General features: G+C 60.5%; 104 protein-coding genes and 2 pseudogenes (2 of these 106 only partly in view). 55 read left to right on the top strand and 51 right to left on the bottom strand.

Translation table 11 applies throughout. The features are described 5' to 3' along the window. The 6 genes in view from ACI2KS_RS17910 to ACI2KS_RS17885 are tightly spaced (at most 13 nt apart) and all read left to right on the top strand, a layout consistent with a single transcriptional unit that may run on beyond the window. Positions 1–113: the 3' portion of a lipoprotein gene (locus ACI2KS_RS17910; RefSeq protein ID WP_404622316.1), read on the top strand. Its footprint begins 52 nt before the window's first position; only the last 113 of its 165 coding nucleotides appear in the window; its start codon lies beyond the left edge, outside the window; its stop codon occupies positions 111–113. A 9-nt stretch (positions 114–122) separates the two neighbouring features. Beyond that, positions 123–1,370, top strand: coding sequence for a diaminopimelate decarboxylase (gene lysA, locus ACI2KS_RS17905; protein WP_404622315.1), 1,248 nt, complete (start codon positions 123–125; stop codon positions 1,368–1,370). Between the two features lie 4 nt (positions 1,371–1,374). Beyond that, entirely contained in the window at positions 1,375–2,205 is an 831-nt protein-coding gene (dapF, locus tag ACI2KS_RS17900) for a diaminopimelate epimerase (RefSeq protein ID WP_404622314.1), read from the top strand. A gap of 13 nt (positions 2,206–2,218) precedes the next feature. Next, positions 2,219–2,956: a DUF484 family protein gene (locus tag ACI2KS_RS17895; protein WP_404622313.1), complete on the top strand. Its 738-nt coding sequence runs from the start codon at positions 2,219–2,221 to the stop codon at positions 2,954–2,956. A gap of 2 nt (positions 2,957–2,958) precedes the next feature. Next, positions 2,959–3,864, top strand: a complete 906-nt coding sequence (xerC, locus tag ACI2KS_RS17890; RefSeq protein ID WP_404622312.1) for a tyrosine recombinase XerC — start codon at positions 2,959–2,961, stop codon at positions 3,862–3,864. Next, the gene (locus tag ACI2KS_RS17885; protein WP_404622311.1) at positions 3,854–4,549 is read left to right on the top strand and encodes an HAD family hydrolase; all 696 of its coding nucleotides are present in this window, start codon (positions 3,854–3,856) and stop codon (positions 4,547–4,549) included. The genes xerC and ACI2KS_RS17885 overlap by 11 nt, the downstream gene beginning before the upstream one ends. A 269-nt stretch (positions 4,550–4,818) precedes the next feature. Here ACI2KS_RS17885 and sutA read toward each other — a convergent pair whose 3' ends face one another. From sutA to glnK, 4 genes are all read right to left on the bottom strand, one after another. Further along, positions 4,819–5,148: a transcriptional regulator SutA gene (sutA, locus tag ACI2KS_RS17880; protein ID WP_404622310.1), complete on the bottom strand. Its 330-nt coding sequence runs from the start codon at positions 5,146–5,148 to the stop codon at positions 4,819–4,821. A 93-nt stretch (positions 5,149–5,241) separates the two neighbouring features. Continuing rightward, positions 5,242–5,673 (bottom strand): secondary thiamine-phosphate synthase enzyme YjbQ, encoded by a 432-nt coding sequence (locus ACI2KS_RS17875; RefSeq protein ID WP_404622309.1) that lies wholly within the window; start codon positions 5,671–5,673, stop codon positions 5,242–5,244. A 249-nt stretch (positions 5,674–5,922) separates the two neighbouring features. Next, positions 5,923–7,260: an ammonium transporter gene (locus tag ACI2KS_RS17870; RefSeq protein WP_404622308.1), complete on the bottom strand. Its 1,338-nt coding sequence runs from the start codon at positions 7,258–7,260 to the stop codon at positions 5,923–5,925. Between the two features lie 33 nt (positions 7,261–7,293). After that, entirely contained in the window at positions 7,294–7,632 is a 339-nt protein-coding gene (gene glnK, locus ACI2KS_RS17865; protein ID WP_002555808.1) for a P-II family nitrogen regulator, read from the bottom strand. Positions 7,633–8,051: 419 nt separating this feature from the next. Between glnK and ACI2KS_RS17860 the strand changes: the two genes are divergently transcribed. The 4 genes and pseudogenes from ACI2KS_RS17860 to ACI2KS_RS17845 form a co-directional block, all read left to right on the top strand. Beyond that, a complete protein-coding gene (locus ACI2KS_RS17860; RefSeq protein WP_404622307.1) occupies positions 8,052–8,315 on the top strand; it encodes an accessory factor UbiK family protein in 264 nt (87 codons plus the stop codon). Between the two features lie 203 nt (positions 8,316–8,518). Then, positions 8,519–10,012, top strand: coding sequence for a YifB family Mg chelatase-like AAA ATPase (locus ACI2KS_RS17855; RefSeq protein WP_404622306.1), 1,494 nt, complete (start codon positions 8,519–8,521; stop codon positions 10,010–10,012). Positions 10,013–10,545: 533 nt separating this feature from the next. After that, a complete protein-coding gene (locus tag ACI2KS_RS17850) occupies positions 10,546–11,175 on the top strand; it encodes a LysE family translocator (RefSeq protein ID WP_404622305.1) in 630 nt (209 codons plus the stop codon). Between the two features lie 605 nt (positions 11,176–11,780). After that, positions 11,781–12,251: pseudogene (locus ACI2KS_RS17845) on the top strand (ATP-binding protein); the annotation flags it as partial. Positions 12,252–12,524: 273 nt separating this feature from the next. Here ACI2KS_RS17845 and ACI2KS_RS17840 read toward each other — a convergent pair. The 3 genes and pseudogenes from ACI2KS_RS17840 to ACI2KS_RS17830 form a co-directional block, all read right to left on the bottom strand. After that, a complete protein-coding gene (locus tag ACI2KS_RS17840) occupies positions 12,525–13,247 on the bottom strand; it encodes a methyl-accepting chemotaxis protein (RefSeq protein ID WP_404622506.1) in 723 nt (240 codons plus the stop codon). 132 nt (positions 13,248–13,379) lie between these two features. Continuing rightward, a pseudogene (locus ACI2KS_RS17835) lies at positions 13,380–14,501 on the bottom strand (Cache 3/Cache 2 fusion domain-containing protein); the annotation flags it as partial. A gap of 368 nt (positions 14,502–14,869) precedes the next feature. Beyond that, a complete protein-coding gene (locus ACI2KS_RS17830; protein ID WP_404622304.1) occupies positions 14,870–15,790 on the bottom strand; it encodes a LysR substrate-binding domain-containing protein in 921 nt (306 codons plus the stop codon). A 165-nt stretch (positions 15,791–15,955) separates the two neighbouring features. Between ACI2KS_RS17830 and ACI2KS_RS17825 the strand changes: the two genes are divergently transcribed. Beyond that, the gene (locus ACI2KS_RS17825; RefSeq protein ID WP_404622505.1) at positions 15,956–17,338 is read left to right on the top strand and encodes a NorM family multidrug efflux MATE transporter; all 1,383 of its coding nucleotides are present in this window, start codon (positions 15,956–15,958) and stop codon (positions 17,336–17,338) included. A 107-nt stretch (positions 17,339–17,445) separates the two neighbouring features. Here the strand turns inward: ACI2KS_RS17825 and ACI2KS_RS17820 are convergent, their stop codons facing one another. Beyond that, a complete protein-coding gene (locus ACI2KS_RS17820; protein ID WP_404622303.1) occupies positions 17,446–19,116 on the bottom strand; it encodes a putative bifunctional diguanylate cyclase/phosphodiesterase in 1,671 nt (556 codons plus the stop codon). 203 nt (positions 19,117–19,319) lie between these two features. Here ACI2KS_RS17820 and rep point away from each other — a divergent pair, with 203 nt between their 5' ends. Beyond that, a complete protein-coding gene (rep, locus tag ACI2KS_RS17815) occupies positions 19,320–21,329 on the top strand; it encodes a DNA helicase Rep (RefSeq protein WP_404622302.1) in 2,010 nt (669 codons plus the stop codon). Between the two features lie 64 nt (positions 21,330–21,393). Next, positions 21,394–21,963 carry a xanthine phosphoribosyltransferase gene (locus ACI2KS_RS17810; RefSeq protein ID WP_404622301.1) on the top strand — a complete coding sequence of 190 codons (570 nt, stop codon included), beginning with the start codon at positions 21,394–21,396 and terminating at the stop codon, positions 21,961–21,963. Between the two features lie 120 nt (positions 21,964–22,083). On the opposite strand, the gene ACI2KS_RS17805 is transcribed toward ACI2KS_RS17810, so the two are convergent. Further along, complete coding sequence (locus ACI2KS_RS17805; RefSeq protein WP_404622300.1) at positions 22,084–23,403, bottom strand: sigma-54 interaction domain-containing protein; 1,320 nt, start codon at positions 23,401–23,403, stop codon at positions 22,084–22,086. A 246-nt stretch (positions 23,404–23,649) separates the two neighbouring features. Here ACI2KS_RS17805 and ACI2KS_RS17800 point away from each other — a divergent pair, with 246 nt between their 5' ends. The 3 genes from ACI2KS_RS17800 (at position 23,650) to ACI2KS_RS17790 (ending at position 26,688) form a co-directional block, all read left to right on the top strand. Next, positions 23,650–24,534 carry an MBL fold metallo-hydrolase gene (locus ACI2KS_RS17800; protein WP_404622299.1) on the top strand — a complete coding sequence of 295 codons (885 nt, stop codon included), beginning with the start codon at positions 23,650–23,652 and terminating at the stop codon, positions 24,532–24,534. An 86-nt stretch (positions 24,535–24,620) separates the two neighbouring features. Next, positions 24,621–25,880 (top strand): FAD/NAD(P)-binding oxidoreductase, encoded by a 1,260-nt coding sequence (locus tag ACI2KS_RS17795; protein WP_404622298.1) that lies wholly within the window; start codon positions 24,621–24,623, stop codon positions 25,878–25,880. Then, positions 25,873–26,688 (top strand): sulfite exporter TauE/SafE family protein, encoded by an 816-nt coding sequence (locus tag ACI2KS_RS17790; protein WP_404622504.1) that lies wholly within the window; start codon positions 25,873–25,875, stop codon positions 26,686–26,688. The genes ACI2KS_RS17795 and ACI2KS_RS17790 overlap by 8 nt, the downstream gene beginning before the upstream one ends. Positions 26,689–26,808: 120 nt before the next feature. Here the strand turns inward: ACI2KS_RS17790 and ACI2KS_RS17785 are convergent, their stop codons facing one another. From ACI2KS_RS17785 to dadA, 6 genes are all read right to left on the bottom strand, one after another. Beyond that, positions 26,809–28,734 carry an acetyl-CoA hydrolase/transferase C-terminal domain-containing protein gene (locus ACI2KS_RS17785; protein ID WP_404622297.1) on the bottom strand — a complete coding sequence of 642 codons (1,926 nt, stop codon included), beginning with the start codon at positions 28,732–28,734 and terminating at the stop codon, positions 26,809–26,811. Between the two features lie 253 nt (positions 28,735–28,987). Then, a complete protein-coding gene (locus ACI2KS_RS17780; protein ID WP_404622296.1) occupies positions 28,988–29,410 on the bottom strand; it encodes a c-type cytochrome in 423 nt (140 codons plus the stop codon). A 184-nt stretch (positions 29,411–29,594) separates the two neighbouring features. Further along, positions 29,595–30,143, bottom strand: coding sequence for a cupin domain-containing protein (locus ACI2KS_RS17775; protein ID WP_404622295.1), 549 nt, complete (start codon positions 30,141–30,143; stop codon positions 29,595–29,597). Positions 30,144–30,303: 160 nt separating this feature from the next. Continuing rightward, the gene (gene alr, locus ACI2KS_RS17770) at positions 30,304–31,377 is read right to left on the bottom strand and encodes an alanine racemase (protein WP_404622294.1); all 1,074 of its coding nucleotides are present in this window, start codon (positions 31,375–31,377) and stop codon (positions 30,304–30,306) included. Between the two features lie 165 nt (positions 31,378–31,542). Further along, positions 31,543–31,896: a RidA family protein gene (locus ACI2KS_RS17765; RefSeq protein ID WP_404622293.1), complete on the bottom strand. Its 354-nt coding sequence runs from the start codon at positions 31,894–31,896 to the stop codon at positions 31,543–31,545. Beyond that, positions 31,868–33,169, bottom strand: coding sequence for a D-amino acid dehydrogenase (dadA, locus tag ACI2KS_RS17760; RefSeq protein WP_404622292.1), 1,302 nt, complete (start codon positions 33,167–33,169; stop codon positions 31,868–31,870). The genes ACI2KS_RS17765 and dadA overlap by 29 nt, the downstream gene beginning before the upstream one ends. Positions 33,170–33,324: 155 nt before the next feature. Here dadA and dadR point away from each other — a divergent pair, with 155 nt between their 5' ends. Next, entirely contained in the window at positions 33,325–33,813 is a 489-nt protein-coding gene (gene dadR, locus ACI2KS_RS17755) for a transcriptional regulator DadR (RefSeq protein ID WP_074754679.1), read from the top strand. 172 nt (positions 33,814–33,985) lie between these two features. Here dadR and ACI2KS_RS17750 read toward each other — a convergent pair whose 3' ends face one another. Together ACI2KS_RS17750 and ACI2KS_RS17745 are read right to left on the bottom strand one after the other, a co-directional pair. Next, positions 33,986–34,339: a YkgJ family cysteine cluster protein gene (locus ACI2KS_RS17750; RefSeq protein ID WP_404622291.1), complete on the bottom strand. Its 354-nt coding sequence runs from the start codon at positions 34,337–34,339 to the stop codon at positions 33,986–33,988. A gap of 102 nt (positions 34,340–34,441) precedes the next feature. Continuing rightward, on the bottom strand, positions 34,442–34,675 hold the full coding sequence (locus ACI2KS_RS17745; RefSeq protein ID WP_404622290.1) for a DUF1127 domain-containing protein: 234 nt from the start codon (positions 34,673–34,675) through the stop codon (positions 34,442–34,444). Between the two features lie 176 nt (positions 34,676–34,851). Here ACI2KS_RS17745 and ACI2KS_RS17740 point away from each other — a divergent pair, with 176 nt between their 5' ends. Together ACI2KS_RS17740 and ACI2KS_RS17735 are read left to right on the top strand one after the other, a co-directional pair. Continuing rightward, a complete protein-coding gene (locus ACI2KS_RS17740) occupies positions 34,852–36,279 on the top strand; it encodes a PLP-dependent aminotransferase family protein (protein WP_404622289.1) in 1,428 nt (475 codons plus the stop codon). Positions 36,280–36,338: 59 nt separating this feature from the next. Further along, positions 36,339–37,922 (top strand): phospholipase D family protein, encoded by a 1,584-nt coding sequence (locus tag ACI2KS_RS17735; RefSeq protein ID WP_404622503.1) that lies wholly within the window; start codon positions 36,339–36,341, stop codon positions 37,920–37,922. On the opposite strand, the gene ACI2KS_RS17730 is transcribed toward ACI2KS_RS17735, so the two are convergent. After that, positions 37,919–39,064, bottom strand: coding sequence for an MFS transporter (locus ACI2KS_RS17730; RefSeq protein ID WP_404622288.1), 1,146 nt, complete (start codon positions 39,062–39,064; stop codon positions 37,919–37,921). The genes ACI2KS_RS17735 and ACI2KS_RS17730 overlap by 4 nt on opposite strands. A 173-nt stretch (positions 39,065–39,237) precedes the next feature. After that, on the bottom strand, positions 39,238–40,731 hold the full coding sequence (locus tag ACI2KS_RS17725; protein WP_404622287.1) for an aldehyde dehydrogenase: 1,494 nt from the start codon (positions 40,729–40,731) through the stop codon (positions 39,238–39,240). Between the two features lie 263 nt (positions 40,732–40,994). On the opposite strand from ACI2KS_RS17725, the gene ACI2KS_RS17720 reads away from it, so the two are divergent. Further along, the gene (locus ACI2KS_RS17720; protein ID WP_404622286.1) at positions 40,995–41,357 is read left to right on the top strand and encodes a cupin domain-containing protein; all 363 of its coding nucleotides are present in this window, start codon (positions 40,995–40,997) and stop codon (positions 41,355–41,357) included. Positions 41,358–41,546: 189 nt separating this feature from the next. On the opposite strand, the gene rpmG is transcribed toward ACI2KS_RS17720, so the two are convergent. Further along, complete coding sequence (rpmG, locus tag ACI2KS_RS17715) at positions 41,547–41,702, bottom strand: 50S ribosomal protein L33 (protein ID WP_010225867.1); 156 nt, start codon at positions 41,700–41,702, stop codon at positions 41,547–41,549. A gap of 11 nt (positions 41,703–41,713) precedes the next feature. After that, positions 41,714–41,950, bottom strand: a complete 237-nt coding sequence (gene rpmB, locus ACI2KS_RS17710) for a 50S ribosomal protein L28 (RefSeq protein WP_037016669.1) — start codon at positions 41,948–41,950, stop codon at positions 41,714–41,716. Positions 41,951–42,313: 363 nt separating this feature from the next. Between rpmB and ACI2KS_RS17705 the strand changes: the two genes are divergently transcribed. Further along, complete coding sequence (locus ACI2KS_RS17705; RefSeq protein ID WP_404622285.1) at positions 42,314–43,903, top strand: ABC transporter substrate-binding protein; 1,590 nt, start codon at positions 42,314–42,316, stop codon at positions 43,901–43,903. Positions 43,904–44,096: 193 nt separating this feature from the next. Here the strand turns inward: ACI2KS_RS17705 and radC are convergent, their stop codons facing one another. Then, a complete protein-coding gene (gene radC, locus ACI2KS_RS17700; RefSeq protein WP_404622284.1) occupies positions 44,097–44,771 on the bottom strand; it encodes a DNA repair protein RadC in 675 nt (224 codons plus the stop codon). Between the two features lie 134 nt (positions 44,772–44,905). On the opposite strand from radC, the gene coaBC reads away from it, so the two are divergent. The 4 genes from coaBC (at position 44,906) to argB (ending at position 50,211) form a co-directional block, all read left to right on the top strand. Then, entirely contained in the window at positions 44,906–46,114 is a 1,209-nt protein-coding gene (gene coaBC / locus ACI2KS_RS17695; protein ID WP_404622283.1) for a bifunctional phosphopantothenoylcysteine decarboxylase/phosphopantothenate--cysteine ligase CoaBC, read from the top strand. Positions 46,115–46,120: 6 nt separating this feature from the next. Then, positions 46,121–46,576, top strand: coding sequence for a dUTP diphosphatase (gene dut / locus ACI2KS_RS17690; RefSeq protein ID WP_404622282.1), 456 nt, complete (start codon positions 46,121–46,123; stop codon positions 46,574–46,576). Between the two features lie 104 nt (positions 46,577–46,680). Continuing rightward, a complete protein-coding gene (locus tag ACI2KS_RS17685; RefSeq protein ID WP_404622502.1) occupies positions 46,681–49,281 on the top strand; it encodes a phosphomannomutase/phosphoglucomutase in 2,601 nt (866 codons plus the stop codon). A gap of 24 nt (positions 49,282–49,305) precedes the next feature. Next, positions 49,306–50,211 (top strand): acetylglutamate kinase, encoded by a 906-nt coding sequence (argB, locus tag ACI2KS_RS17680; protein WP_404622281.1) that lies wholly within the window; start codon positions 49,306–49,308, stop codon positions 50,209–50,211. Positions 50,212–50,277: 66 nt separating this feature from the next. On the opposite strand, the gene ACI2KS_RS17675 is transcribed toward argB, so the two are convergent. Both ACI2KS_RS17675 and pyrE read right to left on the bottom strand, forming a co-directional pair. Continuing rightward, a complete protein-coding gene (locus ACI2KS_RS17675; RefSeq protein ID WP_404622280.1) occupies positions 50,278–50,892 on the bottom strand; it encodes a DUF4124 domain-containing protein in 615 nt (204 codons plus the stop codon). 22 nt (positions 50,893–50,914) lie between these two features. Continuing rightward, positions 50,915–51,556 carry an orotate phosphoribosyltransferase gene (gene pyrE / locus ACI2KS_RS17670; protein WP_404622279.1) on the bottom strand — a complete coding sequence of 214 codons (642 nt, stop codon included), beginning with the start codon at positions 51,554–51,556 and terminating at the stop codon, positions 50,915–50,917. Positions 51,557–51,638: 82 nt separating this feature from the next. On the opposite strand from pyrE, the gene ACI2KS_RS17665 reads away from it, so the two are divergent. Beyond that, positions 51,639–52,418 carry an exodeoxyribonuclease III gene (locus ACI2KS_RS17665; protein WP_037016693.1) on the top strand — a complete coding sequence of 260 codons (780 nt, stop codon included), beginning with the start codon at positions 51,639–51,641 and terminating at the stop codon, positions 52,416–52,418. Positions 52,419–52,506: 88 nt separating this feature from the next. Here the strand turns inward: ACI2KS_RS17665 and ACI2KS_RS17660 are convergent, their stop codons facing one another. Together ACI2KS_RS17660 and rph are read right to left on the bottom strand one after the other, a co-directional pair. Further along, a complete protein-coding gene (locus tag ACI2KS_RS17660; protein WP_404622278.1) occupies positions 52,507–52,875 on the bottom strand; it encodes a DUF4870 domain-containing protein in 369 nt (122 codons plus the stop codon). 48 nt (positions 52,876–52,923) lie between these two features. Next, positions 52,924–53,646 carry a ribonuclease PH gene (gene rph / locus ACI2KS_RS17655; protein ID WP_404622277.1) on the bottom strand — a complete coding sequence of 241 codons (723 nt, stop codon included), beginning with the start codon at positions 53,644–53,646 and terminating at the stop codon, positions 52,924–52,926. A 301-nt stretch (positions 53,647–53,947) separates the two neighbouring features. Between rph and ACI2KS_RS17650 the strand changes: the two genes are divergently transcribed. The 6 genes from ACI2KS_RS17650 (at position 53,948) to ACI2KS_RS17625 (ending at position 59,286) form a co-directional block, all read left to right on the top strand. After that, positions 53,948–54,811 carry a YicC/YloC family endoribonuclease gene (locus ACI2KS_RS17650; protein WP_404622276.1) on the top strand — a complete coding sequence of 288 codons (864 nt, stop codon included), beginning with the start codon at positions 53,948–53,950 and terminating at the stop codon, positions 54,809–54,811. Positions 54,812–54,824: 13 nt separating this feature from the next. Then, positions 54,825–55,445 (top strand): guanylate kinase, encoded by a 621-nt coding sequence (gene gmk, locus ACI2KS_RS17645; RefSeq protein ID WP_404622501.1) that lies wholly within the window; start codon positions 54,825–54,827, stop codon positions 55,443–55,445. A gap of 198 nt (positions 55,446–55,643) precedes the next feature. Then, positions 55,644–55,907, top strand: a complete 264-nt coding sequence (gene rpoZ, locus ACI2KS_RS17640; protein ID WP_004887180.1) for a DNA-directed RNA polymerase subunit omega — start codon at positions 55,644–55,646, stop codon at positions 55,905–55,907. A gap of 60 nt (positions 55,908–55,967) precedes the next feature. After that, positions 55,968–58,076, top strand: a complete 2,109-nt coding sequence (spoT, locus tag ACI2KS_RS17635; RefSeq protein WP_404622275.1) for a bifunctional GTP diphosphokinase/guanosine-3',5'-bis pyrophosphate 3'-pyrophosphohydrolase — start codon at positions 55,968–55,970, stop codon at positions 58,074–58,076. Positions 58,077–58,100: 24 nt separating this feature from the next. After that, positions 58,101–58,481, top strand: coding sequence for a RidA family protein (locus ACI2KS_RS17630; RefSeq protein ID WP_133751196.1), 381 nt, complete (start codon positions 58,101–58,103; stop codon positions 58,479–58,481). A 67-nt stretch (positions 58,482–58,548) separates the two neighbouring features. Beyond that, complete coding sequence (locus tag ACI2KS_RS17625) at positions 58,549–59,286, top strand: hypothetical protein (RefSeq protein WP_404622500.1); 738 nt, start codon at positions 58,549–58,551, stop codon at positions 59,284–59,286. 205 nt (positions 59,287–59,491) lie between these two features. On the opposite strand, the gene ACI2KS_RS17620 is transcribed toward ACI2KS_RS17625, so the two are convergent. Next, on the bottom strand, positions 59,492–60,352 hold the full coding sequence (locus ACI2KS_RS17620; RefSeq protein WP_404622274.1) for an SDR family oxidoreductase: 861 nt from the start codon (positions 60,350–60,352) through the stop codon (positions 59,492–59,494). Positions 60,353–60,563: 211 nt separating this feature from the next. Between ACI2KS_RS17620 and exbB the strand changes: the two genes are divergently transcribed. The 6 genes from exbB to ACI2KS_RS17590 all read left to right on the top strand — a co-directional run bounded on the left by exbB (position 60,564) and on the right by ACI2KS_RS17590 (position 67,280). Then, entirely contained in the window at positions 60,564–61,526 is a 963-nt protein-coding gene (exbB, locus tag ACI2KS_RS17615) for a tonB-system energizer ExbB (RefSeq protein WP_404622273.1), read from the top strand. 3 nt (positions 61,527–61,529) lie between these two features. Continuing rightward, positions 61,530–61,955 carry a TonB system transport protein ExbD gene (gene exbD, locus ACI2KS_RS17610; protein ID WP_404622272.1) on the top strand — a complete coding sequence of 142 codons (426 nt, stop codon included), beginning with the start codon at positions 61,530–61,532 and terminating at the stop codon, positions 61,953–61,955. Further along, complete coding sequence (locus tag ACI2KS_RS17605) at positions 61,952–62,695, top strand: energy transducer TonB (protein ID WP_404622271.1); 744 nt, start codon at positions 61,952–61,954, stop codon at positions 62,693–62,695. The genes exbD and ACI2KS_RS17605 overlap by 4 nt, the downstream gene beginning before the upstream one ends. Positions 62,696–62,786: 91 nt before the next feature. Continuing rightward, the gene (locus ACI2KS_RS17600) at positions 62,787–63,716 is read left to right on the top strand and encodes a hydrogen peroxide-inducible genes activator (protein ID WP_404622270.1); all 930 of its coding nucleotides are present in this window, start codon (positions 62,787–62,789) and stop codon (positions 63,714–63,716) included. A gap of 8 nt (positions 63,717–63,724) precedes the next feature. After that, positions 63,725–65,800: an ATP-dependent DNA helicase RecG gene (gene recG / locus ACI2KS_RS17595; protein ID WP_404622269.1), complete on the top strand. Its 2,076-nt coding sequence runs from the start codon at positions 63,725–63,727 to the stop codon at positions 65,798–65,800. 85 nt (positions 65,801–65,885) lie between these two features. Beyond that, the gene (locus ACI2KS_RS17590) at positions 65,886–67,280 is read left to right on the top strand and encodes an HDOD domain-containing protein (RefSeq protein WP_404622268.1); all 1,395 of its coding nucleotides are present in this window, start codon (positions 65,886–65,888) and stop codon (positions 67,278–67,280) included. A 118-nt stretch (positions 67,281–67,398) separates the two neighbouring features. On the opposite strand, the gene ACI2KS_RS17585 is transcribed toward ACI2KS_RS17590, so the two are convergent. The 4 genes from ACI2KS_RS17585 to ACI2KS_RS17570 all read right to left on the bottom strand — a co-directional run bounded on the left by ACI2KS_RS17585 (position 67,399) and on the right by ACI2KS_RS17570 (position 69,969). Then, positions 67,399–67,776, bottom strand: coding sequence for an SCP2 sterol-binding domain-containing protein (locus ACI2KS_RS17585; protein ID WP_404622267.1), 378 nt, complete (start codon positions 67,774–67,776; stop codon positions 67,399–67,401). A gap of 326 nt (positions 67,777–68,102) precedes the next feature. Continuing rightward, positions 68,103–68,429 carry an HU family DNA-binding protein gene (locus tag ACI2KS_RS17580; protein ID WP_404622266.1) on the bottom strand — a complete coding sequence of 109 codons (327 nt, stop codon included), beginning with the start codon at positions 68,427–68,429 and terminating at the stop codon, positions 68,103–68,105. A 189-nt stretch (positions 68,430–68,618) separates the two neighbouring features. After that, positions 68,619–69,767: an NAD(P)/FAD-dependent oxidoreductase gene (locus ACI2KS_RS17575; RefSeq protein WP_404622265.1), complete on the bottom strand. Its 1,149-nt coding sequence runs from the start codon at positions 69,765–69,767 to the stop codon at positions 68,619–68,621. Between the two features lie 34 nt (positions 69,768–69,801). Next, positions 69,802–69,969: a rubredoxin gene (locus ACI2KS_RS17570; RefSeq protein ID WP_002555879.1), complete on the bottom strand. Its 168-nt coding sequence runs from the start codon at positions 69,967–69,969 to the stop codon at positions 69,802–69,804. A gap of 204 nt (positions 69,970–70,173) precedes the next feature. Here ACI2KS_RS17570 and ACI2KS_RS17565 point away from each other — a divergent pair, with 204 nt between their 5' ends. Beyond that, positions 70,174–70,749 (top strand): chorismate--pyruvate lyase family protein, encoded by a 576-nt coding sequence (locus ACI2KS_RS17565; RefSeq protein ID WP_404622264.1) that lies wholly within the window; start codon positions 70,174–70,176, stop codon positions 70,747–70,749. Beyond that, positions 70,749–71,639: a 4-hydroxybenzoate octaprenyltransferase gene (ubiA, locus tag ACI2KS_RS17560; RefSeq protein WP_404622263.1), complete on the top strand. Its 891-nt coding sequence runs from the start codon at positions 70,749–70,751 to the stop codon at positions 71,637–71,639. Before ACI2KS_RS17565 ends, ubiA begins: the two co-directional genes overlap by 1 nt. A 36-nt stretch (positions 71,640–71,675) precedes the next feature. Here ubiA and ACI2KS_RS17555 read toward each other — a convergent pair whose 3' ends face one another. Beyond that, positions 71,676–72,056, bottom strand: coding sequence for a hypothetical protein (locus tag ACI2KS_RS17555; RefSeq protein WP_404622262.1), 381 nt, complete (start codon positions 72,054–72,056; stop codon positions 71,676–71,678). Between the two features lie 170 nt (positions 72,057–72,226). Here ACI2KS_RS17555 and phoB point away from each other — a divergent pair, with 170 nt between their 5' ends. The 3 genes from phoB (at position 72,227) to ACI2KS_RS17540 (ending at position 75,737) form a co-directional block, all read left to right on the top strand. Beyond that, on the top strand, positions 72,227–72,916 hold the full coding sequence (gene phoB / locus ACI2KS_RS17550; protein ID WP_404622261.1) for a phosphate regulon transcriptional regulator PhoB: 690 nt from the start codon (positions 72,227–72,229) through the stop codon (positions 72,914–72,916). Positions 72,917–72,996: 80 nt separating this feature from the next. Next, positions 72,997–74,298, top strand: coding sequence for a phosphate regulon sensor histidine kinase PhoR (phoR, locus tag ACI2KS_RS17545; protein WP_404622260.1), 1,302 nt, complete (start codon positions 72,997–72,999; stop codon positions 74,296–74,298). Positions 74,299–74,396: 98 nt separating this feature from the next. Next, the gene (locus ACI2KS_RS17540; RefSeq protein ID WP_404622259.1) at positions 74,397–75,737 is read left to right on the top strand and encodes a hemolysin family protein; all 1,341 of its coding nucleotides are present in this window, start codon (positions 74,397–74,399) and stop codon (positions 75,735–75,737) included. A gap of 269 nt (positions 75,738–76,006) precedes the next feature. Here ACI2KS_RS17540 and ACI2KS_RS17535 read toward each other — a convergent pair whose 3' ends face one another. The 8 genes from ACI2KS_RS17535 to ACI2KS_RS17500 all read right to left on the bottom strand — a co-directional run bounded on the left by ACI2KS_RS17535 (position 76,007) and on the right by ACI2KS_RS17500 (position 86,667). Further along, complete coding sequence (locus ACI2KS_RS17535; RefSeq protein ID WP_404622258.1) at positions 76,007–76,915, bottom strand: peptidoglycan DD-metalloendopeptidase family protein; 909 nt, start codon at positions 76,913–76,915, stop codon at positions 76,007–76,009. Positions 76,916–77,268: 353 nt separating this feature from the next. Further along, the gene (locus tag ACI2KS_RS17530; protein WP_404622257.1) at positions 77,269–78,165 is read right to left on the bottom strand and encodes a response regulator; all 897 of its coding nucleotides are present in this window, start codon (positions 78,163–78,165) and stop codon (positions 77,269–77,271) included. A 187-nt stretch (positions 78,166–78,352) separates the two neighbouring features. Next, the gene (gene phoU, locus ACI2KS_RS17525; protein WP_404622256.1) at positions 78,353–79,111 is read right to left on the bottom strand and encodes a phosphate signaling complex protein PhoU; all 759 of its coding nucleotides are present in this window, start codon (positions 79,109–79,111) and stop codon (positions 78,353–78,355) included. 54 nt (positions 79,112–79,165) lie between these two features. Further along, positions 79,166–79,996: a phosphate ABC transporter ATP-binding protein PstB gene (gene pstB / locus ACI2KS_RS17520; RefSeq protein ID WP_404622255.1), complete on the bottom strand. Its 831-nt coding sequence runs from the start codon at positions 79,994–79,996 to the stop codon at positions 79,166–79,168. Between the two features lie 109 nt (positions 79,997–80,105). After that, positions 80,106–81,776 carry a phosphate ABC transporter permease PstA gene (gene pstA, locus ACI2KS_RS17515; RefSeq protein WP_404622254.1) on the bottom strand — a complete coding sequence of 557 codons (1,671 nt, stop codon included), beginning with the start codon at positions 81,774–81,776 and terminating at the stop codon, positions 80,106–80,108. 15 nt (positions 81,777–81,791) lie between these two features. Next, complete coding sequence (locus tag ACI2KS_RS17510) at positions 81,792–84,077, bottom strand: ABC transporter permease subunit (RefSeq protein WP_404622253.1); 2,286 nt, start codon at positions 84,075–84,077, stop codon at positions 81,792–81,794. Positions 84,078–84,249: 172 nt separating this feature from the next. Then, positions 84,250–85,221 carry a PstS family phosphate ABC transporter substrate-binding protein gene (locus tag ACI2KS_RS17505; protein WP_404622252.1) on the bottom strand — a complete coding sequence of 324 codons (972 nt, stop codon included), beginning with the start codon at positions 85,219–85,221 and terminating at the stop codon, positions 84,250–84,252. Positions 85,222–85,374: 153 nt separating this feature from the next. Continuing rightward, a complete protein-coding gene (locus tag ACI2KS_RS17500; protein ID WP_404622251.1) occupies positions 85,375–86,667 on the bottom strand; it encodes an MFS transporter in 1,293 nt (430 codons plus the stop codon). Between the two features lie 380 nt (positions 86,668–87,047). On the opposite strand from ACI2KS_RS17500, the gene ACI2KS_RS17495 reads away from it, so the two are divergent. Then, positions 87,048–87,449, top strand: a complete 402-nt coding sequence (locus tag ACI2KS_RS17495) for an acyl-CoA thioesterase (protein ID WP_093466337.1) — start codon at positions 87,048–87,050, stop codon at positions 87,447–87,449. A gap of 100 nt (positions 87,450–87,549) precedes the next feature. Next, positions 87,550–88,476: a D-hexose-6-phosphate mutarotase gene (locus ACI2KS_RS17490; RefSeq protein WP_404622250.1), complete on the top strand. Its 927-nt coding sequence runs from the start codon at positions 87,550–87,552 to the stop codon at positions 88,474–88,476. Positions 88,477–88,588: 112 nt separating this feature from the next. Here the strand turns inward: ACI2KS_RS17490 and ACI2KS_RS17485 are convergent, their stop codons facing one another. The 6 genes from ACI2KS_RS17485 to ACI2KS_RS17460 all read right to left on the bottom strand — a co-directional run bounded on the left by ACI2KS_RS17485 (position 88,589) and on the right by ACI2KS_RS17460 (position 93,131). Then, on the bottom strand, positions 88,589–89,125 hold the full coding sequence (locus tag ACI2KS_RS17485; protein WP_404622249.1) for a DUF3299 domain-containing protein: 537 nt from the start codon (positions 89,123–89,125) through the stop codon (positions 88,589–88,591). Between the two features lie 80 nt (positions 89,126–89,205). Continuing rightward, positions 89,206–89,451, bottom strand: coding sequence for a GlsB/YeaQ/YmgE family stress response membrane protein (locus tag ACI2KS_RS17480; protein ID WP_404622248.1), 246 nt, complete (start codon positions 89,449–89,451; stop codon positions 89,206–89,208). Between the two features lie 219 nt (positions 89,452–89,670). Then, a complete protein-coding gene (locus ACI2KS_RS17475) occupies positions 89,671–90,753 on the bottom strand; it encodes a 5-(carboxyamino)imidazole ribonucleotide synthase (protein ID WP_404622247.1) in 1,083 nt (360 codons plus the stop codon). 7 nt (positions 90,754–90,760) lie between these two features. Further along, positions 90,761–91,252: a 5-(carboxyamino)imidazole ribonucleotide mutase gene (purE, locus tag ACI2KS_RS17470; RefSeq protein ID WP_404622246.1), complete on the bottom strand. Its 492-nt coding sequence runs from the start codon at positions 91,250–91,252 to the stop codon at positions 90,761–90,763. A 236-nt stretch (positions 91,253–91,488) separates the two neighbouring features. Next, the gene (locus ACI2KS_RS17465) at positions 91,489–92,049 is read right to left on the bottom strand and encodes a hypothetical protein (RefSeq protein WP_404622245.1); all 561 of its coding nucleotides are present in this window, start codon (positions 92,047–92,049) and stop codon (positions 91,489–91,491) included. A 179-nt stretch (positions 92,050–92,228) separates the two neighbouring features. Then, the gene (locus tag ACI2KS_RS17460) at positions 92,229–93,131 is read right to left on the bottom strand and encodes a LysR substrate-binding domain-containing protein (RefSeq protein WP_404622499.1); all 903 of its coding nucleotides are present in this window, start codon (positions 93,129–93,131) and stop codon (positions 92,229–92,231) included. A 309-nt stretch (positions 93,132–93,440) separates the two neighbouring features. On the opposite strand from ACI2KS_RS17460, the gene ACI2KS_RS17455 reads away from it, so the two are divergent. The 6 genes from ACI2KS_RS17455 to ACI2KS_RS17430 all read left to right on the top strand — a co-directional run bounded on the left by ACI2KS_RS17455 (position 93,441) and on the right by ACI2KS_RS17430 (position 101,807). After that, a complete protein-coding gene (locus tag ACI2KS_RS17455; RefSeq protein WP_404622244.1) occupies positions 93,441–94,865 on the top strand; it encodes an aspartate ammonia-lyase in 1,425 nt (474 codons plus the stop codon). A 367-nt stretch (positions 94,866–95,232) separates the two neighbouring features. Further along, positions 95,233–96,687 carry an alanine/glycine:cation symporter family protein gene (locus ACI2KS_RS17450; protein WP_404622243.1) on the top strand — a complete coding sequence of 485 codons (1,455 nt, stop codon included), beginning with the start codon at positions 95,233–95,235 and terminating at the stop codon, positions 96,685–96,687. Between the two features lie 30 nt (positions 96,688–96,717). Beyond that, a complete protein-coding gene (locus ACI2KS_RS17445) occupies positions 96,718–97,722 on the top strand; it encodes an asparaginase (RefSeq protein ID WP_404622242.1) in 1,005 nt (334 codons plus the stop codon). A gap of 646 nt (positions 97,723–98,368) precedes the next feature. Beyond that, positions 98,369–99,361: an AraC family transcriptional regulator gene (locus ACI2KS_RS17440; protein ID WP_404622241.1), complete on the top strand. Its 993-nt coding sequence runs from the start codon at positions 98,369–98,371 to the stop codon at positions 99,359–99,361. 277 nt (positions 99,362–99,638) lie between these two features. Further along, positions 99,639–100,667: a histone deacetylase family protein gene (locus ACI2KS_RS17435; RefSeq protein WP_404622240.1), complete on the top strand. Its 1,029-nt coding sequence runs from the start codon at positions 99,639–99,641 to the stop codon at positions 100,665–100,667. Positions 100,668–100,694: 27 nt separating this feature from the next. Further along, the gene (locus ACI2KS_RS17430) at positions 100,695–101,807 is read left to right on the top strand and encodes a polyamine ABC transporter substrate-binding protein (protein WP_404622239.1); all 1,113 of its coding nucleotides are present in this window, start codon (positions 100,695–100,697) and stop codon (positions 101,805–101,807) included. A 116-nt stretch (positions 101,808–101,923) separates the two neighbouring features. Here ACI2KS_RS17430 and ACI2KS_RS17425 read toward each other — a convergent pair whose 3' ends face one another. Beyond that, entirely contained in the window at positions 101,924–102,796 is an 873-nt protein-coding gene (locus ACI2KS_RS17425) for a bestrophin family protein (protein ID WP_404622238.1), read from the bottom strand. Between the two features lie 298 nt (positions 102,797–103,094). On the opposite strand from ACI2KS_RS17425, the gene tkt reads away from it, so the two are divergent. Then, positions 103,095–105,179 carry a transketolase gene (gene tkt / locus ACI2KS_RS17420; protein ID WP_404622237.1) on the top strand — a complete coding sequence of 695 codons (2,085 nt, stop codon included), beginning with the start codon at positions 103,095–103,097 and terminating at the stop codon, positions 105,177–105,179. A gap of 117 nt (positions 105,180–105,296) precedes the next feature. Here tkt and ACI2KS_RS17415 read toward each other — a convergent pair whose 3' ends face one another. Further along, entirely contained in the window at positions 105,297–106,508 is a 1,212-nt protein-coding gene (locus ACI2KS_RS17415; RefSeq protein WP_404622236.1) for a YeeE/YedE family protein, read from the bottom strand. Positions 106,509–106,687: 179 nt separating this feature from the next. Next, on the bottom strand, positions 106,688–108,235 hold the full coding sequence (locus ACI2KS_RS17410) for a PLP-dependent aminotransferase family protein (protein WP_404622235.1): 1,548 nt from the start codon (positions 108,233–108,235) through the stop codon (positions 106,688–106,690). An 88-nt stretch (positions 108,236–108,323) separates the two neighbouring features. Here ACI2KS_RS17410 and ACI2KS_RS17405 point away from each other — a divergent pair, with 88 nt between their 5' ends. The 3 genes from ACI2KS_RS17405 to ACI2KS_RS17395 are packed head-to-tail and all read left to right on the top strand — an operon-like array spanning position 108,324 to position 110,088. Continuing rightward, the gene (locus tag ACI2KS_RS17405; protein WP_404622234.1) at positions 108,324–108,950 is read left to right on the top strand and encodes an FMN-binding negative transcriptional regulator; all 627 of its coding nucleotides are present in this window, start codon (positions 108,324–108,326) and stop codon (positions 108,948–108,950) included. Positions 108,951–108,954: 4 nt separating this feature from the next. Then, the gene (locus ACI2KS_RS17400) at positions 108,955–109,401 is read left to right on the top strand and encodes a GNAT family N-acetyltransferase (RefSeq protein WP_404622233.1); all 447 of its coding nucleotides are present in this window, start codon (positions 108,955–108,957) and stop codon (positions 109,399–109,401) included. A gap of 15 nt (positions 109,402–109,416) precedes the next feature. Then, entirely contained in the window at positions 109,417–110,088 is a 672-nt protein-coding gene (locus ACI2KS_RS17395) for a GNAT family N-acetyltransferase (protein ID WP_404622232.1), read from the top strand. A 210-nt stretch (positions 110,089–110,298) separates the two neighbouring features. On the opposite strand, the gene oadA is transcribed toward ACI2KS_RS17395, so the two are convergent. Next, positions 110,299–112,107: a sodium-extruding oxaloacetate decarboxylase subunit alpha gene (oadA, locus tag ACI2KS_RS17390; protein WP_404622231.1), complete on the bottom strand. Its 1,809-nt coding sequence runs from the start codon at positions 112,105–112,107 to the stop codon at positions 110,299–110,301. A gap of 11 nt (positions 112,108–112,118) precedes the next feature. Continuing rightward, positions 112,119–112,555, bottom strand: the end of a protein-coding gene (locus tag ACI2KS_RS17385) for an acetyl-CoA carboxylase biotin carboxylase subunit (RefSeq protein ID WP_404622230.1). 979 nt of this gene lie beyond the right edge of the window; the window shows 437 of its 1,416 coding nt (coding positions 980–1,416); its start codon lies off the right edge, out of view; it ends in the stop codon at positions 112,119–112,121.

Here is a 112,555-nt window from a genome sequence, read left to right as displayed (position 1 = left end):
TCTCTGCCTGCGGTCAAAAAGGTCCACTGTTCCTGCCCGACGACGACTCGTCCGACGCCAGCAGCAGCCAGACCAAATCGCACTCGCACAAGCACCCGACCTCGACCTACTAGGGATCAGCCATGGACGCCTTCAACTACCGCGACGGTGAGCTGTTCGCGGAGGGAGTTGCATTGTCTGCCATTGCCGAGCGTTTCGGCACGCCGACCTATGTGTACTCCCGAGCCCACATCGAGGCGCAATATCGCGCTTACGCCGATGCCCTGAGCGGCATGCCGCATCTGGTCTGCTTCGCCGTCAAAGCCAACTCCAATCTGGGCGTACTCAATGTCCTGGCACGCCTGGGTGCCGGTTTCGACATCGTTTCCCGTGGCGAACTGGAGCGTGTGCTGGCCGCGGGCGGTCAGGCCGACAAGATCGTATTCTCCGGCGTCGGCAAGACCCGTGACGACATGCGTCGCGCCCTGGAAGTGGGCGTGCATTGCTTCAACGTCGAATCCACCGACGAGCTCGAGCGCCTGCAGCTCGTGGCCGCCGAGATGGGCGTACGCGCCCCGGTTTCCCTGCGCGTGAACCCGGATGTCGATGCGGGCACTCACCCGTACATTTCCACCGGACTCAAAGAAAACAAGTTCGGCATCGCCATCGCTGACGCCGAAGACGTCTACATACGCGCGGCACAGCTGCCGAACCTGGACGTGATCGGCGTCGATTGCCACATCGGCTCGCAGCTGACCACCCTTGACCCGTTCGTCGATGCCCTCGACCGCTTACTGGATCTGGTCGATCGCCTGAGCGATTGCGGCATTCAGCTGCGGCACCTGGATCTGGGCGGTGGCCTGGGCGTGCGTTATCGCGATGAACAGCCGCCACTGGCTGGCGATTACATCAAGGCCGTGCGTGAACGCCTTGACGGTCGCGACCTGGCGCTGATGTTCGAGCCGGGCCGCTTCATCGTGGCCAACGCGGGCGTGCTGCTGACGCGCATCGAATACCTCAAGCACACCGAACACAAAGACTTCGCGATCGTCGACGCGGCGATGAACGACCTGATCCGTCCGGCGCTGTATCAGGCGTGGATGGATGTGACTGCCGTTCAACCCCGCGATGGCGCGACACGCACTTACGACATCGTCGGGCCGATCTGCGAAACCGGTGACTTCCTGGCCAAGGAGCGCGAACTGGCGCTGGCCGAGGGCGATCTGCTGGCTGTGCATTCGGCAGGTGCCTATGGCTTCGTCATGAGCTCCAACTACAACACCCGCGGACGTACCGCCGAAGTGTTGGTCGATGGCGATCAAGCGTTCCAAGTGCGTCGCCGTGAAACCGTGACCGAGCTGTTTGCCGGCGAAAGCCTGCTCCCGGAGTAATCCCATGCTGCTGCGTTTTACCAAGATGCATGGCCTGGGCAACGATTTCATGGTGCTGGACCTCGTGAGCCAGCACGCCCACATCCTGCCCAAGCACGCCAAGCAATGGGGCGATCGCCACACCGGTATCGGTTTCGATCAACTGCTGCTGGTCGAAGCGCCGAGCAACCCGGATGTGGACTTCCGCTACCGGATCTTCAATTCCGACGGTTCCGAGGTCGAGCAGTGCGGCAACGGCGCGCGCTGTTTCGCCCGTTTCGTACTGGACAAGCGCCTGACGGCCAAGAAGCAGATTCGCGTCGAAACCAAGAGCGGCATCATCGTCCTGGACATCCGCAATGATGGCCAGATCAGTGTCGACATGGGCGCGCCACGTCTGGCGCCCGCCGAGATTCCCTTCGATGCGCCGCAACAGGCCATCAGCTACACGCTCGATGTCGAGGGTGAAACTGTCGAACTGGCCGCCGTGTCGATGGGCAATCCGCATGCGGTTCTGCGTGTCTATGACATCAACAATGCCCCGGTTCACTCTTTGGGACCGAAGATCGAAAACCACCCACGCTTTCCGGCTCGGGTAAACGTCGGTTTCCTCCACGTGGTTGATCGACAGCGCGCACAATTGCGTGTCTGGGAGCGCGGTGCCGGGGAAACCCAGGCCTGTGGCACCGGTGCCTGCGCAGCAGCGGTTGCGGCCATCAGTCAGGGCTGGATGGAATCACCGCTGCTGATCGATCTGCCCGGTGGGCGCCTGTCCATTGAGTGGGCAGGTCCCGGTCATCCAGTGCTTATGACCGGCCCAGCCGTTCGGGTCTATGAAGGCCAAGTACGTCTATGAGTGAGAGTATCCAATGACCGACCAGCCTCAGACTTCAACCGACACACCCAGCGAATCGCCTGTCGATAACGCAGTGCCCGCCCTTGAAGCCGAGGCAGTCGCAGCCTGGCTGCAACAACATCCGGACTTCTTCGCCGAACATGACGACCTGCTGACCGCGATGCGCATCCCCCACCAGCGTGGCGACACCGTCTCGCTGGTGGAGCGGCAACTCAAACTGCTGCGTGAGCGCAACATCGAAATGCGCCATCGCCTGTCGCAACTGATGGACGTGGCGCGCGACAACGACCGTCTGTTCGACAAGACCCGCCGCCTGATCCTCGACCTGATGGACGCCACCAGCCTGGAAGACATCGTCATCGCAGTGGAAGACAGCCTGCGCCAGGAGTTCCAGGTGCCGTTTGTCAGCCTGATCCTGTTCAGCGACAACCCGATGACTGTGGGCCGCTGGGTCAGCAGCGCAGAAGCTCAGAAGGCCATTGGCGGCCTGATTTCCGGTGGCAAAACCGTCTGCGGCGCCCTGCGCGAGCACGAACTCGAGTTCCTGTTCGGTGCCGATCAGAGCAAGGAAGTCGGCTCCACGGCCATCGTCGCGCTGAGCCACCAGGGCCTGCACGGCGTTCTCGCCATTGGCAGCCGTGATCCTCAGCACTATAAAAGCTCGGTCGGCACATTGTTCCTGAGCTATATCGCCGATGTGCTGAGTCGCTTGCTGCCGCGCTTCACCAACGCTCTGCGTTCGGTGCGCTAGTCATGCAACGGCTGCTGGACGCTTACTGCACGCACCTGCGCAGTGAGCGCCAGGTGTCGAGCCATACCCTTGAGGCCTATCGCCGCGACCTGAGCAAGGTGCTGGGCTTCTGCGAAAAACTGCAGATCGAGAGCTGGCAGGCGCTGGATATCCAGTCCATGCGCAGCCTGGTTTCGCGCCTGCATCAGCAGGGCCAGTCATCGCGCAGCATCGCCAGACTGCTGTCGGCGGTACGCGGCCTCTATCATTACCTGAACCGCGAAGGCATCTGCGATCACGACCCGGCCAACGGCCTGGCGCCCCCCAAGGGCGAACGACGCCTGCCCAAGACCCTCGACGCCGACCGTACGCTGCAGTTGCTGGAAGGCGGCGTCGAAGACGATTTCATCGCGCGACGTGATCACGCCATCCTCGAGCTGTTCTATTCATCCGGCCTGCGCCTGTCGGAGCTGACGGGGCTCAACTGTGAACAGCTGGACCTGGCTGACGGCCTGGTCCAGGTGCTTGGCAAAGGCAGCAAGACACGAGTACTGCCGGTGGGCAGGAAGGCCCGCGAGGCGTTGGAGCAGTGGCTTGCGCTGCGTGCGCTGGCCAACCCCGAAGACGACGCGGTGTTCATCAGCCAGCAAGGCCGACGTCTTGGCCCAAGGTCAATCCAGCTTCGGGTCAAGGCAGCCGGAGAACGCGAACTGGGGCAAAACCTGCATCCGCATATGCTGCGCCACTCCTTCGCCAGTCATCTGCTGGAATCATCGCAAGACCTGCGCGCGGTGCAGGAACTACTGGGTCATGCCGACATTACGACGACTCAGATCTACACCCATCTGGATTTTCAGCACCTGGCAACGGTGTATGACAGCGCCCACCCACGGGCCAAACGCAAGGATTCTTCAGACAATGAGCATTAAGCTGATCACCTTCGATCTGGATGACACCCTGTGGGAAACCGCACCGGCCATCGTCAGCGCAGAAGCCATGTTGCGCGACTGGCTGGCCGAGCACGCACCGAAACTGGGCCCGGTGCCGGTGGAGCGCCTGTGGGAAATTCGTTCGCGGCTGGTCGAGGCCGATCCGACGTTCAAGCACCGGATCAGTGCATTGCGCCGTCGGGTGCTGTTTTTGGCGCTTGAAGATGCAGGTTATGGCCACGGCGAAGCGCAGGATCTGGCCGACCGCAGCTTCGAAGTCTTCCTGCATGGCCGGCATCAGCTGGATATCTTCCCGGAAGTCGTGCCTACCCTGGAACTGCTTACAAAACAGTACACCTTAGGCGTGGTCACCAACGGCAATGCCGACGTTCGCCGCCTGGGCCTGGCCGACTACTTTGCCTTTGCCCTGTGCGCCGAGGACCTGGGGATCGGCAAACCCGACCCCGCACCCTTCCTGGAAGCCCTCAAACGCGGCAATGTCCAGGCGGACAACGCGGTGCACGTCGGCGACCACCCCGGCGATGACATTGCGGGCGCGCAACAGGCTGGCTTGCGCGCCATCTGGTACAACCCCGGCGGCAAGGCCTGGGAGGCCGACAAGCGACCGGACGCCGAGATCGGCAGCCTGACGCAGTTGCCAGAGGTGTTGGCGCGCTGGGGGTGAAATAGCGCTGCCTGGGTGCTTTTGCTTCTGGCCGAAGGCCGTGGGAGCTCGGCTTGCCTGCGATCTGCCGGGACCGGCAGCAAGACCGGCGAATGCTTTCTGTCTGACCCCACCGAGGGTGTCTGGGTTTGTGAGCGCTTCGCACTCAATCGTCAGCAAGCTGGACTCCCACGGCCTCCGGCCAGAATCAAACGCAACACCCCAAAAACCTCACGCAAAAAAAAGCCCGCAGCGACAGCGGGCTTTTTTCCAGCAGGCATCAGACACCCTTAGATAGGGCGGCTACCGTACTTGTTGTCAGGCTTTTTCGGCGGATCGGCGACCACGTTGGCCTCCACTTCCTGCACTTTGCCGCCACGGGCGAGAAACTCTTCCATTGCGCGAGCCAGAGCATCACGCTCTTTGTTCTTGGCCTCGACGCTTGGCAGTTCATCGACCGAGACCGCAGCCTTGGCCTTGCCTTTGGCAGGGGTAGTCGCGGCTTCGGCGCTGTCGTCTATTTCCGAGCCATCGTCCTCGGGAGCAGCTGCAAGCCCATCACCGTCGTCCTCGTCTTCCAGACCGTCTTCAACCAGATCTTCGTTGTCATCGTCGCTCATGTTCTACCTCATGACTTGCGAAAGCAGATTAGTTATAGCCCAGCTGCGCCTAATTTCTAAGACAGCCGGAAAAAATTCAACTACCGCCGACAATCAGCGGTCGTGCCTCTCACCTTGAAGGGTGGCGAGGACTTTACGCGCACCGCCGCTATCGCGATGCTCTCCTAAATAAACGCCTTGCCAGGTCCCTAGCGCCAACCTTCCGTCCGTCACCGGCAGGACAAGCTGGCAGCCTAGCAAACTGGCCTTGAAGTGCGCAGGCAGATCGTCTGGACCTTCGTCATCGTGCTCATAACCGTCGCGCCCCTGAGGCACCAACCGGTTGAAAAAACGCTCGAAATCGCGACGAACCGCTGGATCGGCGTTCTCGTTGATGGTCAACGAGGCCGAGGTATGTTGCAGCCACAAATGCAGCAGCCCGACACGGCAATCACGCAGTTCAGCCAGCCCTGCGATGATCTCGTCAGTCACCAGATGGAAACCGCGAGGCCTTGCCCGCAGCGTGATTCTGGTCTGTTGCCACATACCGTTCTCCGCCCTTCGGCGCGCATTCTAACGCGCTGGAAAAAAAAACAAAGCGTCAATGAGTGCGGTTATCTGCAAGCCCGGAATTCGGGTTGGTATCCCGTCGCCATAACCGTCGGGAATGCCCCATGAAGACCCGCCCCGAAGAACCGCGCCCCCGACTGAAGTCACTCACTGACTGTCTTGGCTATCGACAAACTCCAGACAAAAAAATGCCCGGTAGCCCGGGCATTTTTTTTATCGCCGTGATTACAAGTTGTAGCCACGCTCGTTGTGTTGCGCAAGGTCAAGACCAACCGCTTCTTCTTCCTCGGTGACACGCAGGCCCATGACCGCGTCCAGCACCTTGAGGATGATGAAGGTCACGATCGCGGTGTAGATGATCGTGAAGCCTACGCCTTTGCACTGAATCCAGACCTGTGCGGCGATGTCGGTCACAGTACCGAAGCCGCCCAGCGAAGGTGCTGCGAAGACACCGGTCAGGATCGCGCCGAGGATACCACCGATACCGTGAACGCCGAAGGCATCCAGGGAGTCGTCGTAGCCCAGTTTGCGTTTCAGGCTGGTGGCGCAGAAGAAGCACACCACACCGGCCGCCAGGCCGATGATCAGGCCGCCCATCGGGCCGACAGTACCGGCGGCAGGGGTAATGGCAACCAGACCGGCAACCACACCCGAGGCGATCCCCAGAGCGCTTGGCTTACCGTGGGTCAGCCACTCGGCGAACATCCAGCCCAGTGCAGCGGCGGCGGTTGCGATCTGAGTAACCAGCATCGCCATACCGGCGGTGCCGTTGGCCGCAGCAGCGGAGCCGGCGTTGAAGCCGAACCAGCCCACCCACAGCATCGCAGCGCCGACCAGGGTGTAACCCAGGTTGTGCGGAGCCATTGGGGTGGTCGGGAAACCCTTGCGCTTGCCCAGGACCAGACAGGCCACCAGACCGGCCACACCCGCGTTGATGTGAACAACGGTGCCGCCTGCGAAATCGAGTACGCCCCAGTCCCACAGCAGACCACCCACACCACTCCAGACCATGTGCGCAATCGGCGCGTAGACCAGGGTGAACCAGATGGCCATGAAGATCAGCATCGCGGAGAACTTCATGCGTTCTGCGAAGGCACCGACAATCAGGGCGGGGGTGATGATGGCGAATGTCATCTGGAAGGTCACGAACACAGCTTCAGGGAACAGAGCTGCGGGACCGGTGATGCTTGCAGGGGTGACGCCTGTAAGGAACGCCTTCGACAGGCCGCCGACGAAGGAGTTGAAGTTAACGACGTTGGCTTCCATACCGGTGGTGTCGAACGCCATGCTGTAGCCGTAGACGACCCACAGGATGCTGATCAGGCCGGTGATGGCAAAGCACTGCATCATTACAGAAAGAACGTTTTTCGAGCGAACCATGCCGCCGTAGAACAATGCCAGACCGGGAACGGTCATGAACAGAACCAGCGCGGTCGAAGTCAGCATCCAGGCAGTGTCGCCTGAGTTGAGTACAGGGGCTGCCACTTCGTCTGCCGCCATGGCCAAGCCAGGGGTTACGAGGGACAACAGGGCTCCTAGCCCTGCGAATTGACGCAGAGTCATATTGTTTTCTCCTGGGGCGTTGGGGTTGGCGGCTTAGATTGCGTCGGTATCGGTTTCGCCGGTACGGATGCGAATAGCCTGTTCCAGATTGACCACGAAGATCTTCCCGTCACCGATCTTGCCGGTGTTGGCCGCTTTGGTTATCGCTTCGATAACGCGGTCCAGATCCTTGTCGTCGATCGCAACGTCGATCTTCACCTTGGGAAGGAAGTCGACTACGTATTCCGCACCGCGGTACAGCTCGGTGTGGCCTTTCTGACGTCCGAAGCCTTTGACTTCAGTTACCGTGATGCCCTGCACGCCGATTTCGGACAACGACTCGCGTACGTCATCCAGTTTGAACGGCTTGATGATGGCAGTGACTAGCTTCATGAAACTTTCTCCCGAATTGGTGGACTTGCCCCAGGAAAACAAACCCGACTCAAGTCTAAGCGCAGTGTCTGGCTTTGTAACGCGTCGATGGCCCGAAACAGACCAGACCAACTCCAGAAAACCGCTTCTGACGAAACACTTCCCCGCTCCGCCTGCCGCACTGCATTCGTCACAGCGACTGCATCAGTGCATGGGTCATATGCCACTAAGCAGAAAGCTTGCCATCTCACTCGATCCCACTGATTACGGGCGGTTGGTCACTATCCGCTGCGCCCAGATCGCCACCATCGAACCTGACCGCACAACAACAGTGCGCACGTGCACGCACCGATGCGCGAAAATCGTGCAACCCGGTGCCCGCAAAATGACTATAGACGCTGCGTGCTACACTGCCGCCCATCTGATTCCGGAAGCTGATCATGCTCGCGCCCAAAGCCTTTCTAGATGCCCTGAGTGGCCATGCCTCGCGGTTGTTCAACGGCGAGACCGCACTGCCGCGCAACGAATTCGAAACCCAGTTCAAGGCGTTGCTGCAAAGCAGCTTCAGCAAACTGGATCTGGTCAGCCGGGAAGAATTCGACAGCCAGATGATCGTCCTCGCTCGCACCCGTGCCCGTCTCGAGGCACTGGAAGCGAAGATGGCCGAGATGGAAGTGCAGTTGGCGGGGCAAGTGAAGGAGTAGCTCGCGCGCTCGCTGCTGCACCCCTTTGTGCGCTCGGGGCGAAGTCCCGCGCCCGTCCAGGGCATCTGAGTGCTGAAGGGTGATGTATTTCTCATCGCGCCCACAGCAGGACACATGCCGTAGAAGTTGCAGTACCCCCCTCCCCTGACCTCTGACTATCCTTCAGCCCACCGCAGGACGCGGTGCCGTTAACAAGGAAAGTCATGTCTCTGGCCATTGTTCTGAGCCGCGCACAAGTGGGTGTCGAGGCGCCCGCTGTCACCGTTGAAACCCATCTGGCGAACGGCTTGCCTGCGCTGACGCTGGTCGGCTTGCCGGAAGGCGCGGTGAAGGAAAGCAAGGACCGGGTGCGCAGCGCCATTCTCAATTGCCGGCTGGAATTTCCGGCTCGGCGCATCACCCTGAATCTCGCGCCTGCCGACCTGCCCAAGGACGGCGGGCGCTTTGATCTTGCGATTGCCCTGGGCTTGCTCGCGGCAAGCGCTCAGGTGCCGGCGCTGGCACTGGAGGGGATTGAGTGTCTGGGCGAACTGGCTTTGTCCGGGGCGATTCGTCCGGTGCAAGGCGTATTGCCCGCGGCCCTGGCGGCGCGGGAGGCGGGGCATACGCTGATCGTGCCAGCAGTGAACGCCGAAGAAGCCTGCCTGGCTTCGGGATTGAAGGTGATTGCCGTCAGTCATCTGCTGGAACTGGTGTCGCATCTCAACGGCCACACGACGATTGCGCCGTACAAATCCAACGGCCTGATCCTGCAGACCCAACCCTATCCCGACCTGAGTGAAGTCCAAGGCCAGATTGCCGCCAAGCGTGCATTGCTGGTCGCGGCGGCCGGGGCACATAACCTGCTGTTCAGCGGACCGCCCGGCACCGGCAAGACATTGCTCGCCAGCCGCTTACCCGGCCTCCTGCCGCCACTGGACGAGCGCGAGGCGCTGGAAGTGGCAGCCATTCAATCGGTCGCCAGCCATGCGCCGCTGACCAGTTGGCCACAACGCCCGTTCAGGCAGCCCCATCACTCGGCTTCCGGCCCGGCGCTGGTGGGTGGTGGCAGTCGCCCACAACCGGGCGAAATCACCCTGGCCCATCACGGCGTGCTGTTTCTCGACGAGCTTCCGGAGTTTGACCGGCGGGTGCTTGAAGTGCTGCGCGAGCCTCTGGAATCAGGGCATATCGTGATTTCGCGGGCGCGTGACCGTGTACGTTTCCCGGCCCGCTTTCAACTGGTCGCCGCCATGAACCCCTGCCCTTGCGGTTATCACGGCGAACCGACCGGGCGCTGCCGATGCTCCACCGATCAAATCCAGCGCTATCGCAACAAGCTGTCCGGTCCGCTGCTCGATCGTATCGATCTGCATCTGACCGTTGCGCGCGAAACGACATCACTGGCGATGCCCCCTCAGACTGGCGAGAACAGCGCCAGCGCCGCCCTGCTGGTATCCGAAGCCCGCGAACGCCAGCAGAAGCGTCAAGGCTGCGCCAATGCGTTTCTCGATCTGCCTTCTCTGCGCCAGCATTGCGCGCTGCTCTCTGAAGACGAGGCCTGGCTTGAAACCGCCTGCGAACGCCTGAGCCTGTCGCTACGCGCGGCGCACCGACTGCTGAAAGTGGCGCGAACCCTGGCCGATCTCGAACGGGTGGACGCCATTGCTCGATGTCATATCGCCGAGGCGTTGCAGTATCGGCCTTCGGCGGGGTGATAAGCCAAAGGGGTTGTCACCACTTCTCCAGTCTGTCCATTGCAGTGGCGAAGATTTCATATCAGCCTTATTAATCGACCTCCGGCTCAAATCCCACAAATCGAATCGGAATCCCCTTACAAAATAAACAACTCGAAAAGGTCCAAGCCATCTAAGACTGCCAAACTACCCCAGCCAATCATTCTACGCGGATGGATAATATAAGCCCGGACATGGCGGAGAATCCATGGGAAACAACAATCACACATGCCAGCCAGCGGATATCACCCATGTTTAATATTAGGGCCCGCGTTTAGGAAAACAGTCTTTCCCATGATTATTTGGTATCGCGCTGGTACTTTCTACCGAGATCTTGGCTTAAACTATCGAAGCATTTCGCCAGAAAGTGAATGCGCTTGAGAAGTGTCGGGAAAAATAACAATATCTGTGCCGGTTCTGAATTTACATGACGGACTCTTGACATAGCCCTTAATTAAATGTAAAAAATTCCGACATCGATCGGCATAAAATTATTTAGGGAAGTAGGTTCTCAAATGGATCTGGTGACATTGTTACTTTTTGTTCCGGCTTGTTTTGCTTTGAATTTAGCGCCCGGCCCAAACAATCTCCTGTCAATAAACAACGCAGCTCACCATGGCTTTTTAGTATCTTGCTGCGCAGGAATTGGAAGGCTCATCGCATTTGCGACAATGATCAGTTTGGCTTCAGCCGGGCTTGCCGCCGTTATCATTGCATCGGAAACTATGTTTATCATTATAAAAACGACCGGCGCGGCATATTTGATGTATCTGGCTTATAAGTTCTGGACCAGCAATGGCCCCACGATTGCTCATACGGAAAAAGAAGCCAAAGTAAGGATTACTACGCTAATGCGCCGGGAATTCATGGTTGCAATCGGAAACCCGAAAGCGATTTTTATATTTACAGCATTCCTACCTCAGTTTATCGTGCCGAACCACCAAGTTTCCCCACAGTTTCTTACCCTGGGAGCTATGTTTTTACTCCTAGAGTGGATCGCAATCGCGATTTATGCATATCTAGGACTGCACCTGCGACGATGGCTCGCTAAAACTAGAGCAAAAAAAATATTCAATAGAATCTGTGGCTCCCTTCTGGGGGGAGCGGGCCTAGCCCTTCTTGTTGCTAGAAATGCGAAAGGCTAAAAATCCAGAGTCATAGAACACTTGATAGAGCGTTCAGACAAAGTCCTTATGATTTGACTATTAACGTATAGCGCAAGAGGGAACGTTTCCCTGCAATTTATTGGCATGAAGCCTCTGCCAGATCTGAAATGGATTAAAAACATGGATTTTCTTGAAAATTCAAACGGTATTACGCTGCTAAGCGAGCATGTCGCTGCGCACCCAAATATGAGATTGCACGACCCCCGAGCAACTAATTGGCCACGTGTAATCAATGGAGCATTATTCATTGATCGCGCTTACAGCTGGGCCAAGAGGCTTTTGATAGCCGATGGTGGTTTTCACAATATGTCAGCTGCGATATAACCATATCCACATCGAACAGTTCTAGCGCCAACTGCGGGAAATGGGCCTATCGCCAATTCGAAAAACTGATCCAAGCACCGATACGTGCCCGTACTCCGACTGTAGGCCTGCTGGTTCATGTGATGATCCCGAACTTCGGCTGCCACCTTCCGCTGTATCGGCAGAGAAAATCTTTGGCCGCACCGGCCTGATGGTTACCCGCTCGGTGCTAGTGTAGAGGCTTGGACAAACTGGAGTGCAGCCCAGCCTCAGGTCGCGGCGCCGCCATGAACCCCTGCCCTTGCGGTTATCACGGCGAACCGACCGGGCGCTGCCGATGCTCCACCGATCAAATCCAGCGCTATCGCAACAAGCTGTCCGGTCCGCTGCTCGATCGCATCGATCTGCATCTGACCGTTGCGCGCGAAACGACATCACTGGCGATGCCCCCTCAGACTGGCGAGAACAGCGCCAGCGCCGCCCTGCTGGTATCCGAAGCCCGCGAACGCCAGCAGAAGCGTCAAGGCTGCGCCAATGCGTTTCTCGATCTGCCTTCTCTGCGCCAGCACTGCGCGTTGCTCGCTGAAGACGAGGCCTGGCTTGAAACCGCCTGCGAACGCCTGAGCCTTTCGCTACGCGCGGCGCACCGACTGCTGAAAGTGGCGCGCACCCTGGCCGATCTCGAACGGGTGGACGCTATCGCCCGATGTCATATCGCCGAGGCGTTGCAGTATCGGCCTTCGGCGGGGTGAAGCTCGCCCGGATCATTTGAGATCGAGGCAGACGGGCTTTTCGATTCTGGCCGCAGGCCGTAGGAGCATGCTTGCTCGCGATCTAACGCGAAGCGGCAGCAAAACCCGACGGCGCGGTCGTCTGACTCTACCTAGGCGCCTGACTTTGCTGCCGGTTCCCGGCAGATCGCTGGCAAGCCGAGCTCCCACGCCTTCGGCAGAATCAAAAGCGATTGCGCCTAAAAAAAACGGCGGAATCGGGGCGTTCCGCCGTCGCTGTCGGTCAAGCGGACATCAGCGAAAACGATCCACTTCCCTGCGCAGATCCGCTGCCAACCCATTGAGTTCCTGCGCGGTCACTGCCAGGTTCGAGACCACCTCGCGCTGCTCGCTGTTGGCCAGCGCAATACTCTGCAGGTTGGCGCTCAGGAGGGTCGCGGTGTTGCTTTGCTCCTGGGTGGCGGTGGTGATGGAGGCGAACTGTTCGCCCGCCGAGCGGCTCTGTTCGTCGATCTGCGCCAGCGCTGCGGCGACCTTGGCGTTGCGCGCCAGGCCATCCTGCATCAGCGCATTGCCTTGTTCCATAGTGCTGATGGCATTGCCGGTTTCCTGCTGAATGCTGGCGATCATCCCGGAGATTTCGTCGGTGGCCTGGCGGGTGCGCGACGCCAGGTTGCGGACCTCATCGGCGACCACGGCAAAACCGCGGCCCTGTTCACCCGCGCGAGCGGCCTCGATGGCGGCGTTGAGCGCCAGCAGGTTGGTCTGTTCGGCGATGGAGGTGATCACACTGACAATGCCGCCGATTTCCTGCGAGCGCTGACCCAGCGTATCGATCACCGCTGCGGTGCTGCCCAGCGAGCCCGCAATCTGTTCCAGCGAGGCCGAGGCCTCTTCCATCGAGGTGCGGCCGATTCGGGTCTGCTGGGCGTTGCCCTGAGCCAGACGCTCGGTATTACCCATATTGTCGGCAATAGTCAGGGCCGTCGCGCTGAACTCCTCCACGGCACCGGCCATGCTGGTGATTTCGCCCGACTGCTGCTCCATGCCTTCATAGGCGCCGCCGGACAGACCGGACAACGCCTGCGCGCGTCCGCTGACTTCCTGAGCGGCAGTGCGGATATGCGCGACCATGGTTTCCAGCGCCTGCCCCATCTTGTTGAAGCTGCTGGCCAACTGGCCGATTTCGTCGTGGCTGGCGATATTCAGACGCACGCTCAAATCACCGGCACCCAAGGCCTCGGCCTGATTGACCAGGTCCGACAGCGGCTGCAATTTGCTGCGCAGTAGCCAGATTGCAGAGCCCACGGCAATCAGCATCGCCAACAGGCTGCCAATGGCCAACTGCGTGCCTACGCTCCAGGTCACTGCACTGATTTCGTCCTTGGGCATGATCGCCAGAATCGACCACGGCCCACCTGCGAACGGCTCGGCGACGGTGTAGAAATCATCGCCAGCATCCTGCCAGAAGCGACCCTTGCCCGGCGCCTTGACGAACTCTGCCAGGGTCTTGCTCGCCAGATCCAGATCCCTGACGCCTGCCGGCGGCACCAGCCATTTGCTCTGCTCATCGAGCAAGGCCAGCGAGCCGGTCGAGCCGATGCGGAAACTCTTGAGATTGTCGAACTGGGCTTTTTGCGCGTCGGTGTAATCAAAACCCACGAACAGCACTGCGATGACCTTGCCACCGCTGTCACGCACCGGGGTGTACTGGGTCATGTACGAGCGATCGAACAGCAACGCGCGCCCGACATACCCCTGCCCGGCCAGCAGTTTTTCATAGGCCGGATGCTTGTGATCCAGCGAAGTCCCGATGGCCCGGGAGCCATCCTGCTTGCTCAGCGAGGTGCTGATACGAATGAAGTCGTCGCCGCTGCGCACGAAAACCGTCGCGACACCGGCGGTCATTTTCTTGAAATCATCGACTTCGGCGAAGTCGTTGTTCAACGGATTGCCGTTGAGCAGCAACGAGGGGGTCTGCATGCCCGCCACCACGATTTGCTGATCGGCCTGCAAGGTCAGGCCGCTGCTGAAGCGCTTTTCGAACAACCCGCTCAAACGCTGCGTGCTGTCGCGCAGGGTGCTGTGGAAGGTGTTCAGCTGGTCAGCCAGCAACCGCGCTTCACTGCCCATATGCTCTTCGCGGATGGCGAGGTTGGCCGAGTCCAGTGAGCGCAAGGCGAACAAGGTACTGCCACTGATGACAACGGCCAGGATAACGGCCAGGGCGATGCCAAGTTGCGAGGCAATTCGGGCGCGGGGCTGAGGCATGAAAACTCCTTGCCGAACAACTGGATCGTCCTGATCTCAGGAAAACCATTCGGACTAATTCTAATAGAGGGAATCGATGAGCCGATTGGAACAATCGGGTCTGCAATTACACATTCGGCTGACAGCGCAAATACTTGAGTCCTACGCGTGGTCTTGGGACGGAGGGTGGCGACTCACAATCTGGCTTCTGCCGAAGGCGTGGGAGTCCGGCTTGCCGACGATCTGCCGGGAACCGGCAGCAAACTCTGCGAACGCGATGCACCTGATGCACCGAGTTGCCTGATTCTACTGCCGGTGCCCGGCAGATCGCGGGACAAGCCACGCTCCTACCCCTCCGGGCAGACGCAGTGCAGCAAGGCCCGGCGTCATCACTGCAGAATCGTCACATCCGGCATTTCCATCGCCTGCACCTCGCTTTGCAAAAAATCGCTGAGCCGGCGCAGGCGTTCGCCTCCCGGCCGGGTCTTGGGCCAGACAAGGTAGTAGTTTTCACCACTGACGACGGCTGTGCGCCAAGGCAGGCTCAGGCGCCTCTGGCTGACATCTTCTGCGACCATCAGCAGATCGCCCATGGAAACCCCATAGCCGCGTGCCGCAGCGATCATGCCCAGCTCCAGGGTGTCGAACACCTGCCCGCCCTTGAGTGAAATCTGCTCCGACAAACCCATGCGCTCCAGCCAGCTGCGCCAGTCGCGTCGGTCGGGCGTGGGGTGTAGCAGCTCGGCACTGGCCAGCCGCTCCGCGTCCCAGGGTGTGTCATCCAGCAGACTGGGGGAGCCCACCGGAATCAGCAGCTCGGGGAACAGATAGCTCGCCTCCCAGTCGGCTGGAAAATGCCCGCGGCTGAGCAGCACCGCGCAGTCGAACGGCTCCTGGCTGAAGTCGACGCTGTCGATGTCCATCCAGGCGCTGGTCAGTTGCACCTCGTTGCCTACCTGCAAATGACGAAAGCGACTGAGTCGCGCCAGTAGCCAGCGCATGGTCAGTGTCGACGGCGCTTTCATGCGCAAGATGCCCTCTTCGGCCATCAAAGCGCTGCACGCACGCTCCAGCGCCGAAAACCCCTCGCGCACGCCGGGCAACAATTCGCGCGCGGCTTCGGTCAGCTGCAGGTTGCGACCATTGCGACGAAACAAACGGCAGGCAAAGTGTTCTTCCAGCGTGCGTATGTGGCGGCTGACCGCGCTTTGGGTGATCGACAACTCTTGCGCGGCGCGGGTGAAGGAACTGTGTCTGGCAGCGGCTTCGAATGCACGCAGCGCATACAACGGCGGAAGACTACGAGACATGGGGAGCTTTCCTCCAAGGGTATAGACGGCTTCGCTCACTCTACGGGAAAAATATCAGGATGAGTTTTACTCATGCCAATGATCGTATTTATCCCTTTGTGCATTGGCGCCTGAATCACCACAATGAGCCGCTCATCAATGCCTCCCCCTGCCGAGCGTCAGACCATGCAACAGCAAGCCTTCAAAGAACTGTGGATCATCCTGCGCCTGGCCGGGCCGCTGATCGCATCGCAGATGGCGCATATGCTGATGGTTTTCACCGACACCGTGATGATGGGCAAGCTTGGGCCTCAGTCCCTGGCGGGCGGTGGATTGGGCGCTGCCAGCTATAACTTCGTGTCGTTTTTCTGCGTCGGTGTGATGGCCGCCGTCGGTACGCTGGTGGCAATCCGCAAGGGTGCCAACGATGACGCCGGCGCAACCCGTCTGACCCAGGCTGGGCTGTGGCTGGCGTGGGGCATGGCGCTGGTGGCCGCACTGATCCTGTGGAACCTGGAGCCGATCCTGCTCAACTTCGGTCAGGATGAAGCCAACGTGCACATGGCCAGCGAGTTCCTGGTTACCCTGCCGCTGGCACTGCCGGGCCTTCTGAGCTTCATGGCGTTGCGCGGCTTCACCAGCGCGCTGGGCCGGGCCACGCCAGTGATGGTGATCAGTCTGGTCGGCGTCGCACTGAACTTCGGGCTCAATTACGCCTTCATCTATGGCCTGTTTGGTTTGCCGCACTGGGGCTTGATGGGGATCGGCCTGGTTACCGCCATCGTCACCAACAGCATGGCCCTGGCGCTCGCCCTGCACATTCGCTATCACAAAGCCTATGCCGCGTATCCGATTCACAAGGATCTGATGAATCTGTCACGCAGCTGCCTCAAGGAGTTATGGCGTCTGGGTCTGCCGATTGGCGGGACCTATGCGGTGGAGGTCGGGCTGTTCACCTTCGCCGCGTTCTGCATGGGCGCAATGGGCAGCACGCAAATGGCTGCGCATCAGATCGCGCTGCAGTCGGTATCGATGGCGTTCATGATCCCTGTGGGGATTTCCTACGCGGTGACCATGCGCATCGGCCGGCATTATGGCGCGGGCGATCTGTTGCTGGCGCGCACCGCCGGGCGCATGGGCATCTGCTTTGGCGGGCTGCTGATGCTGACGTTCGGCATCCTGTTCTGGGTTGCCCCGCATCTGGTCATCGGCCTGTTCGTGGACCTCGACAAGCCGGAATACCAGGGCGTGGTGGATCTGGCGGTCAAACTGCTGGCGATTGCTGCCTGGTTCGAGATCCTGGATGGCACGCAGACCATCGCCATGGGCGCGATTCGCGGCTTCAAGGACGCCAAGACGACGTTTCTCATCGGCCTTGCCAGCTACTGGGTGGTTGGCGCGCCGCTGGCCTGGGGCCTGGGCTTTCTCGCACATCAGGGTGCGGTGGGCGTGTGGTGGGGCCTGGCGACAGGCCTGCTGTGCTCGGCGGTCGCCCTGACTTACGCTTTCGAGCGCAAGAGCGCCAAGCTGTTACGCAAACAGGCGAGCGGTGTATTGGTGATGGGCTGACTCAGCGCATCTCCCCTGTAGGAGCCGGCTTGCTGGCTCCCAACGCCTGCGGCTGGAAGCAAGACAGTGGTGAGCGCAAATGAAAGTCGGGAAGGGCGCGACAGTCGCTACGCCCCCAACATCAACCGCTGATTGCTCTCATCGAACATCAGGTAATCCAGCAGTTCCGGTAACGCCAGCGGGTGGCTGATCAGGTAACCCTGCGCCTGGTCGCAATTGAAACTGCGCAAAAGGGCCAGTTGCTCGGCGGTTTCGACGCCTTCGGCCACCACCTCGAGGCTGAGGTTGTGCGCCAGATTGATCATGGCGTGGACCAGCTTACGGTTCTCTTCGCGTTGTTCCATTTCGCCAACGAAGCTCTTGTCGATCTTGAGCAAGGTGATCGGCAGGCTGTTCAGGTGGACGAAGGACGAGAAACCGGTGCCGAAATCGTCCAGCGAAAAACGCACACCCAGTCGGCCCAGCGCATCCATGGTCTGTTTGACCAGGTCGCTGCGACGCATGACCGCGGTTTCAGTGAGTTCGAACTCCAGCCACTGCGCATCGACGCCACGATCGGCAATCAACCGGCTCAAAGTCGCCAGCAGCTGATTGTCCTGAAACTGGCGGAACGACAGGTTGATCGCCATGTGCAACGGCGCCAGGCCTTTTTCGCGCAGGGTCTGCATGTCACGCAGCGCGCGGGATATCACCCAGTAGCCCAGAGGCACGATCAGCCCGCTTTGCTCGGCCAGCGGCACGAACTCGCTGGGCGGCAATAAACCCCGTTCGGCGTGGCGCCAGCGCACCAACGCTTCGAGCCCGAGAATCTTTCCGGTGTTCAGGCACAGGCGCGGCTGATAGTGAAGCTCCAGCTCGTCGCGACGCAGCGCCCGGCGCAACTCGCCTTCCAGATCGGCCAGACTGCGGGCGTTGCGGTTGATGCGCTCGTTGAAGACGTGGAAGGTACAACCCTGCGTGCCCTTGGCCTGCTGCATGGCAATGTGCGCATGCCACATCAATGGATCAGCGCCGCCGTCGACCCGCGCATGGGCGATGCCCAGGCTACAGCCGATCAGCAGGCTTTCGCCGTCGATCCAGTACGGTTCGGACAACGCCTCGGTGATGCGCTCAGCCATCCACTCGGCCCGTTCCGGTGCGCGGCGTGTGTCGATCAGCAAGGCAAATTCGTCGCTGCCCAGACGCGCCAGTTGGTCACAGGCCTCAAGCTGGCTCTTCAAACGCGCCACCACTTGCAGGATCAGACGATCGCCCGCCTGATGGCCCAGCGCATCGTTGGCGCGACGAAAGTTGTCCAGGTCCAGATGCCCAAGCGCCAGCCCGCGACCGTCGAATTCAGCCAGACGTGCCACCAGCAGGGTCTGAAAGCCCTGGCGATTGGCGATGCCGGTCAGCGGATCCTGCTCGGCCAGGCGCTGCAGGGTGGTTTCCAACAGGCCGCGTTCACGGATGTGGCGCAGGCAACGGCGAATGCTGTGAGTGGTCAGGGTGTCTCGTACCAGCCAGTCACTGACACCCAGCGGGTCCTGCTCAGGCTCGGCATCGAGCAGCAGCACCGTCGGCCAGCTGCACTGGCCGGCGGCAGGCTGCAAATGCGCTGGAGTGAACAGGATCAGGGAGTGCGGATGATCCGCCGGATTGCCAATAGCGTCCCAGCTCGGCGCGCACTCGAGGGATACGGCATCCCCCAACGGCGCCAGGCATTGGCGTAATAACGCTGACCATTGCGGGGTGTCCGCCAAAAGCAGCAAACGCAACGGTTCGACAGGCGTAGACAAGCTGACTCCCCACACAAGCTAAAGACATTGACGGCCACTCAAACGAGGGCCGTCAAACGCGGTTATGCGCCGCGAGATGCGCAAATGTAACAAAACGGCGAAATATAGATAGCGCGGCGCATCACAGTGTCGGACGGTCGCTGCACAATCCTCGGACCCTGTTAAAATGCCCGCCCATTTCGCAAGCGATCCCATTTTTCCTCATGTCCCGACTCAATCCCCGGCAACAGGAAGCCGTGAACTACGTCGGCGGCCCTCTTTTGGTGCTCGCCGGTGCTGGCTCCGGCAAGACCAGCGTGATCACACGCAAGATTGCCCACCTCATCCAGAACTGCGGGATTCGCGCGCAGTACATCGTCGCCATGACCTTTACCAACAAGGCGGCGCGGGAAATGAAGGAACGGGTCGGCACCCTGCTGCGCAACGGCGAAGGGCGCGGCCTGACGGTATCGACGTTTCACAACCTGGGCCTGAACATCATCCGCAAGGAGCATGCGCGCCTGGGCTACAAGCCTGGCTTCTCGATCTTCGACGAGACCGACGTCAAGGCCCTGATGACCGACATCATGCAGAAGGAATACTCCGGCGACGACGGCGTCGACGAGATCAAGAACATGATCGGCGCCTGGAAAAACGATCTGATCCTGCCCGCAGAAGCCCTGGCCAATTCGCGCAATCCCAAGGAACAGACCGCCGCCATCGTCTACACCCACTACCAGCGCACGCTCAAGGCGTACAACGCCGTGGACTTCGACGACCTGATCCTGCTGCCGGTGAAGCTGTTCGAAGAGCATGCCGACATCCTCGAAAAGTGGCAGCACAAGGTCCGCTACCTGCTGGTGGACGAATATCAGGACACCAACGCCAGCCAGTACCTGCTGGTGAAAATGCTCATCGGCACGCGCTGCCAGTTCACCGTGGTCGGCGACGACGACCAGTCGATCTACGCCTGGCGCGGCGCGCGCCCGGAAAACCTGATGCTGCTCAAGGACGACTACCCGTCGCTCAAAGTGGTGATGCTGGAGCAGAACTACCGCTCCACCAGCCGTATTCTGCGCTGCGCCAACGTACTGATCGCCAACAATCCCCATGCGTTCGAGAAGCAACTCTGGAGCGAGATGGGCCACGGCGATGAGATCCGCGTGATTCGCTGCCGCAACGAAGACGCCGAAGCCGAGCGCGTGGCCGTCGAGATTCTCAGCCTGCACCTGCGCACCGACCGGCCGTACAGCGATTTCGCGATCCTCTATCGCGGTAATTATCAGGCCAAGCTGATCGAGCTCAAGCTTCAGCATCACCAGATTCCCTATCGACTGTCGGGCGGCAACAGCTTCTTCGGGCGTCAGGAGGTCAAGGACCTGATGGCCTACTTCCGTCTGCTGGTGAACCCGGACGACGACAACGCTTTCCTGCGGGTGATCAACGTGCCACGCCGGGAAATCGGCTCCACGACCCTGGAAAAACTCGGCAACTACGCCACTGAGCGCAAGGTGTCGATGTACGCCGCTACCGACGAAATCGGCTTGGGCGAGCATCTGGATGGCCGCTTCACCGACCGCCTCAAGCGCTTCAAGCACTGGATGGACGGCGTACGCCAGCAATGTGCGACCCAGGACCCGATTGCCGCGCTGCGCAGCATGGTCATGGACATCGACTACGAGAACTGGATTCGCCAGAACAGCTCCAGCGATAAAGCCGCCGATTACCGCATGGGCAACGTGTGGTTCCTGATCGAGGCGCTGAAGAACACCCTGGAGAAAGACGAAGAAGGCGGCATGACCATCGAAGAGGCCATCGGCAAGCTGGTCTTGCGCGACATGCTCGAGCGTCAGCAGGAAGAGGAAGACGGCGCCGAGGGCGTGCAGATGATGACCCTGCACGCCTCCAAGGGCCTGGAATTCCCCTACGTGTTCATCATGGGCATGGAAGAGGAAATCCTGCCGCACCGCTCCAGCATCGAAGCCGACACTATCGAGGAAGAACGTCGCCTGGCGTACGTGGGCATCACCCGCGCCCGCCAGACACTGGCGTTCACCTTCGCTGCCAAGCGCAAGCAATACGGTGAAATCATCGACTGCCTGCCAAGCCGCTTCCTCGATGAACTGCCGCCAGACGATCTGGCCTGGGAAGGCAACGACGACACGCCCGTGGAAGTGAAAGCCGTTCGCGGCAACACAGCACTGGCGGACATACGGGCCATGCTCAAACGCTAGGCGCCGACAGACCTATAACCGATCCACTTTTATTTCGCGCATTTGCGCTCTGAGGAACAGCAACGTGGAAGCACTGCACAAGAAAATTCGCGAGGAAGGCATCGTACTTTCCGACCAGGTATTGAAGGTCGACGCGTTTCTCAACCATCAGATCGACCCGGTCCTGATGCAGCAGATCGGTGACGAGTTCGCCACGTTGTTTGCAGGCTCGGGCATCACCAAGATCGTCACCATCGAAGCCTCGGGCATCGCACCTGCGGTGATGACCGGCCTGAAGCTGGGCGTTCCGGTGATTTTTGCGCGCAAGCACCAGTCGTTGACCCTGACCGAAAACCTGTTTTCGGCATCGGTGTACTCCTTCACCAAGCAGACCGAAAGCACCATCGCCATCTCCACCCGCCACCTGACCAGCAGTGATCGTGTTTTGATCATCGATGACTTCCTGGCCAACGGCAAGGCCTCGCAGGCGCTGATCTCGATCATCAAACAGGCAGGCGCAAGCGTTGCCGGGCTGGGTATCGTGATCGAGAAGTCGTTCCAGGGCGGCCGCGCAGAGCTCGATTCCCAGGGTTACCGCGTAGAGTCCCTGGCGCGGGTCAAATCGCTGAATGGCGGAGTCGTGACCTTCGTTTGACCAGTGAACGCCCCTGTAGGAATGAGCTTGCTCGCGATCGCGGTCTGTCAATTGACTCTTGCGTTTCAGACACACCGCTAATCGCGAGCAAGCTCACTCCCACGGGTAGGACATCGCCGGTTACTCGTTAACCCCCAACGCCTTCAGCCGCCGATACAGCGTGCGCTCGCTCAACCCCAGATGCCGGGCCAGCTCACTGCGCGAACCGTCGAACGCCTGCAGCGCGTGGGCCAGTGATTCGAGGTCATTGCGCCTGCCTGGCGTGGTGGTAGACGCCACGCTGTGCCGAACCCGTACTTCCGGCGGCAGGTCTTGGGCGCGGATGACCCCGTCATCGGTGAATAAGCGCGCCCGCTCCATGATATTGCGCAGTTCGCGAATGTTGCCGGGGAACGGATAGAGCTTGAGCAGCTTCATCGCCTCATCGTCAACCCTCGGCGCAATGCCGGGGGCAAGGCGGCGCAACAGGCTTTCGATCAACAGCGGCAGGTCTTCACTGCGCTCGCGCAACGACGGCAGACGAATCGGGAATGCGCTGATCCGGTAGAACAGGTCCTGACGAAAGCTGCCAGCGGCGACCATCTCCTTGAGCGGCTTGTGCGTTGCGCAGACGAGGCGAAAGTCCGAATGCACAGTGCGCAAACTGCCCACTGGCCGGAAGCTGCCCGATTCAATCAGGCGCAACAGTTTGACCTGCATGGGCAAGGGCACTTCGCCGATCTCATCGAGAAACAGGGTGCCACCGTGAGCACTCTCCGCCAGGCCGATCTTGCGTTGCAAGGCACCGGTAAAAGCGCCCTTCTCGTAACCGAACAACTCGCTCTCCAGCAGGGTTTCGGTCAGCCCCGTGCAGTCGACCACCACCAACGGCCCGCTGGCCCTGGGGCTGCTGGCGTGCAGGGCACGGGCGAACAACTCCTTGCCGGTCCCGGACTCGCCTTGCAATAGAACAGGAATCTGCGAAGGCGCCGCACGCTGCAAGGCGGTCAGCGCCTCATTGAATGCGCCAGAGCGGCCTACCAGCCCGCTGTGCTGCGGTTGCACCGAGGCCACGGCGACGCTGTTGAGCTTCTCCACATAAGCGAACACCTCGCCCTGCGCATCCAGGATCGGACGCAACTCGACGTCCACATGCTCCGGACCGCGCGGGGTGTGGTGAATGTGCAGGACGCGCTCGGGCACCCTGGTTTCGAACGCCTTGCGCATCGGGCAGTGTTCGCCCGCCTGATCGCAAGGCACCGCGAACTGGTGTGAAACCTGATAGCACTTGGCGCCGACGTGGGGCCGACCCTCTACCCCGAACTGCCGTTGGTAGGCCGTGTTGGCGGCGACTATGTTGTAGTCGATATCCAGCACGATCGTAGGGTGGGTGTCGTGTTCAAGGTAGGAAACCAGCGCCTGCATTTGTGGGCTGGCAAGGGCATTCGAAACGGTGGTCATGTGGGTCTCCTGCGCGTGCGCCGAGACTACTCCAATGCCCCCACCACTGCCAGCTGCTGCCATGCTCTGCCAGATGACTGCCAATATTGGCAGTCATCGATGCCCGGCCCGCGACTCGCCAAGGCCTGCAGCCCCGCAGTGCAACCGCCTCGCCTCGCCAAATATTCACTCACCTGCTGGCATGGTTATTGAAACTGCTTAGCCGCGACTGCCAACCGGTTTGGCGTCAGGCACTGGAGAGCATTAATGATCATCGGCGAAAAACTGTGCGTGGAGGCGTTCTTCGATCCGCAGACCGGGACCATCAGTTATCTGGTCATGGATGGCTCGACGCATAAGGCCGCGCTGATCGATAGCGTTCTGGACTACGACCCCAAATCAGGCCGCACGCATACCGAGTCGGCAGACAAACTGATCGCCAGAGTTCGTGAACTGGGCGTGTCGGTGGAATGGATTCTGGAAACCCACGTGCACGCCGACCATGTATCGGCTGCGGCCTATCTGAAGGCGCAGCTGGGAGGTGCCGTGGCCATTGGCAGTCAGATCACCCGCGTGCAGAAAGTATTTGGCACGCTGTTCAACGCCAAGGGTGAATTCGCCCGTGACGGCAGCCAGTTCGACCGCCTGCTGGACGACGACGCGCAGTTCCAGATCGGTTCATTGCAGGCCAGAGCGATGCATACCCCTGGCCACACGCCCGCGTGCATGACCTACCTGATCGAAGTCGACGGCCAGAGCGTGGCATTTGTCGGTGACACCCTGTTCATGCCCGATTACGGCACGGCACGTTGCGATTTCCCCGGCGCCGATGCGCGCACGCTGTACCGCTCGATCGCCAGAATCCTCAGCCTGGCGCCGCAAACCCGTTTGTTCATGTGCCACGACTATTTGCCCGGCGGACGCGAATTGAAGTTCATGACCACCGTCGCCGAACAGCGCAGCCACAACATTCATATCCGCCAGGGCATTGATGAAGACGCCTTCGTGCAGATGCGCGAGGCACGCGATGCGACGCTGGAAATGCCGGTGCTGATCCTGCCCTCGGTGCAGATCAACATGCGCGGCGGACAGCTGCCGGAGCCTGAAGACAACGGCGTGCGTTATCTGAAGATCCCCATCAACGCCCTATAAATCATCGCCTGTAGCAGCGCCGAACGCCGCTTGGCTGCCCTGCTACGGGGAGCGCGCGCAACGTTTCACTCACGGACCCGATTGCCATGCCTGCCAACACCTCCCACCACCAGATACTCATCGTCGGCGCCGGTGCGGCCGGTATCGCCACCGCTGCCAGCCTGCTGGCCCGTGACGCCACTCTGGACATCGCGCTGATCGACCCGGCCGATACTCACTACTATCAGCCTGGCTGGACCCTGGTCGGGGCCGGCGTATTCAAGCCCGAGTCCACCGCCCGCAGCATGGCCAGCGTGATTCCCGCCAAAGCCCGCTGGATCAAAGCGGCGGTTTCAAGTTTCGACCCGGTGCACAACCGCGTCGTGCTCAATGACGGTCAAATCATCGGCTACGAGCAACTGGTGGTTTGCCCGGGCCTGAAGCTGGACTGGGATGCCATCGATGGACTGAACCAGAGCCTGGGTAGCCACGGCGTCACTTCCAACTACCGCCATGACCTGGCGCCCTACACTTGGGAGCTGACCCAGCGACTCAAGCAGGGCACCGCACTGTTCACTCAGCCACCGATGCCGATCAAATGTGCCGGAGCCCCGCAGAAAGCGATGTACCTGGCTTGCGATCACTGGCGCAGATCCGCGCGCTTGTCGCAGGTCTGCACCGAGTTCCACAACGCCGCAGGTGTGCTGTTCGGTGTCGCCGACTACGTTCCGGCGTTGATGGAGTACGTGCGCAAGTACGCTATCGACCTCAGGTTTGGCTCCAGACTGGTTGCCGTTGATGGTCCGCGCCAGCAGGCGACCTTTGCCCGCACCCTGGCGGACGGCTCCAGCGAAACGACGATTCGCGCGTTCGACATGCTGCACGTGGTCCCGCCGCAGGCGGCCCCGGACTTCATCCGCCAAAGCCCGTTGGCAGACGCTGCAGGCTGGATAGACGTCGACCCAGGGACCCTGCGCCATCGTCAGTTCAGCAATGTCCACGGGCTTGGCGATGCGAGCAGTACCAGCAACGCCAAGACCGCGGCAGCAGCCAGAAAGCAGGCACCGGTGGTCGCCAATAACGTGCTGGTGGCGTTGAAACGCGCGCCGCGTCTGGCGCAGTACGATGGCTACGGTTCGTGCCCGCTGACGGTTGAGCGCGGCAAGATCGTCCTCGCCGAGTTCACCTATGGTGGCAAGCTGGCGCCGAGCTTCCCGCGCTGGCTGCTCGATGGGCGCAGGCCGACGCGTCTGGCCTGGTGGTTGAAAGCCACTGCACTGCCGCAGCTCTACTGGAACGGCATGCTCAAGGGGCGCGAATGGCTCGCTCGGCCGGCATCGACAACAGATGCTGCGCACAATGGGTGAGCACGAAATGATCGGCGCCGGCCTGGGCACGATCATCGGCGCAGTGTTGGCGCTGACCGGGGCCGGCGGCGGGATTCTTGCGGTGCCCCTGCTGGTATTCGGGCTGGGTCTGACGATGGTCGAAGCCGCACCAGTGGGCTTGTTGGCGGTAGGCCTTGCGGCAGCGGTCGGGGCGCTGCTGGGATTGCGTCAGGGCATCGTTCGTTATCGCGCCGCGCTGTTCATCGCAATGATCGGCATCGGTTTTGCGCCGCTGGGATTGTGGCTGGCGCACCAATTGCCCAACGCGCCGCTGGCGCTGGGCTTCGCGCTGGTGTTGCTGTACGCCTGCGGGCGCATCTACCGCAAAGCCGCGCATGAGCTTCATCATGGGCAGCCGCCTGAGCGAGCAGCATTTCGACCCTGCGTGCTCAACCCGTTGGAGGGTCGCCTGAGGTGGACGTTGCCCTGCGCGCGGTCTCTGGCGATCACGGGCGTGATGTCCGGGCTGTTGTCCGGGCTGCTGGGGGTGGGTGGCGGATTCGTGATCATCCCGGCGCTGACGCGCTACACCGATCTGGACATCAAGAGCATCGTCGCCACGTCACTGGCAGTGATCGCGCTGGTGTCTACCGGCAGTGTGATTAGCGCCAGCGTAAGCGGTGCCATGCATTGGACAGTGGGTCTGCCGTTCGCTGCAGGAGCCGTTGTCGGTTTGATCGCCGGGCGGCAAGTCGCCCGCTTCCTGGCGGGGCCGAGGTTGCAGCAGCTGTTCGCGTTGACGGGGTTCGTGGCCGCGATTTTGCTGGTGGTCAAAACCCTTACCTGACACGTTTACCTGGAGCAGCACGGCTTGCCACGGCGGCGCCCTTGAAACCGCCTGCGCCGGCAAGCCGTGCTGCTCCAGAAAATCAACATCGCCCTGCATCAGGGAGCAGGAAACGCCTCGTCAGGCCTGGGTAGCCTGCAACCCCGTCAACAACAGCCGCTGATACAACTCCTCACGCAAGCCTTGCGGCTGATCCAGCCCCATGCGTTGCAAATGCTCCGGGAACGCGCTCGGCTCGGGTGCTTCCAGCGTTGCCTTGCCCAATTCGATGATTTCAGTGAGCTTGAACTTGCTCTTGAGCCAGTTGAGTGCGCGCAGCAGATCACGTTCCGCTGCGGTGAAATCGCTGCCCAACGGGTACTCGATGAACAGCGAAGGGAACCGGTCGCCGATCTCCTTGAGCCGCTCAGGGGTGTTCTGGCTGAACAGCGGATCGAGGCGCAAACCCTTGGGCAGCTTGCCCGCCTTCTGCGCCTGCTCGAGCAGCGCGGGTTGAAAGCGCGAGTCGGTGATGTTGAGCAAGGCTTCGATGACGGCGGCGTCGGTCTTGCCGCGCAAATCAGCGATTCCGTATTCGGTGATGACAATATCGCGCAAGTGCCGGGGGATGGTGGTGTGACCGTACTCCCAGACGATATTGGAACTGACCTCTCCGCCCGACTCCCGCCAGCTGCGCAGGATCAGAATCGAACGCGCGCCCTCGAGGGCGTGGCCTTGGGCGACAAAGTTGTACTGTCCGCCGACTCCACTGACCACACGCCCATCGGCCAGCTGGTCTGACACCGCAGCGCCCAGCAGCGTGACGGTGAAGGCGCTGTTGATGAAGCGTGCATCTCGCCTCTGCAGACGCTTGAGGGTTTCATCGCCATACAGCTCGTTGATGTAGCTGATGGCCGTCATGTTGATCCGGGCCATCTGGCTCGGTGAGAACTCGCGCAAGCGCTCATAAAAGCTGCGAGGGCCGAGGAAAAAGCCGCCATGGATCAGCACGCCGTTGCCGTGAATCGACTCGTCCAGCGCACCGGCGTCGGCCAGTTTCTGAAGGTCGGGATCGGGATAGACCTTGCGCCGGATGATTCCCGCATCCAGCAGCACCAGCAGGCCATTGACGAGCATTTCGCTGCAGCCATACAAACCATTGGCGAACGGCAGCATGCCGCCTTCTGCTTCGATCAGCGGCTTCCAGGTGGAGATGCCGTCGAACTCGGACACGCATGCGCGATAGGTTTCGTTATCTGCCTGCCGCGCCAGCAAGGCGGCGGTCAGCGCGTCGCCCATCGAGCCGATGCCGATTTGCAACGTGCCGCCATCACGCACCAGGGTGCTGGCATACAGCCCGATGAAATGATCCTGTATACCAACCGGCATGTTTGGCGTGGAGAACAGCGTGCTGCGCTCCTGGTGCTCGATCAGCAGGTCGAAGTTATCGATATTCACTTCGGCATCGCCGGGCATGTATGGCAGATCGGCGTGAACGTGACCCAGCAACAGGATGCGTTCGCCCGCCGCACGGCGTTTTTCCAGCATCGGCAGCAGATCCAGAGTGATATCCGGGTTGCAGCTCAGACTCAGCGAGTCAGGACGCTGCGGGTCATGGGCCACCAACTGCGCGACGAGATTCAGGCCATTGGCGTTGATGTCCCGGGCCGCATGGCTGTAATTGCTGCTGACGTAATCCTGCTGCGCCTGGGGGCTGCCCAGCAGGCTGCCCGGCTGCATGAAAAACTGTTCGACCTGCACGTTCGCCGGCAGATTGCTCTTGTGCAGGTCCGCGAGAAAATCCAGCTCCGGGTAATCGCCAAATACGCGCTCCAGAAACGGCTCGAGAAACCGGGACTGTAAACCGTCTCCAGCGTCGGGACGCCCCAGGCAGAGGGCGGTGTAGATCGTCAGCTGCCGCTCAGGAAGGGTCTTGATGCGCGCATACAGCGCATTGGCGAATCGGTTGGGCTTACCCAATCCCAAGGGCATGCCCATGCGAATGTGCGCCGGCAACTCAGTCAGCACATGATCGACAGCTTGCTCGATCGAGCAGGAATGCGGCATCCGGCCTCTCCTGGTTTGTTATTCGATTGAGCTTGGACCGGGGAACAGAGGGAATTGCTGCAAAGCCGTCGAACTGCACTCGGCACGGTCCGCAGTCTGTCGTCGCTTCTGCCGCAGTCCGGCTTGCCAGCGGTGGCGAGCGTGAGGGCCAAACCACCGGCAAGCCTGACTGCTACAGGGGTTGGTCGCTTTTGCGTGGAAGGCCTGGGAGCCCGGCTGCGACCAGAATCAAAAGCGGCTGAGGGTGAGATCCCTACAAGCCGGACATCTTCTTGATTGCGCCCTTGAGCTCCTCATCCGAGCAATCGGCGCAGGTGCCCTTCGGTGGCATCGAGTTGATTCCGGTGATGGCCTTGGCCAGCAGGCCGTCGAGGCCGCCCTGCTCCTTGGCGCGCTTGCCCCAGTCGGCGCCGTCGCCGATCTTCGGCGAGCCCAGCAAGCCGGACCCGTGGCAGGCATTGCAGTGTTTGCCGATCACGTCATCAGGGGATTTGGCGCCGCCCGCACCGCCAGCCGTCGCGGCAACATCCATACCCGGACATTCCTTGCCCTGGACGCACACCTGCCCGACCGGCTCCAGGCGTTTGGCCAGGTCATCTTGAGTGGAGGCCTGAGCGGCGAACGCCCAGAAAGCGAGAAATGCGACTGCAGCCAGGATCTTATTAGTAAGGTTCACGCTTTCACCCTCATGGTGGCTATAACGCGCCCGCGGCCACGGTATCGGCAGGCAGCAAAAGTATAGCGGGTAGCCCGTTGGTCGTAACATCCCTGAACATGACAGGGTTATTGGCGCTTCGACCTTGTGCTTGGGGCCAGTCCATACCCCACCAGAGACTTACGGATGGGCTGGGGCTCGCTGATCAGAAATTCGCAGGCGTGGCAGCGCTGATAAGACGCGCCGGGACGTCGAACGGATTACGGAAGCGATGTGGTCGGGTGCTTTCGAAATAGTAGCTGTCGCCAGCCTCAAGCACATAAGTATCGAGCCCTACGACCAGTTCCAGGCGACCTTCGACCAGGATGCCGGTCTCCTCGCCTTCATGGACCAGCATTTCATCACCGGTGTCGGCGCCCGGCGGGTACACCTCGGAGAGAAACGCGATCGCGCGGCTCGGATGCGACTTGCCGACCAACTTCATGGTGACGGCGCCGTCCGAAATATCGATCAGCTCGCTGGCTTTGTAGACCACCTGGGTGGGATTTTCCGGCTCCAGCTCTTCGGAGAAGAACTCCACCATGGACATCGGTATGCCGCCCAGCACCTTGCGCAGGGAGCTGATCGAGGGGCTGACGCTGTTTTTTTCGATCATCGAAATGGTGCTGTTGGTCACGCCCGCTCGTTTGGCGAGTTCACGCTGGGACAGACCCTTGAGTTTACGAATGGATTGCAGTCGTTCACCGACGTCCAATGCTGGAGTCCTCCTGATAATCAACGGGGTTCAAGTGGTCGCCATCATCGCAACAGCGTTCAGTATTTACAACACTTGAACTTACAGCCAGATTAGCAAAAGGACTGGCGGCTGCCATGAGCCGCGCACAGGTCAGGTGGGGGACTTCGAGGGGAGGCTTTCAAGCCTCGGAATAGAGCCTTGGCACGCGCTTGAGGTTGCAGAAAATCTGATAAGGGATGGTCCCGGCACTGGCTGCGACGTCGCTGGCCAATACGTTTTTGCCCCACAATTCAACACGGCTGCCCAGGCCTGCGCCCGGCACGTTGCTCAGGTCGACGCACAGCATGTCCATCGACACACGCCCCAACAACTGGCTGCGATGGCCGTCGATCATCACCGGCGTACCGGTCGGCGCCTGACGCGGATAACCGTCGGCGTACCCCATGGCCACTACACCGATGCGCATATCGCGTTCGGCCACGAACGCGCCGCCATAGCCCACCGGCTCACCGGCTGGCAGTTCGCGCACGCAAATCACCCGGGACTCCAGGGTCATCACCGGTCGCAGGCGATCGGCGACCGATTGCGGCTGATCGAAAGGCGTCGCCCCATACAGCATGATGCCCGGCCGTACCCAGTCACTCGGCACGTTCGGCCAGCCCATCACGCCCGGAGAGTTGCGCAGGCTGACCTCGGCCGACAAGCCTTGGCGTGCCGACTGAAAGATCGCGACCTGTTCCTCGGTGCGCATGTTGACCAGCTCATCGGCCCGGGCGAAGTGACTCATCAGTACGATTTTCGCCACTTTGCCGCTTGCCAGCAGCCGCTGATACGCGCCCTGGTAGTCGGCTGGATGAACACCGACGCGGTGCATGCCCGAGTCCATCTTCAGCCAGATATTCAGCGGCTGGCTCACGCGGGTCTTTTCGATGGCGTCGAGCTGCCAGAGCGAGTGCACGACGCACCAGAAATCGTGCTCGACAATCAGCGCCAGCTCGTCAGCTTCAAAGAAGCCTTCAAGCAAAAGAATTGGCGCGGCGATGCCTGCCTGACGCAGTTCCAGCGCCTCTTCGATGCATGCCACCGCAAACCCGTCGGCTTCGCCTTCCAGCGCCTGTGCGATCCGCACCGCACCGTGCCCGTAAGCATCGGCCTTGATCACGGCAAGGGCCTTGGCACCTGTGGTTTGACGAGCCAATTGGTAGTTGTGACGCAGGGCGGAAAGATCGATGAGGGCGCGGGCTGGACGCATGGTGGGGGCTTCTTGATTGGAATTTTGGGTAACGATGATGTGTAGGTATGAGCTTGCTCGCGGTTGCCGGCTCTCTGATACCAATACGCCAACTGACATACCGCACCGCGAGCAAGCTCACGCCTGCAGGGGGCGCGCAGTTCGCGCCGCAAACGCGCCGAATACTTACGGCAGTGCAGCAGTCACCGAAAACTCGACCAGAATCTCCGGCTCGCACAGCTTGGCTTCGACCGTGGCGCGGGCCGGAGCGAAGCCTTTTGGCAACCACTTGTCCCAGACGCTGTTCATGCCCGCGAAGTGCGCATCGATGTCTTTAAGGTAAATGGTCACCGACAGAATGCGGCTCTTGTCGGTGCCGGCCAGGTCCAGCAGGCGCTCGATGTTGTTAAGCGTCTCGCGGGTCTGCTGCTCGATACCCGCCGCCATGTCGTCGCCCACTTGTCCGGCAAGGTAAACGGTGCCGTTGTGGACGACGAACTGGCTCATGCGCTCATTGGTGAGCTGGCGCTGGATTGACATGTTTTGCGATCTCCTTTGCACTTGCGTAGCGAGAAATATCAAGGCCTTCAGCGCTGATCTGTGGCTGTTTGCGGGCGATCAGATCGGCCAGCAGACGGCCGGAACCGCACGCCATGGTCCAGCCGAGGGTTCCATGGCCGGTATTGAGGAACAGGTTGCGGTACGGCGTGGCACCCACGATTGGCGTGCCGTCCGGCGTGGTGGGACGCAGCCCGGTCCAGAAACTCGCCTGAGCCAGGTCGCCGCCCTGAGGATAGAGATCGTTGACGATCATCTCCAGTGTTTCGCGCCGACGCGGATTGAGCGACAGGTCAAAACCGGCGATTTCAGCCATGCCACCCACGCGGATGCGGTTGTCGAAACGGGTGATCGCCACTTTGTAGGTTTCGTCGAGAATGGTCGAAGTCGGCGCCATCTCGGGGTTGGTGATCGGTACTGTCAGCGAATAACCCTTGAGCGGGTAAACCGGCGCCTTGATGCCCAGCGGCTTGAGCAATTGCGGCGAGTAACTGCCCAGCGCCAGCACGTAACGGTCAGCGGTTTCCAGCTTGCCATTGATGCGCAGGCCATTGATTCGGTCGCCAGCGAAATCGATTGATTCGATCGACTGGCCGAATCGGAATTCAACGCCTAACTTCACACACATCTCTGCCAGACGCGTCGTGAAGAGCTGGCAGTCGCCGGTCTGGTCGTTTGGCAGGCGCAAGGCGCCGCTGAGAATATTGCTGACGCTCGCCAGTGCCGGTTCAACGCGAGCAATCCCCTCGCGATCCAGCACCTCGTAAGGCACGCCAGCCTGTTCGAGTACAGCGATGTCCTTGGCGGCGTTGTCCAGCTGCTCTTGCGTGCGGAACAGCTGAGTGGTCCCCAGGCTGCGGCCTTCGTAGGCAATGCCGGTTTCGGCGCGCAATTCGTCGAGGCAGTCGCGGCTGTATTCGGACAGCCGAACCATGCGTTCCTTGTTCACTGCGTAGCGGTTTTGCGTGCAGTTGCGCAGCATCTGCGCCATCCACAGGTACTGACCGATGTCGGCGGTAGCCTTGATCGCCAGCGGCGCATGACGCTGCAACAACCACTTGATGGCCTTGAGCGGCACACCCGGCGCGGCCCACGGCGAGGCATAACCCGGCGAAACCTGGCCGGCGTTGGCGAAGCTGGTTTCCATGGCGGCAGCGGATTGGCGATCGACGACAGTCACTTCGAAGCCCGCACGCGCCAGATAATAAGCACTGGTGACACCGATTACGCCACTTCCCAGGACCAGAACGCGCATGTTGTTTTCCTCATCGCGGATATCCGCTGACGTTTTGAAGTTTTAAGCAAGGATGTGGGCAGTATATGAAGCGGCGAGCAGTGCTTTTCACTGTATAAGCACCTATATTTGGATTTAATTCTCGGCAACCAACGCTTTAGCAGAGGGGGGTTTCAATGCGCACCCAACATCAGTCCAAACGTGAGCTGGACAAGATTGATCGCAACATCCTGCGCATCCTGCAAAGCGACGGCAGAATCTCTTTCACCGAGCTGGGAGAGCGCGTGGGGCTGTCCACCACGCCATGTACGGAAAGGGTTCGCCGCCTGGAGCGCGAAGGCATCATCATGGGCTACAACGCCAGGCTCAATCCGCAGAACCTCAAGGCTAGTCTGTTGGTGTTCGTCGAGATCAGCCTGGACTACAAATCGGGGGATACTTTCGAGGAATTCCGCCGGGCGGTCCTGAAGCTGCCCCATGTGCTGGAGTGCCACCTGGTCTCGGGCGACTTCGATTATCTGGTCAAGGCGCGTATTTCGGAGATGGCTTCGTACCGCAAGCTGTTGGGGGACATCCTGCTCAAGCTGCCCCATGTGCGCGAATCAAAGAGCTATATCGTCATGGAAGAGGTGAAGGAAAGCCTGAACTTGCCGATTCCGGAGTGAGTAACCGCAGAGATGATCTGTAGGAGGGTGGCCTGTTCCACGATCGTGCGGGAAACGGCCGCGACACCCTTGCATGCGGTGCCTCAGACACGTCCAGAGGGTCCGGTCTTGCTGCCGCTTCGCGGCAGATCGCGGAACCAGCCACGCGCCTACGGGATTTCGATACCGGCTGTCAGACCAACACCTGTCGCGTCGATGCGATGTACTCATGCACCTGCTTCTCGACTTGCGGGTGAATCAACACTTCAGGGCGCCGGCCGTTTGGGCATGGCAAGGTGGGCGTTGTGCCGAACAATCGGCATATCAGCGGGCGTTCGTCGTAGACCGTGCAGCCATTTGGCCCCAAGTGAACGCAATTGAATTCGTTAAGCGCGGCCTCCTGCTCGGCAGCCGTCTTGCGCGGCAAACGTGCCATTTCTTCGGAGGACGTGGTCACCGGACCGCAGCAGTCATGACAGCCAGGCACGCACTCGAACGAAGGGATCTGCCGCCGCAGATCGCGGATTTTCTGGCCGTTGCAGCTCATCGCGTGAGTTTCCCCTGTGAAAGGCGCCAATTGTGCCCCAGCAGGTCCCGGGCGGGTAGATAAGCTGATGCACGCATCGGCTCACGCGACGTTCGGGCCGCTTCATTCTCTCCAGAACGGTTTAAGCCCTTCGCAACGCGCCTGCTCATAACTCAGGCCAATATCGCGCAACTGATCATCGGTCAGCCCCAAGAGCGCCCGACGCGTGCTGCGACGGTGCTCAAACAGCTCCCACAGGCTCAAGTCGCTGGGCGCACTGAAGCGCACCCGGACTTCCTGCTCGCGCAACAGTTCCTGTGCATACAGGGTCAATCGAACATCGCTCATGCCGCTCATTTGCAGACACCTCGTCATGGGTTTCAAGTGATCCCATGATGGGTCTGTATGGAAAACCATTACAGATCCAAAGAATTCTAATTTTTTGCATACAGATTCAATACATCGGTAGCTGAATGCTGTATTTTCGCCCGATCTGTATTGGTAAACCGTCGAAACGTGTGCGGGAGTACGCCATGACCCTCTATGTCAATCTTGCCGGCCTGCTTGGCACGCGCATCGAAAACGGCTTCTATCGGCCCGGCGACCGCTTGCCGTCGGTACGAGCGCTGAGCCTTGAGCACGGCGTCAGCCTGAGCACGGTGCAACAGGCGTACAGGTTGCTGGAAGACAATGGTCTGGCGTCGCCACGGCCCAAGTCGGGTTATTTCGTGCCCGCCGGTCGCAAGACACCTGCCCTGCCTGCGGTAGGACGTCCGGCGCAGCGACCTGTGGATATCTCCCAGTGGGACCAGGTACTGGAGTTGGCCCGCGCCATTCCCAGCCCCGATGTCGTGCAACTGGCGCGGGGCATGCCGGATATTTCCAGCCCGACCTTGCGCCCGCTGACCCAGGCGCTGGGCAAGATCAGCCGTCGGCAGGACATGCCCGGCCTGTATTACGACAACATCCACGGCACCCAATGCCTGCGCGATCAGATCTCCCGCCTGTTGTTGGACTCCGGCACCAGCATCGATCCGGGCGACTTGGTCATCACCACCGGCGCCCAGGAGGCGCTGGCGGTGAGCATCCGTTCGACCTGCCAGCCGGGCGATATCGTGGCAGTGGATTCGCCGAGCTTTCACGGCGCCATGCAGGCGCTCAAGGGCCTAGGCATGAAAGCGCTGGAAATCCCCACCGACCCGATCACCGGCATCAGCCTCGACGCATTGGAGCTGGCGCTCGAACAATGGCCGATCAAGGCCATACAGCTGACACCCAACTGCAACAACCCGCTGGGCTACATCATGCCCGAGGACCGCAAGCGCGCCCTGCTGACCCTTGCGCAGCGCTTCGATGTGCCGATCATCGAGGACGACGTGTATGGCGATCTTGCCTACACCTACCCTCGCCCGCGCACGATCAAATCCTTCGATGAAGACGGACGCGTCCTGCTTTGCAGCTCGTTTTCCAAGACCCTGGCCCCTGGCCTGCGCGTCGGCTGGGTGGCGCCGGGACGGTATCTGGATCGGGCGCTGCACATGAAATACATCAGCACCGGTTCCACAGCGACCCAGCCGCAGTTGGCGATTGCCGAGTTTCTGCAGGCCGGGCATTACGAGCCGCACATGCGCCGGATGCGCAGTCAGTACCAGCGCAGCCGCGATCTGATGACCGACTGGGTAACGCGCTATTTTCCCGAGGGCACACGGGTCAGTCGTCCCCAGGGGGGATTCATGCTGTGGGTCGAACTGCCGGAAGATTTCGACTCTTTGCGCCTGAATCGCGCGCTCGAAGGACAAGGCGTACAGATCGCGGTCGGCAACATTTTTTCTGCCTCAGGCAAGTACAGAAACTGCTTGCGGATGAATTTTGCTGCCAAACCTACCCCCAGGATCGAGGACGCCGTGCGCAAGGTCGGTGCCGCAGCTGCCCTGTTAATGGCCCAGGCCGAATCGGCCTGACATAACCTTTTGCAGAACATGCGGTCATATCGCCATGGTTTGACTTCTGGATGAGCGCGTTGACGAACAAATGGGCACTGCCCTTCTTTCTGGCTTTGGCCCTGGGCCTGGGCGGCTGCGCGCATACACCCGTGCCGGATGATGGGCCGAGCCAGGCGTTGCCAGCCGCCGATTCCCCGTTCGGTCGCTCGATCATGGCTCAGGCCGCGCCTCACGAGGGTCGTTCGGGGTTTCGCCTGCTGCCCAACAGCACCGAGGCTTTCATGGCTCGGGCCGAATTGATCCGTAACGCCAAGAGCAGCCTGGACCTGCAGTACTACATCGTCCATGACGGCCTGAGCACTCGGGCGCTGATCGATGAACTGCTCAAAGCCGCCGACCGGGGCGTGCGGGTGCGAATCCTGCTGGACGACACCACCAGTGACGGTCTGGATGAAGTCATCGCAACGCTGGCGGCGCATCCGAACATCCAGATTCGCCTTTTCAATCCGCTCAATCTGGGCCGCAGCACCGGCGCCACGCGGTCCCTGGGTCGGCTGTTCGACCTGTCATTGCAGCATCGGCGCATGCACAACAAGTTGTGGCTGGCCGACAGCGCGGTAGCGATTGTCGGCGGGCGCAATCTGGGTGACGAATACTTCGATGCCGAGCCAAACCTCAATTTCACCGATATCGACATGCTCAGCGTCGGACCGGTCGCCGAGCAACTGGGGCACAGTTTCGATCAGTACTGGAACAGCACGCTGAGCAAACCGGTCGACGACTTTCTTTACTGGCCGCCTGACACCAAAGATCTGGCCAAGGCCCGCGAGCGTCTGGCCGTTTCGCTCGAGCAAGCGCATGTCGAGAAAAAGGCTCTCTATGAGCGGCTGATGGCCTACAAGACCCAGCCGCGCATGAAAACCTGGCTCAACAAGCTGATCTGGGCGCACAACCAGGCGTTGTGGGATGCGCCCACCAAGGTACTGTCGCGTGGCGAACCCGATCCGCACCTGCTGCTGACCACCCAGCTAAGCCCGGATCTGCTGGGCGTTCATCAGGAACTGATGATGATCTCGGCCTACTTCGTCCCAGGGCCGCAGGGGCTGACCTACCTCACCGGCCTGGCTGACAAAGGCGTGTCGGTCAACCTGCTGACCAACTCTCTGGAGGCGACCGATGTGCCGGCGGTACACGGCGGGTATGCGCCGTATCGCAAGGCGTTGCTGGAACATGGAGTGAAGCTGTTCGAGCTGCGCCGCCAACCGGGCGACCCCAGCAATGCCAGGGGCAGCGGCCCCAGCTTTCTGCGCACCAAGACCTTGAAGGGCGGCTCCGAATCCAGCCTGCACAGCAAGGCCATGATTTTCGACCGGCAGAAAATCTTCGTTGGCTCGTTCAACTTCGATCCACGTTCAGTGCTGTGGAACACCGAAGTCGGCGTGCTGGTCGACAGCCCGGAGCTGACCGAGTACCTGCGTGAGCTGGCACTCCAGGGTATGGCGCCGGCGATCAGTTATCAGGCCAGGCTGGAGAATGACCGGGTGGTATGGGTGACAGAGGACAACGGCAGGATCCATACCCTGTACAAGGAACCAGGCGACTGGTGGCGCCGATTAAACGCTTGGTTCAGCAGCGCCGTCGGCCTTGAGCGGATGCTCTAGGCGGTCACCGGCTGGACGCCAAACGCCTTCGGGCGTTGCGACAGAATCACCAACCCCAACGCACCGGCCGCCATCAGCAACGGCAGCGCCTGCCCGCTTATCCACTGGCTGCCGGCACCCGCCGCCAACGGCCCGAGTAAACAGCCAATGCCCCACAGTTGCGCGACGTGGGCATTGGCGCGCACCAGCGCATCGTCTCGATAACGCTCGCCAATCAGAATCAGCGACAGCGTGAACAACCCGCCCGCACTGGCGCCAAACAGAACCCACAACGGCCAGATCGCGACGGTATCGACCAGCAACGGGATCGCCAGACTCGACAGCATCAGCGCCAGGGCACAGCCGGAGAACAGTCGACGCCGGGATACCTTGTCGGCCAGCGCGCCAATCGGCAGTTGCAGCAACGCGTCGCCCACGACCACGGTACTGACCATCGCCAAGGCGATTTCCGGGGTGAAGCCTTGTTGCAGGCAATACACCGGCAGCAGCGTCAGAATCATCGCTTCGAATCCAGCGAACAAGGCGATGGCCCACGCAATCGCAGGCAGCTTGCGACAGAAGCCGCCAAGATCGCGCAACGTCACATGACTCGACTCCGCGCTTGGCGCGCCGGTTCTGCCCAACAGCAGCAGCGGCGAGGTCGCGAGCAACGCGGTGCCTACCCAGAAACCGAAATCGCCCTCGGTCCCGATGACGCCCAGCAGCAGCGGCCCGCCCAGTTGGCTCAGGGCATAACAGCTGCCGTATAGGGCCACCAGCTTGCCGCGCAGATTTTCGGTGACCAACTGGTTGATCCAGCTCTCACCCAGGATGAAGACCATGGTCAGGATGACACCGAGCATCAGCCGCAGCACCAGCCAGATCCAGTAATCGGGGAGCAACGCCAGCAAGCCTACCGAGATCGAACCGCCCCACAGGCACAGTCGCATCACGTTGGCAGTGCCCAGTGCCGACGCCAGGCGGCTGGCCAGGCTGGCGCCAAGCAGCACCCCAATGGCCGGCATCGCTGCCATCACGCCAATGGCAAAGGCGCCGTACCCCCAGGCCTCCAGGCGCAACGATACCAGCGGCATGCTCACGCCCAGCGCCAGGCCCACGCTCAACACCGACGCAAGCACGGCAAAATAAGTACCCCAACGCATCACCACGCTCCTGTGGCTCAAAGGGATGAGACAAAACAGCCGGGCTCTTTGGGGAAACCCGGCTGTTCTTGAATTTGAATTCATTCCTCTGTCGCAGTCCGGCTTGCCGGCGGTGGCACCTTCAAGATCGCTACCGCCGGCGAGCCAGACTGCTACAGAGGTATTTCCAGCTCTTACAACTTGATCCAGGTCGCTTTCAGTTCGGTGTACTTGTCGAACGCATGCAGCGACTTGTCGCGACCGTTGCCCGATTGCTTGAAGCCGCCGAACGGGGCAGTCATGTCGCCACCATCGTACTGATTGACCCAGACGCTGCCTGCACGCAACGCACGGGCAGTCAGATGCGCCTTGGACAAATCAGCCGTCCACACCGCTGCCGCCAGGCCATACGGCGTGTCGTTGGCGATCTGTACCGCTTCTTCTGCGGTATCGAAGGTCAGCACCGACAGCACCGGACCGAAGATTTCTTCCTGAGCGATCTTCATGGCATTGGTCACGCCATCGAAAATCGTCGGCTCGACGTAGGTGCCGCCGGTCTCTTGCAGGATCCGCTTGCCGCCCGCGACCAGCTTGGCGCCGTCGGTATGCCCGGATTCGATGTAGGACAGCACGGTGTTCATCTGCTGGGTGTCCACCAGGGCGCCGACGGTGGTCACCGGGTCCAGCGGATTACCTGGTTTCCAGGCTTTGAGAGCCTCGATCACCATGGGCAGGAATTTGTCCTTGATCGAGCGCTCGACCAACAGACGCGAGCCCGCGGTGCAGACCTCACCCTGGTTGAAGGCGATGGCGCTGGCGGCGGATTCGGCCGCGGCCTGCAGATCCGGCGCGTCGGCAAAGACGATGTTCGGGCTCTTGCCGCCGGCTTCGAGCCAGACACGCTTCATGTTCGATTCGCCTGAGTAGATCAGCAGCTGCTTGGCGATTTTCGTCGAGCCGGTAAACACCGCGGTGTCGACGTCCATGTGCAGCGCCAGCGCCTTGCCGACCGTGTGACCATAGCCGGGCAGCACGTTGAGCACGCCTGCCGGAATGCCCGCCTGAATGGCCAACTGAGCGACACGAATGGCGGTCAGCGGCGATTTCTCGGAAGGCTTGAGGATGACCGAGTTACCGCTGGACAGCGCAGGGCCGAGTTTCCAGCTAGCCATCAGCAGCGGGAAGTTCCACGGCACGATCGCTGCGACAACACCGATAGGTTCGCGCGTCACCAGACCCAGTTGGTCATGGGGGGTAGGCGCGACTTCGTCATACAGCTTGTCGATCGCCTCACCACTCCAGCTCAACGCTTGCGCGGAGCCCGGAATGTCGATGCCGAAGGAGTCACTGATCGGCTTGCCCATGTCCAGGGTTTCGAGCAGCGCCAGTTCTTCGATGTTTTCCTTGATCAGCGCGGCGAAGCGAATCATCGCAGCCTTGCGCTTGACCGGTGCCAGTCGCGACCAGACGCCGGAGTTGAAGGTGCTACGCGCATTCTCGACCGCGCGCTGGGCATCGGCGGCATCGCAGCTGGCGACCTTGGCGAGGAACCGGCCGTCGACCGGGCTGATGCAATCGAAGCTGGCGCCGGAAGCGGCGTCGGTGTATTCACCATTGATGAAGGCACGGCCTTCGATCTTCAAATCCTGGGCGCGCTTTTCCCAGTCAGCATGAGTCAGGGTGGTCATCAAACGTCCTCCTCTTATGAATTGTGCGCTCTCTCGCGCTCATGAACCGTGCGTCAGGACAGCACCTGACAGGCTGTCAGATCGGCCAAAGGCATTCGTCACCCTAAACCAGCGCTAGAGGAATTTCCAATATATTGGACAAAAAGGGGTAAAACGACGCCAGATCGTGCATTTTATTCAACAGGTCCACATGCAACCCGGCACTGTCGCCGACCATTCACCTTCAACAACACACTTCCATTGCCGATTCAGGAGCCAGGAATATGGGTATCGAACGCGTCGTCGACTTCAGCGAAGCCACTACGCCAGCAGAGCGTTTCAAGCCTGCGGCGGAAAAGATCCTCAAGGGCGACCCTGGGCAGACGGTCTACAACCACTACAACAGCCCGTGCGGCCAGATGAGCGCGGGTGTGTGGGAAGGCGAAGTCGGCCGGTGGAAGGTCAATTACACCGAACATGAGTACTGCGAGATCGTGCAGGGGGTTTCGGTGCTGCGTGACGATGACGGCAATGCCAAGACACTGCGCGCAGGGGATCGCTTTGTGATTCCGGCGGGTTTTACAGGGACATGGGAAGTGCTGGAGGCGTGCCGCAAGATCTATGTGGTCTTCGAGCAGAAGGCCTGAGCACGCCCGTTCCCCTGTAGGAGTGAGCTTGCTCGCGAAAGCGGTGTGCCAGCCAACCGCTTGGACACTGACCCGCCGCGTGCGCCAGCAAGCCGGCTTCCACAACGGGGTGTGAGCGGCCCCGCAAAACCGATCGCCCACAAAAAAGCCCGCATCGCTGCGGGCTTTTTCGTAAGAGACAAAAATCAATTACTTGATTTTGGCTTCTTTGTAGATCACGTGCTTGCGAACAACCGGGTCGAATTTTTTAATTTCGATTTTGTCCGGAGTAGTGCGTTTGTTCTTGTCGGTGGTGTAGAAGTGGCCGGTGTTAGCGGTCGACACCAAACGGATCAATTCACGCATGATTCTCTCCCTTAAACCTTAGCGCCAGCACGGCGGATTTCGGCCAGAACGACCGTAATGCCACGCTTGTCGATGATGCGCATGCCTTTGGCAGATACGCGCAGACGTACGAAGCGTTTCTCTTCTTCAACCCAGAAGCGGTGATGCTGCAGGTTTGGCAGGAAACGACGACGGGTTTTGTTGTTTGCGTGGGAAATGTTATTCCCAGTCACCGGACCCTTACCGGTAACTTGACATACTCTCGACATGCCTCAGCCCTCTAAAACCACATGCCCAACCCGGCATGGGTTGGCCGCTTAATCTCTCAGTCATTTGGCGCCAGGCGCCGCGTTTCTTCAGGGGTCTTACCGGCCACACCTGCGGTGAAGGCAGCGGGCCCCTAGAAAAGAGCGCTGCTTTATACCAGAAAGGCCGGGATGCAACAACAGAAACGACGACTTACCTGAAATAAAGCCAAGGCTTGAAGGCTGACAACGCCAGCGCTCAAGGGCTCGATGGGAAATATACCACTCGTCGCGCCAGATCGATTGTCCTGCGCTTATGCATGGTCTAGGGTTACTCCCTCTCCAGACTGCGCCGGCAGATGGGCTATCTCTGAAAGGAAAATCGCCATGCGCCTAGCTGTTTTACCCTTTTTGCTCGCGACTCTAGCCGTGCCATTGACGGTGCAAGCCGCTACCAGCCTGAGCGTTTGCACGGAAGCCAGCCCCGAAGGCTTTGACGTGGTGCAATATAACTCGCTGACCACCACCAACGCCTCGGCCGACGTGCTGATGAACCGCCTGGTCGATTACGACGCACAGACCGGCAAGCTGGTCGCCAGTCTGGCAGAAAGCTGGAGCGTCTGGCCGGACGGCCTGACGTATGACTTCAAATTGCGCTCAGGGGTGAAATTCCATCACACCGAGTACTTCACCCCGACCCGCGACTTCAATGCCCAGGACGTTGTGTTCAGCTTCCAGCGCATGCTCGATCCGGCCAACCCGTGGAACAAGGTCGCCGTGCAGGGCTTCCCGCATGCTCAATCGATGCAGTGGCCGTCACTGATCAAAAATGTCGAAGCACCCGACCCCGGCACAGTGCGCATCACGCTGGATCATCCGGATGCGACCTTCCTTGCCACACTCAGCATGGGCTTCGCCTCCATTTACTCGGCTGAATACACCGCGCAGCTGATGAAAGCCGGCACCCCGGAGAAGCTCAACAGCCAGCCGATCGGCACCGGGCCGTTTGTGTTCAAGCGCTTCCAGAAGGATTCGGTGGTCCGCTACCAGGCCAACCCGGATTATTTTGCCGGCAAACCGGCCGTCGACACGCTGATCTATGCAATCACCCCGGACGCCAACGTCCGACTGCAACGCATCAAGCAGAACGAATGCCAGGTGGCTCTGTCACCCAAGCCGCTGGACGTAGTCGAAGCGGCCAAGGATTCGAATCTTAAAGTCGAAAAGACTGACGCGTTCATGACCGCGTTCCTGGCGATCAACAGCCAGCACCCGCCGCTGGACAAACCGGAAGTTCGCCAGGCGATCAACCTCGCATTCGACAAGGACACCTACCTCAAGGCGGTGTTCGAAGGCTCGGCGCGCGCGGCAAACGGTCCATATCCGCCTAATACCTGGGGTTACGCCAGCGACCTGCCTGGCTACAAGCATGATGTGGCCAAGGCCAAGGCGCTGCTCGCCAAGGCCGGCCTGAAAGACGGTTTCAAGACCACGATCTGGACCCGCCCTACCGGCAGCCTGCTCAACCCGAACCCAAGTGCCGGTGCGCAATTGCTGCAAAACGACCTCGCTGCTGTCGGTATCAAGGCCGAGATCAAGGTCATCGAATGGGGCGAATTGATCCGCCGCGCCAAGACGGGCGAGCACGACTTGCTGTTCATGGGCTGGGCCGGTGACAACGGCGATCCGGATAACTTCCTGACGCCACAATTCTCCTGCGCGGCGGTCAAGTCCGGCACCAACTTCGCCCGCTACTGCGACGAAGGCCTGGACAAGCTGATCAGCCAGGGTAAAGCGGTTACCGATCAGGGCCAGCGCAGCAAGCTCTACCACCAGGCACAGGAGCAGATTCAGAAACAAGCCTTGTGGCTGCCACTGGCGCACCCGACCGCCTTCGCCCTGACCCGCGGGAACGTGCTGGGCTACAGCGTCAGCCCGTTCGGACGGCAGGACTTCTCCAGGGTGATGTTGAAGTAACTGCTTTATGCAGAACGTGCTCCTGGCCGGAGGGCGTGGGAGCTCGGCTTGCCATCAAACCCGCCTAACCCGGCTAACGCGCTGTATCTGACAGGTCGCGGGCGGCGGGTTTTACTGCCGGTGCCCGGCAGCGCGGGGCAGGTCCGCTCCTACAGCTTCGGGCAGAGCTCTCCTGCCTTTGCATGGGCAACCCCTACATCAACCCGTGCTCCACCATCGACAACGGGTCGCCATCGCCGATGATCACGTGATCAAGCACCACCACGTCGACTATCGCCAGGGCATTCTTGAGGTGCTGGGTAAGCTCAATGTCAGCTTGACTGGCATCGCTGACGCCAGAAGGGTGGTTATGGCACAGGATGACCCCGGCGGCGTTATTGGCCAGCGCCCGCTTGACCACCTGCCGGGCATGCACGTGAGCGACGTTGATCGAACCCTGAAACAGCGCCTCGAAGCCCTGTACCCGGTTCTTGCTGTCCAGAAACAGGCAACCGAACACCTCGTGCGGCTCATGGCGCAGCATCGCCTTGAGATAACCGCGGACCTGGGCCGGGCTTCTGAGCACCGAGCCGCGCTTGAGGCCTTCGCCCATATGCCGCCGGGCCATCTCCATGACGGCCTGCAACTGCGCATATTTGGCGGGGCCAAGGCCCAGTTCATGGCTGAATGCCGCAAGGTTGGCATCCAGCAGCGCACGCAGGCTGCCGAACTGACTCAGTAGGTGGCGCGCCAGATCGACAGCGCTCTTTCCGGAAACGCCTGTGCGCAAGAAAATGGCGAGCAATTCGGCATCCGAAAGACTCGACGCTCCTCGCTCAAGCAGCTTCTCCCGCGGTCGCTCGGCCAATGGCCAATCACGAATACTCATAGCACCTCCCTGTATGTGGGCGCCGCTGTTCCCGTGCGGTCGCTGTGCTATCTTAGCCATCTTTTTTACGCGACAGTCAGGCCTGGGGAGGCGTCATGATTGCCGCGTGTTAACTCGACCAAAAAGGCAGGCCTATGCAGCGGCTGTATCGGAAACGCATCGTTCTCGGCGTCGGCGGTGGCATCGCGGCCTACAAAAGTGCCGAGCTGGTGCGCCGGTTGCGCGACCACGGGGCCGAAGTGCGCGTGGTCATGACCAAGGGCGGTGCCGAATTCATCACCCCCCTGACCATGCAGGCGCTGTCCGGGCACCCGGTCCATCTGGACCTGCTGGACCCGGCCGCCGAAGCGGCGATGGGGCATATCGAGCTTGCCAAATGGGCCGACATGGTCCTGATCGCCCCCGCGACCGCCGACCTGATGGCGCGTCTGGCGCAAGGCATTGCCAACGATCTGCTGACCACCGTGGTGCTGGCAACTGACGCCATCATTGCAGTCGCCCCGGCCATGAATCAGGCCATGTGGCGTGACCCCTCGGTGCAGGCCAATCTGCAGCTCCTTGAACAACGCGGCATGCGCATGTTCGGTCCGGCCAGCGGCAGTCAGGCCTGCGGCGACGTGGGCTACGGCCGTATGCTCGAACCCAACGACCTGGCCCAGTCCGCTGCCGATTGTTTTCAGCGCCTGACGCTGACCGGCAAACACGTACTGATCACTGCCGGGCCGACCCAGGAAAACATAGATCCGGTGCGCTACATCACCAACCACAGCTCCGGAAAAATGGGCTTCGCCCTGGCAGAGGCCGCCGCAGAGGCAGGCGCCCGTGTCACGTTGATCACCGGCCCGGTCAATTTACCGACTCCTGATCGCGTGTCGCGCATTGACGTGGTCAGCGCCCGCGACATGCTCGCTGCCTGTGAGGCCGGCATGCCCTGCGATCTCTTCATCGCCTCCGCAGCGGTTGCGGACTACCGCCCGGAAGTCGTCGCGCCACAAAAACTGAAGAAAGACCCTACTAGTGGTGACGGTCTGCTGCTGCAGATGGTCCGCAACCCGGACATTCTCGCCACCATCGCCCAACGCCCGGATCGCCCTTTCAGTGTCGGTTTCGCCGCAGAAACCGAACACCTCCTCGATTACGCCGCACGCAAGCTCAAGGACAAGAACCTCGACCTGATCGTCGCCAACGATGTCGCCAATCCCAGCATTGGCTTCAATAGCGCAGAAAACGCGTGCAGCGTGATCGACCGAGCGTTGCAAGAAACGCTCTTCGCCCAGACCAGCAAGGCCAAGATTGCCCGCCAGCTGGTGACTTTTATTGCCGACCGTATGAATCAGGTTTAATCACGCATGCATGCTCTACAAGCCAAAATCCTCGACCCTCGCATTGGCGGCGAATTCCCGCTTCCGGCCTACGCCACCACCGGTTCCGCCGGTCTGGACCTGCGTGCCATGCTCAAAGAGGAAACGCTGCTCGAGCCCGGTCAGACCCTATTGATTCCCACCGGCCTGTCGATATATATCGCAGACCCGGGCCTGGCTGCATTGATCCTTCCGCGCTCCGGGCTGGGCCATAAGCACGGCATCGTGCTGGGTAATCTGGTCGGCCTGATCGACTCCGATTATCAGGGCGAGCTGATGGTGTCCTGCTGGAACCGTGGCCAGACGGCTTTCAAGATTTCCGTCGGGGAACGCATCGCCCAGCTGGTTTTGGTGCCGGTGGTCCAGGCGCACTTCGAAGTGGTCCAGGAGTTTGACGAGAGTCAGCGCGGCGCAGGTGGTTTCGGTCACTCCGGCAGCCATTGATCCGTACAGCCCACCTTGGTCAGCCTGTTGCCAGTGCCCGAACCGGGCTCGCACGATGCAAAAAATAAAACCGTCCCCCGATGATCGAGCAGGGAGTGTCAAGTTTGAAAGGCATCAAGCGCACAGCCAAGGCGAGCACTCGCCAGGAAAAGACTGACGCAGCGGGCAAGGACTCAAACTTGAGTCTGGCGAGTCCGGGCCTTCTTCCTTCGCTCATCGGCTTGATCGCCGCGGCCGTTCTGGTCTGGCTGGGCCTTCTCGCCCAGCCTCAGCAGAAAGACCAGCTGATCCAGGCCTGGGGAAGCGCGCAGGCTGGCGCGGTCGGCAAGGCGTTGCGCCAGATCAATGCAGACACCCAGGCGGCCGCCATGGACGCCTCATTGGCTCAAGCCCTGCAGAGCAACAACCCCGCGCTGGTCGAGACCGCCCAGAACCAACTGCACTACCGCGACGGGGTACTTGGCGCACGCCTGAATCCGATCGGCTTCAACAGTGTCGACACTCAGGGCGCATTGCCCGTCAGTTTCGCCACGCTGGACATGCTCGCCAAAGCCGGCAAGGGCGAGTCACCGCCGCCGGAAGCACGCAAAGTCGGCGATCGGTGGGTGATTTACAGTGTCGCGGCCCTGCGAGCCGCGCCTGACGCTCCGATCACTGGCACCTTGCTGCTGGCCTTCAATCTTCAACGCCTCACCAGCGCTGTCCCGGAAACCCCGGCCGATGTCGGGCAGATCGTTCTCAGCCAACAATTCGGCAACTCACCCGCGCAGAGCTTTCTGACACGAGGACAGGCCGATTCCACCCGCGCCGTCGACTTCCCGACCGGATATCCGAACTGGAAACTGACATTCACCGCGGGCCCGGCCCTGCAGACATCACCACCATCACTGATGCTGCTGCTCGCCGCCCTGGTGGCGATTGGCAGTGTGCTGTTGGGGCTGTATCTGAACGAAAGCGCGCTCAAGCGTCGAGTCGCTGCCGATGCCCGACAGCTGGAGCAGCTGCTGCAAGAACTATCGGGTGGCAAGGCCGTCAAAGCGTTCGGCTTGAGCATGCCGGCCCTGAACGGACTGGCGCAGAGCCTGGCGCGGTTTTCATTACGCAATCAGCCTGCGGCAGCCGTCACAGTGGCGAGCAGCGCCTCAACGGCCGCAACAGGTTCTTCAATGACCGGCACCGCCACATTCGCGTCGCTCGACTCAGCTGAACCGGCGCTGACCGACCCGCTGTTCCAAGACACCGACATCCTCGACATCGACTTGCTCGATGATTCACCGGACTTCCTGCAGTCGGAGCAATCCCACGCAATGAGCAGCACCGTATCCATTGCCCCCGAATTTCCAGACACCATCTTCCGTGCCTATGACATCCGCGGCATCGTCGGCGAGACCCTGAGCGCCGAAACCGCCTACTGGATCGGCCGGGCCATCGGTGCGCAAAGCCTGGCGCAGGGCGAAGCCAATGTATCCGTTGGCCGCGACGGACGGCTGTCCGGCCCTCAGCTGGTCGCCCAGTTGATCAAAGGCCTGTATGACAGCGGCTGCCACGTCAGCGACATCGGCCTGGTTCCCACCCCCGCCCTGTACTACGCCGCCAATGTGCTGGCGGGCAGGACTGGGGTGATGCTGACCGGCAGCCACAATCCCAAGGACTACAACGGCTTCAAGATTGTCATCGCCGGCGACACCCTGGCGAACGAACAGATTCAGGCGTTGCACGAACGCATCAAGCGCAACAACCTGCCGCCTGGAAGAGGCAGCGTGACCAAGGTCGATATTCTCGATCTGTATGCAGGGCAAATCACCAATGATGTGGTGCTGGCTCGCCGCCTAAAGGTAGTGATCGACTGTGGCAACGGCGCTGCAGCTGTCATCGCCCCACAACTGATCGCAGCCCTGAATTGCGAAGTCATCCCCCTGTTCTGCGAGGTTGATGGTAACTTCCCCAACCATCACCCCGATCCGGGCAAACTGGAAAACCTTCAGGACCTGATCGCCAAGGTCAGGGAAACCGGTGCCGACCTGGGCCTGGCGTTCGACGGCGACGGCGATCGTGTCGGTGTCGTCACCAACGCGGGCAGCGTCGTATACCCGGACCGCTTGTTGATGCTGTTCGCCCGCGATGTGGTCAAGCGCAATCCGGGCGCGGACGTCATTTTCGACGTCAAGTGCACGCGCCGGCTGATCCCGCTGATCCAGGAATATGGCGGCCGCCCGGTAATGTGGAAGACGGGGCATTCGTTGATCAAGAAGAAGATGAAGGAAAGCGGCGCGCTGCTGGCTGGCGAGATGAGCGGCCATATCTTCTTCAAGGAACGCTGGTTCGGTTTTGACGACGGTATCTACAGCGCCGCGCGCCTGCTTGAGATTCTCAGCCAGGAAAAACTCAGCGCCGAAGAACTGTTCCAGACCTTCCCGAACGATCTGTCGACACCGGAAATCAACATCAAGGTGACCGAGACCAGCAAATTCAGCATCATCCAGGCGCTGGAGCGGGATGCGCAGTGGGGGAATGCCAACCTGACGAATATCGACGGCGTGCGCGTCGATTATCCAAAGGGCTGGGGTCTGGTCCGCGCCTCCAATACCACGCCGGTACTGGTGTTGCGCTTCGAAGCCGAGACCGAGGCCGAGCTGCAACGGATCAAGGACGTGTTCCACACCCAGCTGAAAAACGTAGCACCGGATCTAGAACTTCCTTTTTGATCAAACTTTTTGAGTGGAGCCCAAATGACCCTCGAACGTGATGCCGCAGCCAATGCCGCCAAGGTCCTTTCCGAAGCGTTGCCTTACATCCGACGCTTCGTCGGCAAGACGCTGGTGATCAAGTACGGCGGCAACGCCATGGAGAGCGAAGAGCTGAAAACCGGCTTCGCGCGCGACATCGTGCTGATGAAGGCAGTGGGCATCAACCCGGTGGTCGTTCACGGCGGCGGTCCGCAGATTGGCGATTTGCTCAAGCGCCTGTCCATCGAAAGTCATTTCATCGACGGCATGCGCGTCACCGATGCCCAGACCATGGACGTTGTGGAGATGGTCCTGGGCGGCCAGGTCAACAAGGACATCGTCAACCTGATCAACCGTCACGGCGGCAGCGCAATCGGCCTGACCGGTAAAGACGCGCAGCTGATCCGTGCGAAAAAGATGAACGTAACCCGTCAGACACCTGAGATGACCAAGCCGGAAATCATCGACATTGGTCATGTTGGCGAAGTCGTCGGTATCAATACCGATCTGCTGAACATGCTGGTCAAAGGCGACTTCATTCCAGTCATCGCGCCGATTGGCGTGGGTGCCGACGGCGAGTCCTACAACATCAATGCCGACCTGGTCGCAGGCAAGGTTGCTGAAGCACTGAAGGCCGAAAAGCTGATGTTGCTGACCAACATCGCCGGGCTGATGGACAAGGAAGGCAAGGTACTGACCGGCCTGACCACCGAGCAGGTCAACGCGCTGATCGCCGATGGCACCATCTACGGCGGGATGCTTCCCAAGATCCGCTGTGCACTGGAAGCGGTACAGGGCGGCGTGACCACCTCGCACATCATCGACGGCCGGGTTCCCAATGCAGTGCTGCTGGAAATCTTCACCGACACTGGCGTAGGCACGCTGATCAGCAACCGCAAGCGTCACTGATCGCGGCATCGCCAGCAAAAAGGCCCCGTCGGCGCAAACCGGCGGGGCCTTTTCGTTACTGGCCGATCATTGCGAGAGCAATTGCTGCAACCGCGCGCGATCTTGAGCAAAGTCGGCGTCAGCCTGCTGCCGGGCCGTCTGATAGCGCAGGATATCGACCTTGAGGTTCTGCTGCTGGTCACGCACATCGTTCATCTGATCGATCAGGCTCTGCGGCACTGCCCGCCCGGCGCGCTCCTGATCTGCGGCCTGGGTCTGCAGCGCGCCCTGCTGGGTGGTCAGGCCTTGAATGTTGCCCTGAGCCACCGAAATCAGCGCGTCGAGCTCAGCCAGCTTGCGAGCACGGGCACGATCAATGTCAGTCAGGCTGCCATACAGGTGGGTGAGCTGCGCGTCGGCGTCGGCCTGAACCTTGGCCGCCTGCGCAGCTGCCTGAGCCTGACGGGCCTGCTCGGCTGTCGGTGCAGGCGGCACGACCTGAATCACGCGACCACGCTGATTCAACACCTCGTATCCCTTGCCCGAGTATTCCGCCGGCACGCCCTGGCGATCCAGCACCGTCACCCCGCGGCTATCGGTGTAGCGATAGAACACGATGCCCGGGCTATCGTCGGCCTGAACGCTGGCTACGCAGCCCACACCCAACACCCAACAAAGACCTACTGTGCCCAGCTTGAGCATAAAAACGAGATCCTTTGACGACTCAGACGCCGTACTGAGCCCGGTACGCTTCGACGGCGGGTAGATGTTGCTTGAGCTGAGGATCGTCAGCCAGGAACTCAAGGACCTGGTTCAACGAAACGATACTCACCACCGGGATGCCGAAGTCGCGCTCGACCTCTTGAATGGCAGAAAGCGCACCGTTGCCCCGCTCCTGGCGATTCAAGGCAATAAGCACGCCAGCCGCGCTCGCGCCCTGGGCTGCGATGATCTGCATGACTTCGCGAATCGCCGTGCCTGCAGTGATCACGTCATCGATGATCAGCACCTGGCCGGTCAGCGGAGCACCCACCAGACTGCCGCCTTCGCCATGCGCCTTGGCTTCCTTGCGGTTGAAACACCACGGCAGATCAAGGTTGTGATGATCAGCCAAAGCCACGGCCGTCGCGGCCGCCAGGGGAATTCCCTTATAAGCGGGCCCGAACAGAACATCGAAGGCAATGCCGCTTTCAACGACCGCAGCGGCATAGAACTTACCCAGTTGGGCAAGTGCCGATCCACTGTTGAACAGGCCGGCATTGAAGAAGTAAGGACTGGTGCGTCCCGACTTCAAAGTGAACTCACCGAAGCGCAGAACCCCGCGATCGATGGCAAAACGAATGAAATCGCGCTGATACGCCTGCATGAAAAAAGCCCCGAATACCACGGATTTAGCTAATTAGGTAGAGCTCGGGTATCATACACGCACGTGATTTTTGGGGCCATTTATGCGGATCATCAGTGTGAACGTTAATGGTATTCAGGCTGCAGTCGAGCGTGGTTTGCTCAGTTGGCTGCAAGCCCAGAATGCCGACGTCATCTGCCTTCAGGACACCCGCGCCTCCGCCTTTGAACTGGACGACCCAGCCTTCCAACTGGACGGCTACTTCCTATATGCCTGCGATGCCGAAGTTCCAGCCCAGGGTGGCGTGGCACTTTACTCGCGGCTGCAACCAAAGGCGGTCATCAACGGTCTGGGCTTTGAAACAGCCGATCGGTACGGGCGATACCTGCAAGCGGATTTCGACAAAGTCAGTATCGCAACTTTGCTGCTTCCTTCCGGGATGAACGGCGATGAGGACTTGAACCAGAAGTTCAAGCTCATGGACGACTTTGGCAAATACCTGGACAAGCAGCGGCGCAAACGTCGTGAGTACATTTATTGTGGCTCGCTCTACGTTGCGCAGCAGAAGCTGGATATCAAAAACTGGCGCGACAGCCAGCAATCTCCAGGCTTCCTGGCGCCCGAGCGTGCCTGGATGGACGAGATTGTCGGCAATATGGGTTATGTCGATGCCCTGCGCGAAGTCAGCCGCGAAGGCGACCAGTACAGCTGGTGGCCGGATAACGAACAGGCTGAGATGCTCAATCTGGGCTGGCGGTTCGACTATCAACTGCTGACCCCGGGCCTGCGCCGTTTCGTACGCAGCGCTCGCCTTCCTCGCCAGCCGCGCTTCTCGCAACATGCGCCGCTGATCGTGGATTACGACTGGACGTTGACCATCTGACGCCCCGTTGCCCAAAAAAAAGCCGACGTGAAGTCGGCTTTTGTTTGTCCGGTATTCCCCGGCTCCTACAGATGCAGCCCATTCGAAATCACTTGATCAGCCGCCAGGTAAACGGATAACGATAAGCGATGCCGTCGTTAACCTTCACTCCAGCGATGATCGTCAGCACCAGGGCGCCAATCCCTACCAGCATCAACAGCGGGAAGCCAATGACGATGACCATCAGCAAAAAGCAGATCATTGCCGCGATGGCGACGGTAATCTGAAAATTCAGCGCTTCCTTGCCCTGCGCATCGATGAACGGATCAACTTCCTTCTTGAGTTGCCAGACGATCAGCGGCCCAAGCAGATTGCCGAAAGGGAAGATCAGGCCGAAAAACGCCGCGAAATGGCACATCATGGCCCATTGACGGACTTCCTTGCTCGGCACGGGTAGCGGTGGCTGACTATCGATCATCGTGCAATCCCTGTTCTGATGGTTTGAAGCAAATCGTGCAAGCAGTGCTCAGTCGGCCAATGCCGCCTGCTGCAATTCGAATATCTCGTTCATGCCTTTCTGCGCCAGCGCCAGCATCGCATTCAGTTCTTCTGGCTGGAACGGTGCGCCTTCGGCAGTACCTTGGACTTCGATGAAACCGCCCGCGCTGGTCATGACCACGTTAAGGTCGGTCTCGGCGGCAGAATCCTCAAGATAGTCCAGATCCAGTACCGGCTCGCCCTGATACATGCCTACCGACACTGCAGCGATCATCTGCTTGAGCGGGTCGCCAGCCTTCAGGCCGCCACGCTTCTTGATGGTCTTCAGTGCATCGACCAGCGCGACCATGGCGCCTGTGATCGACGCGGTACGGGTCCCGCCATCAGCCTGGATCACGTCGCAATCGACGTACAGGGTGACGTCGCCCAGCTTGGACATGTCCAGCGCGGCGCGCAGCGAGCGGCCGATCAGGCGCTGAATTTCCAGCGTTCGGCCACCCTGCTTGCCGCGACTGGCTTCGCGCTGGTTACGCTCACCGGTCGCACGCGGCAACATGCCGTACTCGGCAGTCAGCCAGCCTTGGCCCTGACCCTTGAGGAAGCGCGGTACGCCGTTCTCGACGCTGACGGTGCAGATCACCTTGGTGTCGCCGAACTCGACCAGCACAGAACCCTCGGCGTGCTTGGTGTAGTTGCGGGTAATGCGGATCGAGCGGAGCTGATCGGCAGCGCGACCACTTGGACGTTTCATCTGGGATACCTGTACTGAGACGGAAAACTGACGAGCATTATAGAGGCGCAAGCCCATGGTTGGGACATCTTCTGAACCATCAATGACCACTGGCGCTCGCACCGTCTCACAAAATGGCGGCCTCGGCAGGCTGAACGTCGGCACGCCGCACCCACTGCGACATCGCCACATTTGGGGGCACACCCCGCACTGAGCTACAATCTTGCGCCTTTATAGCCTGTCGTTTCTTCACGACATCCATCCGGGCAAAACATCGCTCGTGTACAGGCTATTTCACGCCTGACTTATAGAGGTACTTCCCATGGTGCACAGCATGACGGCTTTCGCCCGCGCCGAACAAGCCGGCACACAGGGCACGCTGAGCTGGGAATTGCGCTCGGTCAACCACCGCTATCTTGAACCGCACCTGCGCTTGCCCGAATCTTTCCGCGACCTGGAAGGCGCCGTGCGTGAAGCCCTGCGTCAGGGTTTGTCCCGGGGCAAGATCGAGTGCACCCTGCGCTTCACCGAAGAATCGGCTGGCAAACCGCTGCAGGTTGATCGTGAGCGCGCCAGCCAACTGGTAGCCGCCGCAGAGATCGTTGCCAGCCTGATCAAGCAACCGGCCGCGCTCAACCCGCTGGAAGTGCTGGCCTGGCCGGGCGTTCTGGTGGCCGACGCGTCCGATCCGCAAGCGCTGAACAATGACGCCCTTGCCCTCTTCAACCAGGCGCTGGAAGAATTGAAAGCCGGCCGCGCCCGCGAAGGCGCAGATCTGGCCAGACTTCTCGACGAACGGCTTGTCTCGATCAAGACCGAAGTCGCTACCCTGCGCACCCTGGTGCCGCAGATGCTCGCCACCCAGCGTCAGAAGGTGCTCGACCGCTTCGCCGACATGAAGGCTGAGCTCGATCCGCAGCGCCTGGAACAGGAAATGGTTCTGCTGGCGCAGAAGAGCGATGTCGCCGAAGAGCTGGACCGCCTGAGCACCCACGTCACTGAAGTGCGCCGTGTGCTCAAGGCCGGCGGGCAAGCCGGGCGCCGGCTGGACTTCCTGATGCAGGAGCTCAACCGCGAAGCCAACACACTGGGCTCCAAAGCCTTCGATCCTCGCAGCACCCAAGCCGCGGTCAACCTCAAGGTGTTGATCGAGCAGATGCGCGAACAAGTGCAGAACATTGAGTAAGGCCAACCCCGACATGACCCACAGCACCGGCACCCTGTACATCATTTCCGCCCCTTCGGGCGCGGGCAAGACCAGCCTGGTCAAGGCCCTGATCGATGCCCAGCCGCAGATTCGCGTCTCCGTTTCCCATACCACCCGCGCCATGCGTCCCGGCGAAGTGGATGGCGTGAATTACCACTTCGTCGATCGCACAGAATTTGTGCGAATGATCGAGCACGGGGATTTCCTGGAGCAGGCCGAGGTATTCGGCAATCTGTATGGCACTTCACAAAGCCGTCTGCAGCAGACCCTGGACGAAGGCCATGACCTGATTCTGGAAATCGACTGGCAGGGTGCCGAGCAAGTGCGCAAGCTGCTGCCTGATGCTCGCTCGATCTTCATCCTGCCGCCCACTCAGCAGGCGCTTCGTCAAAGATTGACCAATCGCGGCCAGGACAGCGACGAGATCATCGAAGGCCGCATGCGTGAAGCGGTCAGCGAAATGAGCCACTACGTCGAATACGACTACATCGTCATCAACGACGATTTTGCGACCGCGCTGGAAGACCTCAAGGCAATCTTTCGCGCCAACCTGCTCAGCCAGGAACACCAGCAACAACGCTTCAGCCAGCTGCTCAGGCAACTGCTGGCGTAAGGCCCCAAATGCCCCCCTGGAGCGGTCCGGCTTGCCGGCGGTGGTGTCCTCATGATCGCTGCCGCCGGCGACCCGGACGGCTACAAGATGGGCGCCTTTGAAATCAGCGCTTCCCTAAACGCTGGTGATTTTTTAAACTACCGAGTCCGCTCGCCCATCCGGGCAACGCGCATACCGCATTTGCTACGAGGAATACCCATGGCCCGCGTGACCGTTGAAGACTGCCTGGAACATGTAGATAACCGCTTTGAGCTGGTCATGCTCGCCACCAAACGCTCGCGTCAACTGGCGACCGGCGGCAAAGAGCCAAAGCTGGCCTGGGAAAACGACAAGCCTACCGTGGTTGCCCTGCGCGAAATCGCAGCTGGCCTGATGGATTACGCGGTCATTGCAGAAGCCGAAATCGTTGAAGATGAACCACTGTTCGCAGCGTTCGAGGACGAGTCCAACGAGGCCGTCTAAGCCTATGCCCGGTCGACGTAGCAAAGCGCAGGGTTACCGCCATCGGCAAGGAGTTGCATCTTGCCGAGCATAGACGCCCTCGCAGATCGCCTGTCGACCTACCTCGGCAAAGACCAGGTCAACCTGGTTCGCCGAGCGTATTTCTATGCCGAACAAGCCCACGACGGTCAACGCCGTCGAAGCGGCGAAGCCTACGTCACGCACCCGCTGGCGGTGGCCAATATCCTTGCCGACATGCACATGGACCATCAGAGCCTGATGGCTGCGATGCTGCATGACGTTATTGAAGACACCGGGATTGCCAAGGAAGCGCTCTGTGCGCAGTTCGGCGAAACCGTGGCCGAACTGGTCGATGGCGTCAGCAAGCTGACCCAGATGAACTTCGAGACCAAGGCCGAAGCGCAGGCCGAGAATTTCCAAAAGATGGCCATGGCCATGGCGCGCGACATTCGCGTGATCCTGGTCAAGCTCGCCGACCGCCTGCACAACATGCGCACCCTGGAAGTGCTGTCCGGCGAAAAACGCCGACGCATCGCCAAGGAAACCCTCGAAATCTACGCCCCCATCGCCAATCGTCTTGGTATGCACAGCGTGCGTATCGAATTCGAAGACCTGGGTTTCAAGGCCATGTACCCGATGCGTTCCTCGCGCATCGGTCAGGCGGTCAAGCGCGCTCGTGGCAATCGCAAAGAACTGGTCAACAAGATCGAGGAGTCGCTGAGCCACTGCCTGGCCGTGGACGGCATCGAAGGCGAAGTCAGCGGGCGGCAGAAACACCTCTACGGCATCTACAAGAAGATGCGCGGCAAGCGTCGGGCCTTCAACGAGATCATGGACGTCTACGCGTTCCGGATCATCGTCGACAAGGTCGACACTTGTTATCGCGTGCTGGGCGCTGTACATAATTTGTACAAACCGCTGCCCGGACGCTTCAAGGATTACATCGCGATTCCTAAAGCCAACGGCTATCAGTCGTTGCATACCACGCTGTTCGGCATGCATGGCGTGCCCATCGAAATCCAGATTCGTACCCGCGAGATGGAAGAGATGGCGAACAACGGCATCGCTGCGCACTGGCTGTACAAGTCTTCGGGTGACGAGCAGCCCAAGGGCACCCATGCACGCGCCCGGCAGTGGGTCAAAGGCGTGTTGGAGATGCAGCAACGCGCCGGCAACTCGCTGGAATTCATCGAAAGCGTAAAAATCGACCTGTTCCCCGACGAAGTTTACGTATTCACCCCCAAAGGCCGGATCATGGAGCTGCCCAAGGGCTCCACCGCCGTGGACTTTGCGTACGCAGTACATACCGACGTCGGCAACAGTTGCATTGCCTGCCGGATCAATCGCCGATTGGCACCTTTGTCCGAACCCCTGCAGAGCGGCTCGACCGTGGAGATCGTCAGTGCGCCAGGCGCACGGCCGAATCCGGCCTGGCTCAACTTCGTGGTCACCGGCAAGGCACGCACTCACATTCGCCACGCGCTCAAGCTGCAACGGCGTTCGGAGTCCATCAACCTGGGCGAGCGCTTGCTGAACAAGGTCCTCAACGGCTTCGACAGCAGTCTTGAAAAAGTCCCGAACGAGCGCCTGCAACTGATCCTCGCCGAGTATCGGGTCGAGGTCATCGAAGACCTCCTCGAGGACATCGGCCTGGGCAATCGCATGGCCTACGTTGTCGCCCGCCGCTTGTTGGCCAGCGAAGGTGAAGAGCTGCCCAGCGCCGAAGGCCCGCTGGCCATTCGCGGCACCGAGGGCCTGGTCCTCAGCTATGCCAAATGTTGTACGCCCATCCCTGGAGACCCGATCGTCGGCCATTTGTCCGCAGGCAAAGGCATGGTCGTGCATCTGGACAACTGCCGGAACATCAGCGAGATCCGCCACAACCCGGAAAAATGCATCCAGCTTTCCTGGGCCAAGGACGTCACCGGCGAATTCAATGTCGAGCTGCGCGTTGAACTGGAACACCAGCGCGGGCTCATCGCGCTGCTGGCCAGCAGCGTCAACGCGGCCGACGGCAACATCGAAAAAATCAGCATGGACGAGCGCGATGGTCGTATCAGCGTGGTCCAACTGGTGGTCAGCGTGCACGACCGCGTGCATCTGGCCCGAGTGATCAAGAAACTGCGCGCCCTGACCGGGGTCATCCGCATCACCCGCATGCGCGCGTAGCCAAACCGCCAACAGGAGTTCTTCATGAGCAAGACCGTTATCTCCAGCGACAAAGCCCCTGCCGCCATCGGCACCTATTCTCAGGCGATCAAAGCTGGCAATACCGTCTACATGTCCGGCCAGATCCCGCTGGATCCGAAAACCATGGAACTGGTCGAGGGTTTCGAAGCCCAGACCACCCAGGTCTTCGAGAACCTCAAGGCAGTGGCTGAAGCCGCCGGCGGCTCGTTCAAGGACATCGTCAAGCTGAACATCTTCCTGACGGACCTGAGCCACTTCGCCAAGGTCAACGAAATCATGGGCAAGTACTTCGAGCAACCGTACCCGGCTCGCGCTGCCATCGGCGTCGCAGCCCTGCCACGTGGCGCCCAGGTCGAAATGGACGCAGTGCTGGTCATCGAGTAAATCCCCCGCGGAGCGTACACAAACGCTCCGCCACCCTCTCAGAGCAAAGGAAGGACTCCGCATGCATATGCGCGTCGCGTTCGCCCTCTCGCTGTTGGCCGCGCTATTGAGCGGTTGCGCCAGCCATTCCAACAAGACCCCTGACGGCATCTGGATCAACCAGGCGGCCATCAACGCGGCGGCCGAAGGTGGCAACCTGCGCCAGTCGCTGCTGGCCTATGGACCGACACTGGAATGGAACATCAACACCGCCGCGGGCCAGGCCACGTCCTACAATGGCTTTGAACTGACCGAGGGCAAGGTCGCCAAGGATCCTGACGGTTCGTGGAAGGTGAATGTCTATGGCAGCGCATCCGACGAGCTGAAGCTCAAAGGTGATGAACTGGTGCAGGGCGCCAGCGATTCCGGTCCGGAACAGCATTTCCGCGCCGCAAAAGAAACAGTCCCGGCAGGTGCGCCACCGGGCACCAGCTTCGAGCGCGCGCTCTACACCGCTTACCTGGGCGGTAAATGGACCATCGTCAATGGCGACGGACAGGGCAGTGTCGTCGAGTTTCAACCAGATGGCAGCGTCAGCGGGCTCCCCGGCAACGATCGTTATGCGTTGTGTCTGGCTGGCGATTGCGCGGCCATGAGCGGCGAATACGACAGCATGTGGCTGGAAAAGAGCGAGCGCGGCAATCCGTGGGTGTTTGTCCGCCAAGGTAAACAGCTGGAGATCTTCCAGGCGGTCAACAACGCTCAAGCGACCGAAATGCCGGACCTGCGTCCCGGCGAACGGCATTGGGTGTTGGAGAAGAATTGATATTGCAGCTGGCAAATCGAGCTTCTGCCCGAAAGACGTGGGAGCTCGGCTTGCCAGCGACCTGCCGGGAACCGGCAGCAACGCGATGAACTCAATTGCACCTGATACTACCGGCATGACCGACTTAACTGCCGGTCCCGGCAAATCGTCAGCAAGCTAGACTCCTACGGCCTCCGGCCACAATCAAAAGCAGACCCATCTGGATTCAACCTGGGTTGGCAACCAACAACGCCTCATACCCCTCTTTATAACTGGCATAGCGCGGCAACCAGCCAAGCCCTTTGGCTCTGGCATTGCTGCACCGCTTGCTGCCGGCGCGTCGCACGCTGTGCTCGTCGGACCACTGCGTCACACCCAGCCGTTCGCGCATCCACGCCACCACCTCGGACAAAGGTGCTGGCGCATCATCGACGCCGATATAGCAGTCGTCCAGATGCACACCACGCGCATCAGCCTTTAGCAGAAACGCCAACAAGCCCGCGGCGTCGTCGGCATGTATGCGGTTGCCGTATAAGGGAGGGTCGATGGCCACGCTGTAACCCTGACGAACACGCTTCATCAGGTCGCTGCGCCCTGGCCCATAGATGCCGGTAAGCCTGACGATACTGGCTGGCAAGGCGCTGCCAAGCGCCAGCTGCTCCGCCTCACGCATGACCTGCCCGGAAAACCCGCTGGCCTGCGCTGGCGACGTCTCGTCGACCCATTCGCCTTCCTGCTGGCCATACACACTGCTGCTGGAGACGAATAGCAGCCGCTTCGGTCTTTGCCCGCTGCGCTGCGTCCACGCCAGCACATGGCGCAGCCCTTCGACATACGCGGTACGGTAGCCAGCTTCGTCGCGCACCGTGGGAGTCGCGCAATACACCAGATAATCGATTTGCCCTTCTGGCCACTGGACAGGTACACGCGGATCGAACAGGTCGGCGCTGATGCCCTGGACCCCTTCGGGCAGCTTCGCCACATTGCGACGCAGGCCGTAAACCGTCCAGTCTTCAGGCAACAGCTGTGAGGCCAGACGCCCTCCGATGTCGCCACATCCAGCAATCAAAACAGATGGCGCTGCCATGACCGATCTCCCTAAAAAGTACGTTGGAGCCAATGAATCCGGCGTCTAAAGCGACCACCGGAATGGGATCGCAGGAAAAAAAGATACTCTATTACTTTTGTTAACAAGAATTACTTGCAATAATGATCGCCCTTTGTTCTCCTCCGCTCGCTTCGCGCGAACGTGACGCATTAAGAACGAACACCTATTTTTCATCTCAGGTCGGGCCAGCATGACACCTAATCAATCCCCCGCTTCGTCAGTCAAGTCAACAGGTCTGCCACGGGTAGGACGCGCTATCGCGGCTATGCTGCTCAGCCTGATGCTGACCCCTGTCGCGCTCGCCGATTCCAGCGCTCCCGCGCAACCCCAGACCACGCAATCGACGGCTCCGGCCGTCACTCCTGTGGACCCCGCTGCACCGGCTGTACAGGACGCCGCCCCGGTAGACGCACCGCAGGCCATCGCCGAAGACAACAGCCTCGGGATGTCCCACGATCTGTCGCCGTGGGGCATGTACAAGAATGCCGACATCGTCGTCAAGGCCGTGATGATCGGCCTGGCCATCGCCTCGATCATTACCTGGACCATCTGGATCGCCAAAGGCTTCGAGCTACTAGGCGCCAAACGCCGGCTGCGGGGCGAAATCGCCGCGCTCAAGCGTGCCCGCACCCTGGACGAAGCCAGTGCCAGCGCCAAGAAAGAAGGCACGCTGGCGAATCTGCTCGTCCACGATGCTCTGGAAGAGATGCGCCTGTCGGTCAACAGCCGTGAGCGTGAAGGGATCAAGGAGCGTGTCAGCTTCCGTCTCGAGCGCCTGGTCGCCGCCTGCGGCCGTAACATGAGCATGGGCACTGGCATACTCGCCACCATCGGCTCTACCGCGCCCTTCGTCGGCTTGTTCGGTACGGTATGGGGCATCATGAACAGCTTCATCGGCATCGCCAAAACCCAGACCACCAACCTCGCTGTGGTTGCTCCCGGCATTGCCGAAGCGCTGCTGGCGACCGCCCTGGGGCTCGTCGCCGCCATCCCTGCGGTGGTTATCTACAACGTCTTTGCCCGCTCCATTGCCGGCTACAAGGCGCAAGTGTCCGACGCTTCGGCGCAGGTTCTGTTGCTGGTCAGCCGCGACCTGGATCACCAGCCAGTCGCCGAGCGTAGCCCGCAGCCGCACATGGTTAAAATGGGGTAAACCATGGGCCTGCATCTGAATGAAGGTGGCGACGATCTCGCCGAGAACCACGAAATCAACGTCACGCCGTTCATCGACGTCATGTTGGTACTGCTGATCATCTTTATGGTGGCAGCACCTCTGGCCACGGTAGACATCAAAGTCGACCTGCCTGCGTCCACGGCCAAACCGGCGCCCCGCCCCGAGAAGCCAGTCTTCCTCAGCGTGAAGGCGGATCAGAGCCTGTACCTGGGTGACGAAAAAGTCGCACGCGAGCAGATCGGTCCGATTCTGGATGCCAGGACCAAAGGCAAGAAAGACACGACGATCTTCTTCCAGGCCGACAAAGGCGTGGACTACGGCGACCTCATGGAAGTCATGAATGCCTTGCGCGGCGCCGGCTACCTGAAGGTCGGCCTGGTGGGTCTTGAGACGGTTGGTAAGAAATGATCAATACGCGCCAAAAACTGACGCGCTATAGCGGTAGTCTGTTGTTGGTGCTGGCGGTACACGCCGTTGCGATTATTCTCGCACTGCGCTGGCCCGCCTCGCAGGCCATCGAGCTGCCGCCGGCAGCGATGATGGTCGAGCTGGCACCCTTGCCGGAACCCGCTCCGCCACCACCACCGAAAGTGGTTCAGCCGCCGCAGCCCCCGGCACCGGAAGAGCAGCTGCCGATTCCGCCTGTCGCTGAAGCGCCAAAACCGGAAATCGCCATTCCCAAGCCGGTCAAGCCCAAGCCCAAACCCCAGCCGCCCAAGCCGGTGAAAAAGGTTGAGCCGCCCAAAGAAGAGAAGCCTGCCGATGAAAAGCCGGTAGACACTCCACCGTCGACTGCCAAGCCTGAAAAATCAGCCGCACCGGAGCAGGCACCGCCGGCCCCACCGAGCACCGCACTGCCAAGCTGGCAAGGCGATCTGCTGCGTCACTTGAGCAAGTTCAAGCGTTATCCGGAGGACGCCCGTCGTCGCGGCATGCAAGGCATCAACCGTCTGCGCTTCGTGGTGGATGGCGAAGGTCGGGTACTGTCCTATGAAATCGCAGGCGGCTCGGGCAGCGCGGCGCTGGACAGGGCTACGCTGGAGATGATCCGCCGCGCCCAGCCATTGCCCAAGCCTCCGGCCGAATTGCTCAACAATGGCACGCTGGAAGTCGTGGCACCCTTCGTTTATTCCCTGGATAAACGCTGAAAAGCTGATTTTGTGATAACAGAGGTTCTGATAACGTGCGTCTATCGATTGCACCCGCTATGCTGGGGCCGCAACTTCATGGACGCACGCTATGACCCTCACAGAATTGCGCTATATCGTAACCCTCGCTCAAGAGCAGCATTTCGGCCATGCGGCCGAGCGCTGTCATGTCAGCCAGCCGACGCTGTCGGTGGGCGTCAAGAAGCTGGAAGATGAACTCGGTGTGCTGATTTTCGAGCGCAGCAAGAGTGCGGTACGTCTTACGCCGGTTGGCGAGGGCATCGTGGCTCAGGCGCAAAAGGTGCTCGAGCAGGCTCAAGGCATCCGTGAACTCGCCCAGACCGGCAAGAACCAACTGACCGCTCCGCTGAAAGTCGGTGCGATCTACACCGTCGGCCCTTACCTGTTCCCGCATCTGATTCCGCAACTGCACCGGGTCGCCCCGCAAATGCCGTTGTACATCGAAGAGAACTTCACCCACGTGCTGCGCGACAAGCTGCGCAACGGTGAGCTCGACGCGATCATCATCGCCCTGCCGTTCAACGAAGCCGACGTACTGACCATGTCCTTGTACGACGAGCCGTTCTACGTGCTGATGCCGGCCGATCATCCATGGACGCAGAAATCCACCATCGATGCCGCAGCGCTGAACGACAAAAGCCTGCTGCTGCTAGGCGAAGGCCACTGCTTCCGCGATCAGGTGCTCGAAGCCTGCCCGACCCTGGTCAAGGGCGGTGACAGCGCCAAGCACACCACCGTCGAATCCAGTTCGCTGGAAACCATCCGGCACATGGTCGCCTCGGGGCTGGGCATCTCGATCCTGCCCATGTCGGCAGTCGACAGTCACCATTACGCGCCCGGCATCATCGAGGTTCGCCCGCTGTCGCCGCCCGTGCCGTTCCGCACGGTCGCCATCGCCTGGCGCGCAAGCTTCCCACGCCCGAAAGCCATTGAGATCCTCGCCGACTCGATTCGTCTGTGCTCCGTCGCTCGCCCTAAAGCCCAGGCAAAAGCGAGTTAAGTGGCGGTATGACTGAGCTGTCCCACGTCTCGGTGACGGCGCTCAAGGGCGTCGGCGAGGCCATGGCCGAAAAGCTGGCGAAGGTCGGACTGGAAAATATCCAGGACGTACTGTTCCATCTGCCGCTGCGTTATCAGGACCGCACCCGCGTCGTGCCGATCGGCGCACTGCGGCCCGGGCAGGATGCGGTGATCGAGGGTGTGGTCAGCGGTACCGATGTGGTCATGGGCAAGCGGCGCAGTCTGCTGGTGCGTCTGGGTGACGGGACTGGCGTGCTCAGCCTGCGCTTTTACCACTTCAGTAATGCGCAGAAAGACGGCCTCAAGCGCGGCACCCATGTACGTTGCTATGGAGAAGCCCGGCCGGGGGCTTCGGGGCTTGAGATCTACCACCCTGAATATCGTGCAATTACCGGCGAAGAGCACGTTGCGGTAGAGCAGACGCTCACGCCGATCTATCCGAGCACCGAAGGCCTGACGCAGCAGCGGTTGCGCCAGCTGTGCCAGCAGAGCCTGGGCATGCTGGGACCAAAAAGCCTGCCCGACTGGCTACCCGACGAGCTGGCGCGGGACTACCAGCTGGCGCCGCTGGCTGACGCCATCCATTATTTGCACAACCCGCCCGCCGATGCCGATGTCGAAGAACTCGCCCTGGGTCATCACTGGGCGCAGCACCGATTGGCGTTCGAAGAGCTGCTGACTCACCAGCTGTCCCAACAACGCCTTCGTGAGAGCCTGCGCTCGCAGCGTGCGCCCGCCCTGGCGCCGGCAAAACGTCTGCCTAGGCAATTCCTGGCCAACCTGGGGTTTCCCCCCACCGGCGCCCAGCAACGGGTCGGCAATGAAATCGCCTACGATCTCAGCCAACAAGAGCCGATGCTGCGGCTGATTCAGGGTGACGTCGGCGCCGGCAAGACCGTTGTGGCGGCACTTGCGGCCCTGCAGGCACTTGAGGCGGGCTATCAGGTCGCACTGATGGCACCCACCGAGATTCTCGCCGAGCAACATTTTCTTAACTTCACCCGCTGGCTGGAGCCACTGGGCATCGAAACCGCCTGGCTTGCGGGCAAGCTCAAGGGTAAGGCTCGGGCAGCGTCGCTGGAACAGATTGCCAACGGCGCGCCAATGGTTGTCGGTACGCACGCGCTGTTCCAAAACGAGGTGCAATTCAAGAATCTTGCGCTGGTCATCATCGACGAGCAGCACCGCTTCGGCGTGCAGCAGCGGCTGGCGTTGCGCAAAAAGGGCGTTGGTGGCCTGATGTGTCCACATCAGTTGATCATGACCGCGACCCCCATTCCGCGCACGCTGGCGATGAGCGCCTACGCAGACCTCGACACCTCGATCCTCGACGAATTGCCGCCGGGCCGCACACCGGTCAACACCGTATTGGTGGCTGACAGCCGCCGTATTGAAGTTGTCGAGCGCGTGCGTAATGCCTGCGCCGAAGGCCGTCAGGCGTATTGGGTGTGCACCTTGATCGAAGAGTCCGAAGAGCTGACCTGCCAGGCAGCCGAGACCACATTCGAAGAACTCACCAGCGCCCTGGGTGAGCTCAAGGTAGGGCTGATTCACGGCCGCATGAAGCCTGCGGAGAAAGCGGCGGTTATGGCCGAGTTCAAACAGGGCAATCTGCAATTGCTCGTGGCCACGACGGTGATCGAGGTGGGCGTGGACGTACCCAACGCCAGCCTGATGATTATCGAGAATCCCGAGCGGCTGGGACTGGCGCAGTTGCACCAGTTGAGAGGCCGGGTCGGACGTGGCAGTGCTGCCAGTCACTGCGTGCTGTTGTACCATCCACCGTTGTCGCAGATCGGCAAACAGCGACTGGGTATCATGCGCGAGACCAACGACGGGTTTGTGATTGCCGAAAAGGACCTCGAACTTCGAGGGCCTGGCGAGATGCTTGGCACTCGACAGACAGGCCTGCTGCAATTCAAAGTTGCCGACCTGATGCGCGATGCTGACCTGCTGCCGGCAGTCAGGGACGCAGCCGGAGCCCTACTGGAGCGATGGCCGCAACATGTCAGCCCGCTGCTGGAGCGCTGGTTGCGCCACGGACAGCAATACGGGCAAGTGTGAAGCAGTCAGCATTAAGAACGTGTCTCACCTATATAACAACTAAGCTGGTTATACTTCAGCAATTGTAGGAATCTGGATACAGGCCATGACAGAAGTTGCCCACATCGAAGCAACCCAACACGCCCCCTCTGTCATCCGGCAGCTGCTTGGCAAAGCTGACATCAGCTACCGGGAAGTCAAGGACGACGAAACGCTCCCAGCTGCGCAGAAAGTCCAGGCCATTCTGGTCCATGACTCTGTTGGCGCGCTGCTGATCCTGTTTCCGCAAAGCCTGTTGCTGGACCTCAATCGCATCACCGAACTGACCGGGCGCAAGCTGACCGCCGTGTCGCAGGAGCATCTGGACCAGATGCTTGGCAGAAACAAACTGCTGACCCTGCCCGCGCTTCCGGCGCTGACAAGCTCGCCGTGCCTGTATGACGAACGCGTGCTGCAGGAAGAGACGGTGCTGATCGATTCGGGCGAACCGGGGTTGTTGCTGGAAATCATGCGCGACGACTTCAAGGCGCTCTTGAGCAAAGCCAGCGCTGCCCGCTTCGGTGAGGAAGTGGCTTCGGTACAACCGAATCTCACTCGCCCTGACGACGACCGCGAGGAAATCACCAAGGCGGTGCAGAACTTCACCGCGCGACGCATCCAGCAGCGTCTGGAAGCGACCGTGGAGATCCCGCCACTGGCCGATACCGCTCAGAAAATCATCAAGCTGCGTGTCGATCCGAACGCCACCATCGATGACATCACCGGCGTCGTGGAAACCGATCCGGCGCTCGCTGCGCAAGTGGTCAGCTGGGCTGCATCGCCGTATTACGGCTCTGCTGGCAAGATTCGCTCCGTGGAAGACGCGATCGTTCGGGTACTGGGCTTCGATCTGGTGATCAACCTGGCTTTGGGCCTGGCGCTGGGCAAGACGCTGGAGTTGCCCAAGGATCATCCGCAACACGCGACACCGTACTGGCAGCAATCGATCTACACCGCCGCGGTGATTGAAGGCCTCACCCGTGCCATGCCACGTGCCAAACGTCCTGAAAGTGGCCTGACCTACCTGGCCGGTCTGCTGCACAACTTCGGCTACTTGCTGCTGGCGCACGTGTTTCCGCCGCACTTTTCGCTGATCTGCCGGCAGATCGAGGTCAATCCCCACCTGCACCACAGTTATGTAGAACAGCATCTGCTGGGCATTACCCGCGAGCAAATCGGCTCCTGGCTGATGCGCAACTGGGACATGCCTGAAGAGCTGGCCACCGCGCTGCGCTTCCAGCATGACCCGCATTACGACGGCGACCACAGCGCTTACGCCAACCTGGTATGCCTGGCGGTACGTCTGCTGCGCAAGGAAGGGATAGGCTCAGGCCCGATGGAAAGCATCCCGGATGAGCTGTTCGAGCGGCTGGAACTGCCGCGGGAAAAAGCCCAGGACGTGGTGCACAAGGTGCTGGAAGCCGAAGTGATGCTGCGCGAACTGGCTTCGCAGTTCAATTGACTGATCGGTTGTTGCACAAATCATGCTCGGGTGCGCACCGCACCTGTAGCAGTCCGGCTTGCCGGCGGTAGCGAATCACCCACGCCACCAAGCCGGACTGCTACAGGGTATTCAACAATTAAGCTTTCTTCTTCCTGGGCTTCAGATACTTCGTCAGCCCCTGAAACCACATCACCAGCCCGGTGTTGCCGACTACCTGAATGCTTTTGTCCTGAATGCCTTGCATGAACGCCAGTTGCTTGTTGCTGGCCTGCATCGTGGCGAAGCCGTAGGCGGCATCCTTGAACGAAATGGCGAACGCCGGCTCGGCCACGGTACCGGCACGGCTGCTGATGCGCTGGTCACGCACCCGAAAATGCCGGGCAACCTTGCCATCGGACGTTTGCAGCTGAAAGGTCAGGTCCTTGCCAGCCAGTTGCTGCTGGAAAGCGGGATTGTTGCGACTGGCACGGGCCATCAACAGGCCCAGCATCCAGAGAAGAAAACGAAATTTCATGTTCTACGCCTCATGCGATCAGCTGCGAATAGCGCAACGATCGGCAGTGTAGCGAGCTTGCGGGCGCTGTGAGCGAGCAGAACCTGCCGGTCGCAAAGTGGCGCAGCAGACAGTTGCCGTGGGCGTTGACCGCTCGGCAGGAGCGTCACGGTTGGCCGATGCTCGCGATCCTGGGGCCGCTACCACCGGCAAACCGGACCGCTACAGCAGATTTGCGCGACCGTAACGAAGCTGTTCTCGGTCAAACATCAGCCCATAAAAAATGGGCAGCCAACTGATTGGCCTGCCCATTCGTGCACCGTTCGCCTTCCGCAAGGCGTCCAGCCCTATTTTTTCTTCGCTGACGATGTCTTTGCCGGAGCGGGCGCTTTGCCTGTCTCTTCGTTGACGCTGTCTTTCAAGAATTTGCCCGGCTTGAATGCAACCGTGTTGCTCGCCTTGATTTTCACCGGCTCACCGGTCTGTGGGTTCTTGCCCGTGCGTGCGCCGCGATGACGTTGCAGGAAGGTGCCGAAGCCTACCAGCGTCACACTGTCCTTTCTGTGCAAGGCACCGGTGATTTCCTCAAGGACGGCATTGAGTACGCGACTGGCTTGTTCTTTGGTGAGATCTGCTTTTTCAGCAATAGCGGCTGCGAGGTCTGGTTTACGCATATGAAGCCTCTTTTACGGTTTTTTGTTTTTATGTTCCCGTGCTGCCCATTCGGGCAGCGAGCAGGTGCCGCGACGGCTCTACGTAGCGGCAGACCGGAATGAGGATGGCATGCTGCCGAAGTCGGCGCCAGTGCGGCAGACACGTTTGTATCAACAAAAACGTGGCTTATCCGACAGAACGACAGGTATTTAGGCCAACAGGTGCGGCAAGGCCTTGTTGAGCGCCAGTTTGTCCATGACGGCGGCTCCGGTCAGGGCGTAACCCAGCAGGTTGCCGTCTGCATCGCGACACAGCGCCTTGATGTCTGCGCCCTGCCCTTCAACGCTCCAGACGCCTTCCAGGCCCTTGGGAACAGGGGACACCACCAAGGGGCAGACGGGCGTTTTCACAGTCACCGGCATCGGCCCGTATTTAACCGCAGTGGGCGTCCCCGCGAGGGTTTGCGCCAGTGCCCGGGCACAACTCATCAAGGGCATCACGTACAACAGATTCAAGCCGTCGACCTCGGCGCAGTCACCCAGCGCGTAAATATTGGCGTGGGAGGTCTGAAGGTGCCGATCAACCACCACGCCACGTCCTGTTTCCAGGCCTGCGGCAGCGGCCAGATCGACCCGTGGTCGCAAGCCAATGGCCGATACCACCAGATCACAGCGCAGCACCTCGCCATCGGACAGGTGAGCTTCGAGGCCCTCGTCGACACGGGACAGCGTGCTCAGCACCGGCCCCAGATGAAACCGCGCGCCAAGGCCCTCCAGCCCGGCCTGCACCGCCGCCGCTGCCGAAGGATGCAGCAAGGTAGGCATGACCTGTTCGCAAGGCGCTACCAGGTCGACTTCGTGGCCGCCCAGGATCAGGTCATTGGCAAACTCGCAACCAATCAGACCCGCACCCAGGATAAGCACCCGACGCTTGCCCGCCGCCGCTGCACGAAAGCGTGCGTAGTCTTCCAGATCATTGATCGGGAAGATCGCCTCGCTCGCATCCCCCTGCACCGGCACCTGAATGGTCTGCGCCCCCAAGGCCAGGATCAGGTCGCGGTAGTGAACCGACTCCTCCCCTATCCACAGGCGCTTGTGGCCCGGGTCGATGCCGCTTATGCGAGTGTGAGTGCGCACCTGCGCGTTCAGTTGCTCGGCCATCGCGCCCGGCTCGGCCATGCTCAGGCCGTCCGCCTCCTTGTTCTTGCCGAAGCCGGTTGAGAGCATCGGCTTGGAGTAGGAGCGGCCGTCATCGGCGGTGATCAGCAAAAGCGGCGTCTGGCTATCGAGCTTGCGAAATTCGCGAGCCAGGTTGTAGCCGGCAAGGCCGGTACCGACGATCACCACAGGTGCGTTCATTCGTTTCTCCTGAATCAGATAAGGGAATCGCGGATCAGCCGATTTCAATCATTTCAAAATCCATCTTGCCCACGCCGCAATCGGGGCACAGCCAGTCTTCAGGCACGTCTTGCCAGAGGGTGCCAGGCGCGATGCCGTCATCGGGCCAACCATCGGCTTCGTTGTAAATCAGGCCACAGACAATGCATTGCCACTTTTTCATCGATCGGTTCTCTCGGTTCTCAGGCTATACGGGCCCAGACGTTCGGCGGTCGTCGTGCGCTTTTTTCGAATGGGTCTGGGCGTTTTACTGATCGCGGGGCAATGACGCAAGTTTCATCTGGTCTCACGCCGTTGCCCAGGCGTCGGCCCGCTTGCTCAATCATGCTAAGCTCGCCGCCTCGATTGCTGCCAATAATTGCTCACTGTGATCCAGCAAAATCCTGCATATCCGACGCCCGAATGGCAGTCGCGCGATCAATTGATCGATACGCCCGGGCCTGTAGTGCTTGAGTGGCTATTCCACGAAGATTCCCTGACCCGCCGCCTGACCCGGCTTTCCGACGATGGCTTCAGCGTCATGCCGTTGTCCGAAGGCTGGCAACCGTTGCGCGTCGATGAGTGCCGCGCCTTGCAGTTGCCTGAAGGCAGCGAAGGCTGGGTGCGTGAGGTGTATCTGCTCGGGCACGGCGAAAAGTGGGTGTTCGCCCGCAGCGTGGCCGGCCGCGCCGCCCTGGAGCACGATGGTTTGCATATGGATGAGCTGGGCACCCGGTCACTGGGCGAGTTGCTGTTCAGTGATCAGGCATTTGCCCGGGGGCCCTTGCAGATCTGCCGCTATCCCGGCGCATGGCTGCCTGAGACCGACGCCTGCGAAGGGCTCTGGGGTCGTCGCTCATGCTTTACCCGTGGACCGCTGAGCATCCTGGTCGCCGAGGTGTTCTTACCCATTGTCTGGCGCACCATCGACACCGTCGCCTCGACCCATAAGGAGCGCCACTGATGTACCTGTCGCTGCTCAAGTCCCTCAACCGCCTGCACCCGCGCGCCTGGGATTTCGTTCAACTGACCCGCATCGACAAGCCGATCGGCATTTATCTGCTGCTGTGGCCGACACTGTGGGCGCTGTGGATCGCAGGCAAGGGCTCGCCGTCGCTGGGCAATCTGCTGATTTTCGTGATCGGCGTGTTTCTGATGCGCGCCGCGGGGTGCGTGATCAACGACTTCGCCGACCGCAAGGTCGATGGCCACGTCAAACGTACCGAACAGCGCCCGTTGGTGAGCGGCAAGGTTACATCCAGGGAAGCATTGATTCTGTTCGCGGTGCTGGTGGGACTCAGCTTCGGGCTGGTACTGCTGACCAATTCAACGACCATCTGGCTATCGTTCGGCGGGCTGGCGCTGGCCGCCTGCTATCCGTTCATGAAGCGCTACACCTATTACCCGCAGGTGGTGCTGGGCGCCGCGTTCTCGTGGGGCATGCCCATGGCGTTCACCGCTCAGACCGGCGACCTGCCGGCTGCCGCGTGGTTGTTGTACATCGCCAATCTGCTCTGGACCGTAGGTTATGACACCTATTACGCGATGACTGACCGGGAAGACGACCTGAAGATCGGCGTGAAATCCACCGCCGTGTTGTTCGGCGATGCGGACCGGGTGATCATTCTTACCCTTCAGTGCCTGGCGCTGTTGTGTCTGATGCTGGCAGGGTCACGCTTCGAACTGGGGCTGTATTTCTTCCTCGGCCTGCTGGTTGCCGCCGGGTGCTTTGCCTGGGAGTTCTGGTCGACACGCGACAGAGACCCGCAAGCCTGCTTCAAGGCCTTTTTGCACAACCATTGGGCGGGGCTGGCGATCTTTGTCGGGATCGTGTTGGACTACGCGCTGCGCTGACCGTCAAACGACCAGCGCAGGCCAGGGGCTGTTGGATCAGTGTTTGGCGCCCGCCAGGTGCCAGACGCCGCCCTTGCCGTCGCCGGTCTTTTCGCCCGGTTGGTCACTCTTGAAGGTGTACAGCGGCTTGCCGTCGTATGCCCACTGCATCTTGCCGTCGTCACGCTTGACCATGGACCACTTGCCGGACGCCTTGGCATCGGCGGGAGCCATCATCGGCGGCCAGTTCGATGCACATTGGTCGTTGCACATGGATTTGCCACCGGCATCCTTGTCGAAGGTATACAGCGCCATGCCTTGATGATCGACCATCATGTCGCCCTTCATCATTGCCGGGTCAGCCGCGAACGCCATGCCCGCAGAGGCCAGCGCCGCAGCCGCCAGCATGCCCATGAGTGCGGAAGAAATCTTAGCCATCAGATGTATCCTTTTTTGTATTGGTTGTTTGGACATTTCTTGTAGGACAAGGCCTCAAGCTTAGCTCTAGACCGGGTATTACGCCCGCACGGAACTAACCTGTCACACGACTGCAATAATTCCGTTATCTAATGCGCCCCAAGACAGTTAAATGACATGAGGTTCGAGGCATGGTTGGCAGGAGCATTCTGATCGTCGATGACGAAGCGCCGATTCGCGAGATGATCGCCGTCGCACTGGAAATGGCCGGCTATGACTGCATGGAGGCAGAGAATTCTCAGCAAGCCCACGCCGTCATCGTCGATCGCAAGCCCGACCTCATCCTGCTCGACTGGATGCTGCCCGGCACCTCAGGCATCGAGCTGGCGCGTCGGCTCAAGCGTGATGAGCTGACCGGGGATATCCCGATCATCATGCTGACCGCCAAAGGCGAGGAGGACAACAAGATCCAGGGCCTTGAAGTTGGCGCCGACGACTACATCACCAAACCGTTCTCACCCCGTGAGCTGGTGGCGCGCCTCAAGGCCGTGCTGCGACGGGCCGGGCCCAACGACGGTGAGTCACCGATCGAAGTCGGTGGGCTGCTCCTGGACCCGATCAGCCACCGCGTCACCATCGACGGCAAGCCGGCAGAAATGGGGCCAACCGAATACCGCCTGTTGCAATTCTTCATGACCCACCAGGAGCGCGCCTACACCCGCGGCCAGTTGCTTGATCAGGTCTGGGGCGGCAATGTCTACGTTGAGGAGCGCACCGTGGACGTTCACATTCGTCGACTGCGCAAAGCGCTCGGCGAGGCCTACGAAAATCTGGTACAAACCGTCCGCGGTACGGGCTACCGCTTCTCCACCAAGAGCTGAAACAGCTGACACAGGCCGACTTTCATTGAGGGCCTGTCTGGGGGCGACTCTGCCGATCGCTCATGACAAGGACGCGTTAATTGAACCAAAACTGGCATGGCACCCTGATCCGCCACCTGCTGCTGCTGGTCACGGCGTCGCTGCTGGCCGGCCTGATCAGCGGGCATTACGGCGGGTGCCTGGCCATCGGCCTGGGGCTGTACCTGGCCTGGACCCTCAAGCAACTGCTACGCCTGCATGAATGGCTGCGTCATCACAAGCCGGATGAGCCCCCTCCCGACGGCTACGGGCTGTGGGGCGAAGTTTTCGACAGCATCTATCACCTGCAGCGCCGCGATCAGCGGGTGCGCGGGCGGCTGCAGGCGGTTATCGATCGGGTTCAGGAGTCCACGGCCGCGCTCAAGGACGCCGTGATCATGCTCGACAGCGATGGCAACCTGGAGTGGTGGAACCGCGCCGCGGAAACCCTGCTGGGCCTCAAGACGCCTCAGGACAGCGGGCAGCCGGTGACCAATCTGGTGCGGCACCCGCGCTTCAAGGAGTACTTCGAGCAGGCCAACTATGCCGAACCGCTGGAAATCCCCTCACCGATCAACGATCGCTTGCGCATCCAGATGCTGATCACGCGCTACGGCAATAACGAACACCTGATGCTGGTGCGCGATGTCACTCGTATCCACCAGCTGGAACAGATGCGCAAAGACTTTGTGGCCAACGTCTCCCATGAACTGCGCACCCCGCTGACCGTCATCTGCGGGTATCTGGAAACGCTGCTCGATAACGTCGAGGAAGTGAACCCGCGCTGGGTCCGGGCATTGCAGCAAATGCAACAGCAAGGTGCGCGCATGCAAACGCTGCTCAACGACCTGCTGTTGCTGGCCAAGCTCGAGGCCACCGATTATCCGTCGGACAACCAGCCCATCGCGGTGCCCGGGCTGCTGCAGAGCATCAAGAACGACGCCCAGGCGCTGTCGGGGGCGAAAAACCAGAAGATCACCCTGGACCTTGAAAGTGACGTGAGCCTCAAGGGCAGCGAGGCAGAACTGCGCAGTGCGTTTTCCAACCTGATTTTCAATGCGGTGAAGTACACGCCGGCCGAGGGCCAGATTCGTATCCGTTGGTGGGCTGATGGACGCGGCGCGCATCTGAGCGTGCAGGACTCAGGCATCGGCATCGACAGTAAACACATTCCGCGTCTGACCGAACGTTTCTACCGGGTCGATTCAAGTCGCGCATCCAATACCGGTGGCACCGGGCTGGGCCTGGCGATCGTCAAACACGTGCTGTTGCGCCATCGCGGCACGCTGGAAATCAATAGCGTGCCGGGCAAAGGCAGCGTGTTCATCTGCAACTTCGCGCCAATCCAGATGACCAAGGCCTAGCAAAGCATCGGGATACTCGCTAAATTGCGCCTCTTATGCCCTCCATTTGAGAGGGCTTATTTCATCCTTTTTCAAAACGGAACCTGCAAAACCCCATCATGGACCCTTCCCCTGGTATTAGCCTGGCTTCAATTTTCGCCGACTTCGGCATGATTCTCTTCGCAATGATTCTGGTCCTGCTCAACGGTTTTTTCGTTGCCGCAGAGTTTGCCATGGTCAAGTTGCGCTCCACTCGCGTGGAGTCCATCGCCGACAAGAACGGCTGGCGCGGCCGCATCCTGCGTACGGTTCATAGCCAGCTCGACGCCTATCTTTCGGCGTGTCAGCTGGGTATCACCCTCGCCTCCCTGGGCCTGGGCTGGGTCGGTGAACCGGCATTCGCGCACCTGCTGGCGCCGCTGCTCGAAGCGGTCGGCGTGCAATCGCCTGAAGTGGTCAAGGGCGTGTCGTTCTTCTCCGCCTTCTTCATCATTTCCTACCTGCACATCGTCGTCGGCGAACTGGCACCCAAATCCTGGGCGATTCGCAAGCCTGAGCTGTTGTCGCTGTGGACCGCGGTTCCGCTGTACCTCTTCTACTGGGCCATGTACCCGGCGATCTATCTGCTCAACGCCAGCGCCAACGGCATACTGCGCGTTGCCGGCCAGGGTGAGCCCGGCCCGCATCATGAGCATCACTACAGCCGCGAAGAGCTCAAGCTGATCCTGCACTCCAGCCGAGGTCAGGACCCCAGCGACCAGGGCATGCGCGTATTGGCGTCTGCGGTGGAGATGGGCGAACTGGAGGTGGTGGACTGGGCCAATTCCCGGGAGGACCTGGTCACTCTGGACTTCAATGCGCCGCTCAAGGAAATCCTGGCGCTGTTCCGTCGTCACAAATTCAGCCGCTATCCGGTGTACGACGCCGAGCGCAACGAATTCGTCGGCCTGCTGCATATCAAGGATTTGCTGCTGGAACTGGCGGCGCTGGATCACATTCCCGAATCGTTCAACCTGGCCGAGTTGACGCGCCCACTGGAGCGTGTGTCCAAGCACATGCCCTTATCGCGCCTGCTGGAGCAGTTTCGTCAGGGCGGAGCGCACTTCGCGCTGGTCGAGGAGGCCGACGGCAAGGTAATCGGCTACCTGACCATGGAAGACGTGCTCGAAGTCCTGGTCGGCGACATTCAGGACGAACACCGCAAGGCCGAACGCGGCATCCTCGCCTATCAACCCGGCAAACTGTTGGTACGCGGTGACACGCCGCTGTTCAAGGTCGAGCGCCTGCTGGGGATCGACCTGGACCACGTCGAAGCCGAGACCCTGGCCGGCCTGATCTACGACAGCCTCAAGCGCGTGCCTGAGGAAGAGGAAGTCATGGAAGTCGAAGGCCTGCGCATCATCATCAAGAAGATGAAAGGCCCGAAAATCGTGCTGGCGAAGGTGCTGAAGCTGGATTGATGGACCGTCTGACCAGAATCGCTTTTGATTCTGGTCGTAGCCCTAGGAGTCCAGCTTGCTGACGATTGAGTGCGAAGCGCTCAAACCAGACGGCTCCATTCATACAGAAAGAATGCATTTGCAGGTTTTGCTGCCGGCTTCCGGCAGCTCGTCAGCTCGTCAGCAAGCTGGACTCCCACGGCCTCCGGCCAGAAGCGAAGCCAGCATGGCTGGACTCTTGATTCCGGTCTCCAGCCAGAAGCGGTTTTGCGCCCACTCCCATACTCGTTTCAATTCCCCCCGACCGCAAAATTCGGCAGGTTCTGCACCGGTTGGGCAAACTCGTACGGGATCGACTCCAGCGCCAGCCCGACGTTGCGCTGCACCACGAAGTGCAGATGCGGCCCGGTGCTATTGCCGGTGTTGCCTGAACGCCCCAACGCCGTGCCAACCGTCACTCGCTCGCCCTCTTTCACGCTGACCGAGCCCTGCTTGAGATGCAGGTACACGCCCATGGTGCCGTCATCGTGAAGGATGCGCACAAAGTTGCCCGACGGATTGGCGCCCCGGCCAGACTGGCTGTTTTCGGTCTTGATCACCGTACCGCTACGCGCTGCGATGATTTGCGTGCCTTCAGGCATGGCGATGTCGATGGCATAACGGCTCTTGGCTCCCACATGGCTGTAGGCACCGTTGGGCCCCTGGCTGATGCGAAATGGCCCGCCGACCCATGGCAGCGGATACCGGTACCCCAGGCCGAGACCCAGCGTGCTGTGCTGCGGGTCGCCGACGATCGAGCGCAGGCTCGGCTTGTAGGCCATGGCCTTTCCGGCAAGCTGCGGGCTGAGGGCGATCAGCCGTTCATTGCTGCGCGCGGCAATCGTGCGCCGGATGACCTGATCGGCAACGCCGACCACGTTCTTGACGCCGGACAATTTCAATTCGATCTCGACCGGTGCGTAGAGGTCGTTGCGCACATACAGGTTGTCAGTGCCTTTGGTTTTCTTGACGCTCAGGCGCACCTGGCTGTCGAGATGCTCGACCATGCGCTCGCGAAGCTTCATCACCTGCGCGCCGCGAACGGGCTGATCGGTAAACGAGACCACTCCGTTGGCATCGGTGAATCGGTAGATGGTAACGGCCCCGGCCGTTTGCGCAGCCAGCAGCAGTACACACATCACCAGCAAGCGCTCGAACATCGGGGTAGCCCTGGCGTAGGGGAAGAATGAGGGCCAGCCTAACAGCGATACCGATAGAAAAGGACTTATGCGTATCAATCGGCAATAGACGAAGCGTCAAGGAAATCGCGTCAGGCTCGGGCGCGATGGGTTTTGCAATTTCTATGCAGAGGGACCGAGGGATCCGACGAATTGAACGCCACCTCTGCCGAAGGCGTAGGCGCGTGGCTTGTCCCGCGATCTGGCGGGGACCGCCAGCAACTACTGCAAACCCGATATGACTGATGCTCCTGGGTTGCAGGAATCACGACTGCTGCGCAGCCGATCGCGGCACGAGCCACGCTCCTAGGGCCTGCGGCCAGAATCAGAGGCGATCAGGCGCCCGGCACGAAATGCTTGAGCGCGGTGCCGCGGGCGATCAGACGCGAGAGGTAGTCGAGCTTCTGGGTGTCCTGGTCGACGAAACGGAAGGTCAGTTGCAGCCAGTCGCTGTCAGGCTTCTGCTCGAAAGCGGCGATGGCATGCAGATAGCCGTTCAGGCGCGCGGTTTCCGCGTTTTCGCCTTGCTCCAGATCGAGCACGGCGCTGTCGAGGATCTGCGGCAGCACGTCCCCACGGCGTACGACCAGGGAAGCCTCCTTGAGCGTCAAAGCCTTGATGACGCACTGCTGAGTGCCACTGGACAGCCGCAGTTGCCCCTGACCGCGACCTGTCGGCTCTGCGGCCGCTGCCGGCTTGGCCATCGGCTTGATCAACGGCTGCGCAGGCGCAGAAGCTGTGGACCCGGCAGAAACGACTTCCGGGCGATTGCCCGTCAGTGCTCCCAGCGAGTCATTGGCAAATGCTGCGTTCACGCGCGCCGGGGCGCCGGTCATCAGCGCCTCCAGCTTGCCGACCTTGTGCAGGGCTTTTTTGACCTTGGTCAGCAACTGCTCATTGGTGAACGGCTTGCCGATGAAGTCCGAAACACCGGCCTGAATCGCCTGAATGACGTTTTCCTTGTCGCCACGGCTGGTCACCATGATGAACGGCATGTTCTTCAAGCTTTCCTGCTGACGGCACCAAGTCAGCAATTCGAGCCCTGACATCTCGGGCATTTCCCAGTCGCACAAGACCAGGTCGAACGCTTCGCGGGTCAGCAATACCTGAGCTTTGCGACCGTTGACCGCATCCTCCAGCGAGACGCCGGGAAAGGCGTTACGCAGTCCTTTCTTTACCAGATCGCGGATGAACGGCGCGTCATCCACCACCAATACACTGACTTTACTCATCGACGCTCCGAATGGCGTGTTCACCGCAAATGGCGAGCATATCGCCGGCTCATGGCCAGCTGCCAAATTGTTTGACGACACCGGGACATTTCATTCGCGGGTGACTTGAAAATAGGCGACTGGGAAACAGCTGATTCCCACCCAAAAAAAAGCCCGGCATTGGCCAGGCGTTTTTTCTCAGGCAATCTTACTTATCGTCAGGTGAGGCCGGAACATTAGGTATTTCGGCGGAACGACCTTTGACTTCTTCCTGCATGCGCTTGAGACCCAGGTGGCGCACGTCGGTACCGCGTACCAGGTAGATCACCAGCTCCGAGATGTTGCGTGCGTGGTCGCCAATACGCTCCAGCGAACGCAGCACCCAGATAACGTTGAGCACACGAGAGATCGAGCGCGGGTCTTCCATCATGTAGGTCACCAGCTCGCGCAGAGCGGTCTTGTACTCGCGGTCGATGGTCTTGTCGTACTGCGCCACCGACAGCGCCAGATCGGCGTCGAACCGGGCAAAGGAGTCCAGCGCGTCGCGCACCATGCTGCGCACCTGATCACCGATGTGCCGCACTTCCACGTAGCCACGCGGCGACTCGCCTTCTTCGCACAGCTGAATGGCGCGACGGGCGATCTTGGTGGACTCATCGCCGATGCGTTCCAGGTCGATCACCGACTTGGAGATGCTGATGATCAGGCGCAGGTCCGAGGCCGCAGGCTGACGACGCGCCAGAATGCGCAAACACTCCTCATCGATGTTGCGTTCCATCTGGTTGATCTGGTCATCGACGTCACGCACCCGTTGGGCAAGCCCTGAGTCGGCGTCGATCAATGCCGTGACCGCATCGTTGACCTGTTTCTCGACCAGACCACCCATTTCCAGCAGGTGGCTGCGAACTTCTTCCAGTTCAGCGTTGAACTGCTGGGAGATGTGATGTGTATGGCTGTCTTTGATCATGCTGAGTGTCCGTCCGATTGATTGCGCGGTGGTTCAGGGCTGACGAAACACGTGCTAGCCGTAACGACCGGTTATGTAGTCTTCAGTCTGTTTTTTGGTCGGATTTGTGAACAACGTATCGGTGTCCCCGAACTCGACCACCTTGCCCATGTACAGAAACGCGGTGTAGTCCGAAACGCGCGCAGCCTGCTGCATGTTGTGGGTAACGATCACAATGGTGTATTTGGATTTCAGTTCGTAGATCAGCTCTTCGACTTTCAACGTCGAAATCGGGTCGAGCGCAGAGCACGGTTCATCCAGCAGCAGGACTTCGGGCTCGACGGCGATCGTACGGGCGATGACCAGACGCTGCTGTTGACCGCCGGAAAGTCCCAGCGCCGACTCATGCAGGCGGTCCTTGACCTCATCCCAGAGCGCCGCGCCACGCAACGCCCACTCGACCGCCTCATCGAGCACGCGTTTTTTATTGATGCCCTGAATGCGCAGGCCATAGACCACGTTTTCGTAGATGGTCTTGGGAAACGGGTTGGGCTTCTGGAACACCATCCCCACCCGACGGCGCAGCTCGGCAACGTCTTCACCCCGGGTGTAGATGTCGTGGCCGTAAAGCTTGACCTCGCCCTGCACGCGGCAGCCGTCGACCAGATCGTTCATGCGGTTGAAGGTGCGCAGCAACGTCGACTTGCCGCAGCCCGACGGACCGATGAACGAGGTCACACGCTGCCTGGGGATGTTCATCTGAACATCGAACAGCGCCTGCGCCTGACCGTAGAACAGGCTCAGGCCCGGCACTTCCAGCGCCACCTCCTCGCTGGCAAGGTCCAGCACCTGGCGCTTGCGACCCAATGCCGACATGTTGATGCCGTGGGTGTGTTCTCGTTGCATGGGTCTCACTCCGTGCGTGGCTGCAAGCATCGAGCTGCAAGCGGCAAGTTAGGGCAAAAACGGTGACGGCCTTTGACTTGCCGCTTGAAGCTCACTGCAAGGACATGCTTCATCCATCCATCGCCTTGTATTTCTCGCGCAGACGGTTGCGGATGGTCACCGCCGACAGGTTCAACAGCGCGATCACCAGCACCAGCAACAGCGCCGTGGCATACACCAGCGGGCGCGCGGCCTCGACGTTGGGGCTCTGAAAACCGACGTCATAGATGTGAAAGCCCAGGTGCATGATCTTCTGGTCCAGGTGCAGATACGGGTAATTGCCGTCCACGGGCAGCGCGGGTGCAAGTTTCACCACGCCGACCAGCATCAGCGGCGCAACTTCGCCAGCCGCTCGCGCCACCGCCAGAATCAGGCCGGTCATCATCGCCGGGCTGGCCATGGGCAGAACGATTTTCCACAGCGTCTCAGCCTTGGTCGCGCCGAGCGCCAGCGAGCCCTCACGCAGGGTCAGCGGGATACGCGCCAGGCCTTCTTCAGTGGCGACGATCACCACCGGCACCGCCAGCAACGCCAGGGTCAGCGACGCCCACAGCAAACCCGGCGTACCGAATGTAGGGGCTGGCAGCGCTTGGGCAAAGAACAGCCGATCCAGTGAGCCGCCCAGGACATAGACGAAAAAGCCCAGACCGAACACGCCGTAGACAATGGCCGGGACGCCCGCCAGGTTGTTCACGGCGATGCGGATCAACCGCGTAACCGGCCCCTGGCGGGCATATTCACGCAGGTAGACAGCGGCCAGCACACCAAAGGGCGTCACGATCACCGCCATGATCAAGGTCATCATCACCGTGCCGAAAATCGCCGGGAAGATCCCGCCCTCCGTGTTGGCCTCACGTGGGTCGTCACTGAGGAATTCCCAGAGTTTCTGAAAGTAGAACCCAAGCTTTGTCGCCACGCCCATGGCATTGGGCTGATAGGCATGGACCACCTTGCCCAGGCTGATCTCGATCTGTTTGCCGTTGGCATCGCGGGCGGTCAGGCTGTCGCGATTGAAATCCGCGTGCAGCGCGCTCAGTCGCGACTCGATCTCCTGGTAACGGGCATCGTATTCAGCGCGCTCGGAGGCCATGTCTGCCTGCGCGGCGGCATCGAGCCTGCCATTGAGCTCAAGCTTGCGAGCTTTGAGGCGCAGGCGCTCGATGCCGTGATTGATCGCGCCGATATCGGTCTTTTCCAGCCCCGTCAGGTCATCGGAGATCTTCTGCGCACGCTTTATGCGCTCCTGCAGCTGCGGCCACGCCGCTTCACCCTCAGCGATGACCTTGCCGTTCTCTTTGACGTTGACCAGATAGCCGTAGAAGTTGCCCCACTCGCGGCGCTCGAGGGTCATCAGCTGGGCGGGCTTGCTCTGTTCTCTCAGCCATTGGCCCACTACCCAGTTGAAGTCGCTGGGATTGATGTCGCGATTACCGACCTTGAACAGGTCGCGGGTCATGAACTCCGGCCCGCTATCAGGTACGGGAAGCCCTGCGCCTTTGAGTCGGGCACGAGGGACTTGCTCGGATTGCACCCGTTCGCCGACCAGGACGTGACTCTCCTGACCGGGCACATCGTACTGGGCGCAAATCACGTCCGCCGGCCAGAAATGCCCGAGCCCGCGCACGGCGATCACCGCCAGCAGGCCAATGGTCATGATCACCGCAATGGACACGGCGCCCGCGCTTATCCAGACACCGGGGGCGCCGCTCTTGAACCAGCTCTTGAGGGAAGGCTTTTTCATCTGTTTCTACCTGCCCTAGAGAGACGAATACTTCTTGCGCAGGCGCTGACGAATCAGCTCTGCCAAGGTATTCATGACAAACGTGAACATCAGCAACACCAAGGCTGCAAGGAACAGCACGCGGTAATGACTGCCGCCGACCTCGGACTCCGGCATCTCCACCGCGACGTTGGCGGCCAGGGTGCGCATCCCTTCGAAGAGGTTCATGTCCATGATCGGGGTGTTGCCGGTAGCCATCAGCACGATCATGGTTTCACCGACCGCGCGACCCATGCCGATCATCAGCGCCGAAAAGATCCCCGGGCTTGCGGTCAGGATCACCACCCGGATCAGCGTCTGCCAAGGCGTAGCGCCCAGCGCCAGCGAGCCCAGGGTCAGGCCGCGCGGCACGCTGAATACGGCGTCTTCGGCGATGGAATAAATATTGGGAATAACCGCAAAACCCATGGCCAGCCCCACCACCAATGCATTGCGTTGGTCGTAGTTGATGCCCGCCTCATGGGTGATCCACGAGCGCATGTCGCCGTCGAAGAACCAGTTCTCCATGTGCGAGCTCATGCCCAGCGAGGCCCAGCCCACCAGCAGGATCACCGGAATCAGGATCGCGCTCTCCCAGCCCTCGGGGACGCGCAAACGGATTGATTCAGGCAGACGAGTCCAGAAATAACCTGCAAGCAGGATGCCCACGGGCGTGAGTATCAGCAGGCTGAAAATCCCCGGCAGGTGCGCTTCCAGATACGGCGCCAGGAACAGACCGGCGAAGAATCCGAGGATGACCGTCGGCATGGCTTCCATCAGCTCGATCACCGGCTTGACCTTGCGGCGCATGCCCGGCGCCATGAAGTAGGCGGTGTAGATGGCCGCAGCCACCGCCAGCGGCGCGGCCAGCAGCATTGCGTAAAACGCCGCCTTGAGGGTGCCGTAGGTCAGCGGCGCCAGGCTCAGCTTGGGCTCGAAATCGCTGTTGGAGGCGGTGGACTGCCAGACGTATTTGGGCTCGTCGTAGTTTTCGTACCAGACCTTGCCCCACAACGCGCTCCAGGAAACCTCCGGATGTGGATTGTTCAGCGCCAGAGGCAGCAACCTGCCGTTGTCCTCGACGATGATGCGATCGGCGCGCGGCGACATGCCCATGACTGCCGGGCCACTGGCGACCGGGTCGACCAGCAGCGTGCGGTGGGCAGTGCTATGGAACACCCCAAGCTTGCCGGCGGTGTCCATGGCAATGAAACCCTTGCGCCTCTGTTCAGCGGCGATTTGCGAGATCGGCGCGCCAGCCATTTTGAAGTCACGAATGTGCTGCAAGCGCATCTCGCCGTCGACATCGCGGGCCATGAACCATTGCGCGATGTTGCCTTTGGAGCTGCCGATCATCAGCGAGATACCGCCGACCAGTTGGGCGCTGGCGGTGGTTTGGGCATTGGCGTCTTCAAGCAGCTTGTAGCGTCCGTTGAGCGTGCGATCCTGGAGATTGAACACATCCGCCTGGGCTCGGCCATTGATCACGTACAGCCACTGCTGGCGCGGGTCGACGTAGATCGCCTTGACCATGGCCGACACCTGCGGCAGATCGATGCGGCTCTGCTGGCTGGTAGTCTCGCCGGTCGTCATGTTCTCGCCCTGAGTCAGGGACAAGACATGCAGCTGAGGACCGGTTGCGCCCGCCAGAATCAGCGTGGACTCATTGGCGTTGAGATTGACATGCTCCAGCGCCCGCCCTTCTTCATCCAGCACGAACGGCGTTTCGCCATAGGGGTAGGTGATGGTCGGGGTGATGGTTTTCCGGTTGTCCGGGTAGCTGATCGGGTAAGTGTGCTTGAAGACCAGCACCTGACCGTTGGACAGACCCACGGCTACCAAGGGTTTGCCAGGTTGATCCTGAGCGACCGAGGTGACATGAGCGCCAACAGGTATTGGCAACGTCACGCCAGACAGCTCGCTGCCATCCTCAAGGTTGAAGAACACTGCCTGGCCCGTATCGGATACGCGCATGCCGACCTGATTCTGCTCTTCTATGACCAGAATCATCGGCTTGCCGGCGGCTTGCATCCAGGCTGGCGTCTGCGCGGCATTGGCGGTCAGCCTGGCACCCTGAAACAACGGCGCGACAACGTAGGCCAGATAGAAAAAGATCAGCGTGATGGCAGCCAGCACCGCCAGACCGCCCACCAGTACATACCAGCGCGTCAGACGGTCCTTGAGTGCACGCATACGCCGCTTGCGCTGCATCTGGGGCGTATTGAAATCAATGCGCGCAGGAGGGGACTTCTCGGTCATCGATGAATTGGCCAAATCATTCATGCGCACACCCTAGCCACTCTGTATGACAAATACATTACAGCGTGGTGACGCAAAAAAGCCCGTCGCCCCGCAATCGTGGCAACGGACTACTCATTGTGTACAAGCCCGGGAGCCCAAGGCCTGGTCGATCTTCTGCGGGACGACGCCGTCAACCCGCCTGGTGCAACCGCGCCTACAGCCCCAGATCAGCCAATGCCTTGCCGGCCACCTTGGCTGGTAGAGGAATGTACCCGTCTTTGATGACAACTTCCTGACCTTGTCTGGAAAGGATCAGCCTGACGAATTCAGCTTCCAGCGGGTTCAGCGGCTTGTTCGGCGCCTTGTTGACATAGACATACAGGAAACGCGCCAGCGGGTAGCTGCCGTTCAAGGCATTGGCCTCGTTGTCTTCCACAAACGCATCGCCAGCTTTTTTAGCCAGAGGCACGGTACGCACGCTGGATGTTTTATAACCAATGCCTGAATACCCGATGCCGTTCAGCGAACTGCTGATGGAGCTGACCACCGATGCCGAGCCGGGTTGCTCGTTGACGTTGGGCTTGAAGTCGCCTTTGCACAGGGCCACTTCCTTGAAATAACCATAGGTTCCCGACACCGAGTTGCGCCCGAACAGCTGGATCGATTTGCCCGCCAGATCACCGGTTACGCCCACATCGCCCCAGCTCCTGGCATCAGCCTTGGCGCCGCACAGGCGGGTCGCCGAGAAGATCGCGTCGACCTGCTCCAGCGTCAGACCCTTGACCGGATTGTCCTTGTGGACAAACACCGCCAACGCATCCACCGCGACCGGAATCGCGGTCGGCTTGTAGCCGTATTTCTGCTCGAAAGCCGACAGCTCGCCGTCCTTCATCTTGCGGCTCATTGGGCCGAGAGTCGCTGTGCCCTCGGTCAATGCAGGCGGTGCGGTCGATGAGCCAGCGGCCTGAATCTGGATATTCACGCTCGGGTATTGTTTTTTGTAGGCCTCGGCCCACATCGTCATCAGGTTCGCCAGGGTGTCGGAACCCACGCTGGACAAGTTGCCTGATACCCCACTGGTTTTGACATACGGCGCGATAGCAGGGTCAACCGCCGCTGCGGCGTGGGCGGTGACAACACCGACTGAAAAGAAGGTGACTGCTGTCAGCAAACGCTTGAAGGTCATGCCGGGCTCCGTCAGAGGTCATGTAAGGGGGGCCGGTGGTGACGGCCGTGTGACTACTCTATGACCGGAATATGACAAACAAATGAAAGGCCACCACTCATTCGAGGGCGGCCTTGGTTCATAGCAGCGTTTGCGACAAGTGTTGCCAGATGATCAGCCGACTTTGCGTTTCAGCAGATACACGCCAATGACCATCCCCATCGCGCACAGTATCGCCACATACCACGCCGGCCCCATCGGATTGGCCTTGAGCATCAGGGTCACGACCATCGGCGTCAGACCGCCAAAGATCGCATACGCCAAGTTGTAGGAAAACGACAGCCCGGAGAAGCGAACTACGGGCGGAAAGGCTTTGACCATGACGAAAGGCACGGCGCCGATGGTGCCCACGAACAGGCCGGTCAGCGCGTAGAGCGGGTACAGCAGATCAGGATGGTCACCCACGGTATGGTAGAAGGTCCAGGAGCTGACCAGCAGACCGAACGAGCCGAGCAGAAACACCAGGCCAGCGCCAAAGCGGTCAGCCAGCGCGCCCGCGCCGATGCAACCCAGACTCAACAGGACAATCGCCAGGCTATTGGCTTTCAGGGTCAGCGCAGGCGCGAAACCGTAGGTGGTTTGCAACAGGGTCGGCGTCATCAGGATCACCACCACGACACCGGCCGACAGCAGCCAGGTCAGGGCCATCGACAACACAACGGCGCCACGATGATCGCGCAGCACAGCCTTGAGCGGGACTTCGTCAGCCAGGGCTTTGCGCAGTTGCAGTTCGGCAAACACAGGGGTCTCGTGCAACCAGCGACGCAGGTAAACCGACATCAGACCAAACACACCGCCCAGCAGGAAAGGAATCCGCCAGGCGTAGTCCGAAACCTCGGCCGGGGTGTAATGGCTGTTGATCCAGGTAGCCACCAGCGAACCCAGCAAGATGCCCGCAGTCAGACCCGACGTGAGGGTACCGCAGGCGTAACCGACGTTACGTGCGGGAACGTGCTCGGAAACGAATACCCACGCACCCGGCACTTCGCCACCAATGGCGGCGCCTTGAATGACGCGCATCAACAGCAATAAAAGTGGAGCCCAGATACCGATCTGCGCATAGGTTGGCAGCAGGCCCATGATCAAGGTGGGCACGGCCATCAGAAAAATGCTCAGCGTGAACATCTTCTTGCGACCCAGCAGATCACCAAAATGCGCCATGACGATGCCGCCCAGCGGGCGAGCCAGATAGCCGGCGGCAAAAATGCCAAACGTTTGCATCAAACGTAGCCATTCCGGCATGTCTACAGGGAAAAACAACTTGCCCACCACCGCCGCGAAGAACACGAAGATGATGAAGTCATAGAATTCCAGCGCACCGCCCAAGGCGGAAAGCGACAGGGTTTTGTAATCGTTACGGGTCAGTGGGCGCGAAGGCTGCGCGACACTCGAGGACACAGGGGACATGACAATCGCTTCTCTTTTGAGGCTCTCTTGGGACGAAAAATCAACAGCGATGCGGCCGAGGGTAACGGCCGTGCACGCGATTTCTCGACTCGAAGCGTTGATCGGGCATCAAAATTGCGTGCCAATACTGGCGTAGTGCGCCAAATCGGTCCGGCAAGATAGCAAATTGTTTCCGGATGCACATGGATAGAAACACCGGCCAGGCAAAATCAGATTCCAACGGTCGTAGCGAAAGGCTCGGGTCGATATACTGGCCGGCCGCGACGCCGCCGGTCCATCCAGGGAATTTGTGCGAAAGCGTTTAACCAAGTCGATTTCGCAGAGTTTCCCTTTTCAACGTAATGACGACTTTGAGAGTCATGGGTCAGAGGGCCCCCGGCATGATTGAGCTCGAACAAGAAGATCCTATTCCGCAAGGCGACCTCGCCCTGCAGATCACCGCGCTGCCCCGCGAAACCAACGGCTTCGGCGATATTTTCGGCGGCTGGCTGGTGGCCCAGATGGACCTGGCAGGCACCGCCATGGCCAGCAAGGTCGCAGGCGGGCGCGTGGCGACCGTTGCAATCGACCGTATGGCGTTTCTGGTGCCAGTAGCGGTCGGCGCACAGTTGTCCTTTTATACCCAGACCCTGGAGATTGGCCGCAGCTCGATCCAGATGATGGTCGAGGTCTGGAGCGACGACCCGCTGTCCAGCGAATGGCGCAAGGTGACCGAAGCGGTGTTTGTTTTCGTCGCGATCGACGGCAGCGGTCGCACCCGCTCTGTCCCTGCCCGGCGCTGACGCCATTCGACGCCGCCACATCGCACTTGGCATCGAGCGGTAAACTCATCAAGCTTGGCACAGTCTGATTCAGTCACTGTCCTTTGAGTGAGTACCTCTCATGCCAACGCCGCAAACGCCCAAGACGCAGGTCGACTCCATCCAGCTCGGTGAGCTCAATTGCTGGCGTATCCGCCATGGGCAAGCCGAACTGGTGATCGCCCAGCAGGGCGCGCACATCATCAGCTATCAAATCCATGGCGATAAGCCGCTGATCTGGTCCAATCCGGGCGCGGTGTTCAAGAAGGGCAAGGCGATTCGTGGCGGCATGCCGATCTGCTGGCCGTGGTTCGGCAACTTCCAGCGCAATCCGCAAAGCGTCCAGGCGATGCGCCAAAGCACTGAACCGGCCAACGCTCACGGCGAAGTCCGCGCCATCGATTGGGAATTGATGGGCATGGGCGAAGACGGCGATGCGCTGATTGTCGAGTTCATTCAGACCGCAGCCGAAGGTCAACTGCCCGGATGGCCGCACACTGTCGGGCTCAAGCTGCATATTCGTCTGGACGCAGCCCTGAACGTCAGCCTCGTCAGCTTCAACGCAGGCCCTGAAGAAGTCACCTTGAGCCAGGCGCTGCACAGTTACTTCGCAGTCAGCGATGTGCGTCAGGTCAGCATTGCAGGCCTGGACGGAGTCAGCTACCTCAACACGCTGCAAAGCTGGGACGCGCAAAACGTGCAGGCTGGGGACATTACCTTCACGGGTGAGACCGATCGCATCTACCAGGGCACGCCTGATCTGATTTCCGTGGTCGATCCAGAATGGAAACGCAGGATTCAGATCCAGACCACGGGCTCGCAGTCTTCAGTGGTCTGGAACCCCTGGATCGAGAAGACCACGACCTTCAGCGACATGGAAGCCGATGGATGGCAGGGCATGGTGTGTGTCGAGACCGCCAACGTCATGAGCGACATCGTGACCCTCAAGCCACATGACATGCACACGATGAGCGTCAGCATCTGGGCCGAACCGCTGACAGAAGATTGATCATGACCCTGTAGCCGTCCGGCTTGCCGGCGGTGGCGCCGTTGTAATCGCTGCCGCTGGCAAGCCGGACTGCCACGGGGATCGGCGCTCAACCCCGCCTCAAGGCGCAGGCTTAAAGATCCGCTTCTACCACCACCCTCACCTTCGATGCATCCAGCGCATATGCAGCGTCGGCCAGATCATTGTTGACCGTTTCGACCTTCAACGTGCCGATGACCCACAGCGGTGTGTAGATATCGTCGATTTTCAAGCCTTTGGGATAGCGCACGAGCACCAGTTGATTGGGCGGCGGCGGCGGCACGTGAATGCATGCACCCGGATAAGGCACCAGGAAGAACAGCGTGCTATGGCCCTTGGCGTCGGCTTCCAGAGGCACCGGATAACCACCCAGGCGAATCTTCTTGCCGTTCATGGCCGCAACGGTCTTGGTCGAATACATCACCGCAGGCAACCCCTTGCTCTGCTTCAAGCCGCCTTTGCTATCGAACGTGCCTTGGGCTTCCGGGGAGTTGTGATCGATTTCAGGCATCGCTTCAAGGGCTTTCTGATCGGACTTGGGCATCAATTCGAGCCAGTCGGTTTCAGGAAGATCAGCGGCGCGTGCCAGTCCACAGACCAACAGCAGAGTAACGAAGAGGAGACGACGCATTGCGGTGCTCGGCAGGAGGATTCAAGTGCCGGGCATTCTAGCCCTCTGCGCGGCAATAGCGCAGAGGGCCAGACTCAGTTTCATTTCTTTTTGATCATGCCGTAGATGACCAGCAGGATGATGGCGCCGATCAGCGCACCGAGGAAACCCGCTCCCTCGCCAGCATGATAGATGCCCAGCGCCTGGCCGCCGTAAGTCGCCGCCAGCGAGCCGCAGATACCGAGCACGATGGTCATGATCCAGCCCATGCTGTCGTCGCCAGGCTTCAGAAAACGAGCCAGCAGCCCCACGATCAGGCCGATGAAGATGGTTCCGATGATTCCCATGCCATGTCCCTCTGTTTGAATGGTTATGCCAAAGCCTAGTCAGCTATTGGCAACACGCTATGAGAGGGCTGTCCGGGATGAATGGTTCAATGGGATGAGACCCAAAACACTTGTAGGAGTGAGCTTGCTCGCTATGCCGGCTGGTCAGCGATAAATCGCCGTGACAGATCGCTATCGCGTGCAAGCTCACTCCTACAGGAAGAACCGAAAGCCAGCTGATCAGTTTTTGATCAACGCCTCGACCCGCTTCACCTGACGATCCAGCGTCGCGCGGTCCTGGCTGCGCACGGTGGCATGGCCGACCTTGCGCCCGACCTTGAATGCCTTGCCATAGTGATGCAGGTGGCAATCATCGATGGCGATGACCTTGTCCACGGCCGGTACCTCACCGATGAAATTGAGCATCGCGCTCTCGCCGATCTTGGCCGTGGAGCCCAGCGGCAGGCCGGCGACGGCACGCAGATGGTTCTCGAACTGGCTGCATTCGGCGCCTTCCGTGGTCCAGTGACCGGAATTGTGCACGCGCGGGGCGATCTCGTTGGCCTTCAGGCCGCCATCGACTTCGAAGAACTCGAAGGCCAGCACGCCAACGTACTCCAGCTGCTTGAGGACACGACCCGCGTAATCCTCAGCCAGTGCCTGCAACGGGTGATCGGTGCTGGCGATGGAAAGGCGCAGGATGCCGCTGTCGTGAGTGTTGTGCACCAACGGGTAGAAACGGGTCTCACCGTCGCGGGCACGCACCGCGATCAACGAGACTTCGCCGCTGAAGGGTACGAAGCCTTCGAGCAGGCAAGGCACGCTCCCCAGCTCAGCGAAGGTATCGACCACGTCATCTGGCTTGCGCAAGACCTTCTGGCCCTTGCCGTCGTAACCCAGGGTGCGGGTTTTTAGCACCGCCGGCAGACCGATGCTGGCAACGGCGGCGTCCAGGTCCGCCTGGGACTGGATGTCGGCGAAGGCAGGCGTCGGGATGCCCAGATCCTTGAACATGCTCTTCTCGAACCAGCGATCGCGAGCAATGCGCAGGGCTTCAGCGCTCGGGTAGACCGGCACGAACTGCGACAGAAAGGCGACCGTCTCGGCAGGCACGCTTTCAAACTCAAAGGTCACCAGATCGACTTCATCGGCCAGTTGGCGCAGGTGATGCTGGTCGCCATAGTCGGCACGCAGATGCTCGCCCAGCGCGGCAGCGCAAGCGTCAGGCGCAGGGTCCAGAAACGCGAAGTTCATTCCCAGCGGAGTACCCGCCAGTGCCAACATGCGACCCAGCTGGCCGCCACCGATTACGCCGATTTTCATGAAAACCTCAGGCCTCGCGCGGGTCTGGATTATCCAGAACGCTGTCTGTCTGCTCCGTACGGAATTGCTTCAGCACAGTGTGAAATTGCGGATGTTTGGCGCCCAGGATGCTGGCCGACAGCAAGGCGGCATTGATCGCTCCAGCCTTGCCGATGGCCAGGGTCGCAACCGGGATGCCAGCAGGCATCTGCACGATGGACAACAGCGAATCGACGCCCGACAGCATCGAAGACTGCACCGGAACGCCAAGCACTGGCAGGTGAGTCTTGGCAGCGCACATGCCTGGCAGGTGAGCAGCGCCACCGGCGCCGGCGATGATCACTTCGATGCCACGGCCTTCGGCCTCTTCGGCGTACTGGAACAGCAGGTCCGGCGTGCGGTGGGCCGAAACCACTTTGACTTCGTACGGAATGCCGAGCTTTTCCAGCATGTCGGCGGTGTGGCTAAGGGTGGACCAATCGGACTTGGAGCCCATGATCACGCCAACCAGTGCGCTCATCGTCGTGCCTCTTCATCGGGCGCCCGCAGGCGCGTCTAAAAACAACAAGCCACGCGGGAAAACCGGCGTGGCTTGTCGTACGAATTATGACCAGTGCGACCGGCCAAAGGCCGCGCAGTATACCGTAAAGCGCCAGGAAGACAGCCCCTTTGGCGACCATTAGTCAGTCGCTGTTCTGCCGCTCCCGATGAGGATAATCCGCAAGGCTGGAAAACGCCTGTCGACCCGTCTCGAACTCAAGGCCGGCCAGCGAAGTATCCAGCGATATTCTGCCGGTTTTTCAGGCTGTACTGATAGCAATTAGCCCGCAGGTCGGAGACTTCTTCGTGCAGGTAGGTGGCGCAGGGGATACCGAAAGCGTTGTGCTGCAGCTGCGCATCCTCATGGGTAGCGCCCATGGTGTGGCCAAGCTCGTGGGGGATGGTCTGATACGAGGTCAGTGACGCGATCAGGCTTGAACCGTTGATCTCTGCCACTCCTAACACGCTCTCATTGATCTGGTATTGGGTGACCAACAGAAAACGTTCAAGGCCGTCGGCCGCAAGGTTTTGCTCGGCAGCGTAACGATTGGAGGTTGCGATCCATTTCCCCAGTGCGCTCCTTTCATCGCCTCTATAAGCGATGTCAGTCACCCCCGGAATCGAGTGCCTGTAGTCGATGATGAGTTCGCGGCCGGTCACTTTCTGAAGCTCGACGATGCAATCTTTCAAATAGGCGCGCGGCACACTGCGACGGGTTTTGGCCTCAACATCGTCGTGAAAGAAAACGTAGAGGTGTACAGGGTTTTTAGCGGTCATGTTTATGTCCTTATAAAGATACGCCGTCCATCCTGGAGGGCGCTGAAAAAAAGCTTCAGGGGTGAAGCAGGCTGTAAGCCCATGTCCAAAGTACAAGACCCGAATGGGTAATACATTCAGACGCAATTAACGACCCTCGTAGTCTTCGCCAGAAACAATATGTAGGAAACCCGATCCGACTAGCCGCCAGCAGCCTGCTCCAACTTGCGCCATAACAAGCGCACATTGGCTTTGCGCACCAAGGCACAGCGGTACAGACGAATTTCCAGCGGAACATGCCATTGCGCGCCCCCGCAAATCACCAATTCGCCGCGTTCAAGCTCTGCAACCACGCTGAGGCGCGGCACCCAGGCGATGCCCAGGCCTTGCAGCGCCATGCCCTTGAGGCTATCGGCCATCGCGGTTTCGTAGATCGTGGTGAAACGCAGGCTGCGCTGGCGCAACAGCAGATTTACCGAACGCCCGAGAAATGCACCCGCGCTGTAAGCCAGCAAAGGCACGCTGTGTTCACCTTCCAGGTCAAACAACGGCTGGCCCTGGGCATCGGTCGAGCACACCGGCAGCATCTCGGTCACGCCCAGGTGCAGCGACGGAAAGATCTCGGCGTCCATCTGCAGTGCAGCATCAGGGTCGTAGAACGCCAGCATCAGGTCGCAGCCGCCTTCGCGCAGCGCGTGCACGGCATCACCGACGTTGGTAGCGACCAGGCGTGTGGCAATGTTCAGGCCTTCGTTGCGCAGTTGAGCGATCCAGCGTGGGAAGAAGCTCAGCGCCAGCGAGTGCGCTGCGGCGATCTGCATCACCTCACCCTGCCCGCTTTCAAGATGATGCAGATGCCGCAGCACCTCGCCCAGTTGATCGACCACGGTGCGCGCTGTGACCAGGAACAACTGCCCCGCCGCCGTCAGCTCGATAGGCGTACGCGAGCGATTGACCAGCGTCAGACCCAATGCCGCCTCCAGACTGCGAATCCGACGACTGAACGCCGGCTGGGTGACGAATCGACGCTCGGCCGCCTGAGAAAAACTGCGGGTCGCGGCCAGGGCGCTGAAATCTTCTAGCCATTTGCTTTCCAGGTTCATTGTGTCCTCGTAGGGCAAGTGGGGGTCGCGTTCTATGCAGGAGTGAGCTTGCTCGCGATAGCGGTCTGCCTGTGGAATCGCCATCGGCTGATACCACACTTTCGCGAGCAAGCTCACTCCTACAAGTAATGGGGGGCGCGCAGGTGCACGCCATGACCTTCATACGCTCGTCACAATCGGAAGGTCACATCAACATTATGCCGTTTGTGCATGGGGCAGTGCTTAACAGCATTGGTTCGAAATTGCCCGCAGGCCTAGTATTAAAGGCGTTCCGGCTTAGTCCGTGCCTCTCTTGAGACTTTCTCTATCATGTCCTCCGCTGCATCATTTCGCATCGAAAAAGACCTGCTTGGCGTTCTCGAAGTACCCGCTGAAGCGTATTACGGCATCCAGACGCTGCGCGCGGTACACAACTTCCGCCTGTCCGGCGTCCCGATCGCCCACTACCCGAAACTGGTGGTCGGCCTGGCCATGGTCAAGCAAGCGGCGGCCGATGCGAACCATCAGCTGGGGCATCTGAGCAGCGAGAAACACGCGGCCATCAGCGAAGCCTGTGCGCGTCTGATTCGTGGCGATTTCCACGAGCAGTTCGTGGTCGACATGATCCAGGGTGGCGCCGGTACGTCCACCAACATGAACGCCAACGAAGTCATCGCCAATATCGCCCTTGAAGCGATGGGCCATGCCAAGGGCGAATACAAATACCTGCACCCGAACAACGACGTGAACATGGCGCAGTCGACCAACGACGCTTACCCGACGGCCATCCGCCTGGGCCTGCTGCTGGGTCACGACGCCCTGCTCGCCAGCCTCGACAGCCTGATCCAGGCTTTCGCAGCCAAGGGCCAGGAGTTCAACCACGTTCTGAAGATGGGCCGTACCCAGCTTCAAGACGCCGTGCCGATGACCCTGGGCCAGGAATTCCGCGCCTTCGCCACCACCCTGACCGAAGACCTCAACCGCCTGCGTAGCCTGGCGCCGGAGCTGCTGACCGAGGTAAACCTGGGTGGTACCGCTATCGGTACCGGCATCAACGCCGACCCGGGTTATCAGCACCTGGCGGTCGAGCGTCTGGCCACCATCAGCGGCCAGCCGCTGGTACCGGCTGCCGACCTGATCGAAGCCACGTCCGACATGGGCGCCTTCGTGCTGTTCTCCGGCATGCTCAAGCGCACCGCGGTCAAGCTGTCGAAAATCTGCAACGACCTGCGCCTGCTGTCGAGCGGTCCGCGCACCGGCATCAACGAGATCAACCTGCCAGCACGTCAGCCGGGCAGCTCGATCATGCCGGGCAAGGTCAACCCGGTGATTCCGGAGGCGGTGAACATGTGCGCCTTTGAAATCATGGGCAACGACCTGGCCCTGACCATCGCTGCCGAAGGCGGCCAACTGCAACTGAACGTGATGGAGCCGCTGATCGCCTACAAGATCTTCGACTCGATCCGTCTGCTGCAGCGCGCCATGGACATGCTGCGCGAGCACTGCATCGTTGGCATCACCGCCAACGAAGCCCGCTGCCGCGAACTGGTCGAGCACTCGATTGGCCTGGTCACCGCATTGAACCCTTACATCGGCTACGAAAACGCTACTCGTATCGCGCGGGTCGCGCTGGAGACAGGCCGTGGCGTGCTGGAACTGGTGCGTGAAGAAGGCTTGCTCGACGACGTCATGCTCGCGGACATCCTGCGCCCGGAAAACATGATCGCACCGCGTCTGGTGCCACTGAAGGCATGACCTTCTGGCGTTCGCGCTGGCCGCATCGCTTTACCTGAAACACGATCACCAGGCTGAGGGCCTAGACACCCCTCACCCTTTTGAAGGGCCGGAAGCAGACGCTTCCCGGTCCTTTTTTTTGTCTTGAATTTCTGTGGGTAAGCCCAGTCACACCTCCTGATCGGGGAAAGCGCAGACCTTGTAGCAGTCCGGCTGCCGGCGGTGGCAATCGCATAGACGTCACCGCCAGCAAGCCGGCCCGCTACAGGGAGGTGTTGCACCCAAGCGACCCGTACACAAATGAAGCGTCCATTTGAGGAATCCGATTACAGACGCCAATAACGCGCACCGGTATAGTGCGCCCCCTCTAAAAAGCGAGGAAACACCAATGCTCGAAGTCATCAACGACTTCCTCTCGGGAAAATTGCTGATCGTGCTCATCGTCGGGCTCGGTGGATACTTCACGATCCGCTCGCGCTTTGTTCAATTCCGTCACTTTTTCCACATGTTTGCGGTATTTCGCGACAGTCTGCGCAGCAGCTCGGGGCAGCTGAGTTCGTTTCAGGCGCTGATGCTCAGCCTGGCGGGCCGAGTGGGCGCCGGTAACATCGCCGGCGTCGGCATCGCCGTGACCCTGGGCGGCCCTGGCGCTGTGTTCTGGATGTGGGTGACGGCGCTGGTCGGCATGGCCAGCAGCTTCTTCGAATGCTCCCTCGGGCAGCTGTACAAACGCTGCGACTCCGAAGGCCAGTACCGTGGCGGCCCGTCGTATTACATCAAGCATGGCCTGGGCAAGCGCTGGCTGGGCATGGTCATGGCGGTCCTGCTGCTGGTGACCTTCGGTTTCGCCTTCAACGGCCTGCAATCCCACGCGGTCACCCACTCGCTCAATGACGCCTTTGGCGTATCGCCGGGGTATGCCGGTATCGGCCTGGCGGTATTGCTGGGACTGGTCTTCGTCGGTGGTATCAAACGTATCGCTGCCGTCGCCGATCTGTTGGTGCCGATCAAGACGCTGGTCTATATCGCGGTCACCCTGTACGTCATCGGGGTGCAGTTCGAGCACGTTCCACACATGTTGATGACCATCGTCAAAAGCGCCTTTGGCCTGGATGAAGTGTTCGGCGGTCTGATCGGCAGCGCCATCGTCATGGGTGTGAAGCGCGGTGTGTTCGCCAACGAGGCTGGCCTTGGCAGTGCACCGAACGTTGCCGCCGTGGCACAGGTCGAGCACCCGATAGCGCAAGGCGTGGTTCAGGCTTTCAGCGTGTTTCTGGATACCTTCGTCATCTGTACCTGCACCGCGTTGCTGATCCTGCTCTCCGGGTTCTACACTCCCGGCTTCGAGGGTGACGGCATCGCCTTGACCCAGAACTCGCTGGCCGCGGTGGTCGGTGACTGGGGCAAGCTGTTCATCAGCGTGGCGCTGTCGTTGTTCGTGTTCACTTCGATCCTCTACAACTACTACCTGGGCGAAAACAGCCTGCGTTTCCTGCTTGGCGAAAGCCGCAAGGCGCTGATCGGCTACCGCGCGCTGGTGCTGGCGCTGGTCCTCTGGGGTGCGGTGGAAGACCTCGGCACGGTGTTCGCCTTTGCCGACATCACCATGACCCTGCTGGCGTTCGTCAACCTGATCGCACTGGCGATGCTGTTCAAGATCGGTTTGCGTATCCTGCGCGACTACGACGACCAGCGTAAGGCAGGCATCAAGACCCCGGTATTCGACTCCAGCCAGTTCCCCGATCTGGACCTGGACTTGCAAGCCTGGCCCAAACCCGGCAGCGAGCAGCCAGTCGCCATGCCCGAAGCGGCCGATCGCAAGCCCGTCGTCGACGCACGTTAATCATCTGACAGTCAGTCCAGGGAGAAAGGCATGAATCGCGAAAACCACGCACCGGCCAGGCAAGTGATGGTGCTGTATACCGGCGGCACCATCGGCATGCAGGCCAGCGAAAACGGGTTGGCGCCAGCCGCTGGGTTCGGCGCGCGCATGGCCGATCAACTGGCTGGCCAGCCTGCGCTGGTGGTGCCGCAGTGGCAGTTTCGCGAAATGTCCCCGTTGATCGACAGCGCTAACATGACACCCGACTACTGGCAGCGGCTGCGCGAGGCCGTGGTCGATGCGGTTGAGGTCAGCGGCTGCGACGCGGTGTTGATCCTGCACGGTACCGACACCTTGGCCTACAGCGCTGCCGCCATGAGTTTTCAACTACTGGGGCTGGAGGCTGCGGTGGTCTTCACCGGCTCCATGCTGCCGGCCGGCGTCCCGGACAGCGATGCCTGGGAAAACGTCAATGGCGCGTTGCAAGCCTTGGGCAAAGGTTTGGCGTCGGGGGTGCATTTGTACTTCCACGGTGAGCTGTTGCAGCCGACACGTTGCGCAAAGATCCGCAGCTTCGGGCGTAACCCCTTCGCTGCGCTGAATCGCAGCCGTGGGGGTGAAGTCGCATCAGCATTGCCGGCAACGCTCAATTACCGCCAGCCCAAACAGCTGGCCAATGTGGCCGTACTGCCGCTGTTTCCCGGCATTGGCGCGGCGCACCTGGACGGGTTGATCGACAGCGGCATTCAAGGCCTCGTCCTCGAATGCTTCGGCAGCGGCACCGGGCCCAGCGACAACCCGGCTTTCCTGGAAAGCCTGGACCGCGCGCGCGAGCGGGGTATCGTCGTGGTCGCCATCACTCAATGTCACGAAGGCGGCGTGGAGCTGGACGTCTACGAAGCCGGCAGTCGTCTGCGCGGCGTCGGCGTGCTGTCCGGCGGCGGCATGACGCGTGAAGCGGCGTTTGGCAAGTTGCATGCACTGCTGGGTGCGGGGCTGACCGCGGAGGAGGTACGGCGCCTGGTGGTGCTGGATGTGTGTGGGGAGTTGTGCTGAAGATGGCTGAAACCCGTACGTAGCAGCACGGCTCGGCCGGCCGTAGGCGTTCAGCTTGCTGCGGACCGCGATCGGGCACCGGCAGTAGAATCAGACGGCTCGCTGGGTCAGGTGGGTAGCGTTCACAGGGTTTGCTGGCGCTTCGCGCCAGATCGTCGGCAAGCCGGACTCCCACGCCCTCCGGGCAGAGGCAACGACATCTGTCGCCGCATGCTTTGATTCTGGCCGTAGGCCGTGGGAGATTCTACGGTTTCAAACAAGCTCCTCAAGCAGCTTTGGGCTATTGCGCCGCCTGCTTTTGATTCTGGCCGAAGGCCGTGGGAGCTTGGCTTGCCAGCGATCTGCCGGGCACCGGCAGTAGAATCAGACGGCTCGCTGGGTCAGGTTCATAGCGTTCACAGGGTTTGCTGGCGCTTCGCGCCAGATCGTCGGCAAGGTGGAGCGCCACCCCGGCGGACTCCCACGCCCTCCGGGCAGAGGCAACGACATCTGTCGCCGCCTGCTTTGATTCTGGCCATAGGCCGTGGGAGCGGGCTTGCTGGCGAATGTGTCAGCAAGCCCATCATCAAAGTGTCAGAGCGGTGCAGAACCCAACGGCACAGCTCTTGCTCCCCTTCCGCGATCAGGAAGCCATCGGAACGCGCTCATGCTCCACTCTCACCTCACCACCCTCAACGCCGTTTCGCTGGTGCTCGAAACGTTTTCGGCCGAAGGCTGGGGCAGCGAGGCGTTGCTGGCCGGGAGCGGGATCACTGAGGCGGACTTGAGTCGGCCGGACATTCGCATCACCACGTTTCAGGAATTGCAGGTCTGCGCCAACGCTGTGGCGCTGCGTCGGGAGATCGGTTTGCCGTTGGGGCGGCGCATGCATGTGTCGTCCTACGGGATTCTCGGTTACGCCCTGCTCACCAGTGCCACTTTCGGTGACGCCCTGAGGCTCGCGCTGGAGTATCCGGCGCTGCTCGGCACTTTATTCGAGCTGCAGCTGATCGAAGACGGTGAACGAGTCTGGTTCAGCGCCAGCGACTATCGCGACGATGAAAGCCTGCGGGTATTCAACGCCGAGCTGTGCATGGCGTCGCTGAAGGTGATCTGCGATGACCTGCTGGGCAAACCGCTGCCTTTGCTGGATGCACGCTTCGCCCACGCCGCGCCGGATTACCAGGCGAGTTATCGGGAAAGCTTCGCCTGCACGCTGCGCTTCAATGCCCAGGACAATGCGTTCGCTTTCGACAGACGCTGGCTCGATCAGCCGTTGACCCTTGCCGATCCTGTTACGCACCGCGACATGCGTGAGCGCTGTCGTCGGCAGAACATCGAGTTCACCGGGCGTCAGGTCTGGTTGGGGCGGATTCGCCACCTACTCGATGATCAGCTGGAGAAGACGCCCAGCCTGAGCGTGCTGGCTGAAAAAATGAACTGCTCGGAGCGCACCCTGCGCCGCCACTTGCACGCCACGGGCAGCAGCTATCAGCAGTTGCTCGACGAGCTACGCTTCGAGCGAGCCAAGCAAATGCTGCAGGATGACCAACTGCCCATCCATCGCATCGCCGAGGTATTGGGGTTCAGTGAAACCGCAAGCTTCAGGCATGCCTTTATCCGCTGGAGCGGTGTTGCCCCGAGTCAGTTTCGGGTGTGATAACGCCATCCCTGTAGCAGCCCGGCTTGCCGGCGGTGACTGGCTTCAGATCGCTAGCGGCGGCAAGCCGGTCTGCTACAGATCAAGGCCCGTCGAGACATCTCGCGATGTAGCCGCTACCCGACTGCCTCCAAACAGGGCGCCACGCCTCAATTGGGGGCGATATACGGACAGCATTTATGTCCGGATCTATCCCCTTTTGGCCGTTTCCGTCGTTCCCCATACAGCCTGGCGCTACAAGAATGTCGGACAACTTAGCCATCAGGAAAACAACAAAATGCTGACGATCTATTCAGACGATCACCATCTGCATCACGGCCGCTGCGAGCTGATCGACGGCAAGCTGATGCCCTGCTTCGAAATGCCATCGCGAGCCGATCATGTGCTGCAGCGCGTCAGGGACCGAGAAATCGGTGCCGTGGAGGCGCCGCAGGATTTCGGCATCGACCCGATCAAACGCATTCACACCCAGGCCTTCCTGGAATTTTTCGAAGGCGCCTGGGCACGTTGGGCCCAGACCGATCCAGAGGGCGATCTGCTGCCCTACACCTGGCCTGCGCGTACCTTGCGCTCGGTCATTCCCACCAGCCTGCACGGCCAGCTGGGTTACTACACCTTCGACGCCGGTGCGCCGATTACCGCCGGCACCTGGCAAGCCGCGTACAGCGCAGCCCAGGTCGCCCTTACCGCGCAGGCCGCGATCCAGAAGGGCGAGCGCAGTGCTTTCGCCCTGTGCCGGCCACCCGGCCATCACGCTGCCAGCGATGTAATGGGCGGCTACTGCTACTTGAACAACGCCGCCATCGCCGCCCAGGCATTCCTTGATCAAGGCCACAAAAAGGTCGCGATCCTCGATGTCGATTACCACCATGGCAACGGCACCCAATCGATTTTCTATGCGCGCAGCGACGTGCTGTTCACCTCGATTCATGGCCACCCGGAAGCTGAGTTTCCGTTCTTTCTCGGGTACCAGGACGAGCTGGGCGAAGGCGCTGGCGAAGGCTTCAATTTCAACTATCCACTGGCAGCTGGCAGTGACTGGGCAAAGTGGAGCGCGGCGCTGGAGCAGGCCTGCGAGCAGATCGAGCGCTACGGCGCGGACGTTGTGGTGGTGTCGTTGGGCGTGGACACCTTCAAGGACGACCCGATCTCGCAATTCAAGCTCGACAGTCCCGACTATCTGCGCATGGGCGAGCGCATCGCGCGCCTGGGCAAACCGACCCTGTTTGTGATGGAAGGCGGCTATGCCGTCGAGGAAATCGGCATCAACGCCGTGAACGTGCTGGAAGGTTTTGAAAGCGTTTGACCCCTCCGAATCAGAAGAGAGACAACGATGAACAGACTCAAGCGCTTTATTGCAGCGGCGTTTCTTACCACATCAGGCGCGGCGATTCTCGGCGCCGCCGCACAGGCCGATGAGCAGAAAACCCTGCGCGTCTACAACTGGTTCGACTACATCACTCCGCAGACCCTGGAGAACTTCAAGAAGGACACCAAGGTCCCGCTGATCTACGACATCTTCGACACCAACGAGGCGCTGGAGGCCAAGCTGCTGACCGGCAACTCGGGCTACGACGTGGTGGTGCCTTCCAATGTGTTCCTGGCCAAGCAGATCGAAGCCGGCGTATTTCAACCGCTGGACAAGAGCAAACTGCCGAACTACTCGCACCTTGATCCCAAGCTGATGAAGCTTCTGGAAGCTAACGATCCGGGCAACAAGTTTGCCGTGCCCTACATGTACGGCACCATCCTGATCGGCTTCAACCCGGACAAGGTCAAGGCAGTGCTGGGCGACAAGGCGCCTGTGGACAGCTGGGACCTGATCTTCAAGGAAGAGAACATCAGCAAGCTCAAGCAGTGCGGCGTGACGCTGCTGGATTCGCCGTCGGAGATTCTGCCTCTGGCCCTGCAGCATCTGGGGCTGGATCCGAACAGCAAGAATCCGAAGGACTACGAAAAGGCGGAAGCCTTGTTGATGAAGATTCGCCCGTACATCACCTATTTCCACTCCTCCAAGTACATGGCCGACATCGCCAACGGCGACATCTGCGTGGCCGTGGGTTATTCGGGCAGCTTCTCCCAGGCCGCCAACCGCGCCAAGGAAGCCAAGAACGGCGTAGTCGTGGACATGCGTCTGCCCAAGGAAGGCGCGCCGATCTGGTTCGACATGCTGGCGATTCCCAAAGGCGCCAAGGATCAGGAAGACGCCTACACCTTCATCAACTACCTGCTGCAACCGAAGGTGATCGCGCCGATCAGCGATTTTGTCGGGTATCCAAACCCGAACAAGGACGCCACCGAGATGGTCGACCCGGCGATCCGCAACAATCCGAATCTGTACCCGACCGAAGACGCCATGAAGACCCTGTACACCCTGACCCCGCTGCCGCGGGACGCCGAACGGGCACGGACGCGGGTATGGACCAAGATCAAGTCGGGGACCTGAGACTAACCAGTCAAACTGACACAACTCTCATCCTGTAGCAGTCCGGCTTGCCGGCGCAGACGTCCGCCCGATCGCTACCGCCGGCAAGCCGGACTGCCACAGGTTTTTCACGGAGCTTATCGCTGTTTTTCAGTGGCATCGCGCAGCATCGAATTCAGGTTCCCCGAGATGTTGGCGCACAAGGCCTTCATCTGGATCTCATGCTCTGACGCCTTGAACGGGCTCTGCAGATCAGTGCCGATCTTCTCGATCGCCAGCAGCATGAAACCCACCACCGTCGACGCCAATGGCGTGAACCAGCCCAGCGTTTCAACCAGGCCAATCGGCACGATGATGCAGAACATGGTGATAAACAGCCTTGGGAAGGTCACGTACGGATAAGGCAATGGCGTATTGGCAATTCGCTCCATGCCGCCCTGGCAGTTGGAAATTTCCACCAATGTCGCTTCAAGCCGCTCCAGACGAATGCTGTCCAGCCGTCCTGCCTTGTATTCAGCGGCGATGATGGCGGCGGATTCATTGAGAATGTCGTTGGGGAAATTGTTGGTACGCGTGCGCCGCTCATACTCCGCACGGGGGATCATCGCAGTGACGTCCTCGCCGCAATCGCCACCTTTCAGATGCGCCGACAGGCACTCGACGTAGGCGACATGACGGCGCAGCAGGACGCCCTTGACCGGATTCAGTTCATCCTCGTCATCAATCAGCGTCAGCACCTGCCGCGCGAAGCTGCGGGAATTATTGACCAGACCTCCCCACAGCGTGCGCGCTTCCCACCAGCGGTTGTAGGCACTGGAATTGCGAAAGCTGGTCAGGACCACCAATGCCGAGCCGAGCAAGGTCAGGGGCATCGATGGCAAGGTGATCTTGCGTTCCAGATACAGCATGAAGTCGACCGTAACGATCACATCCCAGATCAACAACCAGAACAGTGACCAACCGATGTAGGTAAAGGTCCTGATCATGGCGCGGTATTTCTTGATGATCATTTCTCGCAAAAGCCACCCCCGTTCAGAAACCAGTGATCGGGTACGGCAACATGCACAAACCCCAAAGGTTCGAATGCAAATGGACCCGATGGTTCGCAAGCAGCTTTATTGATCACCCATCAATGGCTGTAGCAGCCCGGCTTGTCGGCGCTGGCGCCTTGGAAATCTTTACCTGCGCCGGGCCGGACTGCTGCGGCATCCCATCGGCAAATGACAGATTATTCATGGAACGAACCCGCCCTCCCCGTGCTCAACAACTATCTTGGATGCTTCAGCCACTCGTCACGAGGAGAAAGTAATGGGCTCGTCTTCAACAACTCACTCCATCGAACAACACAGCGACCGCGACCAACTGACCATCAATACCATCCGCACCCTGGCCATGGATGCCGTGCAGAAGGCCAACTCCGGCCACCCTGGCACGCCCATGGCACTGGCGCCGGTCGGCTACACGCTGTGGAAGGATTTCCTGCGCTATCACCCGGAACATCCTGACTGGCCGAATCGCGACCGCTTTGTGCTCTCGGTGGGTCACGCCTCGATGTTGTTGTATTCGCTGCTGCATCTGGCAGGCGTGGTGGAGATAGACGAGCACGGCAAGCGCTCCGGCAAACCGGCCGTCAGCCTTGAGGACATCAAGCAATTCCGCCAGATGGACTCCAAGACCCCAGGCCACCCGGAATACCGCATGACCACCGGCGTGGAGACCACCACAGGCCCGCTGGGTCAGGGCTGCGCGAACAGCGTCGGCATGGCGATGGCCGAGCGCTGGCTGGGCGAGCACTTCAACAAGCCAGGCGCCACGCTGTTCGATTACAACGTCTATGTGTTGTGCGGCGACGGCGACATGATGGAAGGCGTTACTGGCGAGGCAGCCTCGATTGCCGGCCACCTGAAGCTGTCGAACCTGTGCTGGATCTACGACAACAACACCATCAGCATCGAAGGCCACACCGAGCTTGCGTACAGCGATGACGTGCGCAAGCGCTTCGAAGGCTATGGCTGGAAAACCTTGCACGTGAAGGATGCCAACGACGCAGCGGCGCTGGCCGAGGCGATCAAGACCTTCCAGCAGACCGACAGCGCACCGACGCTGATTGTCGTCGACAGCGTGATCGGCTACGGCTCCCCCAACAAACACAACACCGCCTCAGCCCATGGCGAGCCGTTGGGCGAAGATGAAATCAAGCTGACCAAGAAAGCCTACGGTTGGGACGAGAACAGCAGTTTTCTGGTGCCCGAAGACGCCCGTCATTACTTGCGTGACGCATTGCTGGGCCGTAGCAGCGGCGATTACCAAGCCTGGACCAAAACCTTCGCGCAGTTTGAGAAGAACCAGCCGGAACTGGCCGACGAGCTCAAGCGCATGCGCGCAGGCGAGATGCCTGAGGGCTGGAAAGACAAGCTGATGAATTTCGAAACCGATGCCAAGGGCGTCGCATCGCGCGCCTCCGGCGGCAAGGTGCTGAACGCTTTCGCGCAGAAGATCCCATGGCTGATCGGCGGCTCTGCCGACCTCTCGCCTTCGACCAAGACCAATCTGACGTTCGAGGGTGCCGGCAGTTTCGAAGCTGGCAGCTACAGTGGCCGCAATCTGCACTTCGGGGTCCGCGAACACGCCATGGGCTCGATTGCCAACGGCTTGGCGTTGTCCTACATACGTCCGTATACCTCAACCTTCCTGGTGTTCAGCGATTACATGAAGCCGCCGATTCGTCTGGCGTCGATCATGGAATTGCCAGTGGTGTTCGTGTTCACCCACGACTCGATCGGCGTCGGCGAAGACGGCCCGACCCACCAACCCATCGAACAACTGACACAGCTTCGCGCCACACCCGGCGTGCTGACCCTGCGTCCGGGTGACGCCAACGAAACCGCGCAGGCGTGGAAGATCGCTCTGGCGCAGACCAAGCGGCCGTCGTGCCTGGTGCTGTCCCGTCAGCCACTGGTGACACTGGATCGCTCGAAATATGCGAGCGCCGAAGGTGTCGCCAAAGGCGCCTACGTGCTGGCCGATGCGGTAGAAGGCAAGGTGGACGTGATTCTGATTGCCACCGGCAGCGAGGTCGGCATGACAGTCGAGGCGTTCGAGAAGCTCAAGGCCGAAGGTATCGCCGCGCGTGTGGTCTCGATGCCCAGCTGGGAGCTGTTCGAGGATCAGGACAAGGCCTACCGCGACAGCGTACTGCCGCCAGAGGTGACCGCACGTCTGGTGGTCGAACAGGCCGGACCCGTAGGCTGGGATCGTTATGTCGGGCAGTCTGGGGAGAAGATTGTGATGAACACGTTCGGCGCCTCGGCGCCTATCGATAAGCTCCAGGCCAAGTTCGGGTTTACCGCCGAGAACATCGTCAAAGTGGCCAAGGGGCAGATCGGCAAATAGACGGGCCTCTCAGGGCGCTGTCATTCCCCTGTAGCAGTCCGGCTTGCCGGCGGTAGCGAGCTCGAATCCGCCACCGCCGGCAAGCTGCACTGTTGCAGGGTTTTTCAATGTCCTGGCTCAGCAGCCGCTCAACACGACCGGACGCCGCTCACCTTCGAAGAAGAACGGACGGATGCGCACGCCAACCGCGTTACCGGCAAAGGCTGCGATCAGCCACAGCCATCCGTGCACGCTGCCCGAAGCGATGCCACTGAAGTAAGCGCCGATGTTGCAGCCATAGGCCAGGCGCGAACCGTAGCCCAGCAACAGACCGCCAATTACAGCAGCCACCAGCGAACGGGTCGGAATCTTCAGGCTTGGCGAGAAACGTCCTGCCAATCCAGCCGCCACCGCCGCACCCAGCATGATGCCGATGTCCATCACCGTTGTGATGTCTTCCCACACCGGTGCCGCCAGTGCCTTGGCATTGGCTGGCATCTGCCAGAACACCCAGCTGCCGACGTCCACGCCCAGACCACTTGCCACCTTCGCACCCCACAGCGCGAACGCTGAGGTGATGCCCCATGGGCGCCCCGCCAACGCCAGGGTCGCGTAGTTCAGCAGCGCCAGCGCCACCGCGCCCCACACCAGCGGCCAGGGTCCGCGCAGGAAGCGCCGCAGGCCCACATGCTCACTGATGACAGCCGACTCCAGCTCACCATGACGGCGCTTTTCCAGCTTGATGGTGACCAGCGCAATCACCGCGAACAACGCCAGGCTCATCACCAGAGCCGGGATCACGCCGAAGGTTTTGACAATGGAGGTCGCAGGAAACGACGGCAGCGAGAACCACCAGTCCACGTGGTGGGTGGCGATGACCGAGCCGATGATGAAAAACAGCAGTGTCACCAGCATCCGTGCATTGCCGCCACCGACCGTGAACAACGTCCCGGACGCGCAGCCGCCGCCCATCTGCATGCCGATACCGAAAATGAACGCACCGAACACCACCGAAACCCCGGCAGGTGCGACCAGCCCGGTCACCGGCGTGCCGAACAGCGTGCCTGCGCCAAGTGCAGGGAAGAACAGCACCACGGCAATCGCCAGCATCACCATTTGCGCCCGCAGACCGGCGCCACGACGATCGTTGATAAATACCCGCCAGGCAGAGGTGAAGCCAAAGGCTGCGTGGTACAGGGTCAGGCCCAGTGCCGCGCCGACGATCAGCAACAACACCTGTTTGCTGCCGACAGCGGACTGGAGAAACAGCGCGCCGATCACCAGCACAATGAAGGCGACCAGCGGCGTGCCGAACTTGCGCTCAGGCGTCGCAGAGAGAGGAAGGCTCATGAATGTATCTCAGGGAGAGGTTGCAATGGGCGCGAGTATACCCCCGTGGATGCTGGGTTGCAGGCGCAACCGACAATTGTAGGAGTGAGCTTGCTCGCGATCGGCCACTGGCTCAAACAGTGGACCTGGGTGGCCCTATCGCGAGCAAGCTCACTCCTACACAGAAGCGTGTGGATGTCCTAGTCCCGCCACACCGTCCTCAACCGCTCCAGCGCCGAGGCGATGTCAGCCTCCGGCACCGCCGCGAAGCCCAGCACCAGTCCTGCCCGGTTATCCACAGGGGTATCGGATTCCGGCAACCAGTGCTCACTCAACGGCGCGACCTCGACGCCGACGCTTTCAGCTTTGGCGACCAGCTCTCGCTCTCGAGCCAGGCTCTGCACCTTAACCGACACATGCAACCCTGCCGCAGGTTTGGTCATCGGGCTGCAACCACGCAGTTCGTCGGGCCAGCCGGCAAGCAAGGCATCGCGCCGACTCAACGCTGCGCGGCGCATACGCCGGATGTGCCGCTGAAAATGCCCGGCAGCGATGAATTCAGCCATCACCGCCTGGGTGCCGATCTCCGAATGACGCATGTCCAGCGCCCGACGTTGACTGAACGGCTTGACCAGATTAAGCGGCAGCACCAGGTAACCCAGACGCAGGGCTGGAAACGCCACCTTGCCGAACGTCCCGACGTAAAGCACCCGTCCATGCCGATCCAGGGCCGCCAATGGCGCCAGTGGAGCACCGCTGTAGCGATATTCGCCGTCATAGTCGTCCTCGACGATCCAGCCCTGGGTACGCTGCGCCCACGCCAGTAAATCCAGGCGCCGCGCCAGGCTCATGGTGACGCCCAAGGGGTACTGATGCGAGGGCGTGACATACGCCAGCTTGCAGCTGTTGTCGTTCAGATCCGGGCTGCGCATGCCCTCATTGTCCACCGGCATGCCGCGCAAACTCGCACCTGCCACAGCGAAGGCATGTCCGGCGGCGCGGTAGCCGGGATTTTCGATTGCCACACTGTCGCCCTGATCCAGCAGCAGCTGTGCACAAAGGGTAATTGCCTGTTGCGCACCACTGGTGATCACAATTTGTTCAGGCGCACACTGCAAGTCACGTGATGTGCGCAAATACACCGCGATCAGCTCGCGCAAGCGCCACTCGCCGGCCGGGTCGCCATAGCCCAACTGATGCAGCCCCGGTTTGCACCAGAAAGCCGCGTGCAGCTTGCCCCAGACCTCGAACGGGAACAGGTCGAACGCCGGTACGCCGACTCTGAACGCCCTGGGCAAACCGGTTTTATGGGCGCCCAAATGATGGCGTTGCAGCAGATCCAGAGAAGTACTGTGGATAACTTCACTGGACAAATCACCAGCGTCATTTGACAGATTTGTGGATAAACCTGTTGATAAGCTTGGTGATAAGCCTGTGGACAGTTTTGTGGATAGTTTTTTGGCAGCAGCAGGCTTATCCGGCAGCCGAGCGACATAAGTGCCGTCGCCGACACGTCCCTCGGTGAAACCTTCGGCGTAGAGCTGATCGTAGGCGCGCATCACGCTGTTGCGGGAGATCGACAATGATGCGGCCAGATCGCGGCTCGCAGGGAGCCGTGTGCCGCTGCTCAGACGCCCGTCGAGTATGCGCAGGCGCAGCGCCTGATAAAGCTGGCGGCTCAAACCATGCCGGCGATCCAGTTCCATACCGGCGAAGTCGAAGGTCAGCGAAGGGGTGACGGCTGGCATGGATTGGCCCTATGAAATTGACCGTTAATGGTTCTTACATCAGACCAATAGGCTGCCTAGGATTGAGCCAATCGCCAAGGAAAATCTCATGTACATACCCAGCCACTTCAAGGATGAGGACCTCGTCAGTCTGCACCGGCAAATCGAAGGCACGCGCCTTGCGACTCTGGTGACGTTCGACGCCACGGGTCTGCAAGCCAGCCACGTGCCGCTGCTGCTCAACGCCGATGAAGGGCCGAACGGCACGCTGTACGGCCATCTGGCCAAGGCCAATGCTCAGTGGAAGTCACTGGCCGATGGCGAGGCGCTGCTGATCTTTCAAGGCGCCGACGCCTACATCAGCCCGTCCTTCTACGCTGCTAAGGCTGAGCATGGCAAAGTGGTTCCAACCTGGAATTACCTGGCGGTGCATGCCTACGGTCGACCCGAAGTGTTTACCGACCCCGAGCGGCTACTGGCGATCGTCAGCGGTCTGACCGACAAGCACGAAGGCGCCCGTGCCGAGCCATGGGCGGTGAGCGATGCCCCGGCGCACTACATTGAAAAAATGCTCAACGGGATCGTCGGCTTTGCCATCCCCATCGATCGACTGGAAGGCAAGCGCAAGCTCAACCAGAACCGCAGTGCCGAAGACATCGCCGGCGTCAGCAAAGGCCTGGCTGCCAGTCAGGACCACAACGATCAGGAAATCGCTCGCTTGATGAGCCAAGGATAACCTCGTGTCTGATGTGCAAATCCGCCCTGTCACCGCCGCTGATCACGACGCCTGGCTACCGCTGTGGAAGGCTTATCTGACCTTCTACAAAACCGAACTGCCCGACGCTGTCACCCAGAGTACCTGGCAGCGCTTTCTCGACAGCCATGAGCCGACCCATGCAGCGCTGGCCTGGGAAGACGGCAAGGCTGTCGGCATGGTGCATTTCATCTTTCATCGCTCCAACTGGAGCATCAACTATTCGTGCTACCTGCAGGATTTGCTGGTGGTGCCCGAGCAACGCGGTACAGGCGTGGGCCGCAAGCTGATCGAATACGTATACGTCGCCGCGAAAAAAGGCGGCGCCGACAAGGTTCACTGGCTTACGCACGAGACCAATACCACAGCGATTGGGCTGTATGAGCGCATCGCCGAACGCCCCGGCTTCATTCAATTTCGCAAACCGCTGTAAGACTGGAAATCCATCATGTCGAACCTCGAACACTGGCAATCGGCAAAGTTGCCGGATACACGCACGTTGAGCGGCCGCTTCATTCGTCTGGAAAAACTCGATGCAGCCCGCCACGCCGATGGGCTCTGGGACGCATTGCAAGGCCCCGGTGCCGACCCTAAGCTGTGGGATTACCTGGCGGTCGGCCCGTTTTCCGAGCGCGGCGCATTCGACGACTACCTCGCGGGCCTGGAGGCGTCGACCGACCCATGGTTCTACACCGTGATCGATCAGCAGACGGGGGCTATCGATGGCTTCCTCAGTTTGATGTCCATCGTCCCCAGCGCCGGCCGTATCGAGATCGGCCACGTCACCTTTGGCGCCTCGATGCAGCGCACTCCCAAGAGCACCGAGGCTGTCTATCTGCTGGCCGAAGAGTCATTTGCACTGGGCAATCGTCGTCTGGAGTGGAAATGCAACGCTGACAACGCCCGCTCCATGAGCGCCGCCGAGCGTTTCGGTTTCAGCTTCGAAGGCACCTTCCGCCAGCACATGGTGGTCAAGGGCAAGAACCGCAACACGGCGTGGTTTTCCATTCTGGACAGCGAATGGCCGCAGTTGCAGCAGGCCTTTGCGGCCTGGCTGGCTGTGGATAACTTCAACAGCGGCGAGCAGATCCAGACCTTGGCAGATTTGCGCAAACGATGACCCCCGTAGTGTTCGTGCGCTTCTGCCAGCCGGCACCATACCTGTAGCAGTCCGGCTTGCCGGCGGTGGCGCTCTCGGGATCCTGCGGCCCGTTGCGCGGTGGGGCTGATTTCCAGGCAAAAAAAAGAGGAGCCACGAGAGCTCCCCCAGAGGTAAACAGTGGCCGGCCGCGTCTGTGCGCGGCGGCCATTTATCCATGTTGCGTCGCGATCAGCCCTCGATCTCGACCAGAATCTCGCCCGGGTTCACACGATCGCCTTTGGCGACGTGAATCGCCACGACCTTGCCGGCCACGGCCGCCTGGACTTCGGTTTCCATTTTCATCGCTTCGGTGATCAACACAGCCTGACCGGCTTTCACCACATCGCCTTCCTTGACCAACACATCGACAATGTTGCCCGGCATGGTAGTGCTGACGTGGCCGGGCTTGCTGGCCTGCGGTCGTTTGCCGATGCCACCGCCGACGAATTCGTTGAGCGGCTCGAACACCACTTCTTCCGGCATGCCGTCGATGGACAGATAGAAGTGGCGCTTGCCTTCAGCCTTCACGCCGACCCCGGTGATGTCGACCCGGTAACTCTCGCCATGGACGTCGATGACAAACTCGGTCGGCACACCCTCACCGCCCGCCCTGGCCACAGCACCCGGTTCAGGAATCGGCAGCAGAGGCTCTGGAGCCAAGGTGCCCGCAGCACGCTCTTCGAGGAACTTGCGGCCAATGTCCGGGAACATGGCGTAGGTCAGTACGTCTTCCTCGGATTTGGCCAAGGCACCGATTTCGCCGCGCAGCTTGGTCATTTCCGGTTTCAGCAGGTCAGCCGGGCGGACGTCGATCAGTTCTTCATTGCCGATCGCCTGACGACGCAACTTCTCATCGACAACGCCCGGTGCCTTGCCATAGCCACCGGTGAGGTACAGTTTCACCTCGTTGGTGATGGTCTTGTAACGCTCGCCGGCCAGCACGTTGAAGAACGCCTGCGTTCCGACGATCTGCGAAGTCGGGGTCACCAGCGGCGGGTAGCCCAGGTCCTTGCGCACGCGCGGGATCTCGGCCAGCACTTCGCCCATGCGGTTCAGCGCGCCCTGCTCCTTGAGCTGGTTGGCGAGGTTGGAAATCATCCCGCCCGGCACCTGATTGACTTGAACGCGGGTATCGACGGCGGTGAACTCGCTTTCGAACTGGTGATATTTCTTACGAACCGCGTAGAAATACAGACCGATTTCCTGCAGCAGCTCCAGATTCAGGCCGGTGTCGAATTCGCTGCCTTTGAGCGCCGCGACCATCGATTCGGTACCTGGATGGCTGGTGCCCCAGGCGAAGCTGGAGATGGCGGTGTCAATGTGATCGGCACCGTTTTCAATGGCCTTCAACTGGCACATAGCAGCCAGACCCGCAGTGTCGTGGGAATGGATAAACACCGGCAGTGACTGCTCGGCCTTCAGCGCCTTGACCAGCTCGCCGGTGGCGTACGGGGTCAGCAGGCCGGCCATGTCCTTGATGGCAACGGAGTCGCAACCCATGGCTTCCATCTGTTTGGCCTGAGCGACAAAGGCTTCAATGGTGTGCACCGGGCTCGTGGTGTAGGCGATGGTGCCTTGGGCATGCTTGCCTGCCGCTTTCACGGCTTCGATGGCCACGCGCAGGTTACGCACATCGTTCATGGCGTCGAAAATACGGAACACATCGATGCCGTTGACCGCAGCCTTGGCCACGAACGCCTTGACCACATCGTCGCTGTAGTGGCGGTAGCCGAGCAGGTTCTGGCCGCGCAGGAGCATCTGCAGTCGCGTATTGGGCAACGCGGCGCGCAACTGGCGCAGGCGCTCCCACGGGTCTTCCTTCAAGAAGCGCACGCAGGCATCGAACGTCGCGCCACCCCAGACTTCCAGCGACCAATAACCGACCTTGTCGAGCTTTTCGCAGATCGGCAGCATATCTTCGGTGCGCATGCGGGTCGCCAGCAGCGACTGGTGAGCGTCGCGCAGGATGGTGTCGGTTACGAAGATTTTCTTGGACATTGATGTGTTCCTCACAGGCCTGCGTGGGCGGCAATGGCGGCGGCGATGGCCAGAGCCAGCTCTTCGGGTTTGCGCTTGATCGAGTAGTTGGTCAGTTCCGGGTGGCTTTCAACGAAGCTGGTATTGAACTGGCCGCTGCGGAATTCCGGGTTGCGCAGGATTTCCTGGTAATAGGCGGCGGTGGTCTTCACCCCTTGCAGGCGCATGTCGTCCAGCGCGCGCAGGCCACGGTCCATCGCCTCTTCCCAGGTCAGCGCCCAGACAATCAGCTTCAGGCACATCGAATCGTAGAACGGCGGAATGGTGTAGCCGGTGTAGATCGCCGTGTCGGTACGCACGCCAGGCCCGCCGGGCGCGTAGTAGCGAGTGATCTTGCCGAAGCTGGGCAGGAAGTTGTTCTTCGGGTCTTCGGCGTTGATGCGAAACTGCAACGCGAAACCTCGGTGGA

Origin of the sequence: Pseudomonas sp. NPDC087358 (genome assembly GCF_044900785.1) — a bacterium.
Classification (GTDB): Bacteria; Pseudomonadota; Gammaproteobacteria; order Pseudomonadales; family Pseudomonadaceae; genus Aquipseudomonas.
The sequence above is the reverse complement of the archived record's forward strand: the minus strand, read 5'-3'. Positions and strand labels throughout refer to the sequence as shown.

Excerpts from the sequence above, each read along its gene's own strand:
- ACI2KS_RS17625 (WP_404622500.1), top strand. The coding sequence starts at position 58,549 with ATGCGCGTCGCGTTCGCCCTCTCGCTGTTGGCCGCGCTATTGAGCGGT.
- ACI2KS_RS17705 (WP_404622285.1), top strand. The coding sequence starts at position 42,314 with ATGCGCCTAGCTGTTTTACCCTTTTTGCTCGCGACTCTAGCCGTGCCA.
- rpoZ (WP_004887180.1), top strand. The coding sequence starts at position 55,644 with ATGGCCCGCGTGACCGTTGAAGACTGCCTGGAACATGTAGATAACCGC.
- tkt (WP_404622237.1), top strand. The coding sequence starts at position 103,095 with ATGGGCTCGTCTTCAACAACTCACTCCATCGAACAACACAGCGACCGC.
- dadR (WP_074754679.1), top strand. The coding sequence starts at position 33,325 with ATGCGCACCCAACATCAGTCCAAACGTGAGCTGGACAAGATTGATCGC.
- ACI2KS_RS17660 (WP_404622278.1), bottom strand. The coding sequence starts at position 52,875 with ATGATCGATAGTCAGCCACCGCTACCCGTGCCGAGCAAGGAAGTCCGT.
- exbB (WP_404622273.1), top strand. The coding sequence starts at position 60,564 with ATGACACCTAATCAATCCCCCGCTTCGTCAGTCAAGTCAACAGGTCTG.
- ACI2KS_RS17580 (WP_404622266.1), bottom strand. The coding sequence starts at position 68,429 with ATGCGTAAACCAGACCTCGCAGCCGCTATTGCTGAAAAAGCAGATCTC.
- ACI2KS_RS17850 (WP_404622305.1), top strand. The coding sequence starts at position 10,546 with ATGGATCTGGTGACATTGTTACTTTTTGTTCCGGCTTGTTTTGCTTTG.
- ACI2KS_RS17435 (WP_404622240.1), top strand. The coding sequence starts at position 99,639 with ATGCTGACGATCTATTCAGACGATCACCATCTGCATCACGGCCGCTGC.
- ACI2KS_RS17500 (WP_404622251.1), bottom strand. The coding sequence starts at position 86,667 with ATGTCCCCTGTGTCCTCGAGTGTCGCGCAGCCTTCGCGCCCACTGACC.
- ACI2KS_RS17555 (WP_404622262.1), bottom strand. The coding sequence starts at position 72,056 with ATGGCTAAGATTTCTTCCGCACTCATGGGCATGCTGGCGGCTGCGGCG.
- ACI2KS_RS17600 (WP_404622270.1), top strand. The coding sequence starts at position 62,787 with ATGACCCTCACAGAATTGCGCTATATCGTAACCCTCGCTCAAGAGCAG.
- recG (WP_404622269.1), top strand. The coding sequence starts at position 63,725 with ATGACTGAGCTGTCCCACGTCTCGGTGACGGCGCTCAAGGGCGTCGGC.
- ACI2KS_RS17745 (WP_404622290.1), bottom strand. The coding sequence starts at position 34,675 with ATGAGCGGCATGAGCGATGTTCGATTGACCCTGTATGCACAGGAACTG.
- ACI2KS_RS17445 (WP_404622242.1), top strand. The coding sequence starts at position 96,718 with ATGAATCGCGAAAACCACGCACCGGCCAGGCAAGTGATGGTGCTGTAT.
- ACI2KS_RS17630 (WP_133751196.1), top strand. The coding sequence starts at position 58,101 with ATGAGCAAGACCGTTATCTCCAGCGACAAAGCCCCTGCCGCCATCGGC.
- ACI2KS_RS17730 (WP_404622288.1), bottom strand. The coding sequence starts at position 39,064 with ATGCGTTGGGGTACTTATTTTGCCGTGCTTGCGTCGGTGTTGAGCGTG.
- ACI2KS_RS17415 (WP_404622236.1), bottom strand. The coding sequence starts at position 106,508 with ATGAGCCTTCCTCTCTCTGCGACGCCTGAGCGCAAGTTCGGCACGCCG.
- alr (WP_404622294.1), bottom strand. The coding sequence starts at position 31,377 with ATGCGTCCAGCCCGCGCCCTCATCGATCTTTCCGCCCTGCGTCACAAC.
- ACI2KS_RS17675 (WP_404622280.1), bottom strand. The coding sequence starts at position 50,892 with ATGCTCAAGCTGGGCACAGTAGGTCTTTGTTGGGTGTTGGGTGTGGGC.
- ACI2KS_RS17795 (WP_404622298.1), top strand. The coding sequence starts at position 24,621 with ATGCCTGCCAACACCTCCCACCACCAGATACTCATCGTCGGCGCCGGT.
- ACI2KS_RS17510 (WP_404622253.1), bottom strand. The coding sequence starts at position 84,077 with ATGAATGATTTGGCCAATTCATCGATGACCGAGAAGTCCCCTCCTGCG.
- phoB (WP_404622261.1), top strand. The coding sequence starts at position 72,227 with ATGGTTGGCAGGAGCATTCTGATCGTCGATGACGAAGCGCCGATTCGC.
- ACI2KS_RS17895 (WP_404622313.1), top strand. The coding sequence starts at position 2,219 with ATGACCGACCAGCCTCAGACTTCAACCGACACACCCAGCGAATCGCCT.
- ACI2KS_RS17405 (WP_404622234.1), top strand. The coding sequence starts at position 108,324 with ATGTACATACCCAGCCACTTCAAGGATGAGGACCTCGTCAGTCTGCAC.
- phoU (WP_404622256.1), bottom strand. The coding sequence starts at position 79,111 with ATGATCAAAGACAGCCATACACATCACATCTCCCAGCAGTTCAACGCT.
- ACI2KS_RS17495 (WP_093466337.1), top strand. The coding sequence starts at position 87,048 with ATGATTGAGCTCGAACAAGAAGATCCTATTCCGCAAGGCGACCTCGCC.
- lysA (WP_404622315.1), top strand. The coding sequence starts at position 123 with ATGGACGCCTTCAACTACCGCGACGGTGAGCTGTTCGCGGAGGGAGTT.
- ACI2KS_RS17465 (WP_404622245.1), bottom strand. The coding sequence starts at position 92,049 with ATGACCGCTAAAAACCCTGTACACCTCTACGTTTTCTTTCACGACGAT.
- radC (WP_404622284.1), bottom strand. The coding sequence starts at position 44,771 with ATGAGTATTCGTGATTGGCCATTGGCCGAGCGACCGCGGGAGAAGCTG.
- ACI2KS_RS17740 (WP_404622289.1), top strand. The coding sequence starts at position 34,852 with ATGACCCTCTATGTCAATCTTGCCGGCCTGCTTGGCACGCGCATCGAA.
- ACI2KS_RS17860 (WP_404622307.1), top strand. The coding sequence starts at position 8,052 with ATGCTCGCGCCCAAAGCCTTTCTAGATGCCCTGAGTGGCCATGCCTCG.
- ACI2KS_RS17620 (WP_404622274.1), bottom strand. The coding sequence starts at position 60,352 with ATGGCAGCGCCATCTGTTTTGATTGCTGGATGTGGCGACATCGGAGGG.
- ACI2KS_RS17605 (WP_404622271.1), top strand. The coding sequence starts at position 61,952 with ATGATCAATACGCGCCAAAAACTGACGCGCTATAGCGGTAGTCTGTTG.
- ACI2KS_RS17585 (WP_404622267.1), bottom strand. The coding sequence starts at position 67,776 with ATGAAATTTCGTTTTCTTCTCTGGATGCTGGGCCTGTTGATGGCCCGT.
- ACI2KS_RS17440 (WP_404622241.1), top strand. The coding sequence starts at position 98,369 with ATGCTCCACTCTCACCTCACCACCCTCAACGCCGTTTCGCTGGTGCTC.
- ACI2KS_RS17455 (WP_404622244.1), top strand. The coding sequence starts at position 93,441 with ATGTCCTCCGCTGCATCATTTCGCATCGAAAAAGACCTGCTTGGCGTT.
- ACI2KS_RS17570 (WP_002555879.1), bottom strand. The coding sequence starts at position 69,969 with ATGAAAAAGTGGCAATGCATTGTCTGTGGCCTGATTTACAACGAAGCC.
- argB (WP_404622281.1), top strand. The coding sequence starts at position 49,306 with ATGACCCTCGAACGTGATGCCGCAGCCAATGCCGCCAAGGTCCTTTCC.
- dadA (WP_404622292.1), bottom strand. The coding sequence starts at position 33,169 with ATGCGCGTTCTGGTCCTGGGAAGTGGCGTAATCGGTGTCACCAGTGCT.
- ACI2KS_RS17720 (WP_404622286.1), top strand. The coding sequence starts at position 40,995 with ATGGGTATCGAACGCGTCGTCGACTTCAGCGAAGCCACTACGCCAGCA.
- ACI2KS_RS17805 (WP_404622300.1), bottom strand. The coding sequence starts at position 23,403 with ATGACCACCGTTTCGAATGCCCTTGCCAGCCCACAAATGCAGGCGCTG.
- ACI2KS_RS17505 (WP_404622252.1), bottom strand. The coding sequence starts at position 85,221 with ATGACCTTCAAGCGTTTGCTGACAGCAGTCACCTTCTTTTCAGTCGGT.
- ACI2KS_RS17430 (WP_404622239.1), top strand. The coding sequence starts at position 100,695 with ATGAACAGACTCAAGCGCTTTATTGCAGCGGCGTTTCTTACCACATCA.
- purE (WP_404622246.1), bottom strand. The coding sequence starts at position 91,252 with ATGAGCGCACTGGTTGGCGTGATCATGGGCTCCAAGTCCGATTGGTCC.
- ACI2KS_RS17395 (WP_404622232.1), top strand. The coding sequence starts at position 109,417 with ATGTCGAACCTCGAACACTGGCAATCGGCAAAGTTGCCGGATACACGC.
- ACI2KS_RS17665 (WP_037016693.1), top strand. The coding sequence starts at position 51,639 with ATGCGGATCATCAGTGTGAACGTTAATGGTATTCAGGCTGCAGTCGAG.
- pstB (WP_404622255.1), bottom strand. The coding sequence starts at position 79,996 with ATGCAACGAGAACACACCCACGGCATCAACATGTCGGCATTGGGTCGC.
- ACI2KS_RS17875 (WP_404622309.1), bottom strand. The coding sequence starts at position 5,673 with ATGTGGCAACAGACCAGAATCACGCTGCGGGCAAGGCCTCGCGGTTTC.
- ACI2KS_RS17460 (WP_404622499.1), bottom strand. The coding sequence starts at position 93,131 with ATGAACCTGGAAAGCAAATGGCTAGAAGATTTCAGCGCCCTGGCCGCG.
- rpmB (WP_037016669.1), bottom strand. The coding sequence starts at position 41,950 with ATGTCGAGAGTATGTCAAGTTACCGGTAAGGGTCCGGTGACTGGGAAT.
- ACI2KS_RS17765 (WP_404622293.1), bottom strand. The coding sequence starts at position 31,896 with ATGTCAATCCAGCGCCAGCTCACCAATGAGCGCATGAGCCAGTTCGTC.
- ACI2KS_RS17475 (WP_404622247.1), bottom strand. The coding sequence starts at position 90,753 with ATGAAAATCGGCGTAATCGGTGGCGGCCAGCTGGGTCGCATGTTGGCA.
- ACI2KS_RS17480 (WP_404622248.1), bottom strand. The coding sequence starts at position 89,451 with ATGGGAATCATCGGAACCATCTTCATCGGCCTGATCGTGGGGCTGCTG.
- dapF (WP_404622314.1), top strand. The coding sequence starts at position 1,375 with ATGCTGCTGCGTTTTACCAAGATGCATGGCCTGGGCAACGATTTCATG.
- oadA (WP_404622231.1), bottom strand. The coding sequence starts at position 112,107 with ATGTCCAAGAAAATCTTCGTAACCGACACCATCCTGCGCGACGCTCAC.
- ACI2KS_RS17790 (WP_404622504.1), top strand. The coding sequence starts at position 25,873 with ATGGGTGAGCACGAAATGATCGGCGCCGGCCTGGGCACGATCATCGGC.
- ACI2KS_RS17750 (WP_404622291.1), bottom strand. The coding sequence starts at position 34,339 with ATGAGCTGCAACGGCCAGAAAATCCGCGATCTGCGGCGGCAGATCCCT.
- ACI2KS_RS17825 (WP_404622505.1), top strand. The coding sequence starts at position 15,956 with ATGCAACAGCAAGCCTTCAAAGAACTGTGGATCATCCTGCGCCTGGCC.
- ACI2KS_RS17485 (WP_404622249.1), bottom strand. The coding sequence starts at position 89,125 with ATGCGTCGTCTCCTCTTCGTTACTCTGCTGTTGGTCTGTGGACTGGCA.
- exbD (WP_404622272.1), top strand. The coding sequence starts at position 61,530 with ATGGGCCTGCATCTGAATGAAGGTGGCGACGATCTCGCCGAGAACCAC.
- ACI2KS_RS17885 (WP_404622311.1), top strand. The coding sequence starts at position 3,854 with ATGAGCATTAAGCTGATCACCTTCGATCTGGATGACACCCTGTGGGAA.
- coaBC (WP_404622283.1), top strand. The coding sequence starts at position 44,906 with ATGCAGCGGCTGTATCGGAAACGCATCGTTCTCGGCGTCGGCGGTGGC.
- pyrE (WP_404622279.1), bottom strand. The coding sequence starts at position 51,556 with ATGCAGGCGTATCAGCGCGATTTCATTCGTTTTGCCATCGATCGCGGG.
- ACI2KS_RS17725 (WP_404622287.1), bottom strand. The coding sequence starts at position 40,731 with ATGACCACCCTGACTCATGCTGACTGGGAAAAGCGCGCCCAGGATTTG.
- ACI2KS_RS17450 (WP_404622243.1), top strand. The coding sequence starts at position 95,233 with ATGCTCGAAGTCATCAACGACTTCCTCTCGGGAAAATTGCTGATCGTG.
- xerC (WP_404622312.1), top strand. The coding sequence starts at position 2,959 with ATGCAACGGCTGCTGGACGCTTACTGCACGCACCTGCGCAGTGAGCGC.
- ACI2KS_RS17650 (WP_404622276.1), top strand. The coding sequence starts at position 53,948 with ATGGTGCACAGCATGACGGCTTTCGCCCGCGCCGAACAAGCCGGCACA.
- ACI2KS_RS17575 (WP_404622265.1), bottom strand. The coding sequence starts at position 69,767 with ATGAACGCACCTGTGGTGATCGTCGGTACCGGCCTTGCCGGCTACAAC.
- gmk (WP_404622501.1), top strand. The coding sequence starts at position 54,825 with ATGACCCACAGCACCGGCACCCTGTACATCATTTCCGCCCCTTCGGGC.
- ACI2KS_RS17830 (WP_404622304.1), bottom strand. The coding sequence starts at position 15,790 with ATGTCTCGTAGTCTTCCGCCGTTGTATGCGCTGCGTGCATTCGAAGCC.
- rpmG (WP_010225867.1), bottom strand. The coding sequence starts at position 41,702 with ATGCGTGAATTGATCCGTTTGGTGTCGACCGCTAACACCGGCCACTTC.
- dut (WP_404622282.1), top strand. The coding sequence starts at position 46,121 with ATGCATGCTCTACAAGCCAAAATCCTCGACCCTCGCATTGGCGGCGAA.
- ACI2KS_RS17425 (WP_404622238.1), bottom strand. The coding sequence starts at position 102,796 with ATGATCATCAAGAAATACCGCGCCATGATCAGGACCTTTACCTACATC.
- glnK (WP_002555808.1), bottom strand. The coding sequence starts at position 7,632 with ATGAAGCTAGTCACTGCCATCATCAAGCCGTTCAAACTGGATGACGTA.
- ACI2KS_RS17410 (WP_404622235.1), bottom strand. The coding sequence starts at position 108,235 with ATGCCAGCCGTCACCCCTTCGCTGACCTTCGACTTCGCCGGTATGGAA.
- ACI2KS_RS17535 (WP_404622258.1), bottom strand. The coding sequence starts at position 76,915 with ATGTTCGAGCGCTTGCTGGTGATGTGTGTACTGCTGCTGGCTGCGCAA.
- ACI2KS_RS17870 (WP_404622308.1), bottom strand. The coding sequence starts at position 7,260 with ATGACTCTGCGTCAATTCGCAGGGCTAGGAGCCCTGTTGTCCCTCGTA.
- rph (WP_404622277.1), bottom strand. The coding sequence starts at position 53,646 with ATGAAACGTCCAAGTGGTCGCGCTGCCGATCAGCTCCGCTCGATCCGC.
- ACI2KS_RS17530 (WP_404622257.1), bottom strand. The coding sequence starts at position 78,165 with ATGAGTAAAGTCAGTGTATTGGTGGTGGATGACGCGCCGTTCATCCGC.
- ubiA (WP_404622263.1), top strand. The coding sequence starts at position 70,749 with ATGTACCTGTCGCTGCTCAAGTCCCTCAACCGCCTGCACCCGCGCGCC.
- pstA (WP_404622254.1), bottom strand. The coding sequence starts at position 81,776 with ATGAAAAAGCCTTCCCTCAAGAGCTGGTTCAAGAGCGGCGCCCCCGGT.
- ACI2KS_RS17590 (WP_404622268.1), top strand. The coding sequence starts at position 65,886 with ATGACAGAAGTTGCCCACATCGAAGCAACCCAACACGCCCCCTCTGTC.
- ACI2KS_RS17785 (WP_404622297.1), bottom strand. The coding sequence starts at position 28,734 with ATGCCGCATTCCTGCTCGATCGAGCAAGCTGTCGATCATGTGCTGACT.
- ACI2KS_RS17840 (WP_404622506.1), bottom strand. The coding sequence starts at position 13,247 with ATGGCCGGTGCCGTGGAGGAGTTCAGCGCGACGGCCCTGACTATTGCC.
- rep (WP_404622302.1), top strand. The coding sequence starts at position 19,320 with ATGTCCCGACTCAATCCCCGGCAACAGGAAGCCGTGAACTACGTCGGC.
- ACI2KS_RS17540 (WP_404622259.1), top strand. The coding sequence starts at position 74,397 with ATGGACCCTTCCCCTGGTATTAGCCTGGCTTCAATTTTCGCCGACTTC.
- ACI2KS_RS17800 (WP_404622299.1), top strand. The coding sequence starts at position 23,650 with ATGATCATCGGCGAAAAACTGTGCGTGGAGGCGTTCTTCGATCCGCAG.
- ACI2KS_RS17490 (WP_404622250.1), top strand. The coding sequence starts at position 87,550 with ATGCCAACGCCGCAAACGCCCAAGACGCAGGTCGACTCCATCCAGCTC.
- ACI2KS_RS17855 (WP_404622306.1), top strand. The coding sequence starts at position 8,519 with ATGTCTCTGGCCATTGTTCTGAGCCGCGCACAAGTGGGTGTCGAGGCG.
- sutA (WP_404622310.1), bottom strand. The coding sequence starts at position 5,148 with ATGAGCGACGATGACAACGAAGATCTGGTTGAAGACGGTCTGGAAGAC.